Below are 96831 nucleotides of genomic sequence, written 5' to 3' on the forward strand. Positions count from 1 at the left end.
GCTTATAGTTGGTGCATCAAATTCTGGTTTCGAGCAACCAGTCTACTTAATTGTCTCTTGCAAGCAGGTTACATTTTGTGGATTCCGCGGTCACAGCCGCGGAAATTCGAGTGGTGGATTTTGCGTTCGAAGTCGGGATATTCGGGGTGCTGTGTTTGCTCTCTTCTCAACCGAATACCCGCGGCTAAGACCGCGGGATCCAGGAGTTGTAGCCTCTTTGCTCGCAAACAGGATCATGGTTTCTCAAGCTACTCAATCTAAGCTTATAGTTGGTGCATCAAATTCTGGTTTCGAGCAACCAGTCTACTTAATTGTCTCTTGCAAGCAGGTTACATTTTGTGGATTCCGCGGTCACAGCCGCGGAAATTCGAGTGCTGGATATTGCGGTCGAGGCCGCGGAAATTCGAGTGGTTGATTCCGTAATTTATGAAGCATAGATTGGCGATGAGGATTCTGGAGTATCGAATTCATCATTAAATGTGAGTTCAGGCTTCATGAGTTGAGCCGCCTGTTGAAATATGTGTTTTTCTTCAGATTTCTTTCTGGTTGTATCAGGTGATTCGGGAGTCATTAAATAAAAGCAACTTGGAAACAGCATTGTAATTGCTATCGAAAGTGCTATAGAGCCAATAGCCGGATTGAATAAAAACGCGGGTATTGACGCTGCCAATAATGCAACACCGATTCCTAAAAGGGCAATGGATGAATTCTGAAGTAAAAGACTCGGTTTCATCGTGTCTTCAATTCCTACTGGATAATATTTAAATCGATGATAGTAATTAATTGAGTCGGATGCACTATCGGGTGATTTCATACAATGAACTAATGTTCGGGCAAATCGGTTGTATTGGATTAGTATTTGCTCTTTTTCATCAAAAGAGATCTCATCATTTGCAAGTTCTTTTTCAAAATCACTTATTCTATTCCTCAGTTCACTCAGAAACAGTTCTTTTTCTTTGGAAAGAATGTCATCCAGCAAGTGGATTGCTCGATTAATTTTTTGGTTAACTTCATCTCTGGTGATGACCGGAGAAAATAAAAATCCATTCATGGGTAAATACTCATAATCAATTTATGGACGAAGGCTACCATGTGTTGTTTTGCTGCAATAGATGTCTCTGTACAGATTTACACCGAGGAAATATTACTTAACAGTACTTTGATTATTTTATCGTAATGTTTGCATTTGGTATGAATATTGCTATTTAATTATTCATGAGACAAGGAGTGTCACTATGATTGATCTGAATAACCTTATTCTTAATTCGTTTAAGTTTTCTGATGCTAATGGAGCTGGTCAGGAACAGATAGTATCAGCTGAATTTCCGGATACTAAAAGCGACCAAAATGATGATCTGCTCAACGATGCTGCAATTGATCCTGGTGCCTTTGTATTGTTGTTTACCGAGCTGTTGTTAAATGATTCATTAAAAAAGGATGGCCTTTCAGAAGAAAGCGATTCTAAAAATACAGATTTAATTAATGAGAAAGCGAATGAGGCTAAAGCAGATGCAGTAGATGCCGCCTCCACAAGTGCTAAGGATCAGGTTGTTATGACCGATATCAGTCAGATTCTTCCACAGAATGATCAATTGACTGAGACAGTCAAAATTTCGACGGCGCCAACTGAAAGACTGGATTCCAACATTGCTCTTACCTGGATAGACTCCGATCAGTTTGAGCCACCACTGCCTGCGACTTCGATGTCAGCGATGAACCTTGCTTCCGAGGCAGAAAACACCGAACAGCCTTTGGATGGTAAAAGCAATGGGCGTTTGGGATTGATGCACGTAAGTGATCAAAATGTGCAGACTGATTTACTTTCTGATGAGAATAGTGACGCACAACTGACTGACCAGGATTCATCAAAAGATGGTAACGAGCGTTTGATTCATGACGTTAAAAATCTATCCATTGAGACACTAGTGAATAAATCAAGCAATGGAAAGCTCATTATGGATCAAACGATTCAACCAGAATATTCAGCATTGAATAACAATCCACAGATGACTTCACAATCTGAATTAATCAATAATCAATTCTCCAATTATTTGACAGATGCCAATAAAACAAAACATATTGACATATCATTGCCCTTAAGTGATGCTCAATGGGCAGATAAATTTTCAGATCATATTGTTTGGTTAGGGCAGCATGGAGTTAAAAGTGCCTTAATCAAATTAAATCCTGAAGATCTGGGACCATTGGAAATTAATATTAAAGTGGTGAAGGATTCTGCATCTGTAAACATCATCAGTCATAGCAGTCATGCACGAGATGTTGTGGATCAGGCCTTGCCTCGGTTAAGAGAGATGATGGCGAACCAAGGGCTGGATTTGGCTGAGGTCAATGTTGGTATGGATAGGAATCCGCACCAATCAGATCAAAATCCCAGTGGTTTTGTAAAAGAAGAAGCGATACAGGGGATTGAAGATGGGGCCTTAATCACCCCACTTAAAAAACAAGTACCCAAAGGATTAATTGACTATTTTGCATGATGCAAAAAGTTTATAAGAACGTGTTTATGTTGTTAAAGGGAGTTTACAACAATGCGCATTAATAAATTTCAAGATTGGTTGAATCGGAATGGTAATTTTCTGTTTCTGTCTAATCCGATTAGCTCGGAACAGATTGACACCGTGTTAGCCGATAAATCAGTCCAAAAATCAATAGCCAGTTCTAAAAAAAATCAAGTGATCTACAGTTATATCGAAAATAAAATTGTAACTGACTATGCATCAGTGATTGATTTTAAATTAAGGGATGTATTTTACAAATTGAGTCTGGACGATTTCAGAGATCCAAGAGGGTTTGAATCCAAAAATAAATCGAGCTATAACCAATGTAATTATTTTGAACTAAGAAACGAATTGGAGTTTTTTCTTAAACAGGACATACTGCAACATCATGCACGACCCGATGCAAAATTGAATGCCTTCAGGAGATGGATAGAAGTTTCGGATGTCCTTTTAAGGCGTCATTGTTATGAGGGTTTTATGCTGGTTTTTACTAATTTGCAATTGATTGCAAGCCCTAATCTGGTTAGCAGTTTACCGCAAAGTGTTCAAAAAAATTATCATGAGTTATGCCAATTAAATTCACCCAATAAAAATCACTTTGCTTTAAGAAACTTTATTAAAACACATAGCAATGAAACTGATTTTTCTCCGTTAATATTTTCATATCATGCAATAGCGGTGATCAATGAGTCCATTGTTCACATCAGAGAGCAAGATTTTCTATTGAACCATAGAAAAAAAGAGGTGCGTAAGGAAATTCATCGACTGCAAAATGAAATCGATCCTGATGATTTTAAGACCCTCGTTAAATTAGTTGGGAAGCATGAACATATTCCCAATGATTTGAATCAAGAGAATCGTTATTTAATCAGTTTGTTACGAGAAAACAAAAGAATACCCAAAAATTTGAGAAATAATCACAAAATTTTGTGTGAACAAATAGAGCAGCGCACTGGGTTATTAAATTCAATAACAAAAGAACAAAATTATAGAGTTAAATCTTTGCCTTCATATCTCGAGAAAACGTATAATCGGATTCGTTTTCGTTTCAATAAACACAATCTTGAACGTACAATGGGTATCGTCACCAGTGGGCCAGCACGATCTCAAGACATTGCTCCTTCCAGGTTGTATTCTCATTCCTTATTACCATCGTTCTGGAATAGAAAAGGGAAGTCAGCAGAACAATACTGGAAAGAGACTTTAACACCAAGTTGTTTACCTTCCAGGTAACACGTCTCGGCAGGTTGGGATCAATTGATGGACTGTTAGCAACGCCTTCTGCATTGAAGATTGAGGCCGGTCCATGTATCGATTAAGCAACTTTGATAGCAACTAAAGCCAATGTATTTCCACCTTGTCCAATAAGTACCTCGTATCGGCTGAACAGGTACTGCCTTGATTACTACAGGATTTCTGCTGTAACTATGATATCCAATAAAATACGCTAATTGAGTGCCTTGTAGTTTTGAAGAACTTAAGTCAGCATGTGCAATACTGCAATAAAATAATGACATAGAAAGAGTTAAAATAGCTGCTGCCTTTGCTCCAGAGAAGGATGTAAGCCTGATATGAGTATCCATTGCTTTCGCCTTTTCATTATTATTTTAGTAAAATTATAGACCACTTTAGTTCACTTGGTTCGTTAATTGAGCATTAATATAAGGCAGTTGAAACTCGTGGAAAGTAATTCCTTATCGAACTCATGAGTATTTCTTTTCCGGGCTAAGGAGAGTAGCATAACTTCATTGGAAATTAAGGATGATCAGCATGCCAGAAAAAATCATTTTTATTACTGGATGTTCAAGTGGAATAGGGTATGAGACTGTATTTGCCCTTCAAAAAAGAGGGCATCGAGTGATTGCATCATGCCGTAAAAGTGAGGATGTGGCTCGACTGATTGAGGAGGGTGTCGAAGCTCTTCTTATGGATGTCAGTGAATCATCCTCAATCACAAATGCATTCTCAGAATTATTAAAACTTACTTCAGGTCGGCTGGATGTGTTAATTAATAACGCAGGCTATGGCCAGGCAGGTGCTCTTGAGGATATCAGTCGATCGGTCATTCGCCAACAGTTTGAGACGAATGTTTTTGGGTTGTTGGAACTTACCAATCTGGCAGTGCCGGTAATGAGAAAGCAGGGCAGCGGACGAATCATTAATATAAGCTCAATACTGGGCATTATCAGCATGCCTATGCGTGGTGCTTATAATGCTTCGAAATATGCTGTTGAAGGGTTGAGTGATACGCTGCGATTGGAACTGAAATCCTCGGGCATCGACGTAATCTGTATTGAACCAGGACCCATCGACAGTCGATTCAGAGATAATGCAGTGGATAGAAGCTTGCAACATATTGATATAAATAATAGTTTCTTTAAAAATCAATATGAAGTGATGTTAACGAGTTACAAGCAAAATAAAGCCGATTCAATTTTTACCAAAAAACCAGATGCCGTTATTAAGAAACTGATTCATGCCATTGAAGCAAAGCATCCGAAACCTAAATATCCCGTTACTTTTCCTGCCTATTTATTTATTGTTTTGAAACGAATATTCAGTACACGGCTACTCGATAAAATAATTCTTAAGCTATCAAAAAATGAATTATCCCATTAGAGCGTGGTGACAATTATCCTGGCGAAATCCAGGTTTAATAATGGAGTAAGCATCCTGAAGTCATGTGAACTTAGCGTGACTGTTTTGTATTTAATAACACAGTCAAGCCTTAAAAAAACGCGCGGCTCCAAAAGCAATCAAATTAATTATTAATTAAACAAAAAATTTTATCAAAAAAAGAAGAAAATTATTGATTTGTTTGCTAATATCTTAGTGGGTCAAAATAAAAACCTTTAACTATCAAGGAAGTAATATTATGAAAAAATCAACAATGGCTGTAGCTGCACTGTTAACTGCTTTATCTTCAGCTCCTATGGTGTCTGTAGCATATGCTGATGATACATCTACTCCTTCTGCTGCTACTTGCACTGGTTGCAAAGGCTGCAAAGGTTGTCAAGGTTGCAAAGGTTGCAAAGGCTGTCAAGGTTGCAAAGGTTGTGGCGGTTGCAGTGGTGACTAATAATTAGTTTGTTCCCACAAAGAGGTAGTTTTTACTACCTCTTTCTTTAATGTAGTAATGAATATGACAACGGATTCTGATTTTGTATTGCCCCAGTTAAGTAAATGGAGAAAGAACGTATTTTTGGGTTATGCAACCCAGGTTCTTGAAGCCCAACAGCAAATGATTACACCAAAAGGAAAAAACATCCTTCATTACACGCTCAGAAAGAAGCGCAAGCATGAGCGTATGAGCCATTACCCTAAGGGTGATCGAATTGATCATGCAACAGGTTCTCAATATTTTTATCATTGCCACAGAGAGAATTATGAAAGTACGGAACATGGGCATTTTCATTGTTTCATCCGATACAAGCACATACCTAAACGAATTAAGCCAGCAGCCTTATCTGATTGGGACCGGTATATTGATAATCCAATGACTCATCTGGTTGCAATAGGAATGAACCAGTTTGGATTACCGATACGGCTTTTCACCGTGAATCGATGGGTGACTTCTGAAATCTGGTATGATGCAGAACACATTTCGTATTTCCTGAAACGCTATAAAATGACCTTGTCTGATGATCCCTATTGGCAGGTTCTTGATAAATGGCTTGAAGGAATGCTGCACCTGTTTTCACCTCAGATTGAATGGCTGCATAAAGCACGTGATGCGCAGATAAAAAAACATTCAGACAAACATCCTGAAGGTAATCCTTATATGGATTATGACCTTGAGGAGTTGTCTGAAATACCCATTGATTTAAAAAAACAGATTGAATGGGTCATTAGTTGAATGGGTAAAAAATAGTTCCAAAAAATCTTAAATATGGATTGCTTCAACCCCGGTTAAACCGATACAATACGCTCAAATTCCGAGATCAATAGAACAGTATTGTTTTTCTGGGGGCAAATAAAGAGACTTTATCAGTTTGATTACTGGGGGAGCGATTAGTCAGACTAATCCTTCATAGGTTAATACTTTGTTGTCTAAGGAATTCATGCAAAAGCCTACTGAAACTCTTGATTTTTCCATCTTAACTCGCGATGACATTGCGCTAACTCTTCGTGACCATAACCTTAACCTTTCTGTTGATGAAGCCTTAACCATTCAGAATGAATTTCTTAAAAGAGCACCCAGCCTGGCTGAATGTGTTTTATGGTCCATTCAGGGTTCAGAACATTGTTCCTATAAAAGCAGTCGAGTTCATTTAAAACAGTTTGTGACCGATGCTCCCAATGTAATCCTTGGTGCAAAGGAAGATGCCGGTATTGTATCCATAGCACGTGATAATCAAGGTCATCGTTATGGGATTATTATCAGTCATGAATCTCATAATCATCCTTCTCAGATTGTGCCCTATGAAGGCGCTGCCACTGGAGTTGGTGGTAATGTGCGGGATGTCTGCTGTATGGGGGGCGAAGTTATTGCTGTAGCCGATAGTTTAAGGTTTGGTGACATCAATCGTTCTCATACCCATTGGATTCAGGATGGTGTGGTGGCTGGCATTGCAGGCTACGGAAATCCATTAGGTATACCCAATATTGCTGGTGATGTGTATTACGATGCGGGATACAATGAGAATTGTCTTGTTACTGTGGTCACTTTGGGAGTAGTCAGAGAAGATCATATTATCCATTCCTATGCCCCAGAACATGCCGATGATTATGTTTTTATACTGGTGGGAAAACCTACTGATAATAGTGGATTTGGAGGAGCCAGTTTTGCTTCAACAACACTGGAAGAGGATTCTCGCGAGAAAAACAAGGGGGCAGTGCAGGAACCGAATGCATTTTTGCAACGCCATATACTGAAAGCGAATTATGCTTTATTTGATCTATTGAGAGAAAAAAATCTCATTAATAAAGTTGGTTTTAAGGATTTAGGTGCTGGAGGCGTTGCTTGTGCCAGTATTGAACTGGCTGAAGCTGGTGGATCTTATGGTGCTGAAATTGATTTGGAAAAAGTGCCAACAGGCATGTCTGGATTGCCGCCCTCCGTTATTTTATGTTCTGAAACTCAAGAGCGTTTTATGTGGGTTGTTCCTCCAGAACTTGTTGATACGGTTTTGAATCATTACAACGAAACCTTTGCGCTACCCAAAGTTTCTAATGGTGCTTGTGCTGCAGTTGTTGGAAGAATCCGAACTGATGGTCTCTATGTTGTGAATTTTCATGGGAAGGAGTTAGTCCGGGCAAACGTGCCTGATGTGACAAAAGGCATTGTATACAACAGACCTTTTGTTTCCAGAAAGCAGGAACATACCGAACCCGTTCTGCCTGAGCCCACGAATTTTAATCAGATTTTATTATCCTTATTAGCTCATGAAAATATCGCCTCAAGAGCACCTGTATTTGAAACTTATGACAAACAAGTGCAGGGTCGCACTTTTATCGAGGCAGGTTGGGCTGATGCCGGTGTTATGCAGCCTTTTAATGAAGAGAAATACCCTGAGGAAATTCGCAAAACAGGAATCGCTTTATCTTTGGATCATAATCCTCGTTATAATAAAATTGATGCTTATTGGGGTGCGGTAAACGCGGTTATTGAGTCTGTGCGCAACATTACTGCGGTAGGTGCTGATCCGGTAGCACTCACCGATTGCCTGTGCTTTGGTAATCCCGAAAAACCAGAGCAGATGGGTGAGTTTGTTGATTCAGTACGTGGTATTGTGGATGCTTGTGCTGCCATTAAGTTAAAAGAATATCCCGATTCCACTTTACCTGTTATTGCCGGAAATGTTTCCCTATACAATGAATCTTCTAAAGGATCGATACCACCTAGCCCGATGATCAGCTGTTTAGGAACCATGCCAGATGTGGATCAGTCAATTACGTTTGATTTAAAAAAATCTAATAGCATGCTTCTTTTAGTTGGTGAACGAAAAGATGAGTGCGGTGGAAGTGTCTATTATCAATTGTTTAATCAACTGGGGACTAAAATCCCTCAACCTGATTTAAAGACCATTTCTGGTGAGATTCAGGCGGTCGCAGAAGCCATCCAGCAAGGATTGGTTTTATCTGCTCATGACATTTCCGAAGGAGGCGTTGCCGTTGCATTGGCGGAAATGAGCTTTAAGAATTTAATTGGGATAGACGTGGTGATACCAGGCTCTTTGCCTGTTGAAAAACTATTATTTTCCGAGACTGGGGGCTTTATTTTGGAAGTTGCTCCGGAACATATTACACAAATCGATGCGATTTTAAATGCCTACTCTGTATCTTACTGGACTATAGGCCATTCCATGGAGAAACCTTACATCTGTATAAACTCAGAAATTAATCTGTCCGTGAATGATGCTAAACACGCCTGGGAACATGGTCTTAGAGAGAGATTACTGTAATGACTACTATCAATTATAAAACTGCTGGTGTGGATATTGAAGCGGGTAACGAAGCAGTTAGACGAATCAAGCGTAATGTAGAAAAGACCTTTTCCTCACAGGTGTTAACAGGTATAGGTAGCTTTGGAGCAATGTATGATTTAAAGCCTTTGATGGAGCATTATCAACATCCCATCATGGTCCAAAGTATCGATGGGGTTGGCACCAAAATGATAGTCGCCCGAATGATGCAAAAATTTGATACCATTGGAATTGATTTGGTAAGTGCTACTACAAATGACATCATTGTCCTTGGTGCTAAACCTCTAACTCTTTTGGATTACATTGCGACAGATCATTTAAAGCCTGAAAATATTGAAGAAATTATTATTGGCATGACTAAAGCCTGCCTGGAAAATGGGATTGCTCTGGTTGGCGGCGAAACGGCAGAAATGCCTGATACCTATTTAAAAGGTGAACATGATTTGGTCGGCATCATTACCGGCGTTGTTGAAAAAGAAGCGGCTGTTCTCGGAACTGATATTGTTCCTGGGGATGTAGTAGTGGCTTTTTCTTCCAGTGGATTGCATACCAACGGCTACTCATTGGCTAGGAAATTATTTTTTGACTTAGGTGGATATACCGTTGACTCAAAAATTCCTGAATTGGAGCAGACTGTTGGTGAAGCATTATTAGTTCCTCACATCAATTATACCAAGCCTGTACTTCATATGCTGGATCAAAAAATTAATATTAAAGGTATGGCTCATATCAGCGGTGGTGGTGTATTGGAGAATATTCCAAGGATCTTGCCTGTTCACTGTGCGGTAGAAATTCAGAAAAATAAATGCCCGGTTTTACCCGTTTTTAACGTATTAAAATCTTTAGGACAACTGGATGAACAGGAATTGTATCGAACTTTTAATATGGGGGTAGGTCTGGTGATGATAGTAGCCCAGGATGCAGTGGATGAAATGCGTGCTGTATTAAAAACTTATCCTGATTTTCCACTGTTCGAGATAGGTAATGTGATATCCGGTACCTCTGGTGTGAGACTAATCTGATGAAGATAGCAATAGTTCAATTTCCTGGATCCAATTGCGAACGTGAAACCATACTGGCTGTGAAGCGGGCAGGGATGATACCCATAGAATTTTTGTGGAATGAATCACCTGCGACATTACGAGAGATGGAAGGATATGTGATAGTGGGGGGCTTTTCTTATGAAGATCGCTCTCGTGCTGGAATCATCGCTGCTCTGGATCCTGTAATGAAGGAAATTCGTATCCAGAGTGAATTGAGTAAACCGGTTTTGGGAATATGCAATGGCGCTCAAATTTTAGTCGAAACAGGCATGGTACCTGGATTAAAAAATAATCAGCCAGGAATGGCTCTTACTGAAAACCGGCGTATTCTTGATGGGAAGATATTGGGAACGGGTTTTTATAATGACTGGATACACATCCGCCCATCCACTCATTCACCCAATAATGCCTTTACACGTCATTTGAAAGAACAGTCCATATTATCCGTACCCATAGCCCATGCTGAGGGTCGATTTGTCATTCCAGCACCATTATTAAAGGAACTTGTTGCTGAGGGACTGAATGTATTTCAGTATTGTGATGAGAAGGGTAACGTGATTGATAATTTTCCGATCAATCCTAATGGTTCGGTACTTAATACCGCAGCTGTGATGAACAAGTCCGGAAATGTGATGGCGATGATGCCTCATCCTGAACGGACATCAGCCGGAGATGCTATTTTTTTATCGATGAAAGACTTCATTCTTGAGCATAAAGATTGGAGTTTCAGTGAGCTGTCCTACGTTCCTCTGCCAATAAAAATAAGTCCATATTCCCAAAACAAGTCAGGATATGAATTGTTGGTACAGTATATTATTACCGATAATCATGCATTAACGGTACAAAATACTTTAGAGCAATCGGGTTTACCAGTACGGGTCAGCAGGATCGTTCATTGGCAAATTCAGTGCCAATCTTCGGAAGTAGTTGAACAAATCAAGCAAACGGGTGTCTTGTACAATACTCGTAAAGAATATTTGATTGAACCTGAACAGGTATCCAGAGCTTCAAGTTTTGCTCTATTAGTTCAACCTAAAGATGATGTAGTAGGACAGCAAAAAAAACAAATGCTTTTGGACCATTTTTCCCTTGATGGAGTTCAAGAGATACAGCACGGCATTCTGTGGATGTTTGAAACTGAGCACGATAAGATTGCCGACCTTAAGGAATTGATTTTCAATTCAAATATTATTTTTAATCCATGTGCCCATGACTGCTATGAATATAAAAACTCCTGATAAAAGTGCCATAATTGCTGCATTACCCTATTGTTTAACTGAAACGAATTTTAATTTTGGTACAAAATACCAGGGTAAAGTTCGTGATACCTACGACATTGGGGATAAATTGATTCTTGTGACTACTGATCGTCAAAGTGCTTTTGATCGCTTATTGGCCTCAGTTCCCTATAAAGGCCAGGTATTAAATTTAACCTCCGTTTGGTGGTTTAAAAATACTCAATCTATTGTTCCTAATCATTTAATCGCAGTTCCCGATCCCAATGTGGTCATTGCTAAAAAATGTAAGGTTTTTCCCATTGAATTTGTAGTCAGAGGGTTTATCTCTGGCACAACAAGCACTTCTTTATGGACCCAATATCAAAAGGGAGTTCGTGAATATTGTGGTTTATCTTTTCCTGAAGGATTACAGAAAAATCAAAAACTACCTATTCCGATACTTACTCCAACGACCAAAGAAACCGAGCATGATCGTCCAATAAGTCCCGCAGAGATCGTTACGGAAGGCTGGATGACTCAAGAGGATTGGGATGAAGCCAGTTCTTATGCTTTGAAACTGTTCCAGCATGGAATGGAAGTCGCGGCTCAACATGGTCTCATTTTGGTTGACACTAAATACGAATTTGGCCGTGATCAGGAAGGGAATATTGTTCTTGTCGATGAAATTCATACTCCTGATTCAAGTCGTTATTGGTTGTCTTCCAGCTATCGAGAGCGATTTGAGGCAGGAAAGGAACCTGAAAATATAGATAAAGAATTTCTGCGCTTATGGTTTGTTGATCATTGTGATCCTTATAATGATAAGGAGTTGCCCAAAGCTCCAGAGGAACTCATTGTTACTCTTGCTGAGCGGTACATTCAGCTTTATGAAATGATTACTCAGGAGGATTTTGTGTATGAGCAAAATCCTGGACCGGTGCATCAGAGAATCATCAACAATATAGAACGATGGTTGGGTTAGTGTCCTTGACGTGATGCGTTATCGCTCGGTCTGAATGTTTCTATCAGAAGGGAAAAGACTTATGTGTGGAATTGTTGGTATTTACAGTCATGAACCCGTTGCTGCTGAACTCTATGATAGCCTCATTCATCTCCAGCATAGAGGTCAGGATGCCTGTGGCATACTGACCTGCGATGATCGATTTTACCCGAAGCATGGTTCAGGTTTGGTCAGAGAATCTATTGATTTAGAGGATCTTCACCGCCTGAAAGGTAATGTAGGCATTGCGCATGCCCGATACCCTACCGCCGGTGGTTATAGTGAAGCCGATATACAACCTTTATGGATAGGCAGCCCCAGAGGTATCGCTCTGGCTCATAATGGCAATCTGGTGAATTATCAAGAACTGGTCGATGATATTTGTGGCAAACAACATCGCCATTTAAATTCAAGTCTGGATTCAGAAGCATTATTATTACTTTTAGCTGACAATTTAGCAGTAGGTTCTTATTCCGATAATGATGAAGACCAGTTTTTCAATTTATTGTGCCAGGCGGTAAATACTATTTATAAGCGAGTAGAGGGCTCTTATTCGGTAGTCAGCCTGGTCATAGGAAAAGGATTAGTTGCTTTCAGGGATCCTCATGGAATTCGTCCTTTGGTTTGGGGGGAGCGTGAACGGGAGGATGGTACTAAAGATTATATTTTTGCATCAGAAACCACTTCTTTTTATGCATTGGGCTTTGAACCTAAAGGTGATATTAAAGCGGGTGAAGTAGCTTATGTAAATAATCAGGGTCAAATGTATCGTCGGGTTCTGACTGATAAAAAATTCACTCCATGTATTTTTGAATACGTTTATTTTGCCAGACCCGATGCTACTCTTGATGACGTTAGTGTTTATAGGTCACGATTACGCATGGGACAAAATTTGGCAAAAAGATGGAAAGAGCACTATCCTGGTACGATTCCTGATGTTGTGATACCTGCCCCCTCCACCGCAAATACTGCAGCGCTGGCTTTTGCTAATGAGCTTGGAATTCGATATTCCGAAGGCTTGTATAAAAATCCCTTTATTGGCAGAACGTTTATTATGCCAAACCAGGAGTCACGCTCTCGTCAGGTACGATATAAATTAACACCGCAGAAAACAGAGATTAATAATAAGAAAGTTCTTATTGTGGATGACAGCATAGTACGAGGAACTACCTCTCGCGAAATAGTCAAAATGATCCGTGAGTTTGGGGCTTTGGAAATTTATTTTGTATCTACTTGCCCGCCAATAAAAAATCCATGTTTTTATGGTATAGATATTCCTTCACGAAAAAAATTGATTGCGGCTCATAAAAGTGAAGAAGAAATTAGAGCGTTTTTGGGGGTTGATAAACTCTTGTACCAGAGTCAGGACGATTTGGAAGAAGCGGTAACTCGTCGAGGCATGCATCATATGAGTCACCCCTGTATGGCGTGTATGGATGGCAAGTACATTTGCGGGAATATCTCCGAAGATAAAATAAAATTTCTTGAAAAAAAGAGAATTAAAGAAAATGGCATTGAAACTGAAATAGGAGAAATATCGTAATGAATGTTCTTATTATTGGTTCTGGTGCACGCGAACATGCCATTGCAAAGGCGTTATATCGCTCGAAGCATAAGCCTGCATTATTTTGTTGCGGTTCTTCAAATAATCCCGGGATAAAAGAGCTCTCACAGAGATTTTGGCTTGGTGATATTACTGATATCAAGCAAATTCATGAACAGGCGAAACACTGGCAGATTGATTGGGCGATTATTGGTCCCGAAGCACCGTTAGAACGCGGGCTAGCTGATATTTTATGGAATTCAGGTATTCCAGTCGTAGGACCAAAAAAAGCATTGGCGCAGATAGAGACCAGTAAAGGTTTTGCCAGAGATTTAATGCAAAAATACCATATTTCGGGTTTACCCAGATATAAACTATTTTCAAATTCAGAGGGGATTTCTGAGTTTTTAGCTGAGTTAGGTGACAACCAATATGTAGTGAAAGCGAATGGCTTAATGGCAGGGAAGGGGGTTAAGGTCGCTGGGGACCATCTTCATTCATTTGCTGAAGCGCTTGATTTTTGCAGGGAAATTTTTGCTCAAGGCCAGTCCTTGGTGATAGAGGAAAAATTGATAGGGCAGGAATTTTCGTTCATGTGCTTTTCAGATGGAATTTCTTTATTACCCATGCCTCTAATCCAGGATAATAAACGGGCATTTGAAGGGGATAAAGGACCGAATACAGGGGGGATGGGGAGCTATACTGCCGCAGATCATCGTTTACCCTTTCTGAATCGTTCTGATGTTGAACAAGCCTTTAAAATAAACCAAAGTGTTGTAAAGGCATTAATGGCTGAAACAAAAGAGCGCTATATTGGAATCATCTATGGGGGCTTTATTGCAACAGCTACAGGCGTTTCAGTTATAGAATTTAATGCCCGGTTTGGGGATCCTGAATCGCTTAATGTGTTGAGCATTTTGGAATCTGATTTTGTTGATTTGTGCACTGCCATGGTTAAGGGAACATTACACTCAGAACAGGTTCTGTTTTCTCCCCAAGCTACGGTATGCAAATATGCCGTACCTGAAGGTTATCCTGATCATTCCCTTCGTGATGTTGAAATTGATGTTTCGGCTGTTGTTAATGACCATTACTTGTTTTTAGCTGGAGTTCATGAAGAGAACGGTCTGCTCTACGCTACTGGTTCTCGAACTGCGGCTTATGTCGGAGTGTCTGATACTCTTCCTGAAGCCGAGCGCATTGCTGAACAGGAGTTGTCGCAAGTAAAAGGACCGTTGTTTCATCGTAAGGACATTGGAACCAATTCTTTAGTTAATAAGCGCATTGAGGCCATGCGTAAGCTGCGCTCATTATGATTCGATTAGGAATACTGGGTTCGACAAGGGGCACCAATCTATTACCCATCATTGATGCAATAAACCAGCATAAACTGTCTGCGACTATTGAAGTGGTGATCAGTAATAAACCGAAGGCTATTATTCTTGAACGTGCCGAAAACAAGGGTTTGCATACTGAGTATTTAAGCCTGGAAGGATTGAACCGAGTGCAATACGACAGGCTCATTAGTCGTACCTTGCAGCAGCACAAGGTGGACCTGGTCGTGTTAATCGGCTACATGCGTATTTTATCGGAAGAATTTGTAACACTCTGGGAGAACAGAATAATCAATGTTCATCCATCGCTATTACCTGCTTTTGCAGGAAAAATGGATTTGGAGGTACATCAAGCCGTCATTCAGGCAGGAGTCAGGGAAACAGGATGTACGATTCATTATGTAACCAGGGAAGTCGATGAAGGGCCTATTCTACTCCAAAAAAAATGTCCGGTATTTGAAAACGATACTTCGCATTCTTTGAAGGAGAGAGTGCAACATTTAGAAGGTATCGCTTTGGTAGAAGCCATCCAAATCATTGCATCTCAATATGGGTAATAGATTGAGCTTATTGAATCTCTGTACATGACAAAAAAGCGGTCATGCCCGCACAGGCGGGCAACCATTTTATTTTGGTAATACTGCAAAGTTTGGTGTTGGATCATTGTTCATGCTCTTAAATGCTCCTCCTGCATAGACAGTGCTGCCGCTAATGGCTAAGGCATATACGAGGGAATTGGAGTTAGGGTTCCATGGCCTTGCCCAGCCATTGCTTGCGTCCAAAGCGGCAATTCTGTTACGAAATTGGCCACCGATGCTGGTGAAATTCCCTCCTGCATAGAGGGTGCCGTTGCTTAAAGTTAAAGCATACACGGCGCTGTTGGGATTGGGGTCCCATGATGAAGCCAGTCCAGTACCGACATCCAGAGCGGCAATCCGGTTGCGCGCTTGCCCCCCGATATTGGTGAAATTCCCCCCTGCATAGGCGATGCTGTCGCTAATGACCAAGGCAAGTACACTGTTGTTGGCGTTAGGGTTCCATAGTGTGGCAACACCGGTATCGGCATCCAAAGCAGCGATCCGGTTTCGTGCTTGACCACCAATATTTGTGAACGCTCCTCCTGCGTAAACGGTATTGCCACTGAGGGCTAAGACATTCACTGCGTTGTTGGCATTAGGATCCCATGGGGTAGCCAGACCGGAGTCGACATCTAACGCGGCAATGTTGTTGCGGGTTTGACCTCCGATGCTTGAGAAACCCCCTCCCGCATAGACAGTGCTGCCGCTTAAAGCTAAGGCATTTACTGTGCTGTTGGCGTTTGGGTTCCAAAGGGTGGCCAGGCCGGTACCGACATCCAAGGCGGCAATCCGGTTTCGCGATTGGCCGCCAATGTTGGTGAAGTCTCCCCCTGCATAGACAGTGTTGTTGCCTGGAATTAAGGCGCGCACGGTGTTGTTGGCATTGGGAGCCCATGATGTCGCCTTCCCGGTACTGGCATTCAGCCCTGCAATGTTTGTTCTGGATTGGACCCCTATGCTGGTGAATCCCCCTCCCGCATAGACAGTGCTGCCGCTTAAAGCTAAGGCAGTTACTATGCTGTTGGCGTTTGGGTTCCATGGCTCAGCCTGACCGGTGCTGGCATCAAGGGCAGCAATGTAGTTGCGTGTTTGGCCCCCGATGCTGGCGAAGTCCCCACCCACATAGACAGTGCTGTTGCCTGGAATTATGGTGCGCACAGTGCTGTTTGCATTGGGGTTCCATGATAAAGCCGGACCGGTACCTGACGAATCAAGGGCAGCAATACTATTGCGCGTTTGGCCACCGATGAAGGTGAAGGAGCCACCTGCATAGACGGTGCTGCCGTTTATGGCTATGGACATCACAAGATTGTCGGCGTTGGGATTCCATGTGGAAGCCGCACCGGTACCTGTATCAAGAGCTGCGATACGGTTGCGCGTTTGGCCACCGATGAAGGTGAAGGAGCCACCTGCATAGACGGTGCTGCCGCTAATGGCTAAAACATTCACGGTGCCGCCTGTGGCGTTGGGGTTCCATAGTTCAGCCAGACCAGTGCTGGTATCCAGGGCAGCAATAGAGTTGCGGGCTTGGCCGCCGATGTTGGTGAAGGCTCCTCCTGCGTAAATGATGTTGCCGCTGGAAGCTAACGTCCTCACGATGTCGTTGGCGTCAGGGTTCCATGATGTAGCCAGTCCGGTGCTGGCATTCAGCGCAGCAATGTTATTGCGTGATTGTCCGCCGATGTTGCTGAAGGTTCCCCCGGCATAGACGGTGCTGCCGTTTAATGCTAAGGCATATACGTTGCCGTCGGAGTCGGGGTTAAAATTGGGATCAACGGTGAGATCGGCCAAAATATGGGCGATTCGGTTGCGTGTTACACCACCAACTTGTGTAAATCCCCCTCCGATATACCAGCCACCCATTCCGTCTGAGATAACGGCACTAATACCGTTGTTCACACGGGGGAAATTGGCTAGCGGTTGAGCACTGTTCTCATCAATTGGGGCACCAGAACCGGTGTTTGGTCCCACAGAAGTAAATGTGCCGCCAATATAAATCATATTGTTGGCAGGGTCTGGTAAAATAGTGTATACCGTTCCATTGGTTATCCAGGGATAGTCCACTGCAAGACTGATGTTAACGCTGTTGGTGTTGCTTCCTGAAACCGGTGCAGTGATGGCTTCGTGTATGGCAATACCAGGGGTGAAGGTTAATTGGCAGCTCGCTCCCGGAGCAATACTGGTGCAATCGGAGGCATCTTGGGTTACATCACCCCAGTCGGGGGGGAGCGTGGCAGAGACGTTAGTAGCCGTCCGGCTTGTGGAGTTATTGGTGATGGTTAATGTCCAGATTGCTCCGGTAAATGTCATTGTGGCTGGAAGTATAATTAATGGGGCTCCCGTTACCGTAATCGTAGCTTCGATAGGTGGTATCGGTGGTACTGGTGGTGAGACGCTGATGTTCAAACAATCTGCTTGACTTGGCCGGTAACATAGATTGAGATTCGGGCTGCCATTCAGGTTTTCTCGGCATAATCGTGGACCGCCGTGAATGCCGTTTTTGGGCAGTGCGCTGCCAGTAATAGCCAGATTTAACGTGCAATTGCTGCCGGTTTGTCCTTTAGGAGCCAACAGGCAGGGGGTCGTTTGAGCAATACCTTGTAGCGGCTGAATCACCAGCCTTTGGTGTTTATTAGACTGATTTTGTACCACATATTGTATGTTGGCTGTCCCATTTTCCGCAACGCTTAGAACGGGATTACTTCCTTGGGCCGGCAGGATAGTCCATAGAGGAGCTGCTCCTTGTGCTGCAGTGATCGCCAGCCCTGACAACAGGAAGGCGAATAACTTGTTCCATACAACGTATTTTCTTTTTTTTTGCATGCGTTCTGTCCTTATATTTTGCTTACTGAGGTGAAGCTACACCTAATGAATCTGGGGGTGATTGTGGGATTGCCCAAATTCATTTGAATTATGCTATCACATCGTTTGCCTGCTATTGAAGGTAACTGTATTTTAGACGAGAACTCATTGAAATATAAAGCTTTTTTCTATTTATCAAAAAAATAACATAATTGTTACTGTTTTTAAATAGATGTATTTCAAAAGCACATAATCGCAACTTAAAGCCTCGTAAACAGTCACTGGTATTTTTTGGCTTTAAAATTAGATCAAAATTTGTTTATAAGATTTAAACCAGGGGATTAATTAGTATTATGTGCATTCTGATTTATTATAAGCAGAATTATCCATGACATAGGATATGTCACGACGCAAGGGCTGGTAATATAAAATATACCAGCCAAAAATTAAATTAACGATAATTCGGGTGGTATTTAGCGATCAACATGCTAAATTTTCATCCTTTCAGTTGAGAATGTTCCAACACGGTTTTAGCTTGTTGTTCCAGATAATTTTTAATTGCAATCTGGTATTCTGGATATTTATTTCCAAGAAAACGTGCTGCAAGAAGTGCGGCATTAATTGCTCCAGCCTTTCCTACTGCAAGAGTACCAACCGGAATTCCAGCAGGCATTTGAACTATAGACAGCAATGCATCCATACCATTAGTAAAGGTTGATGAAGGCATGGGCACCCCAAGAACAGGAAGTATGGTTTTTGCTGCAACAACACCGGGTAAATGGGCCGCTCCGCCTGCTGCCGCTATGAATACTTCAACGCCTCGAGATTCTGCTGATTTGATGTATTCAAACAGAGCATCAGGAGTTCTATGAGCAGACAAGGCACGTGCCTCGTGAGGAATATTTAATTGCTCTAACATTCGGCTGGTTTCTTCCATGATAGTCCAATCTGATTTGGAACCCATCAGTATGCTAACAAGAATTGGTGACATCATATTTCCCCTCAAAATGAATACACAATTTTACCTGAGTTAGCACAGCAAACTCTAGTTAAAAAAAGAATATTTTTAATTAAAAAGTAACTCCCCGCGTACTTAAATGAGGTTGCTTCGCAATACTCTTAGATCCCCATCCCTTTCCCCCACGCTACGCTCAGGGGAGAGGGTACCTTGACCTTGTCAAATGAGGTTGCTTCGCTATACTCTTGGATCCTCCTCACCCTTGAACCCCACCCGCTGCGCGGACTGATGTATCCCCACGAATTTTTACACGGAATATTTTCGATCTTTATGTCGTCTTTGCGAACGAAGTGAAGCAATCTAGTGCGGAACCCTAACGAAGCACCTGTACTAGATTGCTTCACTTCGTTCGCAAAGACGCTGATTTGAATTAAACTTAAATAAACAAAAATTTCGTGGGGATACATCAGTGCGCGGAGGGGAAAGAGGAACTGAATCTACTAATCGAATTTCCGCGGCCTTGACCGCGGAATGTAGCCGGCGTAGCCTGGGAGTAGGCCCAAAGGGCCGTATCCCAGGTTTTCATTGTTATGCCAGCTTAAGTTCACCACTCATTTACTCTCCAAACTCACTTAGACCAACCTTTTTCATTAATTTTATGGCAATAATCCATTTACAACTTAAAAGAAACCCTGGGATACGGCCCTTTGGGCCTGCTCCCAGGCTACGCCAGCTCAGAGAGCGTCTGGTATCGATTTTACCACCTGAACTGCTGAGTCGTTGCTCCTGTGCTTTGTTATAGCCCGTTGAAGCAGCCCCGCAGCAAATCCGGCTGCGGGGTTTTGCATGCAGTACGCGCTTAAAAACCATACAAGTACTTTCTGGTCTATCCAGTTTTCTGTTGTTCGTAGCTGGCTCTTACTGTAGAGCCTGTAAGCGTTTTCTGCTGGCCAGGCGTAAGCCTCTTTCTTTTAAAACATCTATCATGTGTTGTTTGCAATGGATATGCTGCCTTTTTGTTTTACACAAAATCAAAATATCATCCAGGGAACGAAAATAGTCCATATCCATTTTTCTATGTGATTAAGTCGATGGTCACCCTCACTTTTGGTACAATAAAAAATCAAATGAACGAATTTTGTTAGAATGCCCGTGGTCAAAAGAAGTTCAATTCAATTTTAGCGAACGCTGAGAATATTGGATAATAAACGTGTATTTGGAAGCTGGGCTTTGTTAAACGCTTGCTAGTTTTTTGCGATGTTTCATGTTAATTATTAAGAAGATCAAGGATGATCTCGGTATTGAAGCCATCGATCTTCAATGTCAAACTAAGAATAGGAGTTGTTATGAGAGTACTCGTTTATTTGTTAACGTTTGTTCCGTTTCTGGTTTTTTCTGGCCCTTCCGATCTGAATAATTCATCAAAGCGTTTACCTAATGAGTCATACGTTCAGGCATTAAAAAGAGTTCTGGGTACAATGCCTGAAGCTCCTGATAAAGCAGTTACAGCTAGAGAAACGCCTATTGGAAAAAAGGTTCCCATTAAGCAGATTGATTTCAGTCTGGTTCCGACAGTAGTTGCTTATGATGAAATGATGACTTTATTTAAAATCATTCGTGATACACGCTTTCTTTTCACAAAGAACAATCCTGATTTTGAACGAAGAATCAGCTGGCTTTATCCTGATGATGGTTGCTTTGCACGAGCGGCACTATCCATTATAAAACTTGAAAAGGAGCAATTAATCAAACCGGCCAAAATTTTTGCTTTTGGTGAGTTACTTCTTCAAACACAGTATTCTCCTAATGGCTACGTTAGTTGGTGGTATCATGTTTCAACAGCTGTAAATTACATGGGTTCAATTTATATACTGGATCCGGCGTTAAACCCTGAAAGACCACTGCTTGTCGATGAATGGTACAATAAAATGGGAAATGAGAATGAGTTAAACGGAGTCATTTGCAATCCCTCTACTTATGGTCCTTTTGATAATTGCTATCAGATTAGTGGAACTAGCGAGGAACGCGCATTCCATGACCAGTCAGGATTTCTCGAACTGGAATGGAATAGAATCAACTCCCTTGGTTTCGATCCAAAAACTTTATTAGGAACTAATCCTCCCTGGATTGTGGATCAGTCACACTAATTGATGTATTGCTTTTATTGTTCATAATGCCTTCTACATTGGGGCACTGGTTTAACATACATGGAGGTACATCTTATTATGCGTTTATTTATTTTTATTAGCTTATTGTGCAGTGCTCAATTCGTATGTGCAAAACCCTATTGGGATCCGAATAAAGTCCCCTCTGATAACCGGTATATTCATTTGACTCATCCTGAGCTTAATCTCTCTTCTTTTAAATCAGTTTCTGGACAATCAGGAATTCCTGTATTGCGTATTCAGGTAGATTGGCTGGGAGAAGATGAACTCTATGCAGTTAGTGAATTAGTAATAGAGGCTTCAGGAACACCTGCGTTATTAGCTCGAAGCACCCATAAACCCAAGTGGGGCAGTTATCTGGGTGTTTTGAAAAACAGCACTACCGGAGAAGCATTATATTATGATTCTATTGGAACAGGTAAAGAATACAGAAAACTTGCCAGAGCCATCAATTTGCGTTTTCCCTTGCCAACTGAAACCATGATATTTGAGTTGTATGCCGAGAACCCTCAGTCAGGACGTATGGAAAAAGTAGTAGAAAAAAACATTAGTCCGGACGAATTCAAGAGTGCAGATAGGGTGTTTCAAGAGTTGGAGATCAAAGAGTTGGCTCGGGCAAAAAAGAATCCATCCTTAAGAGTTAATCTTTATGCGGAAGGGTATGGGCGTGAAGAGAAATCCCTGTTCTGGCGACATTCTGTTAAAGCGGTTCAGGCTTTGTTGGATGCTCATTTTCCTGGTGTTGACTCTATGGACTTTTATGCAGTATATAATCCTTCTCAAGTTAAATTGGGTGCTGCAGAGGATCTGGGTACCCCCGTTCCAGAATTCAATTCGTTTTTAGGGTTGTACTATCCGTATTGGGATAATTTTGGACGTTGGTATCATATTGTGTACCCAACACGGGAAAACAAATTTCGTGAGGGAATTGCCTCTGCTCCTTACGATTATCCTATAGTTCTTGTAAACAGCAGCCGCTATTGGGGAGTGGGGAATTATATGTCACATACCGCCGTGCCCGCGGGAAACTCCAAGTATTTTATTTACATTTTACTGCATGAATTTGGACATTTTTTTGGTCTTAATGAAGAGTATGAAGGGGGTGGCCGTACCGAGCTTGAGTTTGCCGAGGATATGGAAGAACCATGGTCACAAAATATTACTTTTTTAAAAGAACCCATTTTTTCGGTTTTGAAATGGAGTGAGTTTCTAAGCCCGCAAGTGGCCATTCCTACACCTTCCAGTGATTGGAACTCAAATCCTCCTGTCTATGGAGCCTATCAAGGGGGATACGCGGACTCTCCTAGCTCAAAAGGGCTAAGTCATAAACCTGGAATGAATTGTGTTATGGAATCTCACGAATCTTTTTGCCATATCTGTACCAAGGGGATTCTGGATGTGATTCATTATGGTTTGGGTTTGGAGTAATTCGCTTTTTGAAGATATCGGAAGATGACATCTCCAAAATACGCGAACAGAACACAAAAATCATTTAATTCAAAAAGGGTGGGTAAAAACCCACCCGGGATTGGTTGTTTAATCACCACTTGTGACGGAAATTTGAGATGTAGTACCTTGAGCTTTAATCATGGGATTATACATTGACTCAGCAAAAGCCGGAGGTACGATGTAGGTTCCAGGATTGACTGCCTTAATTTTGTATACTATTTCTCTTGCGCTGGAGTCGACACTGCCAAAGTAATTGACTCTGTCTTCGCGCGCATCAGAATAATCCATAGTGTCTGTTTTGACAGAGTCTCTGACTACCTCAAATCCGCCGGGTAGTAGATCTTCTATCACAATATTGGAGTGATAATTATTATCCAGAGAACGAATTTGGATATGAACTTCAATTTCACTACCCAATGTGGTTGACTGGATCACAGTACCTTTTTCATCTCGATATTCCCTGTAAAGTTCAATACCTTGTTTAAACGGAGTGGAGGGTAGCGTTTTATCAAAACCAGCTTGTACCAGTTGATAAAAGTATGTGAGCTTTTCAGGATTATTAAAACTGATTTGTTTGACATCAGCGTCTACAGCCAGTTTCTGATAATTCGCCTGTTCAGCCGGTATGGATTTGGTTTGGTTATTGACTAATACTTCGCTGATTGACAGGGTCGGGGAAGTTGTAGAGTCAACCTGAGGGTAAGCAGCTAAAGCCAAACTGGCATAACCGGATAACACAGTATTGATGTCGTCACTACTTATTGCTTGCACTAATTGCATCAGTACTTTATCACCTACTTGTGGCAGCATGCTCGGAAAGTGCTTTGCAACGATATACAGATATTGCGCATCAGCAACGTTGCTGTCATAAAAATCAGTATCATAAGCGTTCTTGCTTTGTGTTTGGTACTGACTGATCAAGCGAGCTGCATCATTGTAGCTTTTTAATAATTGATAGGACGCTGCGATATATACCGAGGTGATGTCCTTTTTCCAGGCTTGAGAATTGTCTTTTTGTAAATACAGCTGCAAATTAGCCAGGTAATTGGTCGTTACGATCTCATTTCGGGTTAAAATGTAGATGGCATAAGCTTGAATTCGCGCTGCATCGATGTCCGATACATTTTGTCTGGCCAGCTCCGTGAGATAATTTATTCCATTAAAGAAGAGCTCACTTGGTACGCTGAATCCTTGCCCCCTGGCTTCAGTCAAAAAATGCATTGCGTAGACTGATGCAAAATTGTTCCCTTGATTATCTCCCAAACCAGGCCAGTAACTAAAACCTCCGTTGGACATTTGCCTTTGGCTCAGCATCTGGATGGCCGCATTCACCTTTTCATTGATTTGATTGCGGTCCTTGGTAAACCAGCTTTGACTGTTCATTGCAATTAACGGTAAGGCTTTACTTGTTAATTGTTCAGTGCAACCGTAAGGGAAATTATCCAGATAGCGCTGTAATCCAAATACCAGAATTAATGGACTGGTTGATATTGTTGCATCAACAGTACGGTATTCCGGGTAAAGGGTCTGCATGATATTCAGCCGTTTAGCAGGATCTTTAGATTGACCGCTTTCTATGTGAGTAAAGAAGGGTGTAGCAGGCCTTACACTGAGCGTTGCATCCATTGAGCTGGATTTGTCTCCAGCGCTGGCAGTAAAAGTGACCTTGGCAGATCCCAAAGATGATTTTGCACGTAATTTAAAGTGCACTGACTGTTCACGTCCTTCTCTGATTTCCATGGTTTTTTGGGCGTCACCAATAATTTCCAGCTCAGGGGTGGTGGTTAAGCTGATTTTAATTTCAGTATGATCGCCAGAGTCCTTGATATTATTTGCAACGCTGGAGCTGATTTCAAATTCGTCTCCTGGGGCTACAAATGTAGGTACATTGGGATTGATGATAAAATCACCTCGCACTTCTGAGGTTGCATTATTTGCACCAACAGAATCTGCGGACACAGCGACAGCCATAACCCTTATCGCTCCATTAAAATAATTGGGAACCTGATAAGTTAACTGACGGGTGTTCTCGTCAGTATCTATGATTCCTGACCAGTAGACTACTGGTAAATCAGTTTTTCTTTTGAACGGATTGAGCCTGCTGGCCAAATCGGATTCGCCGTCATCTCCTCCTGCAGCAGACCATTCTCTATCCTGAATGAATTTAGGTAATATTTGATCGACTGTTTGCTGCGTAAAGACTTCTAATGCGTGTTTTTGAAAGAAGAAGGACAGCGGATCAGGGGTTATGTACCTTCCTACCTGCAAAATTCCTTCATCAACAGCATAGACAATGATTTTTCCTGGTTTATCTGTATGATAGTCTATGGTCAATGCTTCACCAGGACGAACAACCTTGGGAGTATTCAGTTCAATTTTAATATCATGATCGTCATGACTTACAGTGAAGGGGACTACACTGTAACTTAGTGGACTAATAAATAACTCCGGAGACTCCCAATCCCGAACGAATGCGACATTGATGTATCCATTTCCCTGGAAGTCTGCAGGGATGTGAATGGTTTGCACTGAGTTTGTTGTTTCAGTTTTAAACCATTGTGCCGCATAAACTTTATCTCGCTCGATGGTGATTAACCCTGAGCCGGTATAGGGGGCGGTAATCTGAATTTCAATGTCTTCATTTGCCTGATATTCATCTTTATTAAGTTTAATTGACAACTCAGCATTCTTTGCAAGAGGTTGTTGGCTTGAACCAACAACACTGAATTTTAATTGGCTTAGAACAGTATTATCCTTATCAAGAACATTTAATGAGTAATCGCCAATCTGTTGGGTGGGTAGGGAATAATCAGTTCCTTGTTCAGTTACAGTGAACGGATCTGTTTTGACAACCGTTGATTGAATAATGGATTGATATTGATACGTGCCATCCGGTTTTTTAACCAGAGTTGTCACTGGATGCAGTGAAATGAGCTGTATTTTTAAATCCTGAACCTCTTCCTTGGTGAGTTGAGGATTAATGGCTATATAACGTACGGTTCTGGTGCCGTTTTGTTTGATAAATGATAAATCACCATCTGGTTTATACCCAATAAAATAGGCTAGCGGGCTGATTAAGGCTTTTGATTGAGTGGTTACACTTCGACCGCCTTCGGCTTCAAAACCTTCGGCAAAAAAGGTCAGCTTATATGTTGCCTTGTCAAAGCGATCAAGATGCAAATCAAATTCAGCATTTCCCTGTTCATTGGTTTTTGCATCAGGCAGGGATTCCGTAAAAACCTTGGGAGGTTTCTTGGGGTCGTAGAGTGGATCTGCGAAGAGGTAATCCGGATAGTCATCAAAATTAATTTCCTGCGGGGTCAGTAAAATTTTGGCACTGATTTTTCTATCAGTAGCAGGAGCTCCATATAAATTCCAGAGACTGACATGCGCTTTTAACCGATCAGGTGAGCTCCAGCCATCTAAGGGCTTGGGGGTCAGATTAGAGCTTATCCTCATTCTGTCGGGTTGGAATTCTGATACATTAACACTGGTAGAGCCTAAAAGATTCTGTGGGTGTCCGTCCTTTACGAGAAAGAGATTGACCATATACTGCCCGGTTGGGGACGTTTGCGAGGTCGCGAAGTCAAGCTCCATATATCCGGTATCATTTAGGAGCAATCGTTCATCTTTAATCGTTGTTCCTCGTGAGTCAACAATGGTTGCTTGCAGGGGCAAGCCAGCTGGCTGTGCCTGAGCATAAGCCTGTTTAACTATCATTCCTATATGAACCGTATCTCCAGGTCGGTAAATACCCCTGTCTGAGAATAAGTAGGCACTTACACTCTGCATATCCTGGTTGTAGGTATAGATGCCGCCGATATCAAATTTGGAAAAATTCAATTGACGATTGTAATTGCTGTATGGAATAAACGATACATCACTATTGAGGCTGGCAAGGTAGACTGTAGGCTCTCTATCTTCGACAAAATCTCTTAAGGATGGGAAGTTGGCTCGTCCTTGATCATCCGTGATGCGCGTCAGGATTGGTAAACCATTTTTACCTAATATTGTCACTGTGGCCCCAGTAACAGGTGCTCCTTGAGTGATGGAGTTAATAAATACATCGTGCGTCCCGTCGTTGTTGTCTTTGACTATCATTCCCATGTCAGTGATCAGGATTAAACGGCTGGCTTTGACATCAAGAGGGTATTTATTAGCCACGTCCCATCCTGTTGCCTGTAATAAAAAGAGACCCTGTGGTCCAGTAGCATTGGCATCGAGTGATAAATACTTACTTAAATCAAGAGCAGTATATTGTTGTTTCGATAAATCAGTGCTGTAGAATGGCTGTATTTCGGAATAGATCTGACTGATATTCTGTTGATTGAATGTTGGGTTGATGAAGTAGGGGTTATTAAAATCACCTTGAGTTTGTGTCACCAGTTGATTGATGTTTTCCGGCAATACTCGTGCAAACTCGAATTTTACAGCAGGCACACCACGTACGAGTACGGATAATTTTTTCTCCCCACTTAATGCCAACAGGGAACCTTTGTGAAGGAAACTGATTTCTTTGGGGTATTCTGGAACTGGAATAACGGCCGAATAATCAGCGTTCAAGCTGAACTCCCCAAATCCTTTCATTCCCTTGTCTATTTTAATAAATATATATCTCGGGCTTTGCGCAACAAATTTAAAACTGTGAAGAGTTGAGTAATTTTGTTCTGATGGTATGGTCACTTTTGACAACGGAGTTGCCAGAGCTAGGATGTTATTGGTTACTTCTCCTGGATTTTGCCATTGATAATTGGGTTTTGCTGCTTCTATGGAATTTGCCGGATAATCTTGCGGCAGCAAATAAACGTGAACGGATTTATTAAACTCAGTTTCATTAACCCCCAAAGTGGTTTCTACAGTGAGAACCTGTTCAGGTCTGTCTTTCTCATTTCGGATTATTGATGCTGACGCTGAAAGTACTTTGAGAAAGTTGGTCGCATCTGGAATGATCAGACTTGAGTCTATTTTAGATTTTAGTGTTGCAGAATTTGTTGACGAGGCAACATTTTTATCCAGGGTCAGAGTGACCAATTGCGCTATTTTTTTTATGTTAATATGTTCAGAATGCAGATATGCGATGCGTTTGTGTTCATCAAATGTATAGGTGAATTTTAGTGGTTCTCCACTTTTGTGTGCTGCACCTTGTTGTCCATCCTGAAGTGTTAATACAGTATTCTTTTCAAGGCTTTCTGGATTGACTGGAAAATTGAATTGCAGAGTCGCCTCTGCTGTTCTGTGCTCTGAATCAACTGGATCCTGGTAAAATCTTAATTCAGAGATTGTCGCTTCGAAAGGTTTCGTTGAAAAGGAGACATCATAGTCTTCCATTTTTGTTGTTGATGAAAAGAAGTTTTTAGCAAAATGAATGGTGTATTTTTGACCGGCGGGCCAGTCCTCTGAAGGTATAAACACTAACTGGCTGTCGCTATTCCAACTCCACTCACCAGGCATTGCGGGGGTCATTACTATGCCTTCAGTGACTGTTTTTCCAATCAGGTTGATTGGAGCTACTGATTGGGGAATGAATTCATTAGTTTTTATGCCGAAATCAATGATAAGATTATTGGGCGTTAGTGTTTCTTCATTTGCAGTGATATCGGGTATCGTAATCGATGCCGAAGTATAAACGGGCTTGGGCTGGTTTTTGTACCAGTAGGTTGCATAAGTACCACTCAAGATTAACGCGACAATCAATAGAGTTGTTCCCCAAAATGATTTGGGGGAATGGTGCGCTTTTTGGCATAAGTTGGCTAACCATGGTGGGCTATTCCAGTTTAACTTACCGAACACGGAAGTAAAAATTGAACCGATGAAATTCAAAACTAAAGAAATTGGATTTTTGTTCATGATTTTAGTTGTTCCCACCAGGCCTGTCTGGTCGTTGGTTTGATATGAGTAAATCGTGCCTATTAATCGCCATTCGATTAAAAGTTAATCGAATTAAACTCTGTTTCGTGTAATTGATATAAAAATTGATTATAATTCAACCTTTAAAATGCACAATATCAATTATGAAAAAAATAATCAAAAGCATTAGAATAATCTTTGTTTCACTGTTTGTCAGTGGCTATTTGATATTATTTTTTTCATCCAAACCTTTATTACTTGACGGGATCAGTTTTTCCAATGCGGTGTACGATGATCAACATCGATTATTGAGATTAACTTTAAGTCAAGATGACAAATACCGTCTGTTTACACCTTTGTCCAATATTTCCAGTGAATTAGTGGAGGCTACTTTATTACAAGAGGATCAGTATTTTCGTTGGCACCCTGGAATTAATCCTTTTTCCTTGTTTAAAGCTGTTTGGCAAACTTATGGCGTTCAATCTCGTCGAGTAGGCGCTTCTACCATTACCATGCAGGTCGCGCGGATGAGGTTTGGAATCAACTCTAAAACCATTTCTGGTAAGTTAATGCAAATATTCAGAGCATTGCAATTGGAAATGCATTACAGCAAAGATGAGCTGCTTGAAGCGTATTTGAATTTGGCTCCTTATGGAGGAAATGTTGAGGGAGCAGGGGCGGCAAGTTTGGTCTATTTCAATAAATCAGTTAATGAACTCAGCCTTCCTGAATCACTGACACTCAGTATTATCCCTCAGAATCCAGGAAAAAGAACACCGGATAATAAAAGTTTAAAAACAATTCGAGATCATTTATTCAGCAGGTGGTTGGTCAAACACCCAGAGGATAGTAATAAAAGTGAGACGTTTAATCTGCCGATGGTCATGCGAAAAGCGGGTAATTTGCCCTTTACGGCACCTCATTTTGTCAACATGGTCTTGAGTGATCCGTCCGTACATCAACAAAGCATTGATACCTCGCTTGACTCACGAGTACAGATCATAATCAATCGAATAACCAAAAATTATTTAGCGAGAAAAAAATCTGTCGGTGCTTATAACGCGTCTGTGCTTTTAGTCGATACACGCGACATGACGGTCAAAGGTTTGCTGGGATCTGCCGATTTTTTTAGTAGAGAGATAAGCGGACAGATCAATGGTATTGACATAAAACGCTCCCCGGGCTCCACCTTAAAGCCGTTTATTTATGGTTTGGCTTTGGATCAAGGATTAATTCATCCAGACACGGTTTTAAAAGATGTTCCTCACAGTTTTAATGGATATAATCCCGAAAATTTTGATTATGAGTTCATGGGGCCTGTGAAAGCTAAAGACGCCCTGGTATTAAGTCGAAACATTCCAGCGGTTTATCTTTCTAGTCAATTGACCAACCCAACCTTGCATCAATTATTGGAGAAAGCACAGGTGAGTCATTTAAAACCGGAATCTTATTACGGTTTATCACTTAATCTGGGGGGCGTTGAATTAACGATGAGAGAGTTGGTCGGGTTGTATGCCATGCTGGTTAATGATGGCCTGTGGTATCCGATTCAACTTCGTCATACAGAAAAGAAAGGCGCTGGTCGTAGGCTGCTCAGTCCTGAGGCAAGTTTTCTGGTTTTGGATATGTTAAAAAGCGCTCCTCACGGTGATTTTGGTAATAAACCGTCTTTGCATCTCCCTGTGTCATGGAAAACAGGTACGTCTTCAGGTTATAGAGATGCTTGGGCTGTCGGTACCTTTGGTCCCTATGTTATGGCTGTGTGGATTGGCAATTTTGACAATAAAGCCAATCCTGCGTTTGTAGGAAAGGACATTGCAGCGCCATTATTTTTTGAGTTGATTGATGCAATTAAACATGAACGAGGTCCTTTACCCATTATTGCCAAAAATCCCGGCATGATGAATCTTGAGAAAGTGGAAGTATGCAAAGCTTCGGGGATGCTACCTACACGTTATTGTCACGATACAGAATGGACCTGGTTCATCCCGGGCAAATCACCAATTAAAACGGATACAATATTTAGAGAAGTGGCAATCAATAGCAGAACCGGCTTACGTACGTGCCATATTGATGAATTTACACGCTTTGAAATTTTTGAATTCTGGCCTTCTGATTTATTAAAAATTTTTAAGCGCGCAGGAATACAACGGCGCACCCCTCCTTTTTTTGAATCAGATTGTGCATTATCCGGAAACTCTGGAATGAATCCGCAAATCACGTCACCACAGGCGGGCATAAGCTATGTGATTCGCGCCAATTCTCAGTTAAATAATAAAATCCCTTTGTCAGCAGTTAGTGATGCAGGCATTGCTCATGTGTATTGGTTTATTAATGAAACATTTGTTGCTAAAACCAGGGCGGGGCAGACGTTTCTTTGGGACGCGAAGCCTGGTCACTATGTAGTTCGAGTTGTGGATGATCATGGTTTATCAGATGCACGCGACATTCATGTTCTTATGGATACCTGAAAAAAGTTGGCCATTGAACAAACCAAAAGTCTGATGATTCATGCTCATTGACATCGCTTCTGTTTGGTATTGGGTTATAGCATGGGGCTATCAATAGGATGCATTGCTTTTTCAGTAACGGATCGACCCTCATTGAACCCTTCGATTTCTTCATCGAACTCAAGAGCGTGTTCTGGAATCGATTTAACAAATTCAACCATTGCAAAAGACAATGGAGTGGGTTTAGACATTGCGTCTGTGTGATTCTCAATGTCTTGTACAAGGGAATAGATCCCCTTAATTGTCAGCAAAAAGGCTATAAAATCAATTATATATCCAAACTCAGCTTCAATCCCTGCAAAAAACAGGACCCACCGTGCCATTTGAAGAAAAGTCAGTGTGTCGATTGCTCCACCAATATAGATTGCCGGGATTGGTTTAATTCGATGTCTAAAAAAAGACGATTGTTGAAGATAGTTTTTATATTCTGCTTTATTGGAATCAGTTGTCAGTAGATTTTGAGTTGCCCCTAGTACATCGGTACACATTTTTAACCGGTGAGGGCGTTTATTAACACGTCGGATTGTCTCAGCAACAATGGTCTGGGTTTGAATCCGACGGTTGGGATTAGTCTCTAAATCAATATGTTGGTGTAATTGATGAACCAGATTGGTAAATTGAGAGTTGAGTTCGCTGTTTTTCAGTTGTTGGATTTTATATCGTCTGGCCGCATCAAATAAGGTGAGCGGTGTTAAAGTAACACCAGGAATTCTTAAAATGAGGGAAGTCTCAATAATACGTCCAAACTGTATCCAGGGTAAAGCCAGGTCGATTCCGGCTAATTTTAATGCAAACCGTGCGCCATTGGCGCAATTGTGAGTCAGCATGTGATAAAAGTCTGGATTATTGTATTCGGAATTAGAAAATTCTTCACAGAATCTGGCAAACGGTACCGAGCTTTCAAAGGTAACACAGTTATCATTGTCGTATTGATGCTTAGGTAAGGTGCCGTGACTCAGACTTGGCTCATCTTTGTTATGCCATATTTTAACCAGATGCATGTCATTGAATAAAGGTTCATTAATATGGGCTTGAGCATAGATTTGGGCACAGGTACCGAGACTTACCACGTTAAGCATTATATACAATGGACTACATCCTTTGTTATGGCAATAAAAAAACACATGATATAAAACCAGAACAAATACGTCAATTTTTGTGTTTCAGTTCTTCCTCAGTGGGCGCTAAAAGGGTTTTGCAATCGCAAGTAGTGTCGTAAAGGTTAATCTGAATGAATATGCACTTTATTTTAACCTAACCCTCTCCCCCACGCTACGTGCGGTGGAGAGGGAATTTGATTGAAAACCCTCTCCACGTTACGCGTGGTGGAAAGGGTATTGGAGCGAAAGTAGCTCCATTTCCCCTGACATTAGTGCGTTTTCGCGAGGATGGCAGGATTTTTCCTTGATTGAGTAGCAAAGGGTTGTGAACAAAACAAATAACGGTGGGGATTATTGCATTGTCACAGGAGGGGCTTGGCATCATATCGATTAAACCGCTGCCCCAGGAACTGCAACTGGATCATAGGGTTGTTTGGAGAACTCGCTAGGGAGCCAACTAGCACCTAATGTACCATCGTATAATACTTCCAAATACAACGCAGCCATGCACAGATCTTGATGAGACGATAACCCACAGGTTATTTCATTAAAGAGTAGTGCAGTTTGAATTCCTAATTCTGCACCTGCTATGGCGAATTGGACTAAATGAATTATTTTTTCAGGAATTTTAGTATCCGCACGAAACAGGGAATAGAAGGAGGTAATGCATTGCCCCAGTTTTGTAGCAATCACGGCATAGGGTTGTTTTTGAAAGGTATAGGATATCAGCTGTGTACCCGCATTAACACGCTCCGCATTACGATGACCTGTAGTGGAGGTGTAGGGGTTCATCGTCATTGCACCTAAACAATCAGTTAACCATTGAGGCATATTTTTCCTTAAATATGTATGTAAAACGAATGTGCACAATATCATAATCGACCAGGTTTTCAAGAGGATACAAAGGAAGCCTTGTTTATTTATTTTGCTCTTTGATCAACAGGTTCTGCGTGGTTCTCATTGGGTCGTTGAGTATTTTTTATAATCCAAAGCCTGTCTTTTTATCTGAACTTTATAGTGCTAATCTATGTATACACGCTTAGGATTAACGAAACGGATTTATCTCATCGTGGAAGGGGATATTAAATTCTGCTACTGAGTCTCTCTAAACGTTTAATAATGTGTGTTTTTTTCACTCGAATCGTTTTTCTTAATTTCATAATTTGCTTGAATTTTATAGAGAGTTTATGACCGCTGAACTTGCACCAACACGCCGAATCGCATCCCTGGATGTTTTTCGTGGCCTAACGATTGTATTGATGATTTTAGTGAACAGTCAGGGAAACGAATATGCATACCCGATCCTGGAACACGCTGTATGGAATGGCTGTACTTTTGCGGACCTCGTTTTTCCGTTTTTTCTGTTTATCGTAGGCTTAACCAGTGTGATCAGTTTAAACAAGAATAAAATGAATCAGGATGCTCATCTATACAGAGCAATATTTCGGCGCAGCATTCTTTTATTTGCTTTGGGTGTTTTTTTAAATATTTTCCCTAAATACATCGACATAAGCTCTTTACGAGTCTATGGTATTTTACAGCGAATTGCGGTGTGTTATCTGATAAGCAGTATCATTTATTTAAAAACCAGCACCAAAATGCAAACACTGATTTTTCTCGCTATTTTGTGGTTTTATTGGCTTATGATGACTCAGGTTCCCGTTCCAGGTTATGGCGCGAATCTCTTCACCGTTGAAGGGAATTGGGTTGCTTATTTTGATCAACTGATTTTTTCAAGTGCTCATTTATATGAAAAAGTTTATGATCCCGAAGGATTTTTTAGTACTATCCCATCGATTGCAACTACCTTATCGGGTGTGTTAACGGGCAGTCTGTTACTCACTTCCAGCTCTAGCCAAAAGAAATTTTATGCGATGATGATGTTTGGAATTGTTTTTATATTGCTGGGCTGGTTTTGGAATTATAGTTTTCCCATTAATAAAAAATTATGGACCAGTTCTTTTGTTTTATGGACGAGCGGATTTGCTTTAATCGTTTTTGCACTGTGTTATTTGATTGTCGACATTTTAAACTGTCAACGTTGGGCATTGCCTTTTAAAATATTTGGTATGAACGCTATATTTGCGTTTACTTTTCATGTCCTATTATTAAAACTGCAATTCGTTTTTTATTTTATTTTAAAAGATGGGAGTAAAGGCAATATGAAAGCCATGCTCACAGAATTTTGTTTTGGACAGTACAGTCCACCCAATGCTGCTTTATTCTATTCTCTTCTGTTTCTATTGATTAATTTTATTGTGGTTTCATTTTTATATAAGAGAAAAATATTTTTTCGTATTTAAATTCGGGCCTGTTGACAATTCACCCTGCTACCTACGTACCGCGGCTTGTCCGCGGCAGGGTGAGTTGTCAATAGGCCCTAGAGTTAACTTAAATTACATGATTTCAAACGACACCCTACGTAGACTGCAAAAGATGCAGTCTTCGTAGGGTTTAAGTGATGAATTACGAATAGTGATGAATCAGTTTAATTGAGGAGAATAGAGTTCGTTTTCAATTGGCTCATTCTTTTTATCTGTCTTTTGAACAGAAAATAAATCCTCTTTCAAGGGGATGTGTTCTTTAACCGGTGATTGCGCTTCAAGTAAGGGTTCTGGATCAGTTGTTTTAATTTGTTTGAAGAATCTATCAATTAAAGGTTCAAGACCATCGATATGTTCCTGAATTTGAATTTTATAAATGATTCCAAATATGGTATCGGTGTGGAAATTAAGATTTACTGTAACCAGACTTGAGTTTGCCATGATTGCGTCGCCCAGCATTTTAAATTGATCTATGGTGGTTTTCTGAACGAAATTAAGCTCCTCCAATTGACATTCTGGATCCTTTAAAAAAGAACAGAGTGCGTTGATGGTGTCATTTGAAAGGCCATATCGGCAGTTATGCGACATGCTTATGGAGGTAATTTGTCTATTGGATTTGAGTAATTCAATGATGGATTGCACACCTTCGTTTTCAATGTAATTATAATCAATAATTAATTTTTCGATCTGTTTCGTATGGGTTAATGCTTGAGCTAATTTGTGAGCATCATCGGCCATATACGCATTATGGGTTAGATCAAGCTCAAGCAGATTTTCAGGATTATGAGCGAGATAGGTGCATAATTCATCGATATTCAAACGGCTCAGATTATTTCTTGATAAATCCAGATACGCTAATTTAGAACAGTGCTTAAGTGAATTGATTAATTGAGGACTGGCAATTTGTCCTATATTGGTATTGGTCATCGTCAGCAACATTAAGCAAGTATTGGATTTTAATATATGGTCTAATAATGAGATATCGCTGGCTTCAAATAACATGTCATCCAGCATTAAAATTCTAAGTCCATGAGTTTGTTTTAGAGAATGCAACACATCTTTGCCAAATGACATTCCTCTAAGTCTTAGATCAACAAGCGTCGTATTGGGATTTGTTTTATCCAGAATTGGCAGATTGGCATTTTTTTCTACTGCAAAATTTAAATCCAAAGTATGAAGAAGAGGTGATTTTTGCAGATTTTTAGCAAAACGATATGACTGACTTGTGCTTGCGGGTGTTTCAATCGGCTCTAAATCAACGACTAATTGACTGAGCAACGGTTTGCCTTTAACCATATTAACCAGTGCATCATAAATCAGGTGATACATCGCTCTGACTTGACGGTTACTGAAATAATTCATGACACTAAAAATCAGATTATCTCGAGATCTCAGATGAATTTCTGAACCTTCAATTGCGAATTTAAGCCGGGTTAACTGATTATTTTTACTGATTACTTTGCTTAATTCGATTAATCCCCTTAGGTTTTCTTCGGTTACATACAAAGACAGTTCGAGATCAGTAAGGGGTGTTCTACGTAAATATTCTGATAAAAAAACCATATCATCATAGGTTAAGGGGTTAGCCAGTTTGAGATCGGATGTTTTGAACGAACCATTTTTTGTTGCACTGATACACTTAGCCATTGAAATTGTTAGCATCATTACTCCTCACAAATCCTTTTGAATTGAAATAATAGAGAACAGATCTATCATCTACTTGTAAGGATAGGAAAGTAAATAGCTGGAACGTTATTTATTACTCATAGTCATCTCGAGCCTCCAACAAATCCTGAATCGGTTTGGGAAGTATGCCTCTAATTTTATGGGTTAATAGCTTTTCATTTTTTTGCCACAAAATGCCTAAATAAATAATTCCAAATCCAATTGCTGTTAAGGCTACTGGAAACAGGTAGCTTAAGTTAAAGACTTGAAAGGCAAGATATCCCAGATAAAAACAGCATCCTAATGCCCCAAAAATAACGAATACTTTTCTGCTGAGAATGACGCCAACAAGAATCATCAGCACATTGATGCACATATATAAAAATTTAGACAACTCACTGTCTGAATGTTGGCAGGTGAGTCCACCCCAAAAGGTCATGACGCCAAAAATGTAAAGCCAGAATGCATAGTCCGCAGTTTGACTGGATCGGACATCAACCCAAAAAGCAATTAATACAGAAATAATGCCAAAATACATGGAGACCATGGCACTGAGTTCATATGTATAGTGTTCTGCACCAATCATACTGGTCAGATCCATGGACATGTACCAGAGAGTAACTGCAATGGGCATAATCATAAACGGGTAGCGGTATATCCAGGCCAAAATTATACCGGAAGCTAAAGTACCCAGTTCCATAAAAATCCAGTTCCACTTAATATAAACGTGGTAATCATGGTAGACGCTATTATCAGGCCACCAGCCCATTCCTTGTTGTAAGCCATAAATAGCCAGCGGAGTAAGACAGATGACGAAGGTCGCGCAAATACCGGCAGGTACATAATATCTTTTTTCATCCAAGGAATGGGTTAGTGATATGCCGAGAATGGCATAGGATACTGACAAAAATAAAATGCCCCATCCTCCATAAAGTTCCCAGCCTAAATTCATGAACAGGGTCATTGCACCAATAGCGATTAGACCGCCGAAATAATAGAGCACATTGGTGAGGTTAAAACCTGGACTTTGTTCAGGAAGGTTTTTTACGAATTCAATTAATTTATCGGCTTGTTCCTGAGTAATAATCTGGGCATCTACTGCTTTGCCCATCATAGTCCGTGATATTTTCATTGTGGCTCCGTATGATGCAGTGTGGGATGTTATAGCTAAATTATAGATGACAGATTATCGCTTGAAATTATTTATATTATTTTTCTTTAAAATACTGATTCTCATTTACCCACCCTGTATGACCGGAACATAGGTAACAATTGGCTTATTTGCTAAAATAAGTCCAGGTGTTGCTCATGCCTCAAGAAGGCTGGATTTTTTCCTTTGACTCCAGATCGGGATTAACACGATAAAAAATAAAAATATTCCTCCAGAAAGTGCATAGACGAATTGAGATTGAAATTGTAAGGAGGGCGGTGGTGTGAGGCTTACAATAAGGGTGATGATAACTCCAAGTAAGCCAAACCCTGCCGATCCTATTATTTTTATTTTAGAGGATGATTTTTGGGTGATGACCAATTTAATCGCGCTGATAAAAAGCAGCAGATACATCAGCAAATTAACCTGAGTCGCAGCATTGAGCATGATCCAGTAAGACGCGTTAAGTGAGGGAACTATCACAAATAAGGTACTGATGATTGAGACGCAGAGAGCCTGAAGGATCAACAATCGGGCTGGAGCTTTATTATGATTGACTTCTGTTAATCGGGTGTCTAAAAAACCTTCTCCTGCAGCAAAGCCTAATCCCTTGATTGGTGCGATTAGCCAATTATTAGCCGCCCCGATGCAGCCAATTGCAATCAGAGCATTGATAATAACCGCCAATTGGCTGCAATGCATTTTAGTAAAAAATAATTGAATTAATTGAGGGATACTGCTGATGAAACTTAACTGTTGGGGGGGGATAATCATTGCCAGTATAATGGACCCGAATAACATGGAAAGGAATATGACAAACACCGAAATAAACACAGCCTTGGAAAATGCCCCAGGCTTACTGTCTTCTGCATGTACTGCTGCCAGTTCTATCCCGCAAAATGAAAGAATTATTGCTGTTAAAGAGGTCCAGGAGTAGGAGTTATTTTGTGGTAGAAGGGTTTGTTGAGGCTCTGTTTGAGTTAGCCACCAATATAATCCCATGATAATGATGAGGCTAAACGGTACCAATAATCCCATAATGGAACACAATGAGTTAAAGCGACTGGATAGTTGAATTCCTTTTAAATTGATCCAGGTTAATCCCCAGATAAGGGTGATAATAATGAGAAAAATCGCTGATTTATTATCTACCAGGTCGGGAGATACACTGTAAAGTAGGGTGCCTGCAATAAAGCTCAGTAAGGTAGGGTATATCAATACATTTTGAACGCATTGAAACCATATGGCTAAAAATGCAGAACGTTTGCCCAGTCCCTGTTTTACCCAACCATAAACACCTTGTTGTGATTGATTAGAAAACCACATTGAGACTACAGCGCAGGGGATTAAGAAAAACAATAATGCCAGCGTAAAATAGTTGACTAATTGACTGCCCGCTAATGCGGCTGCCGGTAAATTACGTATGCTGTCAACAGAACATACCGTGATCAGAGTAAGGCTAAATACAGATAATCTTTTTTTCATTAAAATCTCAAAGACAAACAGCTTAAGCCACCATCAATTTTTTTGAATTCACTGACGTCTAGTTCAATACAGGGAAATCCAAGCGCACTGATTTGTTTTTTGGTTTTAGGATAACCTCGTGCCAACAGAACCGTTCCGTTAATCATGATGCAGTTCGCAGCATAGGCTTCTTCCGGATCAATAATAATCTGTTTTAAATGATTGAATGAAGGATGATTCACTAATTCACCACTAACCAGTAAATACCCCTGATCCAGATAGCTTACGCCAGTCTTGAGGTGAAGAAATTCATTTAACTGGATAGTTGATGCCGAATAACCGCGTTCGGTCAGCTCATGAATCATTTGTCTTGCACCTTCTTGATTGGTTCTGGCAGATAAACCAATATAGAAATGGTTATTTACATTGAGTATGTCACCTGCTTCGATAGTGCCGGGAGACTGAATCCGAACATTATTACCTTTATAAAAAGTATTGATGGTTTCTTCTATTGTTTTAACCTCTCCTTGCCTTGAAATCGCACCTGGCCGGGTAATAATCGCTGTTTGATTGGTTAATAAAGCAACGTCTTCAACAAAACAACTATCAGGAAATTCATCAATTGGAGGAAGTACGGTGACTTCAAGTCCACATTGAGCCAAGGCATTGATGTAGTTTTGATGTTGGATGAGCGCTAACTCATAATCCGGTGCACCCAGTGTTGCTGATGTAGTTAAACCATGAATCAGTGATGCAGAAGGGGTTCGTACAATAGCATTGTGAAACATGATTAACTCCCGGAAGAAAAAAAATTATCTTATCATATTTTTTGATTGGTTAAACAGTGTGCTTAATAATTAGATCTATTGGCAGGTAGAGTGGTGGAGTGAATCGTCAAAAGCCCTACTGCTAAAGGGCTTGCAGAATTATTTTTTGAGTATGGATTTAGGTCCAAAAGATGGTTATGCTATTTTTTTTGCTCAATGGACTTAGACAAATGACAGCAAGTACTTATGATATTGTTCTCCTGACTCAACGTGATTATGTCAATCCCATTGAAATAACACCTTATATCGATAATGTGCTCACGGAAGATCGACTACTCACTGAGGCGCTGGAACAAAGAGGCCTTCGGGTTGCGCGAACCTTCTGGGATAATTCAGATTTCGATTGGAACAGCACCCAATTTGCCTTATTCAGGGCTACATGGGACTATTTTCATCGATTCGCCGAATTTCATCAGTGGTTGAACAGGATGTCCAGGAAGGTACAATTTATAAATCCATACTCAATCATTCGCTGGAATATGGACAAGCATTATCTTGGCATATTACACGATCGAGGCGTCAATATTCCCCCAACCATTTTTTTAGAACAAGGAAATAACACCTCTTTAAACCATCTGCTCGTGCAAACAGGCTGGACTAAAGCCATTTTAAAACCAGCAATAGCTGGAGCAGCACGACATACTTATCTCTTTGATGCATCCAATGTCAATGAGCATGAGCTCATTTTTCAGAAGTTGATTGCTGAAGAAGCCCTGTTGCTGCAAGAGTTTCAAAGTCAGATTGTTACACGTGGGGAGGTTTCTTTTATGGTTTTTGGGGGCAAATACAGCCATTCGGTTTTGAAACAGGTAAAAGAAGGAGATTTTAGAGTTCAGGATGATTTTGGGGGGACTGTGCATTCCTATGCTGCTTCAGTGGAAGAAATAAACTTTGTTGAACGAGTCATTGCTCAATGTGATGAATTACCCGTTTATGCTCGTGCTGATGTAATGTGGGATAATAACAATGAATTGTGTCTTTCTGAATTGGAGATGATTGAACCTGAACTTTGGTTTAGGCGGGATCCTGAATCATCTGCTTTAATGGCGGATGCAGTGTGTCATTACATGCGTCATTCGATTGCTGAGCGTGGTGAAAAAAATAAGGTTACCAGTTCACTGGTGTATTGACGGACTATTTAACAGATGTGATGCTCTTTAGGGAGTATTTATTATCATATATTGCTGCGAGAGAAGTAGGGTGCTAAAGGATTTAGCTCTGTAATAATCAATTAGGAAGATGTTATGAACACAAGGATCATTTCTTTATTATTCATCAATTTGGTAACTGTAACGGCACAAGCCGCCTCAGAAAAAATTGTTTGGGGTGCTGATAGTCACATCTTATCCAAGTACCATGCGGCAGTGTCGGCCAAATCGGGTTTATTGAAGGCGACTGGTCCGGCAAAATCAATCAATTATCAGTTAAAACCAATAGAAAAAGAGTCAAACTCCATTTTGGAACATGTTCGTTATCAAATCTATTATAAAAACATTCCTGTATGGGGTCATGAATTAATACACCATAAAGCAATTAATGCAAAAGAGTATCTGACAGGAGTCGATGTCTCTGGAATTGAAGACGATATAAAAGAAACAAACGGCAATTATACGGCAGAGGAGATTGAAACTAAGGTTTTGAGTACCAATACAGATAAAATAATGTATAAAAACAGTGAAAAAATTATTTATCTGGATTCAAAAAATAAATCTCATCTTGCTTATCATGTCTCCTCATACACCAATAACGTGATTCATTCTGTTGCAGCACCTAATTATATTGTTGATGCGCATACGGGAGAAATCCTGAAACAGTGGGATGATTTAACTCATAAAAAAATTGGGCAAGGTCTGGGAGGAAATGTATTTATTTTACCTTATAGATCTGGACTTTTTCAGCATGGAAGTGTTCAATCAGGAATTCCTTCTCTGGGAACATTTGAGGTAACTGTGAGGGGAGGCAATTGCTACGTGGAAACACCAGAAATCAGAGTGATCAATGTAGCACAAACAGATATGGATAAAGCTTCTTTTCCTGTTTTAAGCCTGGTCGAAGTCTTTAAGAAGCCTCCGACCTTTTACTATCCTTGCAGTCAAAAAACACGTTTTTTCAATAAAAATGATGGCGATACTGCTCCAGCTAATTTCAGTTTCTCTTCAGTGAATGACACCATGTATTTTGCTGGAGTGACTATGGATATGTATAAGGAATATTATGGGGTAGCAAAACCTCTTGGTGATGATTTACCATTACGCGCTTATACCCATTTAAAAAATTTTGATAATGCGTTCGCTGTACCTTCCATTAAAGTGAAAGGCTTGTATTTAATCCATCAACAAATTGTTATAGGGGATGGCGATACCTTGTTAACTGCGCCAGCTCAGGGAACATTGTCGCATGAACTCACCCATAATTTTACGCGTTTGTATTCTAACCTTATCTATTCAGGGCAGTCGGGAGGGATTAATGAAGCCTTCTCAGATATGGCATCAATAGCCATGCTGGATTATTTACGTAAAGATTATCCCTGGTATTGGGACGGGTTTGATTGGTCTATAGGACGGGAGGCAACAATTGGTGGATTGCCTTTAAGATATATGGATGATCCGGTCAAAGACGGGATGTCTATTGATCATGCTCGTTCCTATAATGACAGACTGGATGTTCATCAAACCAGTGGCGTATTCAACAAGGCATTTTATCTATTATCGCAAAAAACAGATTGGTCCATTCGCAAGGCATTTCAGGTCATGGTTGACGCAAATATGAATTATTGGACATCAGGAACTTATTTTGAAGCTGCCGCTTGTGGTGTGATCCAGGCTGCTATAGATAGAAAATACACCAAGCAGGCTGTTGTTGAAGCATTTGCTGAGGTTGGTGTTGTTTGTCCTTTAAATAGCCTAACGGTTTGAGACGGTATCCAATAATTTTAGTTACCTTATATGTTTATTGGAGTCAGACAGTGATAACATCCTTCGCGTTAACGCTATAAATAAGGATATACGTTCACATGAACAAGGGAATGAATTCATTTGTATTGGTTGTCGCCGTTATTGCGGGATTTGGCGGTTTTTTATTTGGTTTTGATTCAAGCGTCATCGCAGATGTAAAAGATCAGGTGATGGGGCAGTTGGAGCTGTCCGCGTTGCAGTGGTCGGTGGTGGTGAGTATCAGTTTATTGGGGTGTGTTCTCGGCATTCCTTTAAGCGGTCTTTTCGCAGACAGAGTAAGCAGACGTTCTTTACTCAAAGTTGTGGCATTGGGATTCGTGGCAGGAACTGCCATTTGTGCTCTGACTCATTCTCTCTATCCCCTATTATTTGGACGTTTTATTATTGGCGTCTGTATCGGTATTGCCTCCTATATCGCTCCTTTATTTATTTCGGAAATTGCCCCTCCTCATCGAAGAGGTACATTGGTTTTAATCAATGGTTTAACCATTACATTTGGCCAGGCCATTGCCTATTTAATCGGATATCTGTTTCATGACTACTCATCCGCCAGTTGGCGTTATTTATTTTGGATGGGAAGCATTCCCGCTCTGATATTATTTATTGGAATGTTTTTTGTGCCTCACTCGCCACGATGGATTATGAAAAAACAGGGCAGGGATGAAACCTTAAAGGCGCTAAGTCGCATCCGGCCCGCTGAGTACAACATTCAAAAAGAGTTGGAAGATATTAACAGTCATTTAGATAATCAGAAACCTCAATTCAATATGCTTTTTAAGGCTCCAATTGCCGCTGTTTTAATGGTAGGTATTGGGCTTGGATTGTTTCAACAATTTTCGGGCATTAATGCCGTGATGTATTATGGTCCGGTTATTTTTGAGTCTGCAGGTTTTTTCCCGGTCAAAAATGCCATTTTGGCAACCTTTTGTATGGGCGCAATCAATTTTTTGTTTACTCTGATTACCTTGCTGTGTATTGATAAATTAGGCAGGCGGGTGTTGCTTTTAAGCGGTACCTTGATTGCCGCTCTGAGCCTGTTTGCTGTGAGTCTGGTGTTTAATTACTCTCTACCGGGTCAAAAATACTGGATTCTCGGACTATTTACTTCTTATGTTATTGGTTATTGCATCAGTGTCGGATCATTATTTTGGGTTTTAATTTCTGAGATTTATCCTCTTCAGATTCGCGGCTTAGCTATGAGTATTGCAACAGTCATGCAATGGGGGGCGAATTTTGTTGTTTCTATTTCGTTTCTGGCGGTATATCAATCCTTCGGTCAAGCTCTAACTTTTTCCATGTTTGGCTCTTTTTGTTTATTGGCTTTTGCTTTCATTTATTACTTTGTACCCGAAACAACGGGGATTTCACTGGAGAAGATAGAGCAACAATTGATGGCTGGAATACGCGTTAGAGACATTGGACAACCGGTGTCAGGTAATAGAAAAACCAAACAATTTGAATTACTTATGGATTAATTATGATGAATACTAAACTATGTCGTATTGGGATTATCGGGGCAGGCAGGATTGGCAAACTGCATGCAGAGCATATCAAGTATCATTTGCCACAGTTTGATTTGCAGGTGATAGCTGATCCTTGTCTGGATAGACAATGGGCTCAAAGACTGCCTGTTTCTAATTTATCCAATCAGATCGAAGACGTTTTGTTTCATCCTGATCTGGATGCCGTTTTGATTGCTTCACCGTCTACCCTGCATTTGGAACACATCAAAGCGGCAAGTGAGTCCGGTAAAGCGATATTTTGTGAAAAGCCTATTGGTTTGGATGAGCATGAAATTATTGACGTGCTTGAGTTGGTTAAATCCAATAACACATTGTTGCAAATTGGTTTTAATCGACGTTTTGATCCCAGTTTTGCCAACCTGCAACAACGAGTGCATGCTGGAGAAATTGGATCAACTCATATAGTCAAAATCACTTCCCGTGATCCCGCTTGTCCTCCTAAAGAATATGTTGCTACCTCTGGCGGTATGTTTATGGATATGACCATTCATGATTTTGATATGGCGCGGTTTTTAGCTCAATCCGAGGTCACTGAAGTCTATGCTACTGGAGCTGTGCTGATTAATCCTGAGTTTGCTGAGTATGATGATGTAGATACTGCAATAATTCAGTTACGTTTTGCAAACGGTACTTTGGCGGTTATTGATAACAGCAGACAGGCTGTTTATGGCTATGACCAAAGAATCGAAGTCTTTGGTGAGAAAGGCATGTTATTGGCAGCGAATCAGCTGGAGAATTCAGTACATCATTATTCGAAAACCGCTACAGGACATGCTAATCCTCAGTATTTTTTCCTGGAGCGTTATCATCAGGCATTTATTGCTCAGTTGGCTTCTTTTTATGATGCCTGGATAAACGATAAACCCAGTCCTGTGTCAGGAGAGGATGGCTTGCAGACATTGCGTATTGCCAAAGCGGCAAAACAATCTTTGGAAACTCGTTTACCAGTATGTTTAGATTAGGGAAAAAAGATGTACCCTCAATTTTATTATGATTCAAAACGTCCTGTCGATTTAATCTGTATGGGACGTGTTGCAGTGGATTTGTATGCAGATCAAATAGGCAGTGCACTAAAAGATGCCCATTCTTTTAGAAAATATTTAGGTGGTTGCGCGGGTAATATAGCCGTTGGAACTTCACGGCTTGGTTTAAAAACCATGATGTTTTCCTGTGTTGGTCAAGATGAAATGGGCGCCTTTTTAAAGCAGGAATTAAGCAAGGAAGGAGTGAATACTGATTTGCTGTATGAAACAGCTCACCATCTAACTGGACTGGTATTGTTAGGAGTTAAACCACCTCATGATTTTCCCCTGATATTTTACCGTAATCAGTGTGCTGATATGCAGTTAATGCCGGAGCAAATTTCCAAATCTGCTTTGGAGCAATCCAAAGCATTGTTAATTACTGGAACAGGTTTATCTACGGCCTCAATGCGAGAAACAACAGAGACGGTGATTCAGCTGGCCAGAACTGCTGAAACTTTAGTGATACTTGACCTGGATTATCGGCCTGTTCTTTGGGGATTAACTGCCTTGGGGAATGGTGAGACTCGTTATTGTCAAAGCCAGGAAGTAAGCAAAGCTTATCAGGAGGTACTTCCTTATTGCGATTTAATCGTTGGTACTGAAGAAGAAATTTGTATTGCAGGAGGGTACGATGATCTCGCCACTTCCTTAAATTACATCAGATCAGTCTCCACGGCACCTGTGGTAATTAAACTTGGTGAGCAGGGGGCATCAGTAGATTTTGGTGGTGGTATCCCGGTTTTAAAATCTCGACCTTTTCCAGTAGAGGTGCTTAATGTTCTGGGTGCCGGTGATGGGTTCATGTCGGGTTTATTGTCCGGCTTATTGCAAGGGAAATCCTGGGAAGAGGCAACGGCGTCAGGTAATGCTTGTGGGGCACTGGTTGTAACTCGGCATGGCTGTGCTCCTGCCATACCGTTCAAGGACGAGTTAGATTATTTCATCAAGGAGTACGATAGAGATCCCAATGTCTGGAACAGCAGCTATTTGATGCAAATGCATGACCAGAACCGGCAAGTGGAATCGTCTTCTTGCCTGATCAAAAATCCACAGAGTTTTATTAATGGCCTGAATCGTATCGTTAATATGGACCAAGCACATCATAATACGGGTATGAATTTTAGTTCAGTCAAACTCACCAGGGGTCAACAGTATTCGTTTGATGTTCATTATGAATTTGCCGCTTTATTGCTCACGGGGAAAGTACAATTTCAGTTTGATAATCAAATCATCCAGGCAGAGCGCTTTGATTATTTTTCTCAAGCTCCAGTGGTTTTGCATTGTGCATCTGGTGAAATTGCTTCAGTTGTAGCACAAAGTGATTGTGAAATTTTACTCATTGAAACACTAAACGATCGTTATTTTGCACCAGTACTTTTTGATGAATCCAATCTATTGGAACTGGATGACAGAGGAAAAAACATTCTGGATGATACTTCTTATCGTATTGTTAGAACGGTATTTGATAAACGAAACCGACCTGAATCAAATCTTGTTGTTGGAGAAATTATAACGTTTCAGGGTCGGTGGTCGAGTTATCCCTCTCATTATCATGATCAACCAGAAATATACCATTACCGTTTTTCTGAGCCGCAAGGCTATGCTTTTGGCGAACATGGTAAAGAAGTGTTGCGTATCGAACACAATGATACCTATCAAATAGCTGGTGGCCAGGAGCATGCTCATTGTGCAGCCCCGGGTTATGCGTTGTATACCCTATGGTTTATCCGTCATCTAAAAGATAATCCTTATGGCATGCCTACTTTTCGCAAGGAGCATGAGTGGACCAGGACAGAAAAAGCCAATCGAAGAGTGTGGAATGATAAATAAGATTCAGGAGTGCATGTAATGAAAGTCAGATTGACTATGGCTCAAGCTTTACTAAGGTTTTTAGCCAATCAATATGTGGTTATTGATGGTTCTGAGTATCGGTTTGTTAATGGAATAATGGGTATTTTTGGACATGGCAATGTGACCGGTCTGGGCGAAGCTCTGGAATATGCCGATTGTGGAATCACTTACTATCAAGGTCATAATGAACAGGGTATGGCACACGCTGCAACAGCTTTTGCCAAACAGAAAAATCGGTTGGGTATTATTGCCTGTACTTCGTCAATTGGTCCTGGTGCTACCAATATGATTACGGCAGCAGCCACAGCGACCACCAACCGCATTCCCTTGTTACTGTTGCCTGGTGATGTGTTCAGTTGCAGACAGCCCGATCCTGTTTTGCAGCAATTGGAAGTTCCTCATGATTACACCATTTCGGTGAATGATTGCTTTAAACCGGTGAGTAAATATTGGGACAGAATTACACGACCAGAACAGTTACTCACTGCGTGTATGAATGCGATGAGGGTATTAACCGATCCAATAGAAACCGGAGCTGTAACTTTATGCTTGCCTCAGGACGTACAGGCTGAATCCTATGAGTATGATCGTTCATTCTTTGACAAGCGGCTTTGGCACATCGAAAGAGAGCCCTTAAGTGATCGAGCACTTGCTGAGGCAATGCACGTTCTTGTGGCATCTAAAAAACCGCTTATTATCTCAGGTGGAGGAGTACATTACTCTTTGGCTACAGAGGTACTCTCTCAGTTTGCCTTGCGTCATGCGATTCCTGTAGCTGAAACGCAGGCTGGTAAAAGCAGTTTATCGAGCGACCATCCCATGAACGTTGGAGGGATAGGCGTAACCGGTTCGGAAGTCGCGAATATATTGGCCGCACAGGCTGATGTCATTTTAGTCATCGGATCGCGCTTGCAGGATTTTACTACCGCGTCAAAATGGGGGTTTAAGAACGGTAAGACTCAGTTGATTCATTTAAATGTATCTCGTCTTGATGCGATGAAAATGAACGCCTTGATGCTGAAAGGGGATGCTAAAACCGGATTGCAGCAGTTAGACAGAAGCCTAGGGGACTATCAAAGCCCTGCAGACTATCAACGATTAATTCAGCAGTTTAAATCAGAATGGGAACAGGAAATGCACCGTGTGTGTACACCTCCTGATTCAGTCAGTAAAGGCTTGCATCAAACCGCTGTATTGGCTGAATTGAATCGTTTTGCATCGAAAGACGATGTGGTTATCTGTGCGGCTGGCAGTTTACCTGGTGATTTGCATCGACTATGGAAATCAAAACAATCGAAAGATTATCATTTGGAATATGCTTATTCGTGTATGGGTTATGAAGTTGCTGCAGGATTGGGTGTTAAACTCGCTAAAGAAAACGCACCGGGTGAAGTTTATGTATTGGTAGGTGATGGTAGCTTTATTATGATGCATTCCGAGTTGGTAACCTGTATTCAGGAGCAAAAGAAAATTACGATTATTCTTTTTGATAATCATGGTTTTCAGTGCATCAGAAATTTACAAGAGGGTAATGGAAGTAATGGGTTTGGTACTGAATTTCGGTACAGAAACCTGGAAACCAACCGCTTAACAGGTCAATATCTGCCTATAGATTTTTGTCAATATGCTGCAGCTCTGGGTGCTAAAACGTATTTTGCGGATTCATACCAGCAGCTGGCGGAGTCCTTAAAAAAAGCCAAAGATGATTCGGTTGCAAATGTTATTGTTTTGCCTGTGTTGCCAAAGACTATGAGTCAAGGATATCAAACCTGGTGGCGAGTTGGGGTTGCGGAAGTTTCCAGCTCAGATGCAGTCACTAAAGCATATCAACAAATGAATGAACAGCTTGAGCACGTCAGACTCTATTAATATTGACGCATGAAATTGGGAGATTGCAATTGAACAATGCTCATTTCTAAAAGCTATGGCTGGTCGACACAGGCAGCTTGTTGATAAGTTGTCTGTGAAAAAAGAGTACCAGTCTGAGATTAGACCTTTAGTATTAAGGAATACACTATGAATATTAAATTAGGCATTGCTCCCATTAACTGGTGTAATGATGATGATCCCAATTTAGGTAAAGACATCAGCTTTGAACAGTGCATCAGGGAAATGGCCCTGGCTGGGTATGTTGGTACCGAATTGGGTAATAAATATCCTCGGGACATTACAGTTTTAAGAGAGGCATTAGGAGCGCAAGGTCTTCAATTATCCAGTGCATGGTTCAGTACCTTTTTTACTGAGCCCAGCCAATACCAAAGTACTTTATCCCGATTTATGGATCATATGAGCTTCATGCGGGCAATGGGGGCATCTTATATTAATGTGTGTGAATGTGGGCATGCAATTCAGGGAACAGAACAAGCAATAATCAGCCCTTATAAACCCGAGTTCAGTCAGGAGCAGTGGGGGCATTTAATTAATGGGCTTCATGCCTTGGGCAGAATAGCTTATGACTTTAATATGACCATTGTTTATCATTATCACGCAGGAACTGGTGTGTATCATGAGCATGAAATTGATTATCTGATGCAGAATACCAGTCCACAACTCCTTTCTCTATTACTGGATACTGGTCATGCTGCTTTCGCGGGGATTGATCCATTAAATTTAATCGCAAAATATGGGGACAGGATTCGTTACGTCCATCTTAAGGACATACGCTCGGAAGTATTAAAACAAACAGAACAACAGCAATTATCCTTTATGGATGCAGTGCGGGCTGGGGTATTTACCGTTCCCGGCGATGGAGCTATAGATTTTAACTCGGTTTTTAAGGCACTGAAGCAGGCTCAATATGAAGGATGGATGATCGTTGAGGCCGAGCAGGATCCTGGTAAAGCACCACCTTTGGAATACGCTAGAAAAGCTTTTGACTATTTAAGCGCGATCCTATAATTTAATCCTGTACTAATATTATGGAGTGTTGGCAATTCATCAAATCATTCCCAATGTCTGGTGACTTTTGGAATTAAGTGAAGCGTTGTCAACAAATGGTGTTATTCAATGAATCTGGAGGATAGGGATGCCCCCGTTAGATAAAATAATTCACTCAGCCATGGCTGCATTTTTTGTTCTGTCTACCTCAAATAATGCTATGGCAGATACCACAGATCCCGCTTCCGCTACTGAAAAATGCTACGGAATCGTCAAGACAGGGATGAATGATTGCGCGACTGCTACGGCATCTTGTGCGGGTTCCGCAACGAAAGACAACCAAAAAGACGCTTTTTTGCTCATGCCAAAAGGGTTGTGCGAAAAAATTGTTGGTGGTTCCCTTGAAGCTGGAAAATAGACTACACTCAGTCTACTCATAACTGTTCATAAGGAAATGCATATGAAACGATCATTCTCAACTTTAATCTTATCCATTATGACCATGTGGTCATGTTCCAACATGGCTTTTTCAGCACCAGAGGCGTTTACTCTGGATAATCAACACACCTATATTCTCTGGACTATTAACCATTTAGGTTTTTCCAGTCAGGCAGGTAAATGGTATGCCAGTGGCGATCTTGTACTTGATAAAGATCATCCAGATCAAAGTAAAGTGAATGTGACGGTTAATGTGGCGGATGTTGTCACGGGTATTCCTGAATTAGACAAACACTTGAAAGGGAAATTATTCTTCGACGTGGCTCAATTTCCCAAAGCAACCTTTGTAAGTAATAAAGTGGATGTATTAAGTGATAAAACAGCAAAAGTAGAGGGCACATTGACTTTACACGGTGTAAGTAAACCACTGACTCTTGATGTGACTCTTAATAAAGTGGGCGTGAATCCGATTAACAATAAAAATACGGTAGGATTTACTGCAACTGGAACGATAAAACGTTCTGATTTTGGTATGGATACCTTGCTTCCCAATCTGGGTGATGAAGTGACTCTGCAAATAGGGGCTGAAGCGTATCAGGATAAAAAATAAGGGATCGTCATGCACATTAAAAACAGCAGCTCAGGTTTTGGAATCGTTGCCATCTCTTTACATTGGGTTATTGCAATTCTGATGATTGGATTATTGATTTTGGGTTTGTATATGGTCAATCTTCCCATTAGTCTCGATAAACTAAAGCTCTATGGGTGGCATAAAGAATTTGGTTTTCTGGTGCTGTTTTTGGCGATATTAAGAATCATTTGGCGTTTGAGCAATCAAATGCCAGAGCTGGCTTTGCCTCTATTGGAAAAAATAGCTGCACGATGCATGCATTGGGCTTTTTATGGTTTTATGTTTGCCATGCCCATCAGCGGTTGGCTTATTACTTCTTCAGCTGGATTACCTGCCTCGTTCTTTGGTTTGTTTACCTTGCCAAATCTTGTTGCACCAAACGAACAGAATAGACTGTTGTTTGAATGGATACACGAATGGCTTGGGTATGCTCTTATTTTGGCAATCATGCTGCATACCGCTGCAGCCTTAAAGCACCATTTTATTAACAAGGATGACATATTAAGGAGAATGTTGCCATGAAATCAGGCTTTTACTGGATTTTCGGTTTATTATTGGTTTGTTTCTCATATACTGTGACCTCAGCAACATCACCTCAATGGGACATCATACCTGAAGAAAGTGAGCTAACCTTTACTGGTACGCAAAATAACGCACCAGTTACAGGTTCATTTAAAAAATTTAGCGGTGAAATTTTCGTTGATCCTGAACATTATAAAGCAAGTTCAATTCATATAGTCATTGATATGACATCAATTACAGCTTCTTATGCGGATATTACAACAACCCTGGAAGCTCCGGATTGGTTTGATGTAAAAGCGTTCCCGAAGGCGGAATTTAAGGCGACCCAATTTAATAAAATTGGCGAAAAAACTTATGAGGCAGATGGTATTCTTACGATAAGGGATAAGTCAGCACCAGTTACTTTAACATTTACTGCGGAAGAGTCTCCCAAGAATCATGCTTTGGTGAATGGCACTGCGTCTATTAAGCGAAGTACTTTTGGTGTTGGTCAAGGTGAATGGGCCAGTACTGATGCAATCAAAGATGAAGTAACGGTGGCATTTAAAATAACTGCTAATCGTAAAAATTAGGGTATCCTTTGTATAATGGCATTGAAAGAACTGTTCTTTCACCCAGTCAAGCCCAAAGCCCATATTAGCGCAATGCTAGATGGGCTTTGGAGCCTTAAAATCCGTATCCATGAACCCTTCACTATAAGTCATTAGCTTAGCTATACCAGAGATTTTTTTCTCTTTACTGAAAAAGCTCGATTATAACCTATACTTTTTTATATAAAATTCAGTCAGTTCAAGAATCAATGAAGTACAACAGGGACTTGTTGACATGAGGCGTATTGTTTTCTGTATTTTTTTTTGTGTTTGCATCTGTCAAAATGGATGGACTGGAAAAAGGGTTCCTGAACTTCATGACTTATATCGTATTGCTGATGTAAGAGAGCCAGATGTATCTCCAGATGGCCAGTGGGTGGCCTACAGCGTCAGTCAATTAAATGAGGATACAGATTCGTCATTTAGTAACATATGGCGAGTATCTCTCGATGGACAACATATCGAGCAACTGACCCGTTCACAAGAAGAAACCAATTCTCTTCCCAAATGGAGTCCAGATGGTACCTGGCTAGCCTATCTTTCGGATGCCGGAGAGCAAAATACCACACAAATCTGGCTCATGCCTGCGAAGGGAGGAAAGGGCCATCAATTAACTCATACTCAAGGTGAAATCAGCGATTTTGTTTGGTCACCTGATTCAAAGAGCATCGCTTTTATTGGTAATGAAACAGACAATTCAGATGATGAATTAGTGGACAAGCCGATTGTGGTAAACCGATTTCAATTTAAAGCCGATGGAAGCGGTTATCTGACTGATATTTATGATCATTTGTATCGGGTTGATATTGCTGATGGTCGAATTACGATGCTGACTTCTGGTGAACACGATGAATATCTACCCGCCTGGTCTCCCGACGGTAAATACATTGCGTATGTTACAAAACGAGGCAAAGATGCTGACAGACATTTAAATTATGATATTTATATTATTGAACCGATCGCGCATGCCAAGGAAAAACAGCTGACTCATTATATGGGGAGTGATATGGACCCTGATTTGGAGTCCAACTTATCATGGAGTCCGGACAGCACTAAGATTGCATACTTACGCAGTAAAGAAGATAAATGGATTTATTATTCGCCAACGCAACTGGCTGTGGTTCGTGTCTCGGATGGCAGTGAATCGATCATTGCGCCGATGGATAAATGGTTCTATAAGCCTAAATGGTCACCTGATGGATTAAGTATTTATGTCTTAATTGAGGAAAGTAGAACTACGTCACTGAATAAAATTGACAGTGCAACCGGTCAGATTACTCGGATAACCGATGGACCACGAACTGATATGGATTTTGTATTAGAAACAAATCAGATTATTGTGTTAAGTACGGATGATGTACATCCTGCGGAATTGTTTTTGACAGCTACCCCTTTGATTCCCTTAACTCAGCACAATAAAAAACTCTTGGATGAAGTACAATTTCAACCTGCAGAGGACATACAATTCAAAAGTTTTGATGGAACCCTGATTCAAGGGTTATTGGTGAAGCCCATTCAGTATCAGAATGGAAAGATTTATCCGGCACTTTTAAATCTTCATGGTGGGCCTGTCTATCAATTCAGCCATGAATTCAATTTTGAATTTCAATGGTTTGCTGCCAATGGTTATGTGGTTATTGCCCCCAATCCTCGGGGTAGTTCTGGAAGGGGTTTTGATTTTGCCAAAGCCATCTATGCTGATTGGGGTAATCTTGATGTTAAAGATGTTTTGGCAGCTGTAGATTATACCGTTTCTTTGGGAGTTGCTGATCCAGCGCGATTGGCAGTCGGTGGCTGGAGTTATGGGGGAATACTGACTGATTATGTCATAGCCAGTGACACTCGGTTTAAAGCTGCATTTTCTGGTGCAGGATCAGCTAATGTTTTATCAGGTTATGGGGCTGATCAATACAGCCTTGAATATGAATTGGAACTAGGAAAACCATGGGAACACCCCGATTTATATATGAAATTAAGTTATCCATTTATGAAGTCGTATCGCATTAAAACCGCTACCTTGTTTTTATGCGCTCAGCTGGATTTTAACGTACCTTGCCAAGGTTCAGAGCAATTGTATCAGGCATTGAAATCATTAAACATACCTACACAATTAGTGATTTATCCGAATGAATATCACTCCTTGTCTGTCCCCAGTTATTTGGTAGACAGACTGCAACGCTATACAGATTGGATGAACAAATATCTGAAATAAAGATCAACCAAATCATGAAGTTGCTTCGTGATGAATACGCAAAAAAATGCAAACTGTTCTAGACTTTAAATACTGACAGGGATTGTGAGTATTGATATGGAAGAACTAAAAAATAATTATCATGAATTGGTCAAAACAGAATCTAATGTTCCCCTTCATCACATTTTACCGACATTATTCGAAGAGCATGTGGCTCACAGTCCGTATCATACCGCGCTTATACTAAATGACGAAAAAATGACTTATTCAGAGTTGAATGCAAAAGCAAATCAACTGGCACATCATTTGCGTCAACTCTCGGGCAATAAAAAAATGATGGTTGCCTTATGTATGAAACCTTCTTTTGATTTGTTCATCAGTATTTTGGGCATACTCAAAGCAGGCAGTACTTATATTCCTTTGGATCCTGATAATCCTGTTTCACGTATCCGATTCATTTTGGAAGATACTAAAGCAGACGTGATATTGACTCAGTCTACCGAGCTAAAACTCTTTGACTCCATTAAATCCTGTATATGGTGTTTTGACAATCAGCGTTCTGAATTAAGTCATTATTCGATAAACAATCCAATCGCTCTTAATCAACCTGATGATTTAGCTTATATAATTTATACTTCTGGTTCTACCGGAACCCCTAAAGGTGTCATGATTACTCACAGAAACGTCCTGTACTTTATTCACTGGTTCAGTAAGGCGCTGGCTGTGCATCAAGATGATGTGTTTGATTTTTCATCGTCGGTTTCTTTTGATTTTGCAGTGGCAACGACTCTTTTTCCCATGATGCAAGGGGCACGAATAGTCATATGTCCTACTGAAACAAAAAAAGATCCCTATTTGTATATGAACTTTTTAGAGCAGAATCAAGTAACCATAATTAAATCAACTCCGGGGCATTTTAGGAATTTAAAGGAAGCCGTTTTAAGTGAAAAAAAACACTTGTCGTTAAAATATATCGTATTCGGTGGCGATTCGCTTTTTGCTAAAGATCTTGAAGATTGGCTGCATCAATTTCCCGATCATATTATGTTTTGCGAATATGGGCCTACCGAAGCAACGGTAGCGACTTCATGGATCAAAATCGATAAAAATAATATTGATCAGTATAAAGATAAAATACCCATTGGTTGGCCTGCATTAAACACACAATTATATATACTGAATGACCATTTAAACCCGGTACCTCCAGGAGAAATTGCCGAGTTGTATATTGGTGGTAAAGGTATTGCAAAAGGGTATTTCAATCGTAAAGAGAGTACGGAACAGAACTTCATTCGCGATCCCTTTAGTGATAAGAGTTCCGATCGCCTGTATAAAACTGGTGATTTCTGTCGTTTTTTACCCGATGGAAGTATTGAGTTTGTCGAGCGTAGGGATAATCAAGTCAAGATTCGAGGTTTTAGAATCCAGACTGAAGAAATCGAATCCTGTCTGATGAATTACCCAGGGATGAAGGAAGTGGCGGTTCTTGCCAAAACCTGGGACAGTGCGCCATTTGCTGAAAAACAATTAATTGCCTATTGCGTACCGCAACAGGGAGTTTGGTTCAACCAGAATGAGCTGCGCACGTTTTTGGCTACACAACTACCAGAATATATGGTTCCCTCTTTTTATAAGTTTTTAGAAGTTCTTCCTCTAACATCCAACGGTAAAATCGATCGCCCAAAACTCCCAGTGCCACATTCATGGGCGCAGGATAAGAAGCCCTTTTTAGGCACAGAGTTAGAGTTCGTCCTTAAAGCGATTTGGGAGCAGGGACTCCATATACCGAATATTCATATTGATGATGATTTTTTTGATTTGGGTGGTAATTCTTTGGCCGCAGCCCGTATTCTTACCAAAATTCGATCCACTTTAAAAAAAGATATTTGGTTGAAGGATGTTTATAGTGCTCCAACCATCACTGAATTAGCTAAAAGGATTGAAAAAGCACCCATCATTGGTGAGGCAGAGTCCACTGCGCCGGATACGGGAACAGATTATCACGTCATTCCTTTAAGCGAATTACAGTTTTTATTTTGGCTCATGAGAGCATTCTATCCGAAAGCAAAGATACTTAATATTATTGACAGAAAACGGTTTCGAGGTTCACTCGATATAAATTGTATCAATACTGCAATAGAACGTGTTTGTAAAACGGATCCAATCTTGAGCTATCGTATTCACCGTTTTGCTCCCATTCAGAAAGAGCAACAATTGCCTCCGCCTCAAGTAGAAGTCATTGATATTGGCGATTTGTCTTTAGAGCAGCAAGAAGCACAATTAAGTAAGTCTCTTGATGTGTTACAACACTGTTCCTGGAAAAAGGATAATCACTTATTCAGGCTTAGATTATTTCAATTGGGAGGAGAGTGTTTTGAACTACAAATCGCTCTTTCGCATCTAATCAGTGACGAAGTTTCTCCGGGAATATTCTGGAGTAACATGTCCAATTATTATTTGGCCTCTTTGCATCATAAAGAAGTGGCCTTGTATTCTGACAGAAGACAGTTCAAAGATTATGTCGTAAAGGATATTCATAGAGCGCAAAATGACTTGAGAAAAAATATGAATTTCTGGGAGCAGTATTTGGCGGATGTGCCATATCTATGTTTCCCGGAAGAGCACATCATTAAAAAAGGTAAGGCGGTCAATACCTGTTATTTTACCATTTCTGACGAAATGGTTGGCCAATTAGAAGCATACTGTTCCAAGCATCGTTTGTGTCTTACGGATAGTTTGGCGGCCGCGGCTTCTGTTTGTGTCAAGCCTTATGTACTGCATAACGAAAACCAATTGATTGCTATCAATCTTGTAAAATCAACTCGTGATAATGAAGAGTACGATCGATCTATAGGTCTTTTTGTTCGTTCTGATATTCTCAGACTTGATTTAAGTCATGCTTCAGATTTTCTGTATTTATCTCAAGAGGTACAACAATCCATTACTGCTTCATCTCCTTATCAATCGTGTCCCATCATCGTCAAGCTGGGATTTTTATTAAAAAAGGGATGGAAAAACAACAAAATCAGCACTGCATTGACTGGTGGTTTATCCAGAATTTATTCGCGATTGTTCTCAAAGTATCGATTGGACTATCGCATATTAAGTATGTTTTTTAAGGTGTTTATTGCCAGTAAAAAAAATTGTTTTTTTATTAATCTTAATATTATGAATAATTTTATTTCAAATGCAAAAGGTACGCCATTGTTTGCTTTAGATTTAGTCCCAGTAAAAACACATCAAGGCGATAGAATGGTGGAGAAAAACATTTTAAACATCTGGTTCGAACGAGATAATGATAATAATGCCCAACTCATTGTCTCAGGTAATCTTAAAACCGCTTTTATTGAGGGCCTGGGGAAGGATATTATCCAGACTATCTCCCAAATTAAAGTGTAAATGTCTATTTAAATGGTTAGTGCCGTTAAAACGCGGCGCTTCCCTTTAAACGGTGCTCTGCCGTGCATGGCGAGAATATTATCCAATACCATTACATCTCCTTGTCTCCATGGGTAAGCAACCGTTTTTTTGTCTAATACGTCGAGAATATGATATAGGTAAGGACGCGGAATGGGACTGTCGTCTCCAAATCGTATTTCATGCAGTGAAGTAGAAGGGCGACAGTAAAGAATCTTTGTTCCTATATAATTGAGTAAACCCAATAACCTGGGATTGAAATCAAAGAGATGAGCTTGATTGAACCATACCGTGTCCTGGGTGATGGGATGCGTCATTACTGCCGGTCTATTTTGTTTTAATTTAATCCAATCAGAGGGTAACCACTGGAAGGATACTTCATTCGTTCGACAGATGTCTTCGACCTCTGATTTATCGTGTGTTTCAAACACCTCCATCCAGGATTTATGCGAACGAGCAAATCGATTAAGTGTCATCATTAATCTGTCTTTGTAATAGTAGTGTGATACATAGTTTAAGCCCTTTTCTTGAAAACACTGGATAACTTCAGGACAGAGACTCTGATAAACTTCTCGGGCATCAGCAATAATGGTCTCTCCTCTATGGCTTGGTGCAATTTGGCAATAAAAGTAAATGTGTTTGGGGAATTTTTTAATATAAGAAAGCTCTTGATGTAAAGGGAGATGAAATCCTGATGGAGTTTCCGTTGAGGTGTATACAGTGTCTTTTATCTTATCACGAGGACTGTCACCCAATAGATAGTTTACGCAAGTACCCAGTTTAAGCGATTTAATAAAATCAGAAAACTGATCCGGTGCATTGAATGGAAAGCCCCGAAAAAGTAATGCACTATTCTTAAGAAGTAGTTGTTCAATAATTGGCTTATTGTTTTGAACCTCTTCAATTAACTTCTCAAATGTAAAATGTTTCCTGGGAGTAATAAGTGTTGGAAAGGATTCTTCGATCTGAAATGCGTTCATTGAATTAGTCCCTTTTTCATTTTTTTTGTAATCATTTAATGTGGATCAAAAATATCCATATATTAAAGAATATCGTGCTAGAAGATTTTTGTCATGTACAGAAAACAAAATTAATAATGTGTGTATATAAAACCCATATTGCTATATAATAAAACTATACACCACTCATAGGTCTATAATTTAATTAACACAGTGAGGGGTAGCAGCATGTCCAATCCAGGAACTACAGAATCTTTGGAAGGTGAAGCTCAATCTGATCTCGAGGTACATTCGACTGACCCGGTTGATGCTGTTCCAATTGTTGATCCCTTATCAGTCAAAATTAACAGGGCTAGAAACTCGCTACTCCAATCTTTGCAAAATCAATTAGAAACCTGTCTGGCTGAACAATTAAAACCGGAACAAGCTGGTGTGCCTTTTGTGCGTATAGAAGACGATCCTGCTCAAATCGCCGCTATTAAAAAGGTTATTAATGCTCTGTATCATGCTGAGGAAGCTTTTAAAATCTGGGAAACTACAGATAACTCGAGCTTAAGAGCCAAGATAACAGGGGCGAAACAACATTATCAAGCTATAACGCAGGTATATAAGTCACTGGCCTCTCTGAATGATGCAACCCCTGAAATACAAGCGATCATTGCTGACAATTACAGTCTAATTGAACCGGTAATTACTGCAACTTATGATGCAATCAAAAGTTCGGGTTGGGTGAGTGAATTTGCTGAGATGGAAGTCACTGAGCAAGCAAGTTATCTCATCAATCAAGGTACTGAGTTGATAGGGCCCGTACCAACAGATACAGGAACGAAACCCAATCCACTTTTAGATGCATTTTCCAAATTAAATCGACTAATGAATGTTGCATCTGATTCTAAAAAGTCAGAGTTATCTCCAGAGTTAAAGCAACAAAGAGCACAAGAATTTATTTCCTTGTTAAACGACCTTGAAGGGAATTTATTTATTCAAAAATTAAGTGCAAAAAGTCTGGCTGAATCCAACGCAATTAATGGTTTACTTGGGTGGTTAAAAACTGTTCAAGAGAATGAGTTTGAATTTACCCGAGACTCGATACAAAAATATATCTCCTGGTCAAATCAGTATTTAGGTCCATTCATTCTGGCTGTTGATCAGTTTGAGCGTCAGAGCTATTTGAAATCAGGCTTGCTCAGCTCCGCTTTATGTGAGTCAGCTGACCGCCTTGCAAAGGAGATTAACAAGCAGCTTTCCGAATCTACTCTTGATATTGATGAACGAATTCAGACTATGGATTCTTTAAAACCAATTAGAGAGCACAGCATTCAAAGCAGTCAAATTGAAAATTTACAGGCTATTGCTACAGCAAGTAATCATATTGAATCCATTGGGCGCTTTTTTAACCTGTTGGAACAGTACAAGGGAAAATCATTTGCCGATATTTTAGAAGCTGATCGGGTTGAATTAAGACAAATTTATCCCGACATTCAATTCGCCTTGGCCCATTCCAATCTGGATCTCGAAAACAAACTCACTAATGTACTCAATATGGCAGGTCCCACATCTTCCTCATCTTCATGGTGGAGTTTGGCTGCAGGAGCAGTCAATTATGTAAGTGGATTTGTCAAAAGAGGGGAGATCGATAGTTTGTTTCTTCAGGAAGTGCCAATGCACCAATTTTATGTGGAGAAAATTCAGGCTGAGCATTTAAAATTCACTATTGCTGAATCAGCGCGGGCTAAATTGGATGAACAAGCTGGATTAACAGATCAAACTACTCTGGATGAGCGAGTGCAGAATCGAAGTCAAGCCCTACGACAGTACGTAAAACAACCTGCTGCAAAAGAACAGGTTCATCCTGGAGATCTCATTCCTGTCAAGGCGACTTCGTTAAACAATTTACGCGGTAATATCACCTATCTGCAAGAATTGCATTTATCAGAAAAAGTCGCAGAGGTCCGAACAAACATCAGAACATTATTGAGTCGTCATCTCCCTGATGGGAATAATACCTATTTTACCGGGCAACCTCCATACAGGATTGATAACAATGAACCCGAAGTTGTTGTTCATATTAAAAAGCTTGAAAATGAATTGCTAAATTTGCAGAATTCTCTGTTGAATTTTGAAAGTGCTAACAGTAATTTTGGTGTTATAAGCCAAGCAAAGTTATTTATTGCAATTGCCAAATCAAGTTATCAGTTAAAATATACTTTAACTGCACTGTCACCTGCAGCTCGAAGCACCTTGGCGCCTGTTATCAGTGAAATTACAGCGTTTAGTACAGTTTTATCGGGTCTCAACTACCGATCTTCGGATATGTCTGATGCGGGAAGATTACAACAATTAGAACTATCTACAAATCCTTCTGCTGAGGAGAGTGCCGCTAACACAACAGCCCAAGAGGAAACTACAGTTGAGGAAATAACGGAGGAGTTAGCAACAGTCGAGGCAGCACCAGTTGACGTATCGACAGTTGAAGTAACTCCACCGGGTTTTGTGGATTATGCAAAGCAAATTGCTGAAGCGAGATCACAATTTTTGGCTCACCTTCAGTCTTCGTTAACAGCCCCTTTGGCTCGTTTTTTAGTTCCTCAATCCGATGGAGTTCCATTTGTTAATTTTGATCAAGAACCGCCCCAGATAGTTGCAATAAAAAGAGTAATAAACAGTATGTACTATGCAGAGTCAGCGATGCAGGTCGTTAATAAAATGAATACAGGCTCTGTTTCAACTATAGATAAAATGGTTTTGGCTCATCAAGGCATGGTGGCGGTTTCTCATATTTACAAGTCAGTAGAACTGTTACGTAATGCAACTCCAGAAGTCAGCAGGCTACTTAAAAATAATTATGATTTCATTGAGCCTATGATAAAAGGAGCTGAGAATCTCGTTAAAAATACAGGCTGGATAAATCAATTTACCCTTCAAGGCACCGCTAAAAGCGTAGGTAGTTATATAGGGCGAGGTCTTAATTTATTCCAATCAGATGGTGTTCATGTATCTGATTCCTCTTCTTTGGTTAACTTGTTTTCTGAAGTCCCATTAATGTTAAACTCCTTGTCAAGAGCATTGGATCCCAACATCATTAGAGATGAAAGTAAAGTTAAAATAACTCAATATCAAATTGATTCAATTACCCTGATAGCCGAGAAGTTATTTGAAAAAAAAGGTACATTTTTCAATTATGTTCGAGGCACACATGCCTTGATTTCGTTCATTGAATTGTTTAAAAAAATCAATAATGAAGGCAACAAGCTGCAAAAGAAAACGCTAGAAGCATATCAACAATGGATGGAGCGCGAGTATCCGCAACTTATTTCATTAATTGATGAGTTAGAGGTTCGAAATTATTTAAATTCAGGTCTTCTTTCATCGGCTATCGTGACAGAAATCAATGCCATTAATCGTAAACTCAATGAACAAATTGTATCGATGGATGATCCCAATCTTAACATGATTCCTCTTTCTTCTGATTTATCCAGTAAGAGGGATGCCAATCTCCAAAAAATTAAAGAACAGATTTGGATGGATCAATTTCACAATGAAGAGCAGAAACTCAGTGCTCGCACATTTTTTGACATCCTTCAACAATACAAAGAGGGCTTACTGAGTGATCTTAAGACAGAAGATCTCGCCCAATTAAGATTAGCATTTGCTCCTGTTCAAGAAGCAATGTCCCATATAAACACCGAGTTATCTAATGCGTTGGTCAATGGACTCAATCAACTTGAAAGCCCCCAGGCAGAAGGGGCTGAGAAAATACAACTAACCGTGAGCCAATTATTGAATCAAGAGCCATTGGTTCATCAATATCTGGAGGAGCAGAGTAAATTACATGAATTAAATATTCAGGTTATCGACGAAGCGAGAATTCAATTAAGACCTGATGCGTTGCCAGAGGAGCTTCTTCAATCTGACACAGAACTAAGATTTAAAACACAGGAGCGTTTTATTCTTGAGCAATCCAGCCGTAGATTGCTAGGACCTGGTGAATTAATATCAACTCAATCATCGTCAACTAATTCAGCACGCGGTATGTTTTCATCTGTGCAGGAGTTGAAGTTGTCCTCATATGCCCGGTTGATTAAAGAACAGTTTCATCAAATCACGAAAAATCAGATGTCGCCCCATGTGTTAAACTATTTGGTTAAGCCTGATGAACAGCCTTTACACGACATCGGCGAGAACGACCCCGCTATGGTTCGTCAGATTAAAATGATAGACAATGGTTTATATCATTTAGAGCAAGCCTTAAATCGATTTGAGCAATTGAGTTACACTGACAGCCTGGTTTCTCAGCTTAAAAAAATTATGGAGATACAGAACGAGATCAATCAACTTAAGAGTGTATTGAGTGATGTTTCTCCAGAGATAAAAGCGCATTATGGAAAGTTAATTACCCAAATAGTTGGTTTTAGTTCAGTAGTGCAAAACATTGAGTACGATCAAGAAGACACTGCGGAATTACGAGATGTGTTAAAGCGTGCAAAAGTGGAAATATTAAGACCTGCTGATTTGAATGACCCACCAATACCTGTTGAACCAAATGAACAGGAACATCCAACCGAAGAGGTTGCTGAAGGAAGTTCAACAGCGGTACGAGGAATCAAGTTGGGACTTAAATATTTGCATTCCGCATCACCTAAATTAGAAAATGCCAGAGTCTACTTGCTTAACCGATATCCTTATTTTTTTAATGCACAACAGGAGACGCTCAGGGGCTTTTCTCGAGAACAGCTCGCAGATCCGGAGTTCATGCAGAATGAGGTGACTCGTTTAAATCAACTTTTGAATAACAATTCACTTATATCCAGGAAAAATTACAGTGTATTTAAGGAGTTATCAAAGCAATTATTCAGAGTCGGTGCACAGTCTGGTGAAATTGCCGGAATGATGAATGCACTGGTGACTCTTGAGTACAGAACAATAAAAGAAGTTGCTTATAAAGAATACATACAAAAACTATCTCAAACGGAAGATCTTTTAGGCTTAAAACCAGGAGCCTTAATGAATCAGGGAATCGCAGTAGTTGATGAGTTTTTTTTATCTTCTGCCCTGGAATTGGATATGATTTTTGAGGACAAGCTTGCGTTAGTAGATGAAGCCTACTTCCTTAATGTTCTTTTAGAGCAAACTCAACAGGAACTGGATGACCTTGAGATGAAATTGAAACTAATGCCTTCACATCCTGACTTTGAAATGCTTATTGCAATTAAAAAAGATAAAATTGCATTTCTAAATGAACAGATTAAATCGTTTGAAGCCAAAGATCTCAAGGATGTAGTCGAGCTATTAGTTGATGATCAATTTGAAGTTGAGTTAAGGAAAATACTGGCTAGCTCATTTTTAGATAAACCCATAATTCAGCAATATGAACAGGCTATCAGAGCATTTTATAATACGAATAAAGAGTCCATTATGGCTGCCAGTGATATTGGAACTGAACTTGCTCAAAGCTTGCATGAATTTAATGAGAATTCTGTAAAACCCTACAGGATCGTGTATCAGGGCCATTTTAGACTCAGTAAATTTGCTGACCGTTTACCTGCCGAAAACCAAAATGTAAAAGATTATATAAACGGCATAACTCGTGTTTTGGAAAATGGAGAGTCTCCTATAGAGGAGCGGGCTGATTTGGTTAAATCCTTACCTTCTAACTCGACTTTTGTTGATACTATAGGCTCTGCAGTAGAGGGTGAAAACTTCCTGCTTAAGTTTAAGCGTTTTGTCCAAAGGGTAGTGTCCTCCGTTAGCGAAAGCCTGGTCACTGGAGCCAACATAATCTCAACTTACCGTGAGATAAAATTGGAACAACAAATGAGGCATATTGAAAAATCACTGTCTTTTAAAGCTGGCTTGGTGGATATGAAAAATGGTGCAGTTGAGCCAGCGTCAGAATTAACCTCAGAGCACGAAGAGAATGTTGAGGCCAATGATGAGCCTCAAAATAATTCTAATTACAGTACGAGGTAACCTTGTAATACTTTCGAGATCAGTCATCTGGTCTTTTATAGAAAGAGAGAAAAAATACCCATAACAAGGAAAATACCCGCTGCGAAATAATGCACCAGCATTAGAGGGACTTTAGTAGCAAACCTGTTACCTATATAAACAGCCGGAACGTCCGCCAATAACATCCCCAAGGTAGTTCCTGCAATAACTAATAATGGTGCGCTGTAATGAGCGGTTAGTGCAACGGTTGCAATCTGGGTTTTATCTCCCATTTCTGCGAGAAAAAAGGTAAGAAAGGTCGCACCGAATACCCCCAGGCTATGCCCCAAATGCGTTTCATTTTCTTCAATTTTATCGGGTATTAGTGTCCAAATGGCCATAGCAATAAACGACAGGCCGAGTATCCAGCGTAGTATTACCGGATCAACTAAATGAGTAATCCACATACCTACCGCTCCCGCCAGTCCATGATTAATTAGGGTTGCAAGCAGAATACCAAGAATTATGGGAAGAGGTTTTTGGAAACGTGATGCTAATATCAAGGCAAGTAATTGAGTTTTGTCGCCGATTTCAGCCAAAGCAACGACACCAATTGATACAAATAACGCGTCCATTTATAAATTCTTATCGATTTAAAAAATTCATTATAATGACTTTAGGTTATAAAAGTGAATTATCATCACCTTAATTGTTCCATTTCCGGATAAAATCAGAAAAGAGTATATAATTAGAATATTGTTTGGTAGTAATTAATCACCCGATTATGGAGATGAGTATGATTAATCCACTGCATTATAAGCCTAAAGGCGATAAGAAAAACTCCGACTATTTTGATGAATACAAAGTTAAAATTTATGAACGACGAATCGCTTCCGGACTAGAGGAATTATTTGGCGATATGTGCGCCGTTGTTATTCAGGTGCAAACAGGTGATGCAATAAAGTATCTGACCGAGCTGTACTCGATGACTCCATATCGTTATGCAAAGAGTTATATTAGCGACACTCATAAAATATATTGTTTAATCAATACAAAACAATCCCCTGCATTGCTGGTTTTAGAGCCGCTTGACCCAAATTTTAAAGATGATATTACTCGCTTTAATAAAATGTATCCCAATTCGCGAGAAAAATTTAATGCCCGTTACGTGGGTGAAATTTATCAATGCAAGAATAAGAAAGAAACCCTCAATATATTAGGTTCTCATGGTTTTAGGTTTCATGATGCAGCACATGCTGAAAACAAATTTTATTGCAATAAACACATGGTTTTTACACGCATGTCTGATTTTACCTACAATAGTGTTGGGTACATTGAAAACTCTATTTTTGACCTGGATAATTTAGAATTAGGTCAGCGCTTTTATTTAACAAAAAAGCAGGAACACATTTTAAATGAAGCGGATCAGATGAGTCAGGATAATGGCACAAAAGGATTGCTCAAAGGCATAGATCATATGGCAACACGTATTTTGGCCGGGGAGAGAGAGGATGCCATATTGGAGTTTTTGTGCCTTTCAAAATATTATTTTTGGGGTGCCTATAATATCGCTGATATGAATTCCTCAACAAATGTCAATCGTATTCCTCATGGAGATGACATCAGATCACCAGCCAAGGTGTTTACTGCAAATAACATATCGTTTATGGTGAATTCTTTTAAAAATTTACCTATGCCTACAGAAACTTTTGTTCTTAATTATGGCAGAAGAATGCATCACATTGCTTATGAGGTAGTTGATGGTGATCATCCTTCAGGTAAAAAAAATATTGATTATGTCATTGAAACTTTGCGTGATGAAATGGACATTAAATTTTTAGCTCAGGTTTTTGGTGCATGCACCGATTCACCTGATTTAAAACAGATATTCTCCAAGCATTCCCAATATTCCCTTTTAATTACAGAGTATGTTGAGCGCTGCCATGGATTTGATGGTTTTTTTACAAAAGAGAACGTTGCTGCATTAACTGAAGCAGCCAGTCTTGATGAGACTTTGGCACAACATCATAAAAAGGAAAGCATCATTGGTGATTAATAATTAAGCTAATTGGAGCGGTGAATCATGACGGTACGGAACAACCTGTTGATTGTGTTTCTTATGCTGGCAGCCATGACTGTTGCACGAGCAGATACTCAGTTTGATTTAAATAAAGAAGCCTGCGAGGCATTGAAAAAAGCTGATAATGAGTTGAATCAGGTGTACCAACAAGTTTTGGTTAAATATAAATCAGACAAGGTTTTTATAGACAGGTTTGTCAGCGCCCAAAGAAAATGGATTGAGTTTAAGGACGCTTATGTTGATTCCATGTACGTTCCTGAGTATCAAGATACTTATGGTTCAGTATTGCCGATGTGTCACTGTTACTTTATTGAAAAAATTACTGAAGATCGCACCAAACAACTAAAAGTCTGGATTGATGGAATTGACGAAGGGGATGTGTGTACTGGAAGCGTAAGTCATTAAATAAATCAATAGATGATGCAACGCATTCTTTGTACATGAAAAAAAATGGTCATCCCGGCGCAGTGCACTTGTGTCCTGGTAAATTGAGCCTCGTCGATCCAATCCCTCGCGCGATAGCAGCTCATTATAACCCACATTCCGCACCTGAATTATGAATTACGTCGTTCCCGCCCATTCTGAGTTATCAAAGAAGCCATTACTTACAAGCGGGAATCTATAACCACACTTGAACGAAGCGGCTTTCTGCTTCCATTTTAGCATTGATAAAAGTATTTCTGTGAGGTCGGGTAGTAAAAGTTCAAAAAAATCCTCTTAGCCTTCTTTTCAGTTTCCTTCATGTTCAGTACTATAGGATATTAAAGGGGAGGGAGTTAGTATCTCCTGTATTTTTGGAGCGCCAGGTCTAAGGGAAAGCTCAAGATCAGGCCTTGCTTGTTGCCCCCTGGTAAGGCCCCTAGCCAAGAGCAAGGCCTGTCCCCCTAAGTGTGCTACTCAGTCGTTTCTACACTAACGGAATTTTATTTTACCTCACCTATATTGCATAAGGACATAAAGAATGGAAGCACGTCGTTTAAGAAATTCACTGATTACAATGACTGGCGGATTGGTGCTAATGAATACGGCTTGGGCGGGGGCATCTGTATGGACTTTTGCACCCCTATCAGGATACCCGCCTTCGGTGAGTGTGAGTTCTTCAGGAATGGCAACCGTCAAATACACGGTCACCAATCAATCGCATAAATCCCATACACTAACGATTAGGCCTATTCAGGGCATTACATCATCAGGGTGCACGTCACCCTTAGGATATCATCAATCGTGTACCTTGACCCTGACCGTGGCTGGCAGTGGTTTAAATGGAGATGTGTTTGGAGGCCCTATACTTTGCGACCAGGACAATTCCAGCCAATGCTATCAACCAAGTCAGGCGAATAGTCTGGCTATTCGCCTGACGCAAACACCTCCCGTGCAACAATATACGATTACCTCTTCTGCAGGCATCAATGGATCGGTTAGCCCCAGCGGTTCTCAAACGGTGAACCCCGGGACCTCACTAATTTTCACTGCGACACCTGATACTAATTATGGAGTGGGTCAGTGGCTGGTTGATGGTGCTCCGGCTCAACAGGGTGGCTCTACCTACCAATTAACCAATATCACCGCCAATCACACGGTAGATGTTACCTTCGGTACAGTGACACTGACACCAAGCGTGTCCACGCTTGGGCTTTCGGTGAATTGCCCTGCCGCGTCAATGTCTCCTGATTGTGCACAAAAAAACAATGCATTAACCGGAACTCCACGCCAGATTACGATAACCAACACCGGTTCCGGTGAAGCTACTAATGTATTGGTTAGTTCTTCTGGGTTGCCCCCTGATGCCTCAGTGTCGCCCTCCAGTTGCGCTACTATTGCTGCTAATGGCGGACAATGTGTGATTACTGTCACCCCTGGAGCCATAGCAAGCGCTAATGCAAGCAGTACTCTGTGCACTACAGGGGTGCAGCCTGAAGGGAGTGTCAGTGTGACAGCAGATGGCGGGCTATCTGCGTTAGTAAATGTCTATGTCCTGAGTTATGGTTGTATTTATCAAGGTGGCTTCATCTATTCCATAGATGACACAACAACAAATACAGGCAGTATAGGTGGAAAGACGGCAGCAGTCGGGGACACTTATCCAGGACAAACATCGGTTTCTTTAGCAACTCCTAATTGGGGGGGGGGGGGAACAAGTATTGGTTCTGCTTTATACGAAACCAGCTCTCAAGGTGCGAATAATGGCAGTGCCAATAGTGCAGCCATCATCAGCGCATTAACTACAAATTTCAGCAGCCCGCCTTACAACGGTGCATCCCCCATACCATTAGTTAATTACGCTGCAGGATTATGCAGTTTGTTGTCCGTTAACGCAGCAGGGGCTACATCCTGTACTTCCCCTAATACCTGTTACACCAATTGGTATTTGCCAGCCATTTGTGAGTGGGGGCCGCTTGGCGCTATCTGTACTTCTGGGAGTACTAATATTCAACAGCAACTCTATGAAAATGTATTGATTCCAAGCGCTACTCTTGGGCTGGTAAGTTCAGGCTTCTACTGGAGTTCTACCGAGAACTCGTTCAATCCATTGAACACTGCGTGGTACCAGTTCCTAGGCGGCAGCTTTCGCAGTACCACCAATAAGGGCGCTCGAATTGGTATTCGGTGTTCTCGGGCTTTAACCCTTTAACCATTTATCCCTTTTCTTTTGACCTTGCTTTGCAAAATGCGCAAAGCGGGTCATTAATTTTCCGCCTCAATAGGAGCTGCAGAGAATGGCTTCGTTGATAACTCAGAATGGGCGGGAACGACGTAATTCAGAATTCAGGTGCACGGCTGTCCCATTAAAAATGTGACGTCTTTCCGAGCGTAGCGAGGAATCTCCTGCAAATTGGCACAATCTGAATTAATGCATTAATTATCATTACCTTTTAAACTCTTTGTTTTTACAAGGAATTTAATGATGTTATCAGAAGATGTACCTGGATTTTTATATCATTTCGACACGCTCGAAGATCCAAGAATTGATAGAAAGAAATTGTATCCCTTAACGGAACTATTATTTGTTGTTATCTGCGCTAACATATGTGGAGCTCAGAGTTGGCGTGATTTAAAAACCGTTATTATGCTTGAATCACGTGTTTCTTCCGGTGGACATACAGCCATAGAACAGCGCTACTTTATCAGCAGCTTGGCTGCAAATGCGAAACAAATTGCTTAGACTATTCGTAGTCACTGGGCTGTCGAGAACAGTCTACATTGGGTCTTGGACGTTGCATTACGTGAAGAGGATTCTCGCGTACGCAAAGATCATGCTCCTGAAAATATGGAGATGGTTCGGAATATTATTTTAACAGGTTACTAAATACCAAAAAGAAATTTAAGGATATGAGCATTAGGCACCTGCAGAAAAAGGCTGGCTGGGGAGACTCAACTCTTGATATGATTTTATTGGCCGCATTTTAATGGGATCGTGCAACCTTGCAGGAGATTCCTCGCTACGCTCGGAAAGGCGTCACATTTCTAATGGGAAAGCCGTGCTGGTACTTTGGGTAACAGCCAAGCATGAATATAAACTACTCAATTATCAGAACATGCCTCAATAATTATCTAGGAATGTTGCGAGGTGGAATGTGTTTAAAAGATACATTCACACCAGGCCAGCATTGAGTTGAAAGAGCGTTTTAGGAATGATGTGCAAATACCCTAAAGAATATGCTTTCTCAATCAGTTCTGTTTTACTCGAACAACTAAGTTTATTTTTTATATTTTCCAAATAAGATTCGATCGTTCTAACCGACAGATTCAATTTCGTGCCTACGGCTTTTGCTGAATGCCCCCTTAACAAATAAAAAAAGCATTCCGTTTCTCGTTCAGAAAGACTGAGCTCGGGATAGTTATCTTCGATGATAAAACTTTTTTGACCCAATGCCTTGTTTGATTGGGTTTTTGACAACGACTCAAATTCATAAAGCAGCATTAAATTAAAAACATTGGTATGAGTGACATCATAAAAATGCTGGGCAATAGAAGTTAACTCATTGTCTTCATTTTTTAGTGCGAATTTTTCGCCGTATATAATTCGCCAATTATCATTGTGGTAACAATAACTACCTAAAATTCTTAATGTTTTCTGTTGTTGGATAACCAGCCTATCCTGACGATAAAATTCTTCATGTTCCTCGGACGCTTTACATTTCATATCGCAATAAGAGTAACCCTGCATTTTATCCAAGGTTTGAAAGCCGGATACTTGTAGAGAAATTGAATTCCCGAACATAAAATTGGAATTGATATCCAAAATAGAAAAATAACCGGGAATTTGATCGATCAAATGGTTTGTAGGCATTTTATTTGTATTTCGATTCATTTATGGCTCTTTTGTTCATATTTTGTACTTATATTCTCCATCAAATCGATAAAAAATGCAAGAGATAACACTTTTCAAGGCAAAAAAAAAGCAAAAAAGTCCGGAAGCAACCAACAATTAAACTTTAAGTACCAACACCTCAAAATGCATGTATGCATTTATTTGTCGACAAAATACCGTATTTTATATGCTTACCTAACTATCTTGTTATCAATTACAATTTCTGGCTTTGAAGGGCAAGAGGTGGATCATTCTACCAGGGGCCGTTAACAATGACTTGCTTACCCTACATTTTGAGTTTTATGCGCGGAATCGATTAATGGACGCATTATAAGTTAAGAACAGACATAAAGTGTAGTAAGTTGAGGTAAAGAGATGAACTATCAATAGACACTAAAAGTTGATACCTAATCACCAAAGTAGGTTTGTGTGGCACATCAAACTCTGACCAGGTAAACCGCATTCGAATGGAACAAAATGAACGATGTGTTAATTTTTCCTTAATGATCCCCTGATAAAATTGTTTTAATTCTGAACATTTTGCTTGGTGCGTTTGTGAGGATTGTATGGAGCTATTAGGGGACTATCCAAAATCAGTTGCAACAATTTGAGGAAAGCACTAAAAATAAACAAACCGAGATTGATTTTATTGAAGAAAAAACGCGCCAATTAGAACTGGAACTTGCAGAATTACAGGCACAACAAGTTGAAAGGGAAGCTCAGGAAAAAGGATGTTTTAGCTGTAACATACTTTAGTTTTTAATGTTAGAATCAAGAGCTACTATGGACTATACAGAGTTCGATGTCTCGCGATTTTGGAAAAAAATTATGAGTAGTTAACAGCCACTAAACATACTTGAGTTTATAACGGTTGCTAATAAGATTGTAACAGGAACTATGATGGAACGTGACGGATATCCTTCTAATTTAAATGACAGTGCCAATTTGACACATCCCTTGGTTCAATTGCATAAAAACAGATGTCATGCCCCAAGTGTATTTTGCTCATCAAGAGTATTCCTGCATGGCTATAGTACCTATCACAGGAAAAGCTTATATCGAGCCTGGTCAAGCTCCGTGTTGTTTTTCAAAAACATTGGTGCTTGTTTGCTCTTTTTTATAACAAATAGAATTCAAGTCATGTTTTATGGATTTGCTCAATTGAGTCGGTATTTTTTCGCTAACGACTCTGATTTTTATGAAAAAACAGAGGATTACCAATGACTAATTTATTATTTGAAGAAGGATAGTCTATGCCAGCCATTAAAATCACAGGAACCGGTAATTATTTACCTCTGAACAAGGTGCTTTCTACAGAATTGGATGTTCGTTTAGGTTTGCCTCCTGGTACGGTGGAAAAAAAATCTGGACTTATTTCCAGACACTTTGCCTCACCTGAAGAAACAAGTTCTTATATGGGAGCACAAGCGGCATTAAAAGCCATTGAACAGGCCGGTATTCGTTTAACCGAGATTGATGCCATCATCAGTGCGAGTGGAGTAGGGGAACAACTGATACCTTGCACTGCAGCATTGATCCAAAAACAACTGGGTCTCGAGGAGTCGGGAATCAGTTGTTTTGATATTAACAGCACGTGCCTGAGCTTCATAACCGCTCTTGATGTTGCCTCTTACCTGATTGACGGCGGCCGATTTAACCGAATTTTGATTGTTTCAAGCGACATTGCTTCTGCTGGTATTGATTGGACAGATTTAGAAACCTGCACTATTTTTGGCGATGGCGCAGCTGCTTGTCTGGTAGAAAAAAGCGATGGTTCCCAGCGTATTTTAGGCTCTCATTTCATTACAAACAGCAACGGTTCAACTTATTGTCAGGTAATCGCTGGAGGGACACTGATACCACCTGCTAAAGCAGGTCGCGATCCGCGTTCTGATCTCTTTTACATGGATGGTAAAAAAGTATTTAAATTAGCCTCAAAATTAGTAGATCAATTGACCGATGAGTTAATGACGCGAGCAGGAGTGACACTGGCCGATATTGATTGGGTTGTTCCTCATCAAGCCAGTTTGCTTGCGATGCATCATATACGAAAACGACTTAACCTTTCTGAAGATAAATTTGTCGATATCTACGCTCATCATGGTAACCAGATTGCTGCTTCAATACCCACAGTATTGAATCATCTCGTGCGTAATGAAAAAATTCAACGAGGAGATCTGGTTTTTTTATTGGGTACAGGTGCAGGATTAAGTGCCGGCGGAATCGTTTTGGAGTTTTGATATGCGTTGCTTGGTTACAGGAAGTACTGGTTGTCTTGGAATGAATTTAACTCGACGGTTGCTCGAGCAAGGACATGAAGTTCTCGCCTTGGGGCGAAATAAATTGCTGGGTGATCAACTTAATCAAATGGGTGCTGATTTTATTCCCCTTGATTTGAAAGAACGAGATTCCCTGAAAACTGTTGCAACAGGCATGGATGTTATTTTTCATTGCGCTGCTTTATCAAGCCCATGGGGTGCTTTTAAGGAGTTTTATGAGGCAAATGTAGTTGCTACCCAAAACGTAATTGACGCAACACCCTATGATGCTCGACTTGTCTATGTTTCATCACCCAGTATTTATTTTGATTTTAAAGATTGTTATAACATTCAAGAAGATGCTTTATTACCCCAAACTCCGGCAAACCATTATGTTAAAACAAAATTGTTAGCTGAATCCTTAATTGATGAGGCATATAAAGCCAAACAACTTCACGTCATTACATTACGACCAAGAGCTATTTTTGGGCCTTATGACCGTTCAATCATTCCTCGCATTTTAAAATCTGAAAAAAATGGAGTGCTTCCTATAATAGGAAGTGGAGATAATTTAATTGACATTACTTATGTGGATAATGTGGTGGATGGTTTGATTCTTGCCGCTCACGCAGATCCCCGATTTTGGGGAAATAAATACAACCTGACTAATGGTGAGCCCAAGACCTTGATTACAATACTAAATCTCCTTTTTAAAGCCTTAAAAAAACCGTTAACAGTTCGAACCGTCTCTTATTCAAAAGCTCATTTTTTTGCTCAATGCCTTGAGCTAATACACGGCCTTCCATTCATTAAAAAGGAACCGATTTTAACTCGATACAGTGTGGGAGTTCTTAATTTTGGACAGACTTTAAATATCGACGCTGCGATTAGGGATTTAAAGTACAGTCCTAATGTGAGCATTGAACAAGGTTTTGAATTATACGCAAAATGGAGCACTCCATTATGATTGAATATCGATTATTTGAAGCAGGATATTGCAGTCACTGCGAACGAATGACGCGGAGTAATGGGCCGTTTAAGAAGTCAAAATATCCGGCATTATGCGCTCTAATAAAGCACCCGGAGCAGGGTTATATCTTATTCGATACAGGATACAGTGATCGATTTTTTCAGTTAACCAAAAAATTTCCATTCTCTCTGTATAGTCGTTTGACCCCTGTGGTTTTAAAACACTCTTTAAAAGAGCAACTAATACAGAACAACATCCCCCCGGAGGAAATCAAGTATATTGTGATTTCCCATTTTCATGCGGATCACATTGGCGGAATCATTGACTTTCCAAATGCACGCTTTATATGCCATCCTTCTGCAATTGAGGATGTCAGGAATAAAAAAGGAATTAGAGCGTTAATGCAAGGATTTTTGCCGAAGCTGTTGCCTGAAGATTTTTATCAACGAGTCATCATGTTAGAAACGGAAACCTCTCTTCCAGTCAGTTTGAGGCCTTTTGTTTCCGGTTTTGATTTGTTTGGTGATGGTCAGCTTATTGCCATCAGCTTGCCTGGTCACGCAAAAGGTCAAATTGGCTTGTATTTTCAATCAAAAAATGAGACCTTTTTAATCGCAGACAGTTGCTGGCATCAAGAAACATACAAAAACCTGGTGTTTCCATCTGAGTTAACCTATCTCATCCACCATAATAAAAAAGAGTATCTTCAAACGATCAGAAGTTTAAATGCCTTAAGTACTCATAATAAGGAAATAGACATTATTCCATCGCATTGCAAGATTATCTCTGAAACACTGGAAGGTAATGCCCGATGATAGTACGTATAGTGTATTACTATTTTAAAACTCTATTTTTACAGCGTTGGTTTACTTCAAGAGCTCAACTTCTTCGTTACCAGCAAAAAAAATTTAAAGTACTGGTAAAAAATACTTTATCCAAATCCCCATTCTATAAAGACTATTTAGATAAACCATTTGAACAGTGGCCTGTTATTAATAAAAACATCATGATGGAACATTTTGATTCAATTAATACCCTGGGAATTAAAAAGAGTGATGCAATTAAGGTTGCTCTGAACGCGGAACAATCAAGGGATTTTTCAGCCCTTATCGGTGACATTGCTGTCGGTTTGTCTTCTGGAACCAGCGGTCAACGTGGTCTGTTTCTTGTAAGCAGCAAGGAACGTAGTGTGTGGGCAGGAATCTTATTGGCTAAAGTACTTCCTTCAGGTTTGAAAACCAATGAACGAATTGCTTTTTTTCTAAGGGCTAATAATCGACTTTATATGACACTGAACAAAAGCAGGAGGATACAATTCACCTTTTTTGACCTGCTTGATGACTTTGATACCCAAATCGATCAATTAAATACGCTGCAACCCACGATTTTGTCTGCACCTGCAAGTGTTCTGGTTGCATTATCAAGACAGATCAAAAGGTTACATATATCACCTAAAAAAATATTTTCCGTAGCAGAAGTTCTTGATAAACAGGATGAAGCCCTGATACAAAAAGCCTTCAAGTGCCAGGTATCTCAAGTGTATCAATGCACGGAAGGGTTTCTGGCTGTCAGCGATAAACAAACGAACCTTTTAACCATGAATGAAGAGTTCCTCATTATTGAAAAAGAATGGGTGGATGAACATCGTTTTATACCCATTATCACAGATTTGCTGCGCACCACTCAGCCCATGATCCGATATCGACTCGATGATGTTCTTGTTGAAGATCAATCCGGTCATGTGTTTACTCGGTTATCTGCAATTGAAGGCCGTGTAGGGGATATTTGTTATGGCGTGAAAGAAGATAAGGTCATACCTGTTTTTGCTGATTTGATAAGACAACAAATGGCCAGTTTTCCTTTCGATTTTGATGATTATCGAATTACACAGTATAATTTAAATGAATTTAAGATACAGACGCTTCCTGAGATAAATGAAAAAGAAGTGCTTGTTCTGCATTTGAATCAGTTGTTTGAATCTAAAGGTTGTGAGTTACCCGTCTGGACCTGGAGCCAATTCGAAGACAATCCCAGAGGAGTCAAAACACGCCGTATACAGTGCATTATGGATAATAAGCCTCTGCAATGAACAAAACATGAATCTACCCGGTTGGCCTGAGGGTCAAATTTCTTCATCGATTGAATGGTATTATTCTTGCTTTATTGACTCAATATCACCCGTTTTATTTGTTCGTTTTTCCTTTCTTTTTTCTTGCCAGGTTTCCAACAAGACATAAAAAACAGGAACAAAAACAACAGCAAGGCATGTAGATGCAATCATTCCACTGGATACAGCAATCCCGATTGAGCGTCGTGCATTAGCCCCAGCGCCTGTTGCAAATACCAAGGGCATAACTCCCATAATAAACGCAAATGAAGTCATTAAAATGGGGCGAAAACGTGTTTTTGCTCCCAGAACTGCTGATTCAAAAATGGATTTCTTATGAATTTGGCGGTGCTCATGCGCCACTTCAATGATCAATATTGCGTTTTTCGTTGCCAAAGCAATTAAGAGTAACAAGCCGATTTGCGTGTACATGTTATTATCCATACCCAGGCTTGAAAGAGCTAATACTGTTCCTATCAAGGTGAGGGGTACACTGAAAATGATGGAGGTAGGGATGAGCCAATTTTCATACTGGCCTGAAAGTATCAGATAAACAAGAACCAGTGATAACGCAAAAATATAATAACTCATATTCCCGGCAATTTTTTCCTGATAGGCTGTACTGGTCCATTCATAGGACAATCCTGGAGGTAATTGTTCTTTGGCGGTTTGTTCCATTGCTTGAATTCCTTGACCTGAACTGAACCCTTTTGCGGAAATACCATTTATGTTGCTGGAGGGATAGAGGTTATACAGTGAGATAATCGCAGGACCCACAGCCGGACTTACATCTGTTAATGTGCCTAATGGAACCATTGAACCGGATTGATTTTTTACATAGTAATTCCTTAAGTCTTCAGCAGTGCCTCGTGATTTAGCATCAGCCTGGACGTAAACTTGAAATACTTGCCCAAACTTGGTGAATAGATTGACATAGGATGAGCCAAGATACGTTTGTAATGCATCAAATGCATCTCCTACCTGAACACCCAGAGCCTCAGCTTTAGTCCGATTAATTGGGGCGGAAACCTGAGGTACCCTGGAACGAAATGAAGTTATCAAATTTTGTACGGCAGGCTGTAACATACCTTGATTTATAAATTGATCCGTAACTTGTTGCAGTTTGTTATAATCAAAACTTCCGTCTTGTAATTCTATCTGCATTTGGAAGCCGCCAGAAAGACCTAATCCTTGAATGGAAGGGGGTACCACTACCATCACTTTGGCATCCAGAGTTTCTTTGGCTATGGCATTGAGTTTAGTGTAGAGCGCCATCAGATCTTCTGATTTTCCTCTTAAACTCCAATCCTTAAAGATTAAATACATCACTCCAGCATTTGAAAGACTTGAGTTATTATCTAAAAGAGAGATCCCATCGATAGTAATAATATTTTCTATGCCATCAATACGTGATATTTTGTCTCTTAATTCGTCAGTTACTTTGTTTGTTCGTCCGAGACTGGCACCATCGGGTAATTGGATATTCAAGACAAGATAACCTTGATCTTCTATAGGTATAAAGCCTGTAGGAATACGTGTCAAACCAAAAATAGCCAGAAGAACCAACAACGCACCAACCAGACAAACCACCCCGCTATGATGTACCAGGCGATCAATAAACCCTACATAGGCTTCCTCTAATGGATTGTATATTCGATCAAAGCTTCTGAAAAAAATATTTTTGGGTTTTGAAGGATCTACAGGCTTTAGCCAGAGTGCACATTGAGTCGGTTTGAGTGTCATCGCATTAATGGCACTAATAAAGGCAGTTGCAGCAATAACCAGAGCAAACTGGGCATACATGGCTCCAGTGAGTCCTGGCATAAACCCTGCGGGAACAAAAACGGCCATCAGCACCATGGTGATACCCATAATCGGACCAAATAGTTCTTTCATGGCTTTGATTGATGCTTCTTTGGGAGCCATTCCTTTTTCAATATGCTGGGTAACTCCTTCAACAATGACTATCGCATCATCTACCACAATACCAATCGCAAGAACCAATCCAAACAGGGTGAGCAAATTGACGGAATACCCCATCAGCAATAGCGCAAAAAATGTTCCTATTATTGTTACCGGAACTGTTGTTGCTGGTACCAGTGTGGCGCGGAAATTTTGCAAAAAAACCACAATAACGATTAAAACCAGTATGCCTGCTTCAATGAGTGTTTTATACACTTCACTGATTGACGCTTTAACAAACATGGTCGTGTCGAAGGGAATGTCATATTGTAATCCCGGTGGGAATTTTTTAGACATTTTTTCTACTGTTTTTCTTACTTCGCTGGCAACGTCCAAAGCATTCGCGCCGGGTAATTGATAAATACCAATTGCCGCAGTGGGTTTCCCATTAAATTTGGCAAGCTGACTGTAACTTGATGAACCTAATTCTACACGTCCCACATCTTTTATCCGAACGATTTGAGCGGTGCTGCTGGCATTTGAGGTTTCGTTGGAGGATGTATCTATGGTTTTGATGATAATATTAGCGAATTGATTTACATCAGCAAGTTGGCCTGGCACATTTACTGTTAACTGATATGCTTGATCGCCCATAGTTGGTGGTGCACCGAGCTGGCCGGCTGAAACTTCTTTGTTTTGGTAACTGATTGCATTAATGACGTCGCTTGGATTTAGTGAAAATGCTTGCATTTTTCCTGGATCAAGCCAAATTCTCATGGCATAACTGCCTGCACCAAATACTACAACATTTCCGACACCGGGTAATCGTGACAATTCATCCTGCATATTAATTTCTGCATAACTGTCTAGGAAAACTCCATCATATTCATTGTTTTTAGATGTTAAGGTTATGAATTGCAGGATTGCAGTGGATTTTTGTTGAACCACTACCCCTTGCTTTTGAACGGATTCAGGTAATTGAGCCAAAGCAGCTTGCACACGGTTTTGGACTAGTACCTGTGCGTAGTTGAGATCGGTGCCAATCGCAAAGGTGACAATCAGATTATACGTACCGCTGTTTGTGCTTGTCGATTGCATATACAGCATGTCCTCAACACCATTTACTTGTTGCTCAATCGGTAGGGCAACAGTATTGATCAGTGTCTTTGCATCTGCTCCTGGATAGTTCGCCGTGACCTGAATAGTAGGAGGAACTATGGCCGGGTATTGAGCCACAGGCAAAATATATATAGCAATTAACCCTATAAAAACAAGAAAGAGAGCAATTACATTCGCCAGCACTGGGCGTTCTATAAAAAATTTTGAAATCATTTAAATTGCTACTCTCCCTGAATAACCCTGATATTAAATTAATGATATTGAGTGTTACCTAATTCTTTTTTTGTAAACCATCATTCTGTGTTTTCGGCGATACCAGATGACTTGGAGTCGCATTTTGAAGACCAGAAACAATAATATTGTCCTGGGGATCAATCCCTTTAAGAACTGCCCGCATTCCATTATTCAAACTGCCTGTCTCAATGCGTTTAAGCACTACGTAATTATTTGAATCGACAGTCAATACATACGCTCCTATCTGATCGTATTGAATAGAGGTATCCGGTATGGTTAGTTTTTTAGACGGTTCCGATACGGGAATGCGTACATTGACAAAAAGCCCAGGAACAAGATCAAGTTGTGCATTTTCCAATAGTGCTCTGAATTCCATGGTGCCTGTTGATGAATTCAAGCCTGTATTGACGAAATCCAATGAGCCTTTATGGGGAAAATCAGTTTCTGATTGCAATCCGACAAAAACAGGTACTTTGGGGAGAGAGGAGGCCTTTAATCCTCTTTTCTTGGCCGCTGCACGTATTTTGAGTAAATCCAGTTCATTGAGGTATATATAAACGTATATGGGCTTGATTTGTTCTATTGTAGCCAGTTTAGTTGCAGTGCCATTTCCTACGAGGTTACCTGGATCGACTAAATGACGTCCAATACGTCCATCAAATGGAGCAAGTACATGAGTGTAACTGTAAGTAATCGCAGCATTTTTGGCATCGGCCTCTGCTTTGTCAATTTCTGCTTTGGCCTCATCTTTTTTAGAGGCCCATTTTTCAACGCTTTTTAATGAAGTGGCGTTTTGTTTGTACATCAGTTGTTGGCGTTCGTATTCTGTTTTGGCATAAGCATATGCTGCCTTTTGTGCTGCTACTGTAGCTTCAGCAGCTTTAAGTTGTTCGTAGTAGGGTTCAGGTTCTATAACAAACAACTCTTGTCCCTTTTTAACATAGGTGCCGTCTACAAATTTTTGTGAATCAAGATACCCATCAACTCTGGCAACCAAATCAACCGAATTATAGGCAACAGTGTTTCCCGTCTGGGTGATGTACTCGGTTACTTCCATTAGTTTGGGTTTTTGGATGATAACGACCGGAGGAGGAGGGCTTGGCGTGTTGCTCTTGTGTGGGTGCATTACAAGATAGATAACACAAAGGATGGCTAATCCAATTGCTGCTTTTTTTAATAATTGCGATTTATTATCTAAATTCATAAAAATTACCAGGTTGGTAGATAAAGTTGTTTTATTTGTTGTTTGTTTGTTACTGGTTTTTGATGATTCGATTGTTTAAGTAAACTACCCCAATTGGTTCGCTCAGCCATTTCATTTTTTACCTGACTAGAAACAATATCATTACCATTTCGTATTTGCCAGCCACCGCCAAGTGAACGATATAGTGCTACCAAAGAGAGAGAGACGTCTCCCTTTGCTTTAGTCAATGAAGTCTGAACACGAAGTTGCTGCTGTTCTGCATTGAGAACGGTAGTGTAATCAGACTCTCCTTCTTTATAACGGATTATCGCTAATTTGGTTGATTGGATTGCTGATCCATTGGCTCGGGTCAGTAAATATTCTGTTTTTTGAGATTCGATGTATTGAGTAATATTATCTTGTACTTCTTGTTGAACTTTTAACACAAGATTCAAATAATTTAATAATGCTTGTTGGAATACGGCATCCTGCACACGGACCGAGTTTGTAATTTGGCCATAATTTAAGAATGGCCATATGATAGAAGGGCCTGCAGTAATGGTTCGATTTGACCAGTTAAACAGATCACTGATCGAAGTGCTGCCTATATTGTTTGACGAAAATGAAAAGGAACCGTTTAATGACAGAGAAGGAAAGAGGTTCGCTTTAATCGCGCCTATGGCTTCGGATTGAGCAATAGCCTCCATTCTTGCCTGGTAAATATCTGGCCTTCGTGCAACGGCTTCTTTAGGTATACCTACTGCAACACGGGCAGAGGCTTTAGGAATACCATGACTTTTTTGGATCAAGGCATCTACTTTATCTGGAGTTGTACCTAATAAAACACCCAACACATCTTTTTGATGTTGCAGTTCACTAATCAGTTGAGGTAGTTTTGATTGTGTTTCAGCCAATTCTGTTTCTGCTTGCTCCACATCAAGCAAACTGGTTTGTCCACCTTTATAACGAGCTTTAGCAATTCGCAAGCTTGATGTCTGAACCTGAATATTTGTTTTGGTTATTTTAATTAGTTCTTCCTGGGTACGAATATTTATGAAGGCACTGGCAATATCGGCGGTGAGAGTAACTAATGCTTGATCGTAAGCGGCTAAAGATGCAAGAAACGCTGCATCATTTGAGCGAATGGCTCTGCGGTATTTACCCCAAAAGTCGAGTTCCCAGCTTGCAGAAAAGCCTAGAGATGCAGTCAGGAAATTTGGCGGTAAAACATTTTGTAATTGACTGCCGCCAATCCGCCAATAGGTATAGCTTCCATTGAGTTCTTGTTGCTGAGGATACAGCTCTCCAACTGATTGAGCGAGTTGAGCTCGGGCTTGTAGTACGCGTACCCCCGCAATTTGCAATGACAGATTGTTTTTGTATCCATTCTGGATTAATGAGGTTAATGTCTGATCATGGAATACATTCCACCAATTCGCATTTTGAATTGGCGCTTGTTTTACTGACGGGTTGTTTTCCAGCCAATGTTCAGCAATTTTTTTTTGAGGCTCTTTAAAATTAGGTCCAACCATACAGGAGCTAAGCAAAAAGCAAATGATTACTGTTAGAGTCCTCAACATAAGTATCTGAATATCCCTATAGAATTATGGGTGTTCACCACATCTTTTTCTGTCACTTGATGCAATGTGACCTACCAGTACTTCTTCAAAGAGAAAATGAGCCTTTGCTCATTGGTTGTATATTACTTTTTGCAAGAGTACTCGTAAGATAATAACGATGAATGCTCCTTGGAACAAGTCATTTAGGCAATGAATTTTGATTTTGCTTTTATTTAAAAACATGCCGTCCATTCATTCATGCTGCATCTTGAGGCAGTAGATTAAACTTTATTTGATAGGGTTCGCTAGATAGGTTGGTCCTTGGCCCTTAGCCTGACGGCTATGAGCCAAGGACCAACCTTAAAAGTGAGGAGATCTCGGGAGTTGTTCGCAGTAAATAGGTCTGAAAAGAATGAAATATCAACAGCTTCAAGTGTTCCTCACTTTTAAAAAAGGTATTTTAATTAGGTCGTGAGGAACAATGGTCATTACATCCTAAAGTTTGGCTCTGATTTGGAGGAGACTATCCGATGCTTTTAATAATTGAGATTCAGACTTAAAAAAGCCAAATTTAGTATCTTGATAAAACTTCACTTCGCCTGTAGAAATATCATGATTTCCTCCAATGATTCCGCATTTTCCTTTTTCAATCAGTTTTTTTAATATAGTGCTACGCTCCATAACTGCATGCACCGTTTTGCGCACATTAATAGCGGTCACTTTTTCAACAAACTCTTCATTATTTGAGGTACGGTCTTCGATTACTGTCTGTTCCGCATTAACCGCAGGTTGAATCTTGGTTAACAATGCAGTCAAATGACCCATTTCTACATGATCACAGGCACCCTTAATGGCACCACACTTGGTATGACCCAATACGACTATGATTTTGGCGCCGGCAATTTTACAGGCAAACTCCATACTGCCTAGAACATCTTCGTTAATTATAGTTCCAGCAATGCGTACGCTAAATACATCACCCAAACCTTGGTCAAAAATCAATTCAACTGAAGTTCTTGAATCAATACAACTTAAAATAATTGCAAAAGGATGCTGTCCATCAGAGGTTTCATTGGCTTGTTGCAGCAGGTTGCGATTAATTTTTAGGTTATTGATGAATCGTTTATTGCCTTCTTGTAATAAATGTAAGGCAATTACGGGGGTAATCGCTTCTTGCATTTCTTTAGTCAATGTTTTCATTGTTTATCCTTATATAGACGATCTGGAGTGTGGTTCCATAGGGTTTTCACTTCATTAACTGCAGATCGGATGGTTTCATCTGATTTTAATCCTCCTTCAAGATAGGTCAGTCCTTGAAGAAGCCAATCAGCTAATTCTGGTTGTACCAATTGATAAAAAACCTGATTTCCATTTTTGCGTTGTTTGACTACCTTATGGGCTCTGAGTGTGGCAAGGTGTTGTGATACTACAGAGTGACTTGTTCCTAAAATAGTTTGTAAGCTATTGACGTTTTGCTCTCCGGTTTGGAGTTCTTCAATGATTCGTATTCGGTGTTGATGAGCAATAGCACTTAAGAACTCTGCCATTTTCTCTGAAATTAATGCTCTGGCTGGCATAATAAGTTCCAGTGTGTGTATATTAGAATATTTTAATATACTAAACTAACTTTACAACTGAATTTTAGTTTTTTTGTAACTACCCATGTCATCCCGAACGCACTGCATTGGTGTCCGGGAGAATTGAGCTTCTTTCGATCCAATCCCCTCTCTGCCACGCATAGCGTGGGGAAGAGGGTTTAGGGTGAGGGGGTAAAATCCTTGCGCGCAAAAGCGCGCTCATTATTAAGGTTTTTTTGTCACAGGCTTAAAAAATAATTATTCTTGTTTGGTGATTTTTCGATTAGGGATTTGAGTTTCTAACTTTGAAAGTACGGAGTGCCACTTGATGAGCAAGGATGGATTCGTTATTCGCTTTTGCTCATTCCTCACCGCTTTGCGGCGCGCTGAAGCGCGTCCAAAATGCTTCGCCGCGCTACGCGCTCTTCGCTGCGCATTTTGTCGAACCTCATCGGTTCGAACCCTTCCGGGAAACGAAGTCTTATTCTTGTTTGGTGGTTTTTCGATTTGGGTTTTGTTATTTTAATTGATAATGGCGCGCCCGGAAGGATTCGAACCTCCGACCCTTTGGTTCGTAGCCAAATACTCTATCCAACTGAGCTACGGGCGCGTTGATTGGCGGAGAGAGAGGGATTCGAACCCTCGATGGGATTTCTCCCATACTCCCTTAGCAGGGGAGCGCCTTCGACCACTCGGCCATCTCTCCAATCAATGGTTGCGGAGTATATCAGGTATTTGGACTTCGTCAATAATTCTTTAGATTTTAGTGAATAAATTTATAGTGAAGCGCGCAAAATATTCTTTATGTTCAACAAATTTACATGTCATATGATTTTGCCAGAATCTATGTTATTACATATCAATCACTCATTATTGTGTCATGAAATCATGTGGTATTTTAAATTTCTTGAACATCTGGCCGCGTCTATTTGTGTGTCCGAGGCTCGTAAAGCCGTCTTGTTTATTAAGCAACTAATCACTTTGGTTAAAAGAGAAATTTATGCAGATAATGAGTTTGAACCATTGTTTATATTGGGTCTGGTAAAGGATATTTTTAATTTTTTAAAATCCAGTAAAAATAAAGACATCACTTTAAGTCAGTTTGCCCAAAGATGTGTGGGGCTTGTTATTCTTCATGCCAAGAGCTCCGATGAGGAGGCGATATTCAGCATTGATTTTATAGATGTTTTAAAGGATAAAACTATTTTCAATGCCCTGAATATCAGTAAAGAACTGGCAGTGTTAAGGGAAGAATATCTTGATGGAACATGCGAAAGTGACTCTGTTTTATCCTCTTCCGATCTGAGATCGATTAATGAATATATTGCCAATAGATCACTGCTTATAGATTACACTTTGAATAACATGCTAAGACAGATTGAGAAAAAAACGTTCGCTGATTTGAACTATGTTGTTAGTGTCGATCTCAATTACTTGCAACACGTACTGTTTGCTCTGAGTAATCAACAAAAACATCCTGTACCAGTATTAAAAAGCCTTCATTCCTTTTTATTGGTTTTAGAACATAAAGACTCGCGATTAGATGAATTAATTCATTCAATTGAGAATGAAATTAAAATAAGGGAGCAGTCAGAGAAAGGTTTATTAAGTGCTTTTTTATCTACTTTATTCTACAGGCCTTCTCATGAGTACTGTTCTCGAACTTTTAAGTCAGAAAGCGAAAATAAAGACAATTGTTTAACTAAGGCCATCGGACTAAATTAAGGGAATACTTATCAGCTAAGGCTCGATCCTAAATGCATCCTGAAGAACAAAAGCACTCAAAAACCAATGGTAGGATCGGAGTTAAATTAAATTGATGGTGATAGACCAATGATTTATTTTCTTATAAAAATCAATGAAAAATTTCCAAATTTAAAGGATTACTGCTAATCTTTGTGTCTATTAATATTAAGTTAATACCTGTAATTCAGGCCCGGATAAGGAGGACTAATGAAACAGCAGTCGAATTTAAGTGGTCGAGATGTATATGTGGTTGATGGGAGTCGAACACCGTTTCTCAAAGCCAAAGGAATTGGTCCCTTTACGGGTTCTGACCTGGCCGTTGCTGCCGGAATGACCTTATTGAACAGACAACCTTTTTCTCCATCAGACTTGGATGAAGTCATCATTGGTAGTGCCATGCCAGGCCCCGATGAAGCGAATATAGCCCGTGTCGTTGCTTTACGATTGGGATGTGGTGATAAAGTACCTGCATTTACCGTTATGAGAAACTGTGCATCCGGAATGCAAGCTCTCGATAATGCAGCAATGCAAATTGCCAATGGCCGTAGCAATTTGGTTTTGGCTGGGGGTACAGATGCCATGAGTCATGCTCCATTACTTTTTAATCAAAAAATGGCAGGCTGGCTTGCAAATTGGTACTCAGCAAAAAGTATGGGGCAAAAAGTTGGATTGATTTCTCAATTCAGGCCATCTTATCTAGCTCCTGTAATTGCATTGCTCAGGGGACTAACGGATCCTATTGTTGGTCTCAATATGGGGCAAACCGCTGAAAAAGTAGCCTACAGATTTAATCTTACTCGAGAGCAAATGGATGAGTTTGCAGTGCAGAGCCATTTAAAACTCGCAGCGGCTTATAACGAAAACAGAATGACCGAGGTAGCGCCTATTATCGATTCTAAAGGTAAAGTCTACCCTCAGGACGATGGAGTTCGCGCTGATTCGACTGTTGAAAAATTAGCTAAATTAAAGCCTTTCTTTGATAAAAAATACGGTATGGTGACCGCTGGGAATAGTTCTCAAATAACCGATGGTGCCTGTTTATTGTTACTGGCCAGTGCGGATGCTGTAAAAAAATATAACTTAAAGGTTCTTGGTAAAATTGTGGATTCTCAATGGTCTGCTCTGGATCCATCGCAAATGGGTTTGGGTCCTGTTCATGCAGTTACCCCAATATTGTTACGCCATAAATTAAAACCTCAGGATATCGATTGCTGGGAAATAAATGAGGCATTTGCAGCACAGGTTTTAGGATGTGTAGCAGCATGGAATGATGAAGAATATTGCAAAACTCAACTGGGATTATCTGAAGCTATGGGTGGCCCATCAATGGATAGATTGAATAGTGAGGGTGGGGCCATAGCGGCTGGTCATCCCATTGGAGCCAGTGGTGCACGTATTGTCCTGCATACACTAAAATCAATGGAACAAAGAAATGAGTCCCGGGGTATGGCTTCCATATGCATTGGCGGTGGTCAAGGTGGTGCTATGTATCTTGAACGAGTGACTGAGGTGAAAGGACATGAATAATTACAAACATTGGGATCTTCAACGAGATAAAGATGCAATTTTATGGTTAGGCATTAACAGAAAAGATGCGGCCATTAATAGCATTAATGAAGAAGTACTGGATGAATTAAATAGCCTCTTACAAGAAATCGCTCAGGATAAAAAAGCTATTGGATTAGTAATTTATTCACTAAAAGAAAAAGGCTTTATCGCTGGTGCTGATGTTAATGCATTCTCTCAATTTGAAAATGCTGCCCAGGCAGTAGATTTTTTACAGAAAGGTCAAGCTGTATTTTCTCGATTACAAAATTTATCGATTCCAACGGTAGCAATGATTAATGGTTTTTGCATGGGTGGTGGTTTTGAGTTAGCCCTTGCGTGTACCTACCGTATTGCAACGGATGAACAAGATACTCGTATCGGTTTGCCTGAAGTGATGTTAGGTATTCATCCCGGCTGGGGAGGAACCGTTCGATTACCTCAACTGATCGGTGGTTTTAAAGCCTTATCACAAGTAATTCTTACTGGCAGTGGAATCTCTGCTTCGCGAGCAAAAAGTCTTGGTATGATTGATGAAGTAGTTCCAGTAAGACAATTGAAAAGATCGGCTGAGTATTTTATCAAGAATAAACCCCCCAAGCATAAACCATCTTTTATTGATGGATTAACAAACAGTACCTGGTTGAGAAAACCTATTGCTTATCTGCTCCGTTACAATGTCGCGAAACGTGTTCGTAAAGAACATTATCCAGCGCCTTATGCTGTAATTGATCTTTGGGAGAAAGAGGGTGGTTTTGGTGACAGAGCTTATTTGAAAGAAGCAGATTCAGTAGAACAACTTGTTTCTAATGGAGATACTTCTAAAAATCTGATTCGTGCCTTTCATTTGCGTGAGCGATTAAAAGGCTTTGCGAAGGACAGCACGTTCAAAGCAAAGCACGTCCATGTTATTGGCGCTGGAGTTATGGGTGGTGATATTGCAGCCTGGTGTGCTTTACGCGGCATTCATGTTACCTTGCAAGATAAAACTCATGCTCAAATAGCGCCTGCAATTGGAAGAGCTTATGCGCTTTATAAGAAAAAATTGCGTAAACCTCGTTTAATACAAGCAGCAATGGATAATCTGGTTCCTGATCCTGAGGGATATGGTATTGCTAAAGCAGATGTCATTATCGAGGCAGTATTCGAGAATCTGGTAGTCAAACAAGACATTATGAAATCTGTTGAAAAGGCAGCCAAGAAAGATGCCATTATTGCTACGAATACGTCCAGCATTCCCTTGGATGAAATTAGCTCTGTCATGGCGGATCCGAAACGTTTGGTAGGAATACATTTTTTTAATCCTGTTGCTAAAATGGATCTGGTTGAAATCGTAAGCAGTTCAACCACTGCCAAGAAAGTTCAGCACAACTCGTGTGCTTTTGTTGGTCAAATTGGGAAGCTCCCATTACCTGTGAAATCCAGTCCTGGATTTTTGGTAAACCGAGTGTTGATGCCTTATTTAATGGAGTGTGTTCAACTCCTGGATGAAGGCTATAGCGGGGAAACTATTGATGAAGCAGCCCTTGAATTTGGAATGTTCATGGGGCCTGTTGAGTTAGCGGATACTGTTGGCATGGATGTATGTCTTGCAGTAGCTGAAAATCTCACCAGCCATTTTGGTGGAACTGTTCCTCAGAAATTACGCGATATGGTTAAAGCAGGAAAACTGGGTCGTAAAACAGGAGAAGGGTTTTATCAGTATAAGAAAGGCAAAGCAGTTAAAAAACGTCCTGCTGCGACAATTGATAAAACAATTGCAGATCGATTAATCCTTAGAATGGTTAACGAGTCTGCGGCTTGTTTGCGTGAGGGGGTTGTAGCTGACTCTGATTTGCTTGATGCTGGGATGATATTCGCAACTGGCTTTGCTCCATTTCGTGGTGGCCCAATGAACTATGCCAATGATTTCGGTAAAGACAAGCTGGAAACTTTATTTAAAACATTTGAATCGAAATATGGCGAACGTTTTAAAGTGGATACCAGTTTATAACCATATTTGAACAAGGCAACGCTTGTGTCCGTTGCCTTGTTAATTCACAGTAATTTGCGCATTAATCCTGGTTATGAGCTGCTAATGCTAAACAATAAATTATTGCTATTCTTTTTTTCAATTCTTTCTCTATTTGTGAAATGTTCTTACACCGCAACTTTTGTTTTATCTGCTTCAGGTGATGTTGTGGGAGAAATTCACTATTCCTATTCAAAGAGTGATGAGTCTATCGATGAGGTAGGGCGCCGATTTGGCCTCGGTTATTATGAAATGGTTAGAGCGAACCCCCAGGCTGATCCCGTTCACTCGCTGCCAGCTCATACTCGTTTAATTATTCCTTCTCAATACATTATTCCCGATGTGCCCAGAACAGGTATTGTTATTAATCTTGCTGAATATCGCTTGTATTATTTTCCTGACGATGAGAATGTTGTTGTTACTTTTCCTGTAGGGATAGGTAAAGAAGGGTGGAATACTCCGGTGGGACTTACCCGAGTTACTCACAAAGTGATTAATCCAGTCTGGAGGCCTACGGCAAAAGTACGTGCTGCCGCGGAAGAGATTGGTGCACCATTGCCTGAAGTATTTCCTCCCGGACCGGATAATCCTCTTGGAAGGCATGCGTTACGTCTGGGGTGGCCTACTTTTCTTATTCATGGTACTAACAGAGCTGATGGAGTGGGCGCGCGAGTAAGTGCGGGATGTATTCGTATGCTGCCAGAAGATATAGAGCATCTTTATGAGTTGGTATCAACAGGTACACCAGTGCGAGTTATTAATGAACCTGTAAAGATTGGAACTCAAGATGGCATTAACTACATTCAAGTCCAACCTCCACTAAAAGGCCAATCAAATTCAAATCTTGAGAATTTAACTAAAATTTTACTAACTAAAAAGAACCAACACCAATTGAGTTCTTATAAAATAATTCAGAATGAGCTAGCAAATCCGACAGGAATTGTGAGGCAATTCAGCAAAGGCTAATTCGGTCCCTGGCCAGCTTTAGTAAATAAAATCCTGCTGCTGCCAGTATTAATCCACCAAAAATATCTATGGGATAATGCCAGCCCAATAGCACGCATGAGATAATGAGCAATACATTAATTATGAGCAAAATAGCACAGGGTAACATCCATTCTTTTAGTAAATAGACACAAAATATGGCCCATACCGTATGGAATGAAGGTAAAGCGATTAATCCTCCTTCATTTGTTGTCGGATTAATGTGATTATGTATTTGGTTGAATTTATACCCCGTAGCAATTTGTTCCGGTAAAAATAGTGAGCTGGACAGAATGCTGGCAGGAGCTGTTGTTGGAAAAAAATAATAAAATGTAAAACCTATAATTACTGTAACCAGCAATAGAAAATAATAATCTCTCAGAAGATAAAACTTGCCTGAAGCAATGATGAGCAGCGGGATGATACTCATCTGATAGTGTATGGAACTGTAAATGATGGTGAGCATTAACTTAAACCATTGATAATTATTTGTCCATTCCAATATACTAACCATGTTAATATTCAGTTTGGATTCGAACTGGACTATGTAGATATCTATAGGAGAAAATGGGGTCAGCTGCACGGCATTTGTAGCCAGTGCAATAAGACACATCACGAAAAAAAAATACAGTAATTCTTTACCAGAACGACTGGCTTTCGAATGTGCGCCGAAGTATACAAATAATCCCAAATAATTGATGCATAGGATTAAGGCAAGAACAGGGGTGCCTTCCGGGAAAAAGTTATTTCCCGGAAATTTAAATAAAAAGTGGTTGATGAGCAATACACAAAAAGATAAGCCAATTATCAAACATACGAGTAAGGGTATGGATCGATTGATATTATTCTGCATTGGAAAAATGTTAGTCTACTGCATTTAAAAGTTCTTTTTGTTTGATGGCATGGAAGATCTCTTCTCTATGTATATTGATAGTTCTGGGAGCTTCAACCCCAAATTTTATATTGCCATGCTCCTGAGTTTTGAAAGCAAGAATTTTTACAACGGTATCTCCAATGCGAATTATTAGTGGATCTTCAAATTGAAGAGATATAATATCCATCAAAAAACCTCATTATTTAATAATTAGTTATGTATTAAGGTTAACTGTAAATCTTTGCCTTTTAATATGTGGACGGTAACCTAATTCAGGGATGCTTGTCACTATAAATTCAGCCAAAATTAAAGAAATAATTTTACTTTTGATTTAATAGAAAACAAGTGTATCCAATATGAGCACAAAAGCCAGTGCAAGAACAGCGGGTTCGTACATAAGATAGATTGAGTATGCAATATATTAGGGTCTGTTGATATGCTCTCATTTTCCCTTATTTCCTGCGCTTTATGCATGAGAGCTCCTTACTTTTTAACCTTAGATTGGGCCTTGGCCCGAAATTTAATTGATTCGAATTTATAAATGATTTAGGAGCGATTAGACTTGCTCTGGTGCCTCATGTACATCAACCCGCTATTCCACTCAAAGCTTTTCAAACGTTTTAACCTGTAACTACCAATCAAATTTTATTAAATATCAGCTGTGAATTAATTTAAAAACAGAACTATTCATGTTTCATTTGTATATAGTTTATAAACCAGTTATAATTGGCAGCTTTTTAAACCTTGCCTTACTGGCTCAATGTAGAATCAGAAGGCTTTATCCACAAGGAGAAACCATGAGACATTACGAAATTATGTTTCTTGTGCACCCAGATCAAAGCGAACAAGTACCTGCAATGGTTGAACGCTACGAAGGGATCATAAGTAAACACAATGGCATTATTCACCGTAAAGAAGATCTGGGTCGTCGCCAGTTAGCATATCCAATAAACGATGTACATAAAGCGCATTACATTTTGCTAAACATCGAGTGTAATCTTGAAGCCCTGGAAGAAATTAAAAATGCATTTAAATTTAATGATGCAATTTTAAGAAATTTAATTACTGTTCAAAAACAAGCGATTACAAGTGAATCCGTGTTGATGAAGAAAGAAAAAGAAACCAGAACTGCTTAAGAGGAGAACATTGATGTCAGCTTATTTCCGTAGAAAAAAAATGTGCCGCTTCAGTGCTGAAGGTGGTAATGAAATTGATTATAAAGATATTAATTTATTAAAAAATTACATATCCGAAACAGGAAAGATAGTACCTAGCAGAATCACCGGTACTCAAACTCGTTTTCAAAGACAATTAGCCAAAGCAATCAAGCATGCTCGTTTCATTGGTTTATTGCCCTATTGTGACAGCCATAGATAATAATAATGATGCGTGCAGGCAATTTTATAACGAGACAAAGTAAAATAGTGCTTGAAAATAAACAGCAGGCGATAATGTTTGCTGTTATTTTTTCCATATTGCCTTTTGCTTCCTGGCTATCTGTTGCTCTTGTTTCTTTAGTTACCTTGAGAAAAGGGGCAAAACCTGGCTTTGAAGTAATGTTACCTGCGCTTGTGGTTCATTCTGTTCCGTTGTTGATGCTGGTGCCAGTAGAAAGTGCGATAATAAATACTCTGATAACTTATGTCCCCTGTTTTATAGCTGCGGTAACATTACGCGCTACAACCAGTTGGCAATCTGTTTTCGGTATCTTTTTTATACAAGCATTTATTGGATTTACCAGCCTTCAGCTTATTGCTCCGGATTTTGTTATTGGCCAGTTTGACCAGTTCAAACATCTGCTGGTTCAATTTCAGGAATACAATCAAATCCTAAACAGCAATACAGATGGCTTAAGTTCTTTTATTTTGGCTCAGCTCTTTTTTGGCTTGCAAATTTTAAGCGTGATTTTTTCTGCAATGATCTCCTTACTGTTTGCACGATCAATTCAGTCAAAGTTATTTTTGCCCGAGGGCTTTAAAACAGAAATACTGGAATTTCGTAGCGGAAGATTAGCCTTTTTAATTTTGGTGATGGTATCGATTGCATCGTATTTTGAAGTATCTTATGCGATTAATTTATTACCGCTTATTCTCGGTTATTTTTTGTTATCAGGTTTTTCTTTGGCATACTTTGCATTAGCACGCAAACGACAGGTAAGAGTAGTAATTTTATTATTTCTGATAATTTTATTAAAGCCTGCTTTTGTCCTGTTTGCATATATTGTTTTTGGCGTATTGGATAGTTTATTTAATTTTAGATTATATCTCCCAGCTAGGGTGAGAGAATCAACTTAAGGGGTTATTAAGATGGAAGTAATCTTATTAGAGAAAGTACGAAACCTGGGAAATCTGGGTGATAAAGTGAACGTAAAGTCAGGTTATGGTCGTAATTATTTGATTCCACAAAATAAAGCAGTTTTTGCTACAGAGAAAAGTATCGAGTTATTTGAAAAACGTCGTGCAGAACTTGAGAAAAAAGCACAACAAGCTTTAGCTCAGGCTGAGCAACGTGCTTCAAAAATAAACGATATTACTTTAGTGATTAGCGCTATGGCTAGTGATGAGGGTAAATTATACGGTTCTGTTGGCGTTAATGAAATTAAAGATGCTTTGGTAGAAAAAGCAATTGAAATCAGCAAGCGTGAAATTGTAATGCCAGAAGGCCCCTTGCATTCGATTGGTAACTATACTGTTGAAGTACATGTTCATAGCGATGTTATTGCTAATTTACAACTTGAAATTATTCCTGCTAAATAATCATTTATTAAATTAATGAGTAAAATCGCTTAATTTTTTATCTTTTCGATTTTAACTTGTGTGGTTAATACCGCACAAGTTTATCTTTTTTATAGCACTACTTTGATTATCATTTTATTCAATAAGTAAATTTACTTATCTATAATATCTTTTTTCAAATATCTCGGTGTGACTTTTTGGATTAAAGTGTTTATAATTAGGTCACATTAACTTCGAGCGCTGATATCATGCCAAAATTGAATGATAAAAAATTTAATCAAAAACTAAATGAGTTACGAACTGTAATCGCTGACATAAACAGAGAGAGATATACGGTAGGCACTAACAATGTTGAGAGACTCTCGATTTGGACGAATAAATTCACTCAGTTATCACAATATTTTGATCAATATCAACTCACTCAAGAACAAACACGACAATTACGTGATGTGAAAACATCCTATCCAAAAGAAGAGCGCAGTCCTTTGAATCAAAAAATCCGTAATCTTATGAGATTAAAAGAAGAGGCTGAACAACAAATTAAAGTTGACGCAGAAGCAAATGAGATTAAAGAACATGCAGCAAGAGAAAAAGTCCAATCAATTTTCCCTGCTGTACGCCAGGCAGCAGAACAAGTGTTAAAGGCTAATACCACGACCATCGATCAATCCCTCAATAGCTACAGACTCTTGTCTGCTGACTTACGAAGGGCTTTAGATTTACTACCTGTTAGAGAACGTGCAACGCAACACAGAGAGCTTTCCTCTATTGCAGAACAAGTCAATCGGCATATAGAACAAATTGATGAGCAGGATCGCCAGGTACGTAATCAAATCGCCTTGGCTGTTACAAAAGCACGAGAAACTGTTTCAAAAATGACAGTTCAAGATATGGTTGTTAGCCTTATCGGAGGAAGTTCCAAAGAAGAGCTAAGCGGTTTACTGGATAATACACGGATGAAAGCGATTACAGGTGCTGGAAGTAATGCAGGAGCTCTTGTGGTAGCGGATTTGCCTAAGACATCGCAAAATGAATTGATTCGAGTTCTTATGAATCAGTTAGCAAATACCAAATCAAGCAAGGCTGGTGTTTTAGGTCAAATTGTTAAAGCTATGGAAAAAGACGTGAATGCTTTGATGAATGGTGAGAAAACTCACTTATCCATCCTGTATGGTAATGGTAAACGTAAAGGCAATGTTGGCAGCGTTCATATTGATATTCGTGACTTCATCAGATCGCCTCAACAAACTCTTAATAGCATTTTCTTCCATTTATACAAACAAGGCTTAAGTGGAGAAGCAGGGCTGGTTATGTCATTAACTTCACCTGAAGAGGTAGGTGCTTTGCTGCAACTTCAGAATTTCGATATGCAAAGTGTTCCTGCTATTGAACATTTGGAAGATCTGACGGGTCTTGTGATGCAAAATGCGAAAAATCCACAAGTTTTATCTAAATTGATGAACAGAACGATCACTGAGCGTGCATTATTCACTGCTTTAAGTCAAACATTAGATGCTTCAAAAGGAAGACCTGGCTTCAAAGCTGAAGAAGTCATCAGTTTTATAGGCACTATGGCTGTGATGTTAGAGGCCGGTCGATTACTTGTTAGTACTCCTACAAAACAACAAAAAAAGGAGTTAGGGTTGGAAGGACTAACTGGAAGTATACAAGGCGCTATTCAGTATGTTCATGTTCCTTTATCAGGTACACCAGCTGTCACTACCTCAATTGCTCCAATGATTGAACCTTCAATACAAGGTTCAGCTGATATGAGTATTCCACCCGTGCTGAATGAACAGAAACAACCAGTTGAACCAAAAATTGATTTGTCAAAAGAACAGACTCAATTTAATCAATTGATGAAAGACTTATTGGCGATTCATACTCATTTGGACAAAAAATACAAAAATGGTGATACAAAATACAAAAGTGCAGCTGAGTTGGTTCAATTCGCTCATAGAGATTTGACGTACTTTGGTGATCAATTCTTCGCTAAGCCCAGCAAAGAGAGGCTTGTGCAGTTAACTAATACGATTAATCATTATACTTATGCCCTCGATCCCGTGCTAAAAATGCATCGTGGAAACTCCTTTGTAAGAGGTCTTGTTGCCACTTTAAAGGGTATATTGGGGGTTATTGCCGCGCTGACTATTGTACCCGCCTTGGTAGTTGAAGCGACAACCAGGAAAGGATATGCAGGTACTTTCTTCACTACTCCAGATACTGCTTCTGCAAAAGCATTTAAACCAGTTCAAGAAGGTTTATTAGAGCAGGAAAAAGAGATAGAGGCAAAAATAAAAGGTCCTCAATAAGGTTTAATATGTTTAAAAAGCTCGATTTTAAATTACCTCAAATCGAGCTTTTTAGGGCCTCTTTATTATGGACGTGTTTAATCGTTCGCAAACACCTCTTTAGCATAGCGTGTCTTTGAATCAGAAATAGCTAGAGATTGGGCTTTGGCTCGACAAAATCCATATCATGCTCCAAAGAGATTTGATGTATTGATGCACCAAGGCAAGCTCAATCACATTATTAGTTCGAATCAAAGAGTTGTCGGGCCAAGGCCCAACGGTTAGACAAGTGAGGATCTCTCAGACACAAGCCACATCCATACGGCTGAGTTGTCATTTAGATGAATGACTTGTCCGCGACATTCAAAGATCTTCTGGATGGCTTAAGCAATTCACGCGGTAATCCCCCCATTTTTAACCGACATCAAAAATAGAGAGTTAAGCAGCCACTAAAGCTAGTTTCTGCCTTGGTGTAATGCCACCGATAGCCATATTAGGTCTTTCATTATTATAAGACC

General features: G+C 40.1%; 72 protein-coding genes and 2 tRNA genes. 49 read left to right on the plus strand and 25 right to left on the minus strand.

Annotation, left to right across the window (positions count from 1 at the left end; translation table 11 throughout):
* Positions 1 to 424 precede the first annotated feature (424 nt).
* Positions 425 to 1051, minus strand: coding sequence for a hypothetical protein (locus ELY21_RS10335; protein WP_127109247.1), 627 nt, complete (start codon positions 1049 to 1051; stop codon positions 425 to 427).
* Between the two features lie 184 nt (positions 1052 to 1235).
* On the opposite strand from ELY21_RS10335, the gene ELY21_RS10340 reads away from it, so the two are divergent.
* Both ELY21_RS10340 and ELY21_RS10345 read left to right on the plus strand, forming a co-directional pair.
* Complete coding sequence (locus ELY21_RS10340) at positions 1236 to 2498, plus strand: flagellar hook-length control protein FliK (protein ID WP_127109249.1); 1263 nt, start codon at positions 1236 to 1238, stop codon at positions 2496 to 2498.
* A gap of 51 nt (positions 2499 to 2549) precedes the next feature.
* Entirely contained in the window at positions 2550 to 3752 is a 1203-nt protein-coding gene (locus tag ELY21_RS10345; RefSeq protein WP_127109251.1) for a RasGEF domain-containing protein, read from the plus strand.
* A gap of 35 nt (positions 3753 to 3787) precedes the next feature.
* On the opposite strand, the gene ELY21_RS10350 is transcribed toward ELY21_RS10345, so the two are convergent.
* Entirely contained in the window at positions 3788 to 4102 is a 315-nt protein-coding gene (locus tag ELY21_RS10350) for a hypothetical protein (RefSeq protein WP_127109253.1), read from the minus strand.
* Between the two features lie 187 nt (positions 4103 to 4289).
* On the opposite strand from ELY21_RS10350, the gene ELY21_RS10355 reads away from it, so the two are divergent.
* The 10 genes from ELY21_RS10355 (at position 4290) to purN (ending at position 15638) form a co-directional block, all read left to right on the plus strand.
* Positions 4290 to 5138 carry an SDR family NAD(P)-dependent oxidoreductase gene (locus tag ELY21_RS10355; protein ID WP_127109255.1) on the plus strand — a complete coding sequence of 283 codons (849 nt, stop codon included), beginning with the start codon at positions 4290 to 4292 and terminating at the stop codon, positions 5136 to 5138.
* Positions 5139 to 5394: 256 nt separating this feature from the next.
* On the plus strand, positions 5395 to 5598 hold the full coding sequence (locus ELY21_RS10360; RefSeq protein ID WP_127109257.1) for a hypothetical protein: 204 nt from the start codon (positions 5395 to 5397) through the stop codon (positions 5596 to 5598).
* Between the two features lie 63 nt (positions 5599 to 5661).
* Positions 5662 to 6375, plus strand: a complete 714-nt coding sequence (locus tag ELY21_RS10365) for a hypothetical protein (protein WP_127109373.1) — start codon at positions 5662 to 5664, stop codon at positions 6373 to 6375.
* Positions 6376 to 6580: 205 nt separating this feature from the next.
* Entirely contained in the window at positions 6581 to 8923 is a 2343-nt protein-coding gene (gene purL, locus ELY21_RS10370; protein WP_127109260.1) for a phosphoribosylformylglycinamidine synthase subunit PurL, read from the plus strand.
* Complete coding sequence (purM, locus tag ELY21_RS10375) at positions 8923 to 9966, plus strand: phosphoribosylformylglycinamidine cyclo-ligase (RefSeq protein ID WP_127109262.1); 1044 nt, start codon at positions 8923 to 8925, stop codon at positions 9964 to 9966. The genes purL and purM overlap by 1 nt, the downstream gene beginning before the upstream one ends.
* Positions 9966 to 11225: a phosphoribosylformylglycinamidine synthase I gene (purQ, locus tag ELY21_RS10380; protein WP_127109264.1), complete on the plus strand. Its 1260-nt coding sequence runs from the start codon at positions 9966 to 9968 to the stop codon at positions 11223 to 11225. The genes purM and purQ overlap by 1 nt, the downstream gene beginning before the upstream one ends.
* Positions 11206 to 12186: a phosphoribosylaminoimidazolesuccinocarboxamide synthase gene (locus tag ELY21_RS10385; protein ID WP_199741694.1), complete on the plus strand. Its 981-nt coding sequence runs from the start codon at positions 11206 to 11208 to the stop codon at positions 12184 to 12186. Before purQ ends, ELY21_RS10385 begins: the two co-directional genes overlap by 20 nt.
* Positions 12187 to 12247: 61 nt before the next feature.
* Complete coding sequence (purF, locus tag ELY21_RS10390) at positions 12248 to 13747, plus strand: amidophosphoribosyltransferase (RefSeq protein WP_127109268.1); 1500 nt, start codon at positions 12248 to 12250, stop codon at positions 13745 to 13747.
* Positions 13747 to 15063, plus strand: coding sequence for a phosphoribosylamine--glycine ligase (gene purD / locus ELY21_RS10395; RefSeq protein ID WP_127109270.1), 1317 nt, complete (start codon positions 13747 to 13749; stop codon positions 15061 to 15063). The genes purF and purD overlap by 1 nt, the downstream gene beginning before the upstream one ends.
* A complete protein-coding gene (gene purN / locus ELY21_RS10400) occupies positions 15060 to 15638 on the plus strand; it encodes a phosphoribosylglycinamide formyltransferase (RefSeq protein ID WP_127109272.1) in 579 nt (192 codons plus the stop codon). The genes purD and purN overlap by 4 nt, the downstream gene beginning before the upstream one ends.
* Positions 15639 to 15707: 69 nt before the next feature.
* Here purN and ELY21_RS10405 read toward each other — a convergent pair whose 3' ends face one another.
* From ELY21_RS10405 to ELY21_RS15620, 4 genes are all read right to left on the minus strand, one after another.
* Positions 15708 to 18482 carry a hypothetical protein gene (locus tag ELY21_RS10405; protein ID WP_127109274.1) on the minus strand — a complete coding sequence of 925 codons (2775 nt, stop codon included), beginning with the start codon at positions 18480 to 18482 and terminating at the stop codon, positions 15708 to 15710.
* Positions 18483 to 18957: 475 nt separating this feature from the next.
* A complete protein-coding gene (gene purE, locus ELY21_RS10410) occupies positions 18958 to 19452 on the minus strand; it encodes a 5-(carboxyamino)imidazole ribonucleotide mutase (RefSeq protein WP_127109375.1) in 495 nt (164 codons plus the stop codon).
* Positions 19453 to 20034: 582 nt separating this feature from the next.
* Complete coding sequence (locus ELY21_RS10415) at positions 20035 to 20289, minus strand: hypothetical protein (protein ID WP_127109276.1); 255 nt, start codon at positions 20287 to 20289, stop codon at positions 20035 to 20037.
* A gap of 48 nt (positions 20290 to 20337) precedes the next feature.
* Positions 20338 to 20484, minus strand: coding sequence for a hypothetical protein (locus ELY21_RS15620; protein WP_158618549.1), 147 nt, complete (start codon positions 20482 to 20484; stop codon positions 20338 to 20340).
* Between the two features lie 281 nt (positions 20485 to 20765).
* On the opposite strand from ELY21_RS15620, the gene ELY21_RS10420 reads away from it, so the two are divergent.
* Together ELY21_RS10420 and ELY21_RS10425 are read left to right on the plus strand one after the other, a co-directional pair.
* Positions 20766 to 21566 (plus strand): protein-glutamine glutaminase family protein, encoded by an 801-nt coding sequence (locus ELY21_RS10420; RefSeq protein WP_127109278.1) that lies wholly within the window; start codon positions 20766 to 20768, stop codon positions 21564 to 21566.
* Between the two features lie 78 nt (positions 21567 to 21644).
* Entirely contained in the window at positions 21645 to 23012 is a 1368-nt protein-coding gene (locus ELY21_RS10425; RefSeq protein ID WP_127109280.1) for a M64 family metallopeptidase, read from the plus strand.
* 108 nt (positions 23013 to 23120) lie between these two features.
* Here ELY21_RS10425 and ELY21_RS10430 read toward each other — a convergent pair whose 3' ends face one another.
* Positions 23121 to 28880, minus strand: a complete 5760-nt coding sequence (locus ELY21_RS10430; protein WP_127109282.1) for an alpha-2-macroglobulin — start codon at positions 28878 to 28880, stop codon at positions 23121 to 23123.
* Positions 28881 to 29044: 164 nt separating this feature from the next.
* On the opposite strand from ELY21_RS10430, the gene pbpC reads away from it, so the two are divergent.
* A complete protein-coding gene (gene pbpC / locus ELY21_RS10435) occupies positions 29045 to 31351 on the plus strand; it encodes a penicillin-binding protein 1C (protein ID WP_127109284.1) in 2307 nt (768 codons plus the stop codon).
* A 74-nt stretch (positions 31352 to 31425) separates the two neighbouring features.
* On the opposite strand, the gene ELY21_RS10440 is transcribed toward pbpC, so the two are convergent.
* Both ELY21_RS10440 and ELY21_RS10445 read right to left on the minus strand, forming a co-directional pair.
* Complete coding sequence (locus ELY21_RS10440; RefSeq protein WP_127109286.1) at positions 31426 to 32478, minus strand: hypothetical protein; 1053 nt, start codon at positions 32476 to 32478, stop codon at positions 31426 to 31428.
* A 402-nt stretch (positions 32479 to 32880) separates the two neighbouring features.
* Positions 32881 to 33321, minus strand: coding sequence for a hypothetical protein (locus tag ELY21_RS10445; RefSeq protein WP_127109288.1), 441 nt, complete (start codon positions 33319 to 33321; stop codon positions 32881 to 32883).
* A 356-nt stretch (positions 33322 to 33677) separates the two neighbouring features.
* Between ELY21_RS10445 and ELY21_RS10450 the strand changes: the two genes are divergently transcribed.
* Positions 33678 to 34793 (plus strand): acyltransferase family protein, encoded by a 1116-nt coding sequence (locus ELY21_RS10450; protein ID WP_127109290.1) that lies wholly within the window; start codon positions 33678 to 33680, stop codon positions 34791 to 34793.
* Between the two features lie 180 nt (positions 34794 to 34973).
* Here the strand turns inward: ELY21_RS10450 and ELY21_RS10455 are convergent, their stop codons facing one another.
* The 4 genes from ELY21_RS10455 to ELY21_RS10470 form a co-directional block, all read right to left on the minus strand.
* Entirely contained in the window at positions 34974 to 36479 is a 1506-nt protein-coding gene (locus ELY21_RS10455) for a type IV secretion protein Dot (protein WP_127109292.1), read from the minus strand.
* A 94-nt stretch (positions 36480 to 36573) separates the two neighbouring features.
* Complete coding sequence (locus tag ELY21_RS10460; protein WP_127109294.1) at positions 36574 to 37611, minus strand: DUF2157 domain-containing protein; 1038 nt, start codon at positions 37609 to 37611, stop codon at positions 36574 to 36576.
* Between the two features lie 174 nt (positions 37612 to 37785).
* Positions 37786 to 39114 (minus strand): APC family permease, encoded by a 1329-nt coding sequence (locus ELY21_RS10465; RefSeq protein WP_127109296.1) that lies wholly within the window; start codon positions 39112 to 39114, stop codon positions 37786 to 37788.
* Positions 39114 to 39881, minus strand: coding sequence for a dimethylarginine dimethylaminohydrolase family protein (locus ELY21_RS10470; RefSeq protein WP_127109298.1), 768 nt, complete (start codon positions 39879 to 39881; stop codon positions 39114 to 39116). Before ELY21_RS10470 ends, ELY21_RS10465 begins: the two co-directional genes overlap by 1 nt.
* Before the next feature lie 209 nt (positions 39882 to 40090).
* Here ELY21_RS10470 and ELY21_RS10475 point away from each other — a divergent pair, with 209 nt between their 5' ends.
* From ELY21_RS10475 to ELY21_RS10535, 13 genes are all read left to right on the plus strand, one after another.
* On the plus strand, positions 40091 to 41050 hold the full coding sequence (locus ELY21_RS10475; protein WP_127109300.1) for a RimK family alpha-L-glutamate ligase: 960 nt from the start codon (positions 40091 to 40093) through the stop codon (positions 41048 to 41050).
* Positions 41051 to 41164: 114 nt separating this feature from the next.
* Positions 41165 to 42835, plus strand: coding sequence for a M4 family metallopeptidase (locus tag ELY21_RS10480; RefSeq protein ID WP_127109302.1), 1671 nt, complete (start codon positions 41165 to 41167; stop codon positions 42833 to 42835).
* 98 nt (positions 42836 to 42933) lie between these two features.
* On the plus strand, positions 42934 to 44349 hold the full coding sequence (locus ELY21_RS10485) for a sugar porter family MFS transporter (RefSeq protein WP_127109304.1): 1416 nt from the start codon (positions 42934 to 42936) through the stop codon (positions 44347 to 44349).
* A 5-nt stretch (positions 44350 to 44354) separates the two neighbouring features.
* Positions 44355 to 45359 (plus strand): inositol 2-dehydrogenase, encoded by a 1005-nt coding sequence (iolG, locus tag ELY21_RS10490; protein ID WP_127109377.1) that lies wholly within the window; start codon positions 44355 to 44357, stop codon positions 45357 to 45359.
* A gap of 9 nt (positions 45360 to 45368) precedes the next feature.
* Positions 45369 to 47252: a 5-dehydro-2-deoxygluconokinase gene (gene iolC, locus ELY21_RS10495; RefSeq protein ID WP_127109306.1), complete on the plus strand. Its 1884-nt coding sequence runs from the start codon at positions 45369 to 45371 to the stop codon at positions 47250 to 47252.
* Positions 47253 to 47270: 18 nt separating this feature from the next.
* Positions 47271 to 49142 (plus strand): 3D-(3,5/4)-trihydroxycyclohexane-1,2-dione acylhydrolase (decyclizing), encoded by a 1872-nt coding sequence (iolD, locus tag ELY21_RS10500; RefSeq protein ID WP_127109308.1) that lies wholly within the window; start codon positions 47271 to 47273, stop codon positions 49140 to 49142.
* 147 nt (positions 49143 to 49289) lie between these two features.
* Entirely contained in the window at positions 49290 to 50171 is an 882-nt protein-coding gene (gene iolE, locus ELY21_RS10505) for a myo-inosose-2 dehydratase (RefSeq protein WP_127109310.1), read from the plus strand.
* A gap of 127 nt (positions 50172 to 50298) precedes the next feature.
* The gene (locus ELY21_RS10510) at positions 50299 to 50568 is read left to right on the plus strand and encodes a DUF2282 domain-containing protein (protein ID WP_127109312.1); all 270 of its coding nucleotides are present in this window, start codon (positions 50299 to 50301) and stop codon (positions 50566 to 50568) included.
* A 42-nt stretch (positions 50569 to 50610) separates the two neighbouring features.
* Entirely contained in the window at positions 50611 to 51198 is a 588-nt protein-coding gene (locus tag ELY21_RS10515) for a YceI family protein (RefSeq protein WP_127109314.1), read from the plus strand.
* 9 nt (positions 51199 to 51207) lie between these two features.
* On the plus strand, positions 51208 to 51741 hold the full coding sequence (locus ELY21_RS10520; RefSeq protein WP_127109316.1) for a cytochrome b: 534 nt from the start codon (positions 51208 to 51210) through the stop codon (positions 51739 to 51741).
* On the plus strand, positions 51738 to 52313 hold the full coding sequence (locus ELY21_RS10525; protein WP_127109318.1) for a YceI family protein: 576 nt from the start codon (positions 51738 to 51740) through the stop codon (positions 52311 to 52313). Before ELY21_RS10520 ends, ELY21_RS10525 begins: the two co-directional genes overlap by 4 nt.
* Before the next feature lie 253 nt (positions 52314 to 52566).
* Complete coding sequence (locus ELY21_RS10530; RefSeq protein ID WP_127109320.1) at positions 52567 to 54543, plus strand: S9 family peptidase; 1977 nt, start codon at positions 52567 to 52569, stop codon at positions 54541 to 54543.
* A 96-nt stretch (positions 54544 to 54639) separates the two neighbouring features.
* On the plus strand, positions 54640 to 57921 hold the full coding sequence (locus tag ELY21_RS10535) for an amino acid adenylation domain-containing protein (protein WP_148111690.1): 3282 nt from the start codon (positions 54640 to 54642) through the stop codon (positions 57919 to 57921).
* A gap of 8 nt (positions 57922 to 57929) precedes the next feature.
* On the opposite strand, the gene ELY21_RS10540 is transcribed toward ELY21_RS10535, so the two are convergent.
* On the minus strand, positions 57930 to 58919 hold the full coding sequence (locus tag ELY21_RS10540; RefSeq protein ID WP_127109324.1) for a TauD/TfdA family dioxygenase: 990 nt from the start codon (positions 58917 to 58919) through the stop codon (positions 57930 to 57932).
* A gap of 207 nt (positions 58920 to 59126) precedes the next feature.
* Between ELY21_RS10540 and ELY21_RS10545 the strand changes: the two genes are divergently transcribed.
* Positions 59127 to 64868 (plus strand): SdhB, encoded by a 5742-nt coding sequence (locus ELY21_RS10545; protein WP_127109326.1) that lies wholly within the window; start codon positions 59127 to 59129, stop codon positions 64866 to 64868.
* Between the two features lie 35 nt (positions 64869 to 64903).
* Here ELY21_RS10545 and ELY21_RS10550 read toward each other — a convergent pair whose 3' ends face one another.
* Positions 64904 to 65461: a TMEM165/GDT1 family protein gene (locus ELY21_RS10550; protein ID WP_127109328.1), complete on the minus strand. Its 558-nt coding sequence runs from the start codon at positions 65459 to 65461 to the stop codon at positions 64904 to 64906.
* A gap of 161 nt (positions 65462 to 65622) precedes the next feature.
* Between ELY21_RS10550 and ELY21_RS10555 the strand changes: the two genes are divergently transcribed.
* From ELY21_RS10555 to ELY21_RS10570, 4 genes are all read left to right on the plus strand, one after another.
* A complete protein-coding gene (locus ELY21_RS10555) occupies positions 65623 to 66882 on the plus strand; it encodes a hypothetical protein (RefSeq protein WP_305036020.1) in 1260 nt (419 codons plus the stop codon).
* A gap of 27 nt (positions 66883 to 66909) precedes the next feature.
* Positions 66910 to 67311 (plus strand): lysozyme inhibitor LprI family protein, encoded by a 402-nt coding sequence (locus ELY21_RS10560; RefSeq protein ID WP_127109330.1) that lies wholly within the window; start codon positions 66910 to 66912, stop codon positions 67309 to 67311.
* Between the two features lie 556 nt (positions 67312 to 67867).
* Positions 67868 to 69538, plus strand: coding sequence for a hypothetical protein (locus ELY21_RS10565; RefSeq protein ID WP_127109332.1), 1671 nt, complete (start codon positions 67868 to 67870; stop codon positions 69536 to 69538).
* Positions 69539 to 69808: 270 nt separating this feature from the next.
* The gene (locus ELY21_RS10570) at positions 69809 to 70069 is read left to right on the plus strand and encodes a transposase family protein (protein WP_127109334.1); all 261 of its coding nucleotides are present in this window, start codon (positions 69809 to 69811) and stop codon (positions 70067 to 70069) included.
* A gap of 429 nt (positions 70070 to 70498) precedes the next feature.
* Here ELY21_RS10570 and ELY21_RS10575 read toward each other — a convergent pair whose 3' ends face one another.
* On the minus strand, positions 70499 to 71218 hold the full coding sequence (locus tag ELY21_RS10575; protein ID WP_127109336.1) for a PAS and helix-turn-helix domain-containing protein: 720 nt from the start codon (positions 71216 to 71218) through the stop codon (positions 70499 to 70501).
* A gap of 597 nt (positions 71219 to 71815) precedes the next feature.
* On the opposite strand from ELY21_RS10575, the gene ELY21_RS15625 reads away from it, so the two are divergent.
* From ELY21_RS15625 to ELY21_RS10600, 6 genes are all read left to right on the plus strand, one after another.
* On the plus strand, positions 71816 to 71974 hold the full coding sequence (locus tag ELY21_RS15625) for a hypothetical protein (RefSeq protein ID WP_158618550.1): 159 nt from the start codon (positions 71816 to 71818) through the stop codon (positions 71972 to 71974).
* 141 nt (positions 71975 to 72115) lie between these two features.
* On the plus strand, positions 72116 to 72442 hold the full coding sequence (locus tag ELY21_RS10580; protein WP_127109338.1) for a hypothetical protein: 327 nt from the start codon (positions 72116 to 72118) through the stop codon (positions 72440 to 72442).
* A gap of 29 nt (positions 72443 to 72471) precedes the next feature.
* Positions 72472 to 73458, plus strand: a complete 987-nt coding sequence (locus ELY21_RS10585) for a beta-ketoacyl-ACP synthase III (protein WP_127109340.1) — start codon at positions 72472 to 72474, stop codon at positions 73456 to 73458.
* 1 nt (position 73459) lies between these two features.
* The gene (locus tag ELY21_RS10590) at positions 73460 to 74443 is read left to right on the plus strand and encodes an NAD(P)-dependent oxidoreductase (RefSeq protein WP_127109341.1); all 984 of its coding nucleotides are present in this window, start codon (positions 73460 to 73462) and stop codon (positions 74441 to 74443) included.
* The gene (locus ELY21_RS10595) at positions 74440 to 75261 is read left to right on the plus strand and encodes an MBL fold metallo-hydrolase (RefSeq protein ID WP_127109343.1); all 822 of its coding nucleotides are present in this window, start codon (positions 74440 to 74442) and stop codon (positions 75259 to 75261) included. The genes ELY21_RS10590 and ELY21_RS10595 overlap by 4 nt, the downstream gene beginning before the upstream one ends.
* Positions 75258 to 76535 carry a F390 synthetase-related protein gene (locus ELY21_RS10600; protein ID WP_127109345.1) on the plus strand — a complete coding sequence of 426 codons (1278 nt, stop codon included), beginning with the start codon at positions 75258 to 75260 and terminating at the stop codon, positions 76533 to 76535. The genes ELY21_RS10595 and ELY21_RS10600 overlap by 4 nt, the downstream gene beginning before the upstream one ends.
* A 60-nt stretch (positions 76536 to 76595) precedes the next feature.
* Here ELY21_RS10600 and ELY21_RS10605 read toward each other — a convergent pair whose 3' ends face one another.
* The 7 genes from ELY21_RS10605 to ELY21_RS10635 all read right to left on the minus strand — a co-directional run bounded on the left by ELY21_RS10605 (position 76596) and on the right by ELY21_RS10635 (position 84833).
* Positions 76596 to 79787 carry an efflux RND transporter permease subunit gene (locus ELY21_RS10605; RefSeq protein ID WP_127109347.1) on the minus strand — a complete coding sequence of 1064 codons (3192 nt, stop codon included), beginning with the start codon at positions 79785 to 79787 and terminating at the stop codon, positions 76596 to 76598.
* A gap of 58 nt (positions 79788 to 79845) precedes the next feature.
* On the minus strand, positions 79846 to 81012 hold the full coding sequence (locus ELY21_RS10610; RefSeq protein WP_127109349.1) for an efflux RND transporter periplasmic adaptor subunit: 1167 nt from the start codon (positions 81010 to 81012) through the stop codon (positions 79846 to 79848).
* A 5-nt stretch (positions 81013 to 81017) separates the two neighbouring features.
* Positions 81018 to 82571 (minus strand): efflux transporter outer membrane subunit, encoded by a 1554-nt coding sequence (locus tag ELY21_RS10615; protein ID WP_127109351.1) that lies wholly within the window; start codon positions 82569 to 82571, stop codon positions 81018 to 81020.
* A gap of 474 nt (positions 82572 to 83045) precedes the next feature.
* On the minus strand, positions 83046 to 83750 hold the full coding sequence (locus ELY21_RS10620; protein ID WP_127109353.1) for a carbonic anhydrase family protein: 705 nt from the start codon (positions 83748 to 83750) through the stop codon (positions 83046 to 83048).
* Entirely contained in the window at positions 83747 to 84127 is a 381-nt protein-coding gene (locus tag ELY21_RS10625) for a helix-turn-helix transcriptional regulator (RefSeq protein ID WP_127109355.1), read from the minus strand. The genes ELY21_RS10620 and ELY21_RS10625 overlap by 4 nt, the downstream gene beginning before the upstream one ends.
* A 533-nt stretch (positions 84128 to 84660) precedes the next feature.
* Positions 84661 to 84737, minus strand: a tRNA-Arg gene (locus tag ELY21_RS10630).
* Between the two features lie 6 nt (positions 84738 to 84743).
* Positions 84744 to 84833: transfer RNA gene (locus ELY21_RS10635), tRNA-Ser, on the minus strand.
* A gap of 182 nt (positions 84834 to 85015) precedes the next feature.
* On the opposite strand from ELY21_RS10635, the gene ELY21_RS10640 reads away from it, so the two are divergent.
* The 4 genes from ELY21_RS10640 to ELY21_RS10655 all read left to right on the plus strand — a co-directional run bounded on the left by ELY21_RS10640 (position 85016) and on the right by ELY21_RS10655 (position 90395).
* Positions 85016 to 85852, plus strand: coding sequence for a hypothetical protein (locus ELY21_RS10640; RefSeq protein WP_127109357.1), 837 nt, complete (start codon positions 85016 to 85018; stop codon positions 85850 to 85852).
* Positions 85853 to 86080: 228 nt separating this feature from the next.
* Positions 86081 to 87400 carry an acetyl-CoA C-acetyltransferase gene (locus ELY21_RS10645; RefSeq protein ID WP_127109359.1) on the plus strand — a complete coding sequence of 440 codons (1320 nt, stop codon included), beginning with the start codon at positions 86081 to 86083 and terminating at the stop codon, positions 87398 to 87400.
* Entirely contained in the window at positions 87393 to 89411 is a 2019-nt protein-coding gene (locus ELY21_RS10650; protein ID WP_127109361.1) for a 3-hydroxyacyl-CoA dehydrogenase NAD-binding domain-containing protein, read from the plus strand. The genes ELY21_RS10645 and ELY21_RS10650 overlap by 8 nt, the downstream gene beginning before the upstream one ends.
* An 84-nt stretch (positions 89412 to 89495) precedes the next feature.
* The gene (locus ELY21_RS10655; protein ID WP_127109363.1) at positions 89496 to 90395 is read left to right on the plus strand and encodes a L,D-transpeptidase family protein; all 900 of its coding nucleotides are present in this window, start codon (positions 89496 to 89498) and stop codon (positions 90393 to 90395) included.
* Here the strand turns inward: ELY21_RS10655 and ELY21_RS10660 are convergent.
* Both ELY21_RS10660 and ELY21_RS10665 read right to left on the minus strand, forming a co-directional pair.
* Positions 90382 to 91266, minus strand: a complete 885-nt coding sequence (locus tag ELY21_RS10660; RefSeq protein WP_127109365.1) for a phosphatase PAP2 family protein — start codon at positions 91264 to 91266, stop codon at positions 90382 to 90384. The genes ELY21_RS10655 and ELY21_RS10660 overlap by 14 nt on opposite strands.
* A gap of 10 nt (positions 91267 to 91276) precedes the next feature.
* Complete coding sequence (locus ELY21_RS10665) at positions 91277 to 91474, minus strand: carbon storage regulator (protein WP_028384724.1); 198 nt, start codon at positions 91472 to 91474, stop codon at positions 91277 to 91279.
* Positions 91475 to 92084: 610 nt separating this feature from the next.
* On the opposite strand from ELY21_RS10665, the gene rpsF reads away from it, so the two are divergent.
* The 5 genes from rpsF to ELY21_RS10690 all read left to right on the plus strand — a co-directional run bounded on the left by rpsF (position 92085) and on the right by ELY21_RS10690 (position 96334).
* Positions 92085 to 92423 (plus strand): 30S ribosomal protein S6, encoded by a 339-nt coding sequence (gene rpsF / locus ELY21_RS10670; protein WP_028384723.1) that lies wholly within the window; start codon positions 92085 to 92087, stop codon positions 92421 to 92423.
* Positions 92424 to 92436: 13 nt separating this feature from the next.
* Entirely contained in the window at positions 92437 to 92664 is a 228-nt protein-coding gene (rpsR, locus tag ELY21_RS10675; protein WP_018578206.1) for a 30S ribosomal protein S18, read from the plus strand.
* Between the two features lie 5 nt (positions 92665 to 92669).
* Complete coding sequence (locus ELY21_RS10680) at positions 92670 to 93581, plus strand: hypothetical protein (RefSeq protein ID WP_127109367.1); 912 nt, start codon at positions 92670 to 92672, stop codon at positions 93579 to 93581.
* A 12-nt stretch (positions 93582 to 93593) separates the two neighbouring features.
* Complete coding sequence (gene rplI, locus ELY21_RS10685; protein WP_127109369.1) at positions 93594 to 94043, plus strand: 50S ribosomal protein L9; 450 nt, start codon at positions 93594 to 93596, stop codon at positions 94041 to 94043.
* 227 nt (positions 94044 to 94270) lie between these two features.
* Positions 94271 to 96334: a hypothetical protein gene (locus ELY21_RS10690; RefSeq protein WP_127109371.1), complete on the plus strand. Its 2064-nt coding sequence runs from the start codon at positions 94271 to 94273 to the stop codon at positions 96332 to 96334.
* The last annotated feature ends 497 nt before the right edge of the window (positions 96335 to 96831 follow it).

Source organism: Legionella sp. km535, from assembly GCF_003990085.1.
In the GTDB taxonomy this organism is placed as follows: Bacteria; Pseudomonadota; Gammaproteobacteria; order Legionellales; family Legionellaceae; genus Legionella; species Legionella moravica.

Bases quoted from the DNA above. Each gene is read 5' to 3' on its own strand.
- ELY21_RS10335 (WP_127109247.1), bottom strand. From the start codon at position 1,051: ATGAATGGATTTTTATTTTCTCCGGTCATCACCAGAGATGAAGTTAAC.
- ELY21_RS10340 (WP_127109249.1), top strand. From the start codon at position 1,236: ATGATTGATCTGAATAACCTTATTCTTAATTCGTTTAAGTTTTCTGAT.
- ELY21_RS10345 (WP_127109251.1), top strand. From the start codon at position 2,550: ATGCGCATTAATAAATTTCAAGATTGGTTGAATCGGAATGGTAATTTT.
- ELY21_RS10350 (WP_127109253.1), bottom strand. From the start codon at position 4,102: ATGGATACTCATATCAGGCTTACATCCTTCTCTGGAGCAAAGGCAGCA.
- ELY21_RS10355 (WP_127109255.1), top strand. From the start codon at position 4,290: ATGCCAGAAAAAATCATTTTTATTACTGGATGTTCAAGTGGAATAGGG.
- ELY21_RS10360 (WP_127109257.1), top strand. From the start codon at position 5,395: ATGAAAAAATCAACAATGGCTGTAGCTGCACTGTTAACTGCTTTATCT.
- ELY21_RS10365 (WP_127109373.1), top strand. From the start codon at position 5,662: ATGACAACGGATTCTGATTTTGTATTGCCCCAGTTAAGTAAATGGAGA.
- purL (WP_127109260.1), top strand. From the start codon at position 6,581: ATGCAAAAGCCTACTGAAACTCTTGATTTTTCCATCTTAACTCGCGAT.
- purM (WP_127109262.1), top strand. From the start codon at position 8,923: ATGACTACTATCAATTATAAAACTGCTGGTGTGGATATTGAAGCGGGT.
- purQ (WP_127109264.1), top strand. From the start codon at position 9,966: ATGAAGATAGCAATAGTTCAATTTCCTGGATCCAATTGCGAACGTGAA.
- ELY21_RS10385 (WP_199741694.1), top strand. From the start codon at position 11,206: ATGAATATAAAAACTCCTGATAAAAGTGCCATAATTGCTGCATTACCC.
- purF (WP_127109268.1), top strand. From the start codon at position 12,248: ATGTGTGGAATTGTTGGTATTTACAGTCATGAACCCGTTGCTGCTGAA.
- purD (WP_127109270.1), top strand. From the start codon at position 13,747: ATGAATGTTCTTATTATTGGTTCTGGTGCACGCGAACATGCCATTGCA.
- purN (WP_127109272.1), top strand. From the start codon at position 15,060: ATGATTCGATTAGGAATACTGGGTTCGACAAGGGGCACCAATCTATTA.
- ELY21_RS10405 (WP_127109274.1), bottom strand. From the start codon at position 18,482: ATGCAAAAAAAAAGAAAATACGTTGTATGGAACAAGTTATTCGCCTTC.
- purE (WP_127109375.1), bottom strand. From the start codon at position 19,452: ATGTCACCAATTCTTGTTAGCATACTGATGGGTTCCAAATCAGATTGG.
- ELY21_RS10415 (WP_127109276.1), bottom strand. From the start codon at position 20,289: ATGGTTTTTAAGCGCGTACTGCATGCAAAACCCCGCAGCCGGATTTGC.
- ELY21_RS15620 (WP_158618549.1), bottom strand. From the start codon at position 20,484: ATGGACTATTTTCGTTCCCTGGATGATATTTTGATTTTGTGTAAAACA.
- ELY21_RS10420 (WP_127109278.1), top strand. From the start codon at position 20,766: ATGAGAGTACTCGTTTATTTGTTAACGTTTGTTCCGTTTCTGGTTTTT.
- ELY21_RS10425 (WP_127109280.1), top strand. From the start codon at position 21,645: ATGCGTTTATTTATTTTTATTAGCTTATTGTGCAGTGCTCAATTCGTA.
- ELY21_RS10430 (WP_127109282.1), bottom strand. From the start codon at position 28,880: ATGAACAAAAATCCAATTTCTTTAGTTTTGAATTTCATCGGTTCAATT.
- pbpC (WP_127109284.1), top strand. From the start codon at position 29,045: ATGAAAAAAATAATCAAAAGCATTAGAATAATCTTTGTTTCACTGTTT.
- ELY21_RS10445 (WP_127109288.1), bottom strand. From the start codon at position 33,321: ATGCCTCAATGGTTAACTGATTGTTTAGGTGCAATGACGATGAACCCC.
- ELY21_RS10450 (WP_127109290.1), top strand. From the start codon at position 33,678: ATGACCGCTGAACTTGCACCAACACGCCGAATCGCATCCCTGGATGTT.
- ELY21_RS10455 (WP_127109292.1), bottom strand. From the start codon at position 36,479: ATGATGCTAACAATTTCAATGGCTAAGTGTATCAGTGCAACAAAAAAT.
- ELY21_RS10460 (WP_127109294.1), bottom strand. From the start codon at position 37,611: ATGAAAATATCACGGACTATGATGGGCAAAGCAGTAGATGCCCAGATT.
- ELY21_RS10465 (WP_127109296.1), bottom strand. From the start codon at position 39,114: ATGAAAAAAAGATTATCTGTATTTAGCCTTACTCTGATCACGGTATGT.
- ELY21_RS10470 (WP_127109298.1), bottom strand. From the start codon at position 39,881: ATGTTTCACAATGCTATTGTACGAACCCCTTCTGCATCACTGATTCAT.
- ELY21_RS10475 (WP_127109300.1), top strand. From the start codon at position 40,091: ATGACAGCAAGTACTTATGATATTGTTCTCCTGACTCAACGTGATTAT.
- ELY21_RS10480 (WP_127109302.1), top strand. From the start codon at position 41,165: ATGAACACAAGGATCATTTCTTTATTATTCATCAATTTGGTAACTGTA.
- ELY21_RS10485 (WP_127109304.1), top strand. From the start codon at position 42,934: ATGAACAAGGGAATGAATTCATTTGTATTGGTTGTCGCCGTTATTGCG.
- iolG (WP_127109377.1), top strand. From the start codon at position 44,355: ATGAATACTAAACTATGTCGTATTGGGATTATCGGGGCAGGCAGGATT.
- iolC (WP_127109306.1), top strand. From the start codon at position 45,369: ATGTACCCTCAATTTTATTATGATTCAAAACGTCCTGTCGATTTAATC.
- iolD (WP_127109308.1), top strand. From the start codon at position 47,271: ATGAAAGTCAGATTGACTATGGCTCAAGCTTTACTAAGGTTTTTAGCC.
- iolE (WP_127109310.1), top strand. From the start codon at position 49,290: ATGAATATTAAATTAGGCATTGCTCCCATTAACTGGTGTAATGATGAT.
- ELY21_RS10510 (WP_127109312.1), top strand. From the start codon at position 50,299: ATGCCCCCGTTAGATAAAATAATTCACTCAGCCATGGCTGCATTTTTT.
- ELY21_RS10515 (WP_127109314.1), top strand. From the start codon at position 50,611: ATGAAACGATCATTCTCAACTTTAATCTTATCCATTATGACCATGTGG.
- ELY21_RS10520 (WP_127109316.1), top strand. From the start codon at position 51,208: ATGCACATTAAAAACAGCAGCTCAGGTTTTGGAATCGTTGCCATCTCT.
- ELY21_RS10525 (WP_127109318.1), top strand. From the start codon at position 51,738: ATGAAATCAGGCTTTTACTGGATTTTCGGTTTATTATTGGTTTGTTTC.
- ELY21_RS10530 (WP_127109320.1), top strand. From the start codon at position 52,567: ATGAGGCGTATTGTTTTCTGTATTTTTTTTTGTGTTTGCATCTGTCAA.
- ELY21_RS10535 (WP_148111690.1), top strand. From the start codon at position 54,640: ATGGAAGAACTAAAAAATAATTATCATGAATTGGTCAAAACAGAATCT.
- ELY21_RS10540 (WP_127109324.1), bottom strand. From the start codon at position 58,919: ATGAACGCATTTCAGATCGAAGAATCCTTTCCAACACTTATTACTCCC.
- ELY21_RS10545 (WP_127109326.1), top strand. From the start codon at position 59,127: ATGTCCAATCCAGGAACTACAGAATCTTTGGAAGGTGAAGCTCAATCT.
- ELY21_RS10550 (WP_127109328.1), bottom strand. From the start codon at position 65,461: ATGGACGCGTTATTTGTATCAATTGGTGTCGTTGCTTTGGCTGAAATC.
- ELY21_RS10555 (WP_305036020.1), top strand. From the start codon at position 65,623: ATGATTAATCCACTGCATTATAAGCCTAAAGGCGATAAGAAAAACTCC.
- ELY21_RS10560 (WP_127109330.1), top strand. From the start codon at position 66,910: ATGACGGTACGGAACAACCTGTTGATTGTGTTTCTTATGCTGGCAGCC.
- ELY21_RS10565 (WP_127109332.1), top strand. From the start codon at position 67,868: ATGGAAGCACGTCGTTTAAGAAATTCACTGATTACAATGACTGGCGGA.
- ELY21_RS10570 (WP_127109334.1), top strand. From the start codon at position 69,809: ATGATGTTATCAGAAGATGTACCTGGATTTTTATATCATTTCGACACG.
- ELY21_RS10575 (WP_127109336.1), bottom strand. From the start codon at position 71,218: ATGAATCGAAATACAAATAAAATGCCTACAAACCATTTGATCGATCAA.
- ELY21_RS10580 (WP_127109338.1), top strand. From the start codon at position 72,116: ATGATGGAACGTGACGGATATCCTTCTAATTTAAATGACAGTGCCAAT.
- ELY21_RS10585 (WP_127109340.1), top strand. From the start codon at position 72,472: ATGCCAGCCATTAAAATCACAGGAACCGGTAATTATTTACCTCTGAAC.
- ELY21_RS10590 (WP_127109341.1), top strand. From the start codon at position 73,460: ATGCGTTGCTTGGTTACAGGAAGTACTGGTTGTCTTGGAATGAATTTA.
- ELY21_RS10595 (WP_127109343.1), top strand. From the start codon at position 74,440: ATGATTGAATATCGATTATTTGAAGCAGGATATTGCAGTCACTGCGAA.
- ELY21_RS10600 (WP_127109345.1), top strand. From the start codon at position 75,258: ATGATAGTACGTATAGTGTATTACTATTTTAAAACTCTATTTTTACAG.
- ELY21_RS10605 (WP_127109347.1), bottom strand. From the start codon at position 79,787: ATGATTTCAAAATTTTTTATAGAACGCCCAGTGCTGGCGAATGTAATT.
- ELY21_RS10610 (WP_127109349.1), bottom strand. From the start codon at position 81,012: ATGAATTTAGATAATAAATCGCAATTATTAAAAAAAGCAGCAATTGGA.
- ELY21_RS10615 (WP_127109351.1), bottom strand. From the start codon at position 82,571: ATGTTGAGGACTCTAACAGTAATCATTTGCTTTTTGCTTAGCTCCTGT.
- ELY21_RS10620 (WP_127109353.1), bottom strand. From the start codon at position 83,750: ATGAAAACATTGACTAAAGAAATGCAAGAAGCGATTACCCCCGTAATT.
- ELY21_RS10625 (WP_127109355.1), bottom strand. From the start codon at position 84,127: ATGCCAGCCAGAGCATTAATTTCAGAGAAAATGGCAGAGTTCTTAAGT.
- ELY21_RS10640 (WP_127109357.1), top strand. From the start codon at position 85,016: ATGTGGTATTTTAAATTTCTTGAACATCTGGCCGCGTCTATTTGTGTG.
- ELY21_RS10645 (WP_127109359.1), top strand. From the start codon at position 86,081: ATGAAACAGCAGTCGAATTTAAGTGGTCGAGATGTATATGTGGTTGAT.
- ELY21_RS10650 (WP_127109361.1), top strand. From the start codon at position 87,393: ATGAATAATTACAAACATTGGGATCTTCAACGAGATAAAGATGCAATT.
- ELY21_RS10655 (WP_127109363.1), top strand. From the start codon at position 89,496: ATGCTAAACAATAAATTATTGCTATTCTTTTTTTCAATTCTTTCTCTA.
- ELY21_RS10660 (WP_127109365.1), bottom strand. From the start codon at position 91,266: ATGCAGAATAATATCAATCGATCCATACCCTTACTCGTATGTTTGATA.
- ELY21_RS10665 (WP_028384724.1), bottom strand. From the start codon at position 91,474: ATGGATATTATATCTCTTCAATTTGAAGATCCACTAATAATTCGCATT.
- rpsF (WP_028384723.1), top strand. From the start codon at position 92,085: ATGAGACATTACGAAATTATGTTTCTTGTGCACCCAGATCAAAGCGAA.
- rpsR (WP_018578206.1), top strand. From the start codon at position 92,437: ATGTCAGCTTATTTCCGTAGAAAAAAAATGTGCCGCTTCAGTGCTGAA.
- ELY21_RS10680 (WP_127109367.1), top strand. From the start codon at position 92,670: ATGATGCGTGCAGGCAATTTTATAACGAGACAAAGTAAAATAGTGCTT.
- rplI (WP_127109369.1), top strand. From the start codon at position 93,594: ATGGAAGTAATCTTATTAGAGAAAGTACGAAACCTGGGAAATCTGGGT.
- ELY21_RS10690 (WP_127109371.1), top strand. From the start codon at position 94,271: ATGCCAAAATTGAATGATAAAAAATTTAATCAAAAACTAAATGAGTTA.